Source organism: Gordonia sp. NPDC003425 (assembly GCF_053588635.1).
Genome location: NZ_JBSFQI010000003.1, coordinates 202,074 through 317,416, shown reverse-complemented (window position 1 = coordinate 317,416; position 115,343 = coordinate 202,074). Strand labels below are relative to the sequence as shown.

Genomic DNA, 115,343 nt, shown 5'->3' with positions numbered 1-115,343 from the left:
GATCGGAGATCTCGACCACCTGCTGATCGGTGACGGCCGCCAGTCGCCGCGAGGCCCGTTCGGTCTCGGCGCTCACCGCTACGACGTCCTCATCGGTACACGACGAGACGCCGGTGGCGGCCAACTCGTCGATGAGACGGTGGATCTGCGCGACGAGTTCGGCCGGTCGCGACTCGCTACTGCTCGCGTCGGTACTGCTCGCATCGGTACTGCTTGCATCGGTACTGCTTGCATCAGTACTGCTTGCATCAGTGCTGCTTGGGTCTGTCACGCCGATCACCTCCCGCCCGGGCATTGTCATCTCAGGATCGTGTCATCTCAGGATCGCGTCATCTCAGGATCTCTCGACCGCCATCCAATCGATCATGTGTTCGACACTATCAGACTATCGTGACAAGTGCCGCGGCGCAGGTCAGGGTACGAAAACGGCCGCTATCTGCTCACCCGAGGATCACCAGCCACACCGCCACGTAATGGAGCAGCGCGGCGATGGCGGTGCAGGCGTGGAACACCTCGTGGTGCCCGAAGGTGGTGGGCCAGGGATTGGGCCAGCGCGCCGCGAAGAGCACGCCGCCGATGCTGTAGAAGAGGCCACCGAGCACCAGCAGGACGATCACGGCCCACCCGGTTCGGGCAACCAGGGTGGGGGCGACGGCGATGATCACCCAGCCGAGCAGGATGTAGAGGGTGACGCCGAGCCACCGCGGGGCCTCCGGCCACGCCATCTTGAGCGCGACACCGGCGATCGCGCCGGCCCAGACGATGCCGAGTACCCACCACCGCATCGGCGTGGGCAGCGCCATGGTGCAGAACGGGGTGTAGCTGCCGGCGATGAAGACGAAGATCATCGAGTGATCGGCACGCTTCATCCGGATCTGCGCGCGTACGGATTTCCATGGAATCCGGTGGTAGAAGGCCGATACCGCGAAGACGCCGACGATGGTCAGCGCATACACCGAGCACGCGACGGCAGCCCCCGGGCCACGCACGAGTCCGGCGCCGACCACCACCGCCACGCCGGCGAGAGCCGCCACGTACGCCGCGTAGTGGTGGATCACGCCGCGCAGGCGTGGCTTCTCCGCGGTGGGCGTGGGCAGCATCGTGTTCACGCAACCTACGGTACCGTAACTTGGCTGTCCCGTCGGGAGGGTGTCACCGCGCCTCGGCGGTGTTGTAGCGATGCAGCAGCGACGCGAACTGTTCGAGGTCGCCTGCAGGCCAGTCGGCCAACAGCCGGGTGATCGCGGCCCCGCTGCGGTGTCGGATGTCGTCGAGTACCGACTCGCCGTCGGCGGTCAGTTCCAGGGTCTGCGAGCGCGCACTGAGCTCGTCCTGACGGCGGCGCAAAAGACCCCGGGTGCGCAATTCGCCGAGTTGTCTGCTGGCCGTCGACTTGTCGATGCCGGCCTCTCGCGCCAGCGCGGCGGCATTCACACCGGGATGTGCCGCGACCAGCGAGAGCAGCGAGTACTCGACGTAGGTGAGGCCGCTTTCGGCGTAGATGCTCCTGGCGCCGTTGCGAAGGCGTCGGGACAGTGTCACCAACTCGGTGCCCACGCGGGTGGCGGCATCGGGGGCGGGGGCATCGGGGGCGGGGGCATCGGGGGCGGCGGCATCAGGGGAGGGGGATTGCACACGATCGACCATGGTTGTATTCTACAACTATCCCACGGTTGCAGAATGCAACTTCAATCATCACTCCGACAGAGGTATTTCGTGTCCGCTCCAGCTCCCCACGCTCTTCCGATCAAGACGATCGCCTCGCACGTCGCCGTGCCGTTGGTGATCGGATTCGTCATGGCGCTCGCCTACATCGGCGGTTTTCACAAGCCCGACCCACACGATGTCCGGGTGGACGTGGTGGGTGCGGGTCCCCAGACCGCGATCACCGCGCAGAGCCTGCAGCAGACCCTCGGCGATCACGTGTCGATCCGAATCGTGGCGAGCGTCGACCAGGCGCGCTCGGCCATCGAACACCGCGAGATCGCCGCGGCCTTCGTCCCGTCCGGAAACGCGCCGTCGCTGCTCGTCTCCACCGCGGCGTCCGACCCCACCGCGGTCACCATGGAACGCATCTTCGGACAGATCACGATCGCCCGCGACGAACCGCTGAAGATCGTCGACGTGGTGCCTGCCGATCCGGTGCGCGACCCGTCGGGTCAGAGCATCTTCTTCTTCCTGGTGGCGCTGACCGTCGGATCGTACGGTTGCGGCATCGCCATCGCCGTTGCCGCCGGCGGCCGATCCGTGCGTGTGCGTCTCGCATTCGCGGCGGCTGGTGCGGTGATCGCCGCGGCGGTCACCACAGCCATTGCCACCTGGGTATTCAATGCACTTCCCGGGGCGCAGTGGCAGATCTTCGGTCTGTCGATCATCTACGCATTTGCCACCATGCTCTTCGCGATCGGCTTGCATCCGCTGATCGGCCGGTTCACCACGCTCGCCATGGTCACGCTGTTCGTGGGCCTGAACTTCACCAGTAGTGGCGGCGTGTTCGCCCCGCAGCTACAGCCGGCGTTCTTCGGTGTGCTGCACGACTTCTGGATCGGCGCCGGGCTGAACGAGTCGGCGCGTGATCTCGCGTACTTCCCGCAGGTCGCAGTTGCTGGTGACATCGCGAAGATCGTGGGCTGGCTCGTCGTCGGAGCTGCTTTGGTGGCTGTGGCGGCGACCGTCGAGCGGCGTCGCAACGTCGCGGCTCTCACGGCTGGCGGGGCCGGACGCCACGAGCGCGACGAACTGTCGGAGGCCGAACGTGAGGAACTCGCCGAGGACGTGGTGGCCTGACTCACGGGGCTCACAAGGTCGGCGGCTACCCTTGGTCGCGATGAAGTTGCTTCCCGATCGTCTGCGTCGGCCGATGCTCAGCGTGTATGAGCGTCGGCTGATCCAGTTGACCGACGGAACTCGGCTGCCCCGACACGTCGCGATCATCTGCGACGGCAACCGCCGTTGGGCGCGCGAGGCCGGATTCGAGGACGTCAGTCACGGGCACCGGGTGGGTGCGCAGCGGATCGCCGAGATGCTGAGCTGGTGCGCCGAACTGGGCATCGAGACCGTGACGATCTACTTGCTCTCCACCGAGAATCTCCAGCGACCCTCCGACGAACTCGATGCCCTGATGGAGATCGTGCCCGACATCGTCGACGAGATCTCCGGCCCGGACAGCAACTGGCTGGTCCGCATCGTCGGCACCCTCGACCCGCTGCCCGACGAAGTGGCCGAGCGGCTGCGCCGCGCGTCGGAACGGACCGCCGGGCGCGTCGGGATGAACGTGAACGTGGCGGTGGGTTACGGGGGGCGGCAGGAGATCGTCGACGCGGTGCGGGCACTGCTCACCGAGCGGGCCGCCGATGGTGCCGATCCCCAGCAGATGATCGACGCGGTGACCGTCGAGGCCATCGACCGCAACCTGTACACCAAAGGTCAACCCGATCCCGATCTGGTGATCCGGACGTCGGGGGAGCAGCGGTTGAGCGGATTCCTGTTGTGGCAGAGCGCTTATTCGGAGATCTGGTTCACCGACGCGTACTGGCCGGAGTTCCGGCGGGTCGATTTTCTGCGGGCGCTCCGGGATTTCTCGGCGCGTAACCGACGATTCGGGAGGTAGGACCGCACATGGGCGGGGCGCCGGGGGCTGTTCCGGCTCGATGTGTTGGTCGGAGGGTGACGGCGGTCTCGTGTCCCCGATTAAGGTGACAACGCCCTCGAAAGTTCGATATCGCCGAGTATCAGGTCATTTGACCTGGTAAGTACGGAGGGTCTGGAAGGGCTGTGCTGGCAAGGGTCGGGTGGGCAGCCTCCGGGGAACGGGAGTTCGAAAATGACTATTGCGGATCAGCACGGGCCGGGTAGGCGTCGGCGGCTGGCGGGCTTGGCGCTCGCGTCCCTGGCCGCCGCCACCATCGGCCTCGCCGGATCGGCGGGCATCGCGCATGCGGACGACACCACGCCCGGGCGGGTGATCTCGACGGCGCCGCTGGCACCGCGCGCGACGCTGCCGGGTTCGGTCGACGGTCAGCGGATCACCTACTGGACCAAGGGCGTCAAGGATGTGCCTGCGCAGTCGAGTGCCGCGGTGTACCTGCCGCCGGGCAAGGCCCCCGCCGGCGGATGGCCGGTGATCGCCTGGGCGCATGGCACCACCGGTCTCAATGACGTGTGCGCGTACTCGACCAACGGTCCGATCCTGCCCGATCGTGACTGGGCGTACCTCGACAGCTGGCTCCAGCAGGGGTATGCGGTGGTGGCCAGCGACTATGTCGGTCTGGGAACTCCGGGCCCGCACCCCTATCTGGACGGCAAGGTGGAGGCGCACAGCGTCGTGGACGCGGTAAAGGCCGCGACGGCGACCAATCCTGCGCTGGCCAAGAAGTGGGTGGTGGTGGGCCAGTCGCAGGGCGGCGGTGCGGCGATGTTCACCGCGCGTTACGCCGACGAATTCGGCGGCAACTCCGACGGTCTCTCGTATCGCGGAGGGGTGGCCACGGGTGTGCCCGCCTACGTCGAGGATTTGGTGCCGCTCATCGCCCGCCCCGGTTCGGTGCCGGTGTCGCTGGGTAAGTCGCTGCCGGAAACGACGAGCTACGTGCTGTACATCCTCTCCGGGTTGCGGGCGGCGTTCCCCGAATGGAATGTGGATTCTTACCTGACTCCCTACGGCCGGGAATGGGTGGATCGGGCCGAGGGGCCGCTGTGTGACACCACCAAGGGGCCTGGTCAGGAGTACGGCTTCGGTGACGTGATCGAGAAGTCGGACGTGGTGATCGGCAAGTTGTTCAGCCGGCCTCTTGACCAGATCCCCGGATTCAGTGCCGCGCTCAAGGACTACATGGGCGTACCCGAAAGTGGTTACCACGAACCTGTTTTCGTCGGTCAGGGGTTGCTCGACACCGACGTGAACACGCCCGGCACCCTGCTGTTGGTGCAGCGGATGAAGGGCAACGGGCAACCGGTGACCTTCAAGGCCTACAACACCGATCACAGCGGGACCGTCAATGCGTCGAAGGCCGACAGCATCCCGTTCGTGAAGAGGCTGTTCGGCTGACACAGCGCACTAGCGCTGGATACGGCGTCCGCTGGTGACTATCGCACGGGTGGAGCCTCGGGGGGCGCTCCGGCGGTACCGAGGATCTGCAGCGCCTCGAAGACGGTGTCGACCGCACGCTCGCCGATTCGGTCGGCCAGTGCCCCGGCCTCTGCCGCAGCGGCGGCCGTGGCGAGTGCGGTCACCTGTCGACCCGTCGCCGTCAGTTCGATCAGCCGTGCGCGTTTGTCGCCGGGGTCGACACGACGGCTCACATACCCCCACTCCTCGAGTGATTCGACGATCGCAGCCGCTGATTGCTTGGTCACTCCGATGTGCGCGGCTATGTCATTGATCGAGGCACCGCCGGCGTCGATCCGCGCGAACACCATGCCGTGTACCGGCCGGAGCGACCGATGCCCGCCCGCGACAATCCGAGCGTTGATCCGTTCGTTCACCGCAGTTTCCGCGCGTATGAGGAGAAACGGGAGATCGCTGTGTGCGGAGCGTGGCGTTGACACATAGGCAGCCTATCTGTCTAATTAAAGACAGTCCAACTGTCTATGAGAGAGAGTCGTCATGCCACTCATTGCCAAGCCGAACACCTTTGAAATGCACGGAGCCGTCTTCGAGTCGTTCGTGTCTCCGTCGCGGGGGAGTAGCGAATTGTGCGGATGGCGCACCGAACTGCGGCCGGGCCAGATCGGGGCCGAGCATTGCATCGACGCCGAAGAGATCCTTCTGGTGCTCTCGGGCCGGCCGCGCGTCGTGCTCGACGGCGCACAGTACGAGGTCGCGGCTGGCGATGTTCTCTTCGCCGCCGCGGGAACGTCTGTACGCGTTGACAATCCGCATGCCACCCCGGCGCGCATGTGGGTCTCGGCCGTCGCGGGGCTGACTGCAACGTCCTCCACCGGAGAGCGAATCTGTCCACCATGGACGCATTGACGCGACATTCGCATCACCAGATTTGTAGAACAGGCCACAGGTACCGCCGTCGCCGCAGTTGCCCGCGGACCCCTCGCTGTCCATCGGACGAACCATCACCGAAGGCCGCGACAACCCCGCAATCCTTGTGTCTACCCGCTCACACAGGCAAGGCTCACATCACAACTTGCGCAACCGAACCCGATTGATCGAATGGTCGGGATCCTTGCGGAGCACCAGTGTTGCGCGCGGCCGGGTGGGCAGGATGTTCTCCCGCAGGTTCGGCAGGTTGATCGATGTCCAGATGTCGCGGGCGGCCGCCGACGCCTGCTCGTCGGTGAGCGACGAATAATGGTGGAAATGCGAGTGGGGATCGGCAAACGACGTCGACCGCATCTGCAGGAACCGTGACACATACCAGCGTTCGATGTCGGTGGTCTTGGCGTCGACGTAGATCGAGAAGTCGAACAGGTCCGACACCATCAGCGTCGGCCCGGTCTGCAGCACGTTGAGTCCCTCGAGAATGAGGATGTCGGGCTGATGGATGTAGTGCAGCACGTCGGGCACGATGTCGTAGGTGAGGTGCGAGTACACCGGCGCGGTGACCTCACGCGCCCCCGACTTCACCTCCGTGACGAAACGCAGCAGCCCCCGACGGTCGTAGGATTCGGGAAAACCCTTGCGGTGCATGATGCCCCGGCGTTCGAGCTCGGCCGTGGGATACAGGAACCCGTCGGTGGTCACCAGGTCGACCTTCGGGTGCGACTCCCACCGCGCGAGCAACGCCGCGAGCACGCGTGCCGTGGTCGACTTGCCCACCGCGACGCTGCCGGCGATCCCGATGACGAACGGCACCTGCTTCTTGGTGCCACGCTCGCCGAGGAAGGTCGAGGTTGCCGCGAACAATCGCTGCCGTGCCGCCACCTGCAGGTGAATCAGACGCGACAGCGGCAGATACACCTCGGCCACCTCGGTCAGGTCGACGTGTTCGCCAATCCCCACGAGCTGCTCGAGTTCGGTCTCGGTGAGCACCATCGGCATGGATTCGCGCAGATCACGCCACTGTTTGCGGTCGAGCTCCAGGTAGAGACTCGGGTCGCGCCCGGTGGTGTCGCGCGCCATCAGGCGAGTTCGGCCGGGGATGGGTGCGAACCGGGCCTGCTCGTCATGGGCCCCCTGAACATCATGCGCACAGTGTAGAAGCACGCACGTGGGGGCACGCCATTCGGCAGGTGTGGGTAGCCTTCGCCTATGGCATCGGACCCCACCAGGCCGGGCGGCGCCCTCGTCGACGACTACCTCCGCCTCGGGCTCGCCTTCGACCGCATCGAGGACGGCTTTGTCGACGCCTACACCGGTGATCCCGCGCTTCGGGCCGAAGTCGCCAACGCGCCGGCACCCGACCCGGCGCGCCTCGCCGACATCGCACGCGGACTACGCGCCGACCTCCCGGCCGACCTGCCCGCCGACCGGGCCGCGTTCATCGACGCGCACCTGCGTGCACTCGAATGCTCGGCTCGCAAATTCGCCGGCGAGGACATCGGTTTCGTCGACGAGGTGCGTGCCTACTTCGACGTCGACATCGCACTCGCCGACCCCGACACCTACCGAAAAGCCCACGCCGACATCGCATCCGCGCTCGGCGAACCCGGCCTGAGCGGTACCGCACTGGCCGATGCCTACGCTGCTCACCGTCGCGCCGACGAGATCCCGCCCGAGCGCGTCGACGAGTGTGTGCGCGCCTTCAGTGGCGCGTTGCGGGAGCGAGTTCGCAACACATATCCCTTGCCGCACAACGAGATCGTCGAGTTCGAGGTGGTCACCGACAAACCGTGGTCGGGATTCAACTACTACCTCGGCAACTATCGCTCCCGCGTGGCGATCAACGTCGACCTCACCCAGTACATGTCGTCGCTGCCGCACCTCATCGCCCACGAGGCGTACCCCGGGCACCACACCGAACACTGCCGCAAGGAGGAGATCCTGGTGGGCGGCGGACAGGACGAGCAGACCATCTTCCTTGTTAACACCCCGCAATGCCTGATGGCCGAGGGGCTCGCCGACCACGCCCTGCATGCCGCCGTCGGCGACGACTGGGGACTGTGGGCGCAAGAGGTCTACGCCGACCTGGGCCTGCGATTCGACGGAACCCGCGCACAACGGGTGAGCGCGGCGTCGTCGGGCCTGCTCACCGTGCGCCAGGACGCCGCGCTGTTGCTGCACGACCAGCACGCCGACGCCGACACCGTCGCGCAGTTCCTGCAGCGCTGGCTGCTCGCCCCGCCCGAACGTGCCCGGCAGATGCTGCGTTTCCTCACCTCACCGCTGTGGCGGGCCTACATCTCCACCTACGTCGAGGGCTACCGGCTGCTCGGCGCGTGGCTCGACCGCGCACCCGAACCTGCGCGCCTCGCCCGCTTCGGGCGCCTTCTCGACGAGCCGCTGACCCCGGCCCTCCTGCGGGCCGAACTGGGCCAATAGACTGTCGGGCATGACCGACACCCCGAGCGTCAATTCGCTGTCCCTGGCCGAACTCGACCCTGACGTGGCCGCGGCGATGAACGGCGAGCTGAGCCGTCAGCGCGACACGCTGGAGATGATCGCGTCGGAGAACTTCGTGCCGCGCGCGGTGCTGCAGGCCCAGGGCAGCGTGCTCACCAACAAATACGCCGAAGGCTATCCGGGCCGCCGCTACTACGGCGGCTGCGAATACGTCGACGTCGTGGAGGACATCGCCCGCAATCGCGCCAAGGAACTGTTCGGCGCCGACTTCGCCAACGTCCAGCCCCATTCGGGTGCGCAGGCCAACGCGGCGGTGCTGATGGCACTGATGAATCCCGGCGAGGGGCTCCTCGGTCTCGACCTCGCGCATGGCGGCCACCTCACCCATGGCATGCGCCTGAACTTCTCGGGCAAGCTCTACGAGAACCACTTCTACGGAGTGAGCAAGGAAGACTTCCGCATCGACATGGACGAGGTGCGCAAGATCGCCCTCGACGCCCGGCCCAAGGTGATCTGCGCCGGATGGTCGGCGTACCCGCGCACCCTGGATTTCGCGGCGTTCCGGTCGATCGCCGACGAGGTGGGTGCCTACCTGTGGACCGACATGGCGCACTTCGCCGGTCTCGTCGCCGCCGGACTGCATCCCTCGCCGGTACCCGATTCCGACGTGGTGTCGACCACCGTGCACAAGACGCTCGGCGGTCCCCGGTCGGGTTTGATCCTGGCCAAGCAGGACTGGGCGAAGAAACTGAACTCGGCGGTGTTCCCCGGCCAGCAGGGCGGACCGCTGATGCACGTCATCGCCGGCAAGGCCGTCGCCCTCAAGATCGCGGCCACCGACGAGTTCGCCGAGCGTCAGCGCCGAACGCTGTCGGGCGCGAAGATCCTCGCCGACCGACTGACCGGACCCGACGTCGAGAAGGCCGGGGTCTCGGTACTCACCGGCGGCACCGACGTGCACCTGGTGCTCGTCGACCTGCGCAACAGCCCGCTCGACGGTCAGCAGGCCGAGGATCTGCTGCACGACGTCGGGATCACCGTCAACCGCAACGCGGTGCCGTTCGACCCGCGTCCGCCGATGGTGACCTCCGGCCTGCGGATCGGTACCCCGGCGCTGGCCACCCGCGGATTCGGCGACGAACAGTTCACCGAGGTCGCCGACATCATCGCCACCGCATTGGCCGCGGGCACCCACGCCGACCTGCCCGCGCTGCGCGGCCGCGTGTCGAAGCTGGCGCTGGACTTTCCGCTCTACGACGGCCTGGAGGAATGGGGCCTGATGAGCCGGATCTGAGGGCCGATTGATCTGAGCACCTACGGATCCGTATCCTTGCACCGGTGAACGTACTGAGCGAAGACGATCTGATCATCGCCCTGGAGAAGGCGCTTCCCGAGATCGCGGAGGACCACCAGCTGGCGTCGGCCGTGTGGAACCCCCACGACTACGTGCCCTGGGACGACGGCCGCAACTTCGCCTTCCTGGGCGGGGAGGACTTCGACCCCTCGCAGGCCACGCTCTCGGACGAGGCCACCGCCGGCGTGCTGGCGCTGCTGCTCACCAAGGACAATCTGCCGTCGTATCACCGCATCATCGCCAAGTACTTCCCGGCGTTCTCCGACTGGCGGCAGATGGTGGGCGTGTGGACCGCCGAGGACAATCGGCACGCCGTGGTGCTGCGCGACTACCTCGTTGTGACCCGCGCGATCGACCCCGTCGACTCCGAGGAACGACGTCGCATCCACGTCACCGCCGGATACCGCCAGAACGAGGCGGCCGTGGCCGAACTGACCCCGCTCGACGTGCTGGCCCTGATGGCGGTGCACGAGGCGCAGTGCGTCGAGTTCACGCAGAAGCTGTCGGCAGCGGTCACCGACGACGTGTTCAAGCAGGTCCTCACCAAGATCATCTCCGACGACGAGAACTCCGCGCGCACCTTCGGCGCCTTCCTCAACGCCGGGCTCGTCGCCGATCAGGACGCTGCGGTGATCGCCCTCGACAAGGCGCTCGCGCGTGCGGCCGACGAGGAGATCGGCTCCGACGTCGCCGACTTCGACGCCCAGCGCGCCCTGATCGCCGACTACGAGACCGACGAATCGCGAGCGCGCATCGCCGCGCAGTTCGCCGACCAGCTCAAGCTCGACAGCGTCGACGGCCTCGGCGACGAGGCGCAGGCCGCGAAGGCGCGCATTCTGGCGCTCGCCGGTCGCTGAGGGCCGCTTGCCGGCCGGTTAGGTCGCCGAGAACGGCGTCCAGCTCCCGTTAACGCACTTTTCACGCGAACACGCGCCGCAGCGCGCGCCACGACGCGGGTGCGCGCGTACGTTGACGAGTGACGGGCCGCGGGGAAGCGGTTCGTCCGGGAGGTTCCATTCGTGGGTTGCACCAGCAGCACGAGAGGACCGGCCCCGGTCCTCGTCCACCTCGGCTGACGCCGAGGGCAACGGACAGGAACCGGCCGGTCATCGAAAAAGAACTGGTTTGTGCGGGGTCGCACAAACGTAGGAGCCCACGTGACCACACGCACCTACGTCCTCGACACCTCTGTGCTGCTGTCCGACCCTTGGGCAGTCACACGCTTCGCCGAACACCACGTCGTTCTTCCGCTGGTGGTCATCGGCGAGCTCGAGGGCAAACGTCATCACCACGAACTCGGCTGGTTCGCGCGTGAGGCGTTGCGCATGCTCGACGACCTGCGACTCGAGTACGGGCGACTGGACAAACCCATCCCGATCGGCGATGTGGGCGGCACCCTGCAGGTGGAGCTCAATCACACCGATCCCGCGGTACTGCCGGCCGGATTCCGCACCGAGACCAACGACTCCCGCATCCTCGCCTGCGCACTGAACCTGCGCGCCGAGGGCGCCGACGTCACCCTGGTCTCCAAGGACACACCGCTGCGTGTCAAGGCCGGCGCGGTGGGGCTGGCCGCCGACGAGTACCACGCACAGGACGTGGTGATCTCCGGATGGTCGGGGATGGCGGAGCTGACGGTGGACCAGCCGGTTATCGACACGCTGTTCGCGGACGGCATCGTCGACCTCGATGCCGCGCGAGAACTCCCGTGCCACACCGGGGTTCGGCTTCTCGGACACGGCTCGTCGAGTGCGTTGGGCCGGGTCAACGAGGCCAAGCAGGTGCAACTGGTACGCGGCGACCGCGAGGCGTTCGGTCTGCACGGACGTTCGGCCGAGCAACGGGTGGCTCTCGACCTGCTGCTCGACGACAGCGTCGGCATCGTGTCACTCGGCGGCAAGGCGGGCACCGGAAAGTCGGCGCTGGCGCTGTGCGCGGGCCTAGAAGCGGTGCTCGAACGCCGCACCCAGCGCAAGGTGGTGGTGTTCCGGCCGCTGTATGCCGTTGGCGGACAACAACTCGGCTACCTGCCCGGCGGCGAGGCCGAGAAGATGGGACCGTGGGCGCAAGCCGTGTTCGACACCCTGGAAGGCCTTGCCTCCCAAGAGGTCATCGAAGAAGTGCTCAGCCGCGGCATGCTGGAGGTGTTGCCGCTCACCCACATTCGCGGCCGGTCGCTGCACGATTCGTTCGTGATCGTCGACGAGGCACAGTCGCTGGAGCGCAATGTGCTGCTGACGGTGCTCTCGCGTCTGGGTACCGGGTCGCGGGTGGTGCTCACCCACGACGTGGCCCAGCGCGACAACCTGCGCGTCGGGCGTCACGACGGTGTGGCCGCGGTGATCGAGAAACTCAAGGGGCATCCGCTGTTCGCGCACGTGACGCTGACCCGCAGCGAGCGGTCGCCGATCGCCGCGCTGGTCACCGAGATGCTCGAAGAATTCGCGCCCGGCGCCACGTACTGAGGTTCGCTTCGTACTGACGCCGGTTGCGCCCTGGAAAGCGCCCACCCCGGGGTTGCTGTCGCGATATGCGACGGAGCTCCGGGGGAGGGCGCTTTTCAGGCAGTGGCGGGGTGAGGCAGTAGTTGGGTCAGGCAGTGGTCGGGTCAGGCGCGGCCGGACACCTTGTCGGCGATCCGTGCGATCACGTCCGATTGGGCCGACTCCGAGTCCAGTTCGCGGCGATCAGCGGTGCGGTAGGCCGCATACATGGTCGCGACGCCGACCCAGCGCAGCGGTTCGGGTTCCCACCGCCGCGAGTGATGGCCCACCCACGGCAGGTCGGTGAGGTCGGTGCGCTCTCCGGCCACCAGATCGCACAGGGTGCGTCCGGCCACGTTCGTCGTGGTGAGCCCCGATCCCACATACCCCGACGCCGAGCCGATCCCGGTGGTGGGGTCGAAGTCGATGGATGCCGACCAGTCCCGCGTCACGCCCAGCACCCCGCACCACGCGTGCGCGATGTCGACACCCGCGGTGGCCGGGAACATCTCGTGCAGCGCGGCGATGAGCGATCGTGCGGTGCGCTCCTGTGTCCGCCCGTCGTGGTCGATGCCGGACCCGAACCGGTAGGGCACCCCGCGGCCACCCAACGCGATCCGGCCGTCGGCGGTGCGCTGCGAATAGGTGTACGCGTGCGCCGTCTCACCGAGCAATTCCGCACCGGCCCAACCGATCTCGTCCCACACCGCGTCGGGTAGCGGATCGGTGACGATCATCGACGAGTTCAGCGGCAACAGGGTGCGCCGCAGGCCGGGCAGGGTGGCGGTGAAACCCTCCAGGCAGATCAGGATCGTCTCGGCCCGCACCACACCGCGATCGGTGGTCACCCGCCGCGGGGCGATCGCGGTGACCGCGGTGTCCTCGTAGATCGCCACGCCCCGGCGCTCGACGGCGTCGGCGACACCGCGGGAGAGCTTCATCGGATTGACCCGCGCGCACTGCGGCGAGAACATCGCCGCCCGGGCACGCGGTATCGAGAGGCGGCCGCGCAGCGCATCGGCGTCGAGGAACTCCCAGTCGGCCGCGCCGACATGATGTTCGTGGTCGAGTTCGTCGCGCAGTCGCGCCTCCTGCGAGGGGCACCGCGCGATGTGCAGCACCCCCGACTTCACCGCGTCGCAGGCGATGTTCTCCTCGTCGATCCGGTGCAGCACCTCGTCCACCCCGGCGCGCATGGTGGCGGTAAGCCGACGATTCGCGTCGAGTCCGTCGCGCCCGCGGGACTCGGCGATGGCCGCGTAGTTCGACCGGTTGCCCGCGACCTCGGCCGAGAGCCAGCCGCCGTTGCGCCCCGAGGCGCCGAAGCCGCAGAACTCCTTCTCCAGAACGGCGATACGTGCGTCGGGCAGCGCCCCGGCCAGGTAATACGCCGACCACAGGCCCGTCAGACCGCCCCCCACGACGGCGATGTCGACGTCGAGATCACCCGGCAGGGCGCCACGCCGGTCGATGGGGTCGATGGTCGAATACCAGAAGGACACGTCACCATTGAGCACGTCACTCACCTTAGGCTCCGCAATGTTGCATGGATATTAAGAATCCGTTGTTCGGGTAGACCGATACAACGAAATCCGTGACGATCGATGCCAGATAGTTCGGATTTCGTGAGTGAAGGGTATCGATCGCGTTGGCACGACTCCCCGACACCGTGTTCCACTCGGGGCCGGTTTTCGACGGGTTCCGCCTGCTGGAGGGCGTGGCCGTCGGCGTGCGCGACGGCCGCATCATCGCGGTGGGAGACCGGGCGCGTGTGCGCGCCGATCTTCCGCACGCCGACGACTTCGATCTGGCCGGGCGCCTACTGCATCCCGGCTTCACCGACGCCCACATCCATGCGCTCTCCGGCGGCGTCGACCGCAACGCCTGCGATCTCACCGACGCCACCGACGCCGAATCCACCCTGGCCGCGATCGCGGCCTACGCGGCAGGCACCGACCGGGACTGGATCGTCGGTTCCGGCTGGACGATGAGTCACTTCGACCGCGGGTGTCCCACCGCCGCCGCCCTCGACTCCGTCGTCGCCGACCGTCCCGTCTTCCTGCTCAACCGCGACCATCACGACGCGTGGGTCAACACCCGCGCGCTGGAACTCGCGGGTGTGGACGCACAGACCCCCGACCCGGCCGACGGTCGCATCGAACGCGACGCCGCCGGCCACCCGACCGGCACCCTGCATGAAGGCGCGATGGACCTGGTGGGACGGCTGGTTCCGCCCACCGACCTCGACGAACAGACACGCGGACTCGCCACCGCGCAGACCTACCTGCATTCGCTGGGCATCACCGGCTGGCAGGAGGCCATCGTCGGCGACTATCCCGGCATGGCTGATCTGGACACCGCGTACACCTCTTTCCTGCAGGCGGGTCTGCTCACCGCGGACGTGGTGGGCGCCGCCTGGTTGCCCCGCGACCTCGATCTCGCCGGTGTCGAGAGCCTGGTCGCCGGATTCGCTGACGCCGCCGCGGCCACCGAAGGCCGGCGCTGGCGCATGCCCGCGGTCAAGATCATGGTCGACGGGGTGGTGGAGAATCAGACCGCCTCGATGTCGCAGCCGTACTGCGGGTGCGCACCCACCGCGCTGGGCCTGTCGTACTTCGACCCCAAGGTGCTCACCGACGCCGTGATCGCCTGCGACGCAGCCGGACTCGACCTGCACTTTCACGCCATCGGCGACGCCGCGGTGACCACCGCGCTCGACGCCATCGAGGCCGCGCGGGTGGCCAACGGCATCACCGCCGGACGCCACCACATCGCGCACGTGCAACTCGTGGTGCCCGCCGACATCCCTCGTTTCGCCCAACTGGGGGCGACGGTCAACATGCAGGCGTTGTGGGCGCACAACGACGACGCCATGGTGAGCCTCATCCGGGCGGCCGTTGGCGAGGAACGCTACCGCTGGCACTATCCGTTCGGGTCCCTGCACCGCTGCGGGGCGCAACTGGCGATGGGCAGCGACTGGCCGGTGACCACGCCCGACCCGTGGGCGGCGATCTCGGTGGCCGTCACCCGCACGTCGCCCAGCGACGACACCGACCCGCCGCTGCTGCCCGACGAGGCACTCGACCTGTCGACCGCCCTGGCCGCGTACACCAGTGGGTCGGCGCGAATCAACCGGCGCGCGACCGCGGGTGTGATCCGTCCCGGCGCGTCCGCGGATCTGGTTGTCGCCGACCGCAATCCCTTCGACCACCCGCCGCAAGACCTGTGGCAGACCGGCACCGATCTCACCGTCGCCGACGGCACCATCGTTCACGAGAGGACACCCACATGACCGCAGTCGACGCACCCGCCCCGACGCAATCGGCCCCACCCACCAAGGGTGCCATCTCGCTGAGTGGCATCACCAAGGTCTACGACAACGGCTACGTCGCCGTCACCGACATCGATCTCGACGTCGCCGCAGGCGAATTCGTGTCGCTGCTCGGACCGTCGGGCTGCGGCAAGACCACGCTGCTGCGCATGATGGCCGGATTCGAACGTCCCACCAAGGGCGACATCACCCTCGACGGCACCTCCATCGTCGACGTACCGCCGGAACGGCGACCCATCAACACGGTGTTCCAGTCGTATGCCCTGTTCCCGCACATGACGGTCGCGCAGAACGTGGGATTCGGTCTGCGTCAACGCAAAGTGCCTAAGAAGGAGATCGGCACCCGTGTCGCCGAGGCACTCGAACTGGTGCAGATGACCCGCTTCGCCGACCGCAAACCCGCGATGCTCTCCGGCGGCCAGCAACAGCGCGTCGCGTTGGCCCGCGCCCTGGCCAACCGGCCCGACGTGTTGCTGCTCGACGAGCCGATGAGCGCGCTCGACCGCAAACTGCGCGAAGAGATGCAGATCGAACTCAAACTGCTGCAAAAGGATCTCGGCACCACCTTCGTGTTTGTCACGCACGATCAGGAGGAGGCGCTGTCGATGAGCGACCGCATCGTGGTGATGAGCGAGGGCCGCATCGCCCAGATCGGTGACGGCAGAGACGTGTACGCGGCGCCGGTCAACCGGTTCGTCGCCGACTTCGTCGGCAAACAGACATTCTTCGACGTCACCGGAGGCTACATCGACGGACGTGTCGAGACCACCGACGGGGCGTTCGCCGCCACCGGTGACATCGACGACGTCACCGGCGAGCTCGTGGTGGCGGTGCGACCCGAGGCCATCTGGTTCGTGGACGACGACACCGCCGTCGACTCGGGCGACAACGTGGTGTCCGGTGTGGCCGAAGGGGTCTCGTTCCTCGGCGACTTCACCCAGGTGGTGGTGACCACCGACGCCGGCACCGAGGTGCTGGTGCGCGGGGCCACCCGCAACTTCCCGCCACTGGAGGAGGGGCAGCACGTCACCTGCACCTTCGCCAAGGCCGACACCCGGGTGTACGCGAAATGAGCCGACGAGACAACCACGGCGGCGGCAACCACGGCGCGAGCGCCGTGACGGTGAACGCGCTGGTGCCGCGGGCATCCGTGGCGCGCATCACCCGACGCAGCTTTCTCGCCGGGATCGGTGTGGCCGCAGCGGGAGTGGCCGTCTCGGCATGCGGCGGGTCCAAGACGATCGCACCGTCGGCCCCGCTCGGCGACAGCGTCGAGAGCCAGCTCAACTACTACAGCTGGGGTGACTACGAGGACCCCGGCGACCTCGACGGATACCGCAACAAGTTCGGGGTGCGCCTGCAGGTCGACTCATTCGGCTCCAACGAGGAGATGATCGCCAAACTCGCCGCCGCCCGCGGCACCTCCGGATACGACGTGGTGGTGCCCACCGGCGTGTACATCCCGCAGATGGTGCAGCACGGCCTGCTCGACGAACTCGACCACGCGCTGATCCCCAACCTGGTCAATCTCGAGGAGCGGTTCTTCAACCCGCCGTGGAATCCGATGTCACGGCACGCGGCGTGTAAGGACTGGGGCACAACGGGATTCATGTACCTCAAGTCGCTCACCGACCGCACGCCGACGTCGTGGAAGGATTTCATCGACCTCGCGACCGGACCGGCCCGCGGCAAGGTGAGCGTGGTGGAGGACCCGTGGGAGGTGGTCTCGATCGCGATGGGCGCGTTGAACATCAACCCGAACACCACCGACCCGAAGGATCTCGACGCCGCCCGCACCATTCTGCTCAACCAGCTCGCTCCGACGGTCCAGGGCTACAACTCGTCGATCACGTCGGTGGTCTCCGGCGGAGCCTACAGCCTACTGCAGGCGTGGAACGGCGACGCCCGCCTCACACTGATGAACGAGAACGATCCGGACCGGTGGGGTTTCGTCTACCCACTACCCACGGCGAACCTGTTCGTGGACAACTTCGCGATCGTGCACGGCACCCAGCATCCGCGTGCCGCACACGAGTTCATCAATTACATGCTCGACCCCGAGGTGAGCTTCCGGGAGATGGAGTACATCGGGTATCAGACGGGAGTGAAGGGGATGGCGGAGAAGGGCAAGGCCGCCGATCTGCCGTTCCCGGAACTGTTGTTCCCGTCGGACGAGATCGTCGATCGTCTGGTGTCGGCCAACGTCGACTCCGCCACCCAGGAACGCACCGAGATCCTCAATCAGATGCAGGCGAGGAGTGCCCGATGACCGTCACCATGGACCCGCCGGCCGGAACCCCGAAACACGCCGCACCCGATCCGGATCCGATCGAGACCCCCAAACCGCCACTGCGGCAACGTCTCTTCGGTGTCGGGGGTCTCACGTTCCCGGCCTGGGCCTACCTGCTCTTCTTCTTCGTCATCCCGCTGGCGCTGGTGATCTGGTACAGCTTCGGCTACAAGCCCGACCAGTTCACCACGTATGCCACCGACCAACTCTCCTTCGGACGCTACAGCGAGGCGTTCGGTGCCGATTACCGGTCGACGTTCTGGAACACACTCGGCATCGCGGTGACCGGTGTGGTGCTCGCGCTGCTGATCGGCATCCCCTTCGCCTACTGGCTGGCGGTGAAGTCCGCCGCCCGCCGTCGTCCGATCTATCTGGCGCTCATCATCATTCCGTTCTTCACCAACTTCCTGGTGCGCACCATCGGCTGGCAGATCACGCTGGCCCCCTCGGGATGGCTGTCGGGGTTGATGCAGAGCATGGGGCTCGGGGAACTCGGCGTCCTCTACACGCGCACCGCGGTCCAGATCGGCGTCGTGTACAACTACCTGCCACTGATGATCTTCCCGCTGTTCGTGGCGATGGACCGCGCCGAACTGTCGCTGCGTGAGGCCAGCCGCGACCTCGGCGCCAATCGCTGGACCACGTTCTTCCGGATCACGCTGCCCCTGGCCTCCCCGGGCATCGTGTCCGGCTGCCTGCTGGTGTTCATCCCGCTGATGGGCGACTACGTGACCCCGGCCGTCCTCGGCGGCGCCAAGGGCACCATGGCCGGCCAGATGATCGCCGCCCAGTTCGAGACCGCGCAGAACTGGGCGCTCGGGTCGGCGATGACCGTGTCGCTGATGGTGATGGTGCTGCTCTGCGTGATCCTGGTCGGGCTCGTCATCAGGGTGGTGGCCCATCTGCTCGACACCCGGGTGTTCAACGTGCCCGCACCCGAGACCGGCGCCGACTCACCGGGACCGTTGCCGCCGCTGACGATGAAGCCCCTGCGCACCACTCGCGACTGGTACACGATCGCGATCAAGGTGTGGGCGGTGATCGTCTACCTGTTCTTGTTCCTGCCGATCCTGGTGATCGTCGCCTACTCCTTCAACACCGGCCGGGTACTCGCCTCGTTCGAGGGTTTCGGGTTCAGCGCCTACTCCGACGCCGTCACCAACGACACCATCGTCCGCACGGTGGTGGTGTCACTCGAGGTGGGCATCCTCTCGGCGTTGCTGGCCACCATCCTCGGATCGCTCGCGGGGATCGGTATCGGCATCTCGCGCCGGCCGCGCTGGTGGTCGATCGGCCTGCTCGCCCTGCTCACCGTCACCCTGGTGACACCCGACATCGCCGACGCCGTGGCGTTTCTGCCCTGGTATGTGACCCTCGGCGTCGACGCCGGGCTTTCTCCGTTCAACAACGGCCTGGTGCGCCTGGTGATCTCGCACGCGGTGGTGTCGATGGTGGTGGTGACCTTCATCGTCCGCGCCCGCGTCGCCGCGCTCGACCCGGCATTGGAGGAGGCCGCGGCGGATCTGTACGCCTCGCCGCTCTCCCGCCTGCGACACGTGATCCTGCCGGCCGCGATGCCGGGCATCTTCGCCGGCATGATGCTGGCCTTCACGTTCAGCCTCGACGACGTCGTCATCTCGACGTTCGTGCAGCAGCCCGGGTACACGCCCTGGCCGGTGTACATCTTCTCCAGCGTGCGGGTGGCGCTGAAACCCGAGGTGGCGGCGATGTCGACGCTGATGCTGCTGCTGACGCTGGTGGTGCTGGCGTTGAGTGCGCTGGTCCTGCGCCGCAGCGGTGAGGACTCGAACTCGATGGCCAAGATGCTCGGCTGAGGCAGAAGCCTGGGTCGAGAACTTCATCGGTCCGCCCTCGGGGGGTGACGTGAACGCTTGAACCTGAAACCGGATTCAAGTACGTTTCTCGTATGAATATCGACGGCACCGTGGCCATCGTGACCGGTGCGGGCGGCGGCATCGGCGGGGCACTCACCCGAGCTTTCGTCGCGAACGGTGTCCGGGTGGTGGCCACCGACCTCGACGAGCAGGCGGTGTCGGCGACCGCCACCGCCATTGATCCGGCAGGGCAACGGGTCGCGGCGCTCGCGGGCGACGCCGGGTCGGCCGAGCACATCGATGCCGCGATCGCGCTTGCCGAGTCGCGATTCGGGCCCGTCGACATCTACGTGGCCAACGCCGGCATCGGAGGACGTGCGGGTCTCGAGGCGTCGGACGCCGACTGGGATCTCGCCCTCAACGTCAATCTGTTGGGCCACGTCCGTGCCGCGCGTCGCCTGGTCCCGGAATGGGTGGGACGGGGCGGCGGCTACTTCATCTCCACCGCATCGGCCGCGGGCCTGCTCACCCAGATCGGTTCGGCCGTCTACGCCACCACCAAGCATGCGGCCGTCGGATTCGCCGAATGGCTCAACGTCACCTACGGCGATGCCGGAGTGCGGGTGAGCTGCCTGTGCCCGATGGGTGTGGACACCAAACTCCTTCGCCCCGAGGGCGGCTCCGACGATCCGGGGGAGGTGCTGATGCAACGGGCCGTGGAGACCTCCGGACGCGTCCTCGACGCCGACGAGGTGGCCGAGGTGGTGCTCGCGGCGATGCACGACGAACACTTCCTGATCCTGCCGCACCCCGAGGTACTCGACATGTACCGGCACAAGGGCGCCGACTACGACCGCTGGCTGCGCGGCATGCGCCGCTACCAGCAGTCGCTGCTCGCCGTCGGCCCACAATCCTAGAAACCCCACCACAGTCTTGGAAACACCACAGTCTTGGAAAACCCACCACCGCAAGGAGATCCGATGAGTCTGTTCGAGATGTCGCCGCGCGCCGAAGAATACCGGCAACGCCTGCTGGCCTTCATGGACGAGTACATCTATCCCAACGAGGCGCTGTTCGCCCAGCAGGAACGCGAACTCGACAACCCGCACGGCAATCCGCCCATCCTGCTCGAACTCAAGCAGAAGGCCAAGGCCGACGGGCTGTGGAACTTGTTCCATCCGCACAAGGAGTGGGGACCTGGCCTGACGAACCTCGAGTACGCGCCGCTCGCCGAGATCATGGGGCGCGTGGTCTGGGCGTCGGAGGTGTTCAACTGCAACGCCCCCGACACCGGAAACATGGAGGTGCTCACCCTCTTCGGCTCCGACGAGCACAAGGAGCGCTACCTCAAGCCGCTGCTCGACGGGGAGATCTCGTCGGCATTCGCGATGACCGAACCGGCCGTCGCCAGCTCCGATGCCACCAACATCGAGATGTCGATGGTCCGCGACGGTGACGAGTACGTCCTCAACGGCCGTAAGTGGTTCGCCTCCAACGCTGTTCGTCCGGACTGCAAGGTCCTCATCGTGATGGGCAAGACCGATCCCACCGCACCCACCCACCGCCAGCAGTCGATGATGGTGGTGCCCACCGATGCCCCCGGCGTCACCATCGTGCGCAACCTGCCGGTGTTCGGCTACACCGACCGGGAAAGCCACGGCGAGCTGGTCTTCGAGAACGTGCGCGTGCCGGCGAAGGACGTGCTCAAGGGAGAGGGCGAGGGCTTCGCCATCGCGCAGGCCCGCCTCGGGCCGGGCCGAATCCACCACTGCATGCGCACGATCGGCATGGCCGAGCGGGCGCTGCAACTCTTGTGTGAGCGTGCCGTCGACCGCGTCACCTACGGTGAGCCGCTGTCCAACCGCGCCAACATCCAGGATTGGATCGCCGAGTCGCGCATCGACATCGAGATGGTGCGCCTGCTCACGCTGAAGGCGGCGTACATGATGGACACCGTCGGCAACAAGGAGGCGGCCACCGAGATCGCCGCCATCAAGGTCGCCGCCCCCAATGTGGCGCTCAAGATCATCGACCGCGCCATCCAGGTCTACGGCGGAGCCGGCGTCACCGACGACGTCCCGTTGGCCATGGCCTACGCCCACATCCGCACCCTGCGACTGGCCGACGGCCCCGACGAGGTGCACAAGCGGGCCATCGCCCGACGCGAACTGCGACCCTACCGGCACGGTAAGCCCGCCCCGGAGACCGTGGCAGGCGTGTCCGACCAGGCGCTGGTGTCTCGGTGGTGAGCACGACGACACAGGGCACCTCGATTCCCGAAGTGGACACCACAGCACTTCGTGAGTGGTTGCGCACCAACGAAATCGACATCGACGACGAGTTCGAGTGCGTCCGCGTCGGTGCCGGACAGTCGAATCTGACGTATCTGCTGCGCGATGCGTCGGGCCACCGGTACGTGCTGCGTCGACCACCCGTCGGCCATCGGCTCGCCTCGGCCCACGACGTGGTGCGGGAGGCGCGGATCCTGTCGGCGCTGGCGCCCACCGACGTTCCGGTGCCCACGGTGTTCGGCGTGTGCACCGACGAGTCGGTGGCGCCGGTCCCGCTGGTGGTGATGGAGTTCGTCGACGGGGTGGCCCTGGACAAGCGGGAGACCGCCGAGGCCATGCCGATGGACGTGCGGCGCGCGGTGGGCACGTCGATGATGCAGACGCTCGCGCACATTCATGCCGTCGACCTCGAGGCGACCGGTCTGATCGATCTGGCCAGTCACAAGCCGTACGCGCAGCGACAGCTCAAACGGTGGAGTGCGCAGTGGGAACAGTCGAAGACCCGGGAGATCCCCGAACTCGACGCGCTGACCCGCCGCCTCGCCGACAATATCCCCGAGCAGCGCGAGATGTCGCTGGTGCACGGCGATTTCCACATCCGGAACGTGATGGTGGATCCGGCGAGCGGGGAGGTGCGCGCGGCGCTGGACTGGGAACTGTCGACACTCGGCGATCCGCTGGCCGACATCGGCAGCACCCTGGCGTACTGGCCCGAACCCGGGGAGGAGATCCCCGGCCGCTTCTCGGTGGAGACCATGCCCGGTTTTCCCACCCCCGCCGACGTGCGCGACGACTATCTGCGGATCACCGGACGCGACCCGCAAGCGCTCAAATACTGGCACGCGCTGGGACTCTGGAAGGTGGCGATCATCGCCGAAGGCGTGCTGCGCCGGGTGCGCGACGACGCCACCAACCGGGCGGCGAGCGGTGTGCCGACCGACGCGGTGGTGGATCGGTTCGTCGCCAAGGCCACAGCGGTGGCCGACTCGGCGGGATTGGTGTGAGCACGCAGCCGCTGCCCGACAGCGCACTCGCGGTCCCGGCACTGGTACCCGATGCCGTCGACCGCAAGCCGCTCACGGCCCGCGGTGAGCGGACCCGCACCGCGCTGGTCGACGCGGCCCGTCGCATCTTCGAACGCGACGGCTTCGCCGATTCCCGGCTCACCGACATCACCGCCGAGGCGAACTGTTCGACGGGATCGTTCTACACCTACTTCGACAGCAAGGAGGAGATCCTCGACGCGGTGCTCGCCCAGGCCCATCAGGACATGCTCCATCCGGGCCTGCCGCACGTCGAATCCGATTCCGACGACGACCCGACGGCCGTCCTCGCCGCCGCCAATCGTGCCTATTTCGAGGCCTATCGGCGAAACGCCGGCCTTCGGCTGGTGCTCGATCAGGTGTCGTCGACGATGCCGGAGTTCCGCGAGAAACGGCGCCGACGCAGCATGGTGTTCGTCGAACGCAACGCTCGCCACATCCAGGAGTTGCAGGACCGCGGTCTCGCCGACCCCGAACTCGACCCCATTGCCGCCGCGGGAGCGCTCTCGGGCATGGTGTCGCGCATGGCATTCCAGGCATTCGTGGTCGGCGACCCCGACGCCGATCCGGACGACGACGTCGATATCGACGCGATGGTGTTCACCGCAACTCGTCTGTGGGTCAACGCACTCGGGCTCGGGCCGACGCGTCGGGCGTAGCATCGCGTTCATGTCCCTGAGTGTGGCGCGCCTCGATCACCTGGTGCTGAACTGCCGTGACATCGACGTCACTGCCCGCTGGTACCAAAGGGTTCTGGGGATGCGCGTGGAACGATTCGGTGCCGAGATGCGGACAGCCCTACGTTTCGGGGAGCAGAAGATCAACCTGCGACCGGCTGCCCGCGAGGGTGACGATCCGGGATGGGTGAGCGCGCGGGTGGTGGCCTCCGGGTCGGAGGATCTGTGTTTCGTCATCGCGTCGGCGACGGCGACGGAGGTCGGTGATCACCTGCAGCGTTGCGGTGTCGAGATCACCGAGGGGCCGGTGACACGAACGGGTGCGCTCGGTTCCATCGTCTCGCACTATTGCCTCGATCCAGACGGAAACCTCATCGAGATCGCGGTCTACCCGGCAGACCGTGCCGAATGAGGTGCACCCGGCGCGGTGAGTGGGTTCACGCAGTGGCCGTGAGCCCTTCCCGGTCGATGGCCCGTTTGAGGATCTTGCCGGTGGCGCCCTTCGGTAGCGCTTCGACGAACTGGAACACGCGCGGCACCTTGTAGGCGCTGAGGTGTTCCTTTGCCCAGCTGCGCAATTCGTCGACGTCGAGGTGGCTTCCCGGTCGTGGCGTGATCACGGCGGCGATCTCCTCGCCGTAGTGGTCGTCGGGGATGCCCACGACGGCCACCTCCACGATGTCGGGATGCTCGTAGAGCACCTCCTCCACCTCGCGGGGGTACACGTTGTATCCACCGCGGATGATGAGATCCTTTGCGCGGTCGACGATCCGGACATCACCGTCGGAGTCCATCGAACCCAGATCCCCGGTCTTGAGCCAGCCGTCGTGCAGTTCGGCCGCGGTGGCGTCGGGGCGGTGCCAGTAACCCTTCATCACGGTGGGACCGGAGATGAAGATCTCGCCGACGGTGTCGGCCGGCACGACATGTCCGTCGTGATCGCGCACCTCGATGGTGAAGCCGGGCAGGGCGGGACCCACGGTGCCCACCTTCGGTGGACTCGCGAGGTCCCGGAAGGTGGCGGTGCCCGCGGTCTCGGTGAGTCCGTATCCCTCGAGGATCGCGCACCCGAACTTGTCGGCGAAGGCGCGGATCACCTCGCCGGGCATCGAGGCACCGCCCGAACAGGCGAGCCGGAGATCGACGAAATCGCTTGGCGCGTAACCCTCTCCGGCGAGCAACATGGCGTTCCACATGGTCGGCACACCGCAGGCGATCGTGATGTGCTCGTCGCGCAGACGATCCATGAACACGGTGGGGGAGAACGGGGAGAGCAGCGACAGGCTGCATCCGCTCGACAGCGCGGTGTGCATCACCACCGCCTGACCGAACACGTGGAACAGCGGCAACGCGGTGGCCCACCGGTCGTCGGCGGTCATCTGCAGGGACTGGCGGAAGGTGATGGGCACCGCGTTGATGTTCGCGACGGTGAGTTCGGCGCCCTTCGGCCGGCCGGTGGTTCCCGAGGTGTAGAGCAACACCGCGTCGTCATCGTCGGAACGTTCGACGTACTCCGCGACGGGCTCGTTTCGAAGGTCGCGGTCGGCGGGCGTCACCTCGACGAAGCCGAGTCCTTTCTCCTCGGCCACGGTGCGCGCATGCTCCGCGCACCCGTGCCACGCGACGATCAGCGACGCCTCCGAATCGTCGACCACATAACGGATCTCGGACGGGGTGGACATCACGTTCATGGTGACCACGGTGGCGCCGACCGTGTGCAGCGCATAGTAGGTGATCGCGAAATCGGGTACCGACGGTGCGATCAGCAGGACGCGATCACCCGGTTGCACGCTGTGGCCCTGGTGGTCGGGATCGCGGTAGCGGGCTGCGGCCCGCGCGATGTGCGTGCGCAACTGGCCGTAGTCGAGTACGTCGGCGCCGTCGCGAATGGCGATCCGCTCCGGCGTGTGTGCGGCGATGCGCCACAGGTCTGCGACAACACTGCTCATGGCTCGATGTCCTTCTCGGTCGGGGTGATCGGGGCGCGCCCTGTGATTCGACGTGGCCCTGTGATTCAACGTGGCCCTGTGATTCGACGTACCGCTGTCATTCGAAGTAGCGGCGGGGGACGTCGACGAGCATGGTGGTGATGTCGGCGTCGCTGACGCCGCGTTCGCGCAGCGCGGGCAGCACGTCCTCGCTGATGTGGCGGTAGTTCCACTTCGGGACGGCCTGCTTCTTGGCCTCGGGATCGAACCAGTCGATGAAGCAGGAGGCGTCGTGGGCCAGTGCCATCCGGTCGGCGTAGCCCCTCTTGGCGAGTTCGACGACGGTGTTGATGCGGTCCTCGAAGGGCAGCAGTACGTCGAGGCCGAAGCGGTCCATGCCCAGGATCGACCCGGCGTCGGCGATCTTCATCAGATAGTCGAGGTCGGTCGAGTCACCCGAGTGCCCGATGACGACCTTGGAGAGGTCCACGCCCTCCTCGTCGAGCACCCGCTGGGCGACGAGACCCGATCCGGTGTGCGGGTTGGTGTGCACCGTGATCGGTGCCCCGGTCTGCACATGCGCCTGTCCGACGGCGCGCATCACGCGCTCCACGCCGGGGGTGAGGCCCGGTTCTTCGATGGCGCACTTGAGGAACGCCGCCTGCACGCCGGTGTCGGCGATGCCCTTGGTGAGGTCGCGCACGAAGTAGGTGACGAGCGGCTCGTCGACGTCGAAGAGCAGTCCCGGACCGGTGTAGTGGAACTGGAAGGGAATGTCGTTGTAGGTGTAGAGGCCGGTGGCGACGATCAGGTTCAGGTCGATCTGCTCGGCGATGCGCTGGATACGGGGGATGTAACGGCCCAGGCCGAGGACCGTCGGATCGAGGATGGTGTCGATGCCCAGCGACTTGAGTTCGGTCAGGTCGCGCACCGCTTCGGCGATCTTCTGATCCTCGTCCCAGTCGTATTGGTAGTTCTCCCGGTACTCCTCGCCGAGGACGAAAACGTGTTCGTGGACCAGGACGTTGCCCAGGGCTGCCGAGTCGACCGGACCTGTGACTGTGTTGACGATGCTCACTGAGTTCCCTTCGCGCTGTTGCCGGACATCACACCCGCCGACGGTTGTGCTGTACATCACGTGCTGCAGAGAGATTAGTTGAGACTGAGTTCAAGTTCAATGGGCACGTCATGGGATCAGTACCGCACCGTGACCATGCCGAGACTTACGCACTCTTGCCTTTTGTCACACTGGTGTGGTGCAGAAGTTACTGATGAGGCGAATGAGACTGTTGGTACTAGTGGTGCTCGCGGTGATGGCTGCGATCGCGGCGGGTACCGGCCAGGCGCTCGCCGCGCCGGGAACGACCACCACACCCACCACACCGGTCACGCCGAGCGTGTCGGGTGTGCCGCAGACCGGCATTCCGCAGCTCGACGAGATCCTGAACAAGCTGGCCGGCACCGGGTCGTCGGAGCCGGGGGGCACCGCGGGCGACAGCAGTCAGCTGATCGTGGTCACCGCTCCCAAGGCCTCCGACACCACCGCGACGCTCACTGCGTTCGAGCGCGGCACCGACAACACGTGGAAGCCGGTGATCGGGCCGACCAAGGCATTCCTGGGTGCGCAGGGGATGGGCGAACCCAAGGACAACGTGCCCCGCACCCCGGAGGGCACCTTCGCTCTCGACCAGGCGTTCGGGCGACAGGCCAATCCGGGCACCAAGATGCCGTACTTCCAGGCGACCCGGGAGGACTGGTGGGACTCGAACATGAAGTCCCCGACCTACAACACCCATGTGCGACAGGCGAAGAGCCCCGGCGGCGACAGCGAGAACCTGTACGACTCGGGTCCGGTGTACGACTACGCGGTCAACATCGCACACAACCCGCAGCGGGTGCCGGGCAAGGCGTCGGCGATGTTCTTGCACGTGACCAACAACGAGCCCACCCAGGGCTGTGTGGCGATCGACCGGGAAGACATGCGCAAGGTGCTGACGTGGCTCGATCCGGCCAAGCACCCGAAGATCACCATCGGCGTCAACGCGTCGGCCCCGACCGGCAGCGGGCCCTCGACCACCACGCCGCCGACCACCACACCGCCGACCACCACCCCTCCGCCCGGGGGTGCCTCGCCGGCGCCGTCGGTCCCGGGAGTGTCGGACATCCTCGGGGGCGGAGCGCTGACCGATCTGCTCACCCAGCTGGTCAACCTGCTGCCGGGGCTGCTCGGAACCAAATAGCGACCGCTCATGAGTCTGTGCCGTATTTCGGTGTCACCAGGTGACACCGAAATACGGCACAGTGGTTAAACGGCTCAGCGCTTGTGGTCGAGGTTGGCCATCTTGAGCACGTCGAGCCGGGAATCGAGTTCCGCCTCGCTCAGCTTGTCCGGCACCAGCCCACGGTCGAGGACGGTCTGCCGAATCGTCTTGTGTTCCTTGAGGGCCTGCTTCGCGACGGCGGCCGCCTCCTCGTAGCCGATGGCGCTGTTGAGGGGTGTGACGATCGACGGTGAACTCTCCGCGAGGGTGCGCAACCGTTCGGTGTTCGCTTGCAGCCCGGAGATACAGCGGTCGGCGAACAGTCGCGACACGTTGGCGAGCAGCTTGAGCGATTCGAGCACGTTGCGCGCCATCATCGGGATGTACACGTTCAGCTCGAACGCGCCGTTGCCCCCGCCCCAGGTGACCGCCGCGTCGTTGCCGATGACCTGTGCGGCCACCTGTGTGACGGCTTCGGGCAGAACGGGATTGACCTTGCCGGGCATGATCGAACTGCCCGGCTGCAGGTCGGGCAGGTGGATCTCGGCGAGGCCGGTGAGCGGTCCCGAACCCATCCAGCGGACGTCGTTGGCGATCTTGGTCAGCGAGACGGCGATGGTCTTGAGCACTCCGGACAGTTCCACCAGGCCGTCGCGGGCGGCCTGGGCCTCGAAGTTGTTGGTGGCCAACGTGATCGCGTCCACATCGGTCAGCCTGACGAGCTCGGCGACCACCTTGCTGCCGAAGTGGTCGGGGGCGTTGAGTCCGGTACCCACCGCGGTGCCGCCGATCGGGACCTCGCCGACGCGCGGGAGCGCGGCGAACAACCGCTCGATGCCGGCCTCCACCTGACGGGTGTACCCGCTGAACTCCTGCCCGAGGGTCACCGGCACGGCGTCCATCAGGTGGGTGCGGCCGCTCTTGACCACGTCGCGCCACTCCTCGGCCTTGGCGAGCAGTGCGAGCCGGAGATGGTCGAGCGCGGGGATCAGATCGGTGACCACGGCCTCGGTGGCCGCGACGTGGGTGGCGGTGGGGAACGTGTCATTGGACGACTGCGACATGTTGACGTCGTCGTTGGGATGCACGGTGACGCCGTTGGCCGCGGCGATCGACGCGATCACCTCGTTGGTGTTCATGTTGGAGCTGGTGCCCGAGCCGGTCTGGAACACGTCGATGGGGAACTGGTCGTCGTGGCGCCCGTCGGCGATCTCGGTGGCCGCGGCGACGATCGCGTCGGCCTTGGCCGGGTCGAGCAGGCCGAGGTCTTCGTTGACCCGTGCGCATGCCGCCTTGAGCAGTCCCATGGCGCGGATCTGGGTGCGTTCGAGGGGACGGTGGCTGATCGGGAAGTTCTCGACCGCGCGCTGGGTCTGTGCGCGCCACAGCGCGTCGACGGGAACCTTGACCTCGCCCATCGTGTCGTGCTCGATGCGGTACTGCTGTTCGGTCATGGCGTGCCAATCCTCCGGCTCATCGATGAAGTCAGGGTGTCCTCACGCAACGCTACTCGGCCGGCGATCTGCCGTACTTCCGAGTCACCAGGCGGCACGAAGATACGGCACAAGCACTCGCGGACGACGAAGTTGTCCACAACCTTGTCGGCGGGCCGATCACGGAAGGAAAGCGGGCGACACTGTCGGGCATGACCTCGCCCCTGCGGACCGCACTGTCACATGTCGACGATCTGCTGCGCACGCAGCATGGTGTGATCACCCGTGGCCAGGCGATGGCGGGAGGCTTCTCGGCGGCAGACATCCGGCGCATGGTGCGCCGACGCGAATGGGCCACCGTCTACCCCGGGGTCTACGTCAACCACACAGGGCCGTTGACGTGGCGGCAGCGCGCCTGGGCTGCAGTACTCGACGCATACCCCGCGGCCCTGAGTCACTCGTCGGCCCTGATTCCCGGGTCTGCGCCGGCACACGGATCCGCGCCGGCGACCCTGGACGAACGATCCGCGGGCGTCATTCACATCGTGGTCGACCGGTCGCGCCGGATCACGCGACGACCGGGGGTCGTGGTCCACTACGCGTCCCGGCTCGACGACAGGGTGTTGTGGCACACCGACCCGCCCCGCGTACGCGTCGAGGAAGCAGTGCTCGACCTCGCCGACGCCGCGTCATCCGAACTCGACGTCGTCGGCCATCTGACCGAGGCCGTCAACGCGCGGACGACGACGGCCACCAGGCTGATCGAGGCAACGCGGCGTCGACCACGCATGCGCCGTCGCGAACTGATCGTGAACGTCCTCCACGACGTTCGGGACGGGACGTGTTCGGTGCTCGAGCACGCGTACCTCCGCAGAATCGAACGCGCACATGGACTTCCGTCGCCCCGACGACAGGCGCCGACCACCGTCGGCCGCCGCGGTTTTCGAGACGTCGACTATCCGGAATGGGGAGTGGTCGTCGAACTCGACGGACGCGCGGGGCACGACGGACCCCGAGAGCGCGACCGTGATCTGCAGCGCGACCTCGACGCCGCGGTCGGTGCCGCGCGCCAGACGCTGCGACTGGGCTGGGGACAGGTGTTCGGCCGTGCATGTGCGACCGCACACCAGGTCGGGCAGGTACTCCGATCGCATGGGTGGACCGGATCGCCCTCCCGGTGTCCCTCGTGCCCGCCAGTGCCGTAGATCCGAGTCACCAGGCGACTCGGAAATACGGCACAAGCCCTGCGGTCAGGACCGGACGCGGACACCGAGCGGGACGGTCACGGCGCCGCCGGGGTCGGTGAAGAAGTCGTTGCCCTTGTCGTCGACGACGATGAACGCCGGGAAGTCCTCGACCTCGATCTTCCACACCGCCTCCATGCCGAGTTCGGGGTACTCGATGACCTCCTGGCTCTTGATGCAGTCGAGCGCGAGGCGGGCGGCCGGCCCGCCGATGGAACCGAGGTAGAAGCCGCCGTGACGGTGACAGGCGTCGGTGACCTTCGTCGAGCGATTTCCCTTGGCCAGCATCACCATCGACCCGCCGGCGGCCTGGAACTGGTCGACGTAGGAGTCCATGCGCCCGGCCGTGGTGGGACCGAACGAACCCGACGCCATGCCCTCGGGCGTCTTGGCCGGACCGGCGTAGTAGACGGGATGGTCGCGCAGATAGTCGGGCATGGGTTCGCCCGCGTCGAGCCGCTCCTTGATCTTCGCGTGCGCGATGTCGCGGGCCACCACCAGCGGGCCGGTCAACGAGAGCCGCGTCTTGACCGGGTGTTTCGACAGTTCGGCGAGGATCTCGGGCATCGGCCGGTTCAGGTCGATCTCGACCACCGCGCCACCCTCGATGTGCTCGGAGACCCCCGCGTCGGGCATGTAGTGCGCGGGATCGGTTTCGAGCTGTTCGAGGAACACCCCGTCGGCGGTGATCTTGGCCAGGGCCTGGCGGTCGGCCGAGCACGACACCGCGATCGCCACCGGGCACGACGCGCCGTGACGCGGCAGGCGCACCACCCGCACGTCGTGGCAGAAGTACTTGCCGCCGAACTGCGCTCCGATCCCGAAGGACTGGGTGAGCTCGAACACCTTCTGTTCGAGTTCGAGGTCGCGGAAACCGTGCGCGGACATCGATCCCTCCGTCGGCAGCGTGTCCAGGTAGTGCGCCGACGCGTATTTCGCCGTCTTGAGCGCGAACTCGGCCGACGTGCCGCCGATCACCACCGCCAGGTGATAGGGCGGACACGCGGCGGTGCCCAGCGACCGGATCTTCTCGTCGAGGAAGGTGAGCAGACGGTCGGGGTTCAGGATGGCCTTGGTCTCCTGGAACAGGAACGACTTGTTCGCCGACCCACCGCCCTTGGCCATGAACAGGAACTTGTACTCGGGCCCCTTGGGGCCCTGCTCGGTGGCGTAGATCTCCACCTGCGCAGGCAGATTGGTACCGGTGTTGCGTTCGTCGTAGGTGGTCAGCGGGGCCAGCTGCGAGTACCGGAGGTTGAGTTTCGTGTAGGCGTCGTACACCCCCCGGGAAATCCATTCGCCGTCGTCGACGCCGGTCAGGACGCCCTCGGACTTCTTGCCCATCACGATCGCGGTGCCGGTGTCCTGGCACATCGGCAGCACGCCACCCGCCGAGATGTTGACGTTCTTGAGCAGGTCGAGCGCCACGAAACGATCGTTGCCCGACGACTCGGGATCGTCGATGATCTTGCGGAGCTGCGCGAGATGCGCCGGGCGCAGGTAGTGGGCGATGTCGTGCATGGCCTCGGCGGTCAGCCGCTGCAGCGCCTCGGGGGCCACCCGGAGGAAGCGGTGGCCGTCGACCTCGAACGTCGACACCCCCTCGGTGGTGATCAGTCGGTAGGGGGTCTCGTCGGCGCCGGAGGGCAGCAATTCGGCATAGCGGAACTCCGGCGCGGGGGCTGTTGCGCTCACCCTTGAATCCTATCGCGGCCGGTCAGCGCGCTGCGCAAGGGGAGTTGGGAGTTCAGGCCTCGACCGCCAACGGGGCGCGGCGCACACTGATCGGCGCAACACCGTTGCCCATCAGTGCGAGTGCATCGATGGTGCGCGGGCGGTAGCCGCATGCTGCGAGCCTGGCGCACATCAGCGCCGCCGGATCGTCCACCGGATCGACGCGACCGAAGAGGTAGGCCCACTCGTGCTCGTCGGAGCCGTCGTAGGTCACCGAGTCGAACACCGTGTGGAAGCGCTGCCACATCCGGATCAGGGTGGTGTTGCGCCACAGCGTCTGACATCCGGCCTGGGAGACGAATACGCCACCGGGGCGCAGCAGCGCCCGGCACAGGCGCAGGAACTCCGTCTCGTACAGACGGTTGTGTTGCGCGGCCTCGTCGCGTTCGTCGGGTAGATCGACCACCACCACGTCGTAGCGTTCGGCGGTGGTGGCGATGTGCGAGAAGCCGTCGACGAAATGCATGCGGATCGGGCCGTCGCCGGTTTCCGCGGCGGCGAGTTCCCCGGGCGAGTACCCGTAGGGCAGGTACTGCGCGCACAGACGTACGGCCTGCTCGTCGATGTCGACGTGGTCGACGACTGTGGCGCCGGCCTCGACCGCCATCTGGGAGGCCACACCCTCGCTGGACCCGACGATGAGCACCCGGTCCACACGGTCGGCCAGCAGAAATGCCGGCACCATCAGTGCCTCGTGATAGGTCAGCTGGCTGAACTCCGTGCTCTGCCGGTCGTCGTCACAGAACAACGAGATCCCCTGGGCGGTCCGGGCGATCAGCAGGTGCTGGTATGCCGTCCGGGTGTCCACCAGCACGTCGCCGATGGCCCAGTGCCGGGTCATGCCCGGGGCCACGGGCTCCGGTACCGAGCGGCCGTTCATGCGATCACCGCCCGCTCCGGTCCGGGCGCGTCGGTCTCTCCGCGGCGGATCACGTCCCGGCGGACCGCGCGGGCCCGCAGCGCGGTGGCGAGGTGGTCGATCGCCGCCGTCGGCTTCGCGCGGGTCCCGCAGGTGAACACGTCGACGAACACCGCGCCGTACTCGGGATAGGTGTGTATCGACGCGTGCGATTCGGACAGGAGCGCGAGTACCGTGACCCCTTGCGGCGTGAAGCGTTGGGACACAACGTGAAGCACGGTGGTGTCGGCGTGGATCAGGGCTGCGCGCAGGCTGGTCGTCAGGAATTGCTCGTCGTCGAGGAGGCCCGGTGGTGCGCCCGACAACTCTGCCAAAGCGTGCTCACCGGCGAATCGGCACAGGTCGATCGGGTGACAGGCGATCTCGGTCATCGGTGTTCTCCGTTCATATCCCAGAGGCAGGTCGTGTCTCAGAGGCAGGTCGTATCTCAGAGGCAGGTCGTTTCTCAGAGGCAGTAGGTGGGTAGCGGCGCGAATCCGTTGAACTCGACCGACGAATAGCTCGATGTGTAGGCGCCCGTACACAGCAGGTCGACGTGGTCGCCCGCGGCGAGCGCCAACGGCAGTCGATACGGGGTGTGCTGGTAGATCACGTCGTCGCCGTCGCAGGTGGGTCCGGCGATCACCACCGGGCCGTGCGGGCCGTGGTCGGCGCCCGTCCGCAGCCGGTAGGCGACGGCCTCACCCTCGGTTTCGGCCAGTCCGCTGTACCGCCCGATGTCGAGGTAGACCCAGCGATGGCCGCCGGCACGATCGCGACGGGTCACCAGGACCACCTCGGATCGGATGAGTCCCGCGTCGGCCACGATCGACCGTCCCGGCTCGATCATCAGCTCCGGCACGTGCGAGCCGAAGTGCGCCGTCACGGTAGCCCCGATCGACCGCCCGAACGTCGACAACGGTGCGGGCTGTTCGCGGTAGTGCGCGGGGAAGCCGCCCCCGAGGTTCAGCGTCGTCAATTCGATTCCCTCGGTGCGCAATCGGGTGAATGCCGATGCCGCGTGACCGATCGGTGCGTTCCAGGCGTCGGGATCGAGTTGTTGTGATCCGGTGTGGAATGCGACTCCTCGCGCCTGGAGACCGAGGCGGTGGGCGAGCCGCAACAGGTCGGCAGCCAGGTCCGGGGAGCACCCGAATTTGCGGCCGAACGGCATGGCCGAGCGCCCGGGATCGGTGCGGATGCGCACCAGCACCGCACTGCCCGGGGCGTGGTCGGCGATCGACCGGATGTCCTCGGCGCTGTCGGAGACGAACGTCCGGACGCCTCGGCGGTAGGCGTGGGCGATGTCGCGCGGCTTCTTGATGGGGTTGCCGTAGGAGATGGTCTCCGGTGCCGCGCCCCGGCTCAGGCACCGGTCGATCTCCGCGACGCCGGCCGCGTCGAACGCCGACCCTTCGGCCACCAGCAGATCGATCACCTCGATCGCCGGGTTCGCTTTCACCGCGTAGAAGGGTGTGGCGGTGGGGAACGCGGCACGCATCGCCCGGAACCGTCGACGCACGGTGTCGAGGTCGACCACCAGGCACGGCGTGGGTGGCCGTTCGGTTTCCAGGAAGTCCAGGATGCGTGTGTGAGCCGCCGACAACCCGGCTGTGCTGTCGTGGACCGGCGACGACATGGTGGTCATCACGCCACCAGATCCTCGGCCTGCGGGTCGGTTGCCGACGACGGATCGGTCGCCGCAGCGGTCTGCTCGGCGCTCTCGCCACGCTTGGCCAGCGGATGTGCCAGCCAGCGTCCGAACCGCTCGTAACTGAAGATCGTGCAGACGTAGAACGCGGCGTCGGCGATGAATCCGCCGACGACCCATCCGGCCACGGTGTTCTGGAGCAGGATCGGACCGAGGTAGTAGAGGCCGGGGCGGACCACGACGCTGTCGATGACCTCGCCGATGCCGAATTCGACGGCCAGGCTGCGCAGGGCGATGACGTTGACCAGCGCGACCCGCGTCCACATCGTCCGGCCGGCCAGCGTGGGCCACGTCCAGCGCACCGCGTTCACGTATGCGGGTAGGTAGTACCCGACCGACGAGCCCACGGTGGCGGCGACGGCGGCGACCACCAGCGACCCGGTGGACGCGTACGCGACCCACGCCGCCCCCAACTCGCCGACCCAGCCGCTGATCTCCAATGGCAGGTAGCGACGCAGCCACTCGATCACCTTGGCCCGGCGGCCCAGGGTGGCCTCGATGTGCCCCGTCGTGGAATCCATGTGCCCGGTCGCGGTCTCCGTGTGCTCTGCCATCGGTGTCTCTCGCCGTTCGCGTCGGTTGTGGTGTCCCATTGAGACTGCGGCGCGGGTGACGGGTGGGCGCGCGTAGTCGATTACGCGTTATCCGGCGCCGGCCGGCGAACCCGTGTCCCGGCTACTCCAACGTCCCGGCTACTCCAACGTCGCGGATGCGGGCCCGGCGGAGCGAGGGGTCTGCGCAGGGTCCCGCGGTGCGGCGGGGAGCAAGGAGGCGATAGTGTGCGATGAATCACAATGGGGTGTACTAGTGATCCGATGCGGGTTGTGAAGCCCCGGGAGGAGTCAGCTGTGGCCGAGATCGTGCTTGCCGAGGTCCGCACCGAATGCGAACGGGAGGCGGTGACCGACTGGATGTCGGTGAGCCATCCCGATGCGAGTCTGCAGACCCTCGACGAGATCGACCCGCAGCGCATCGACCACGACACGATGCTGATCCCGGCCAGGGTGGTGTGGCTGCCGCCGGTGCGAAAGGGGGAGCGCCGGGTGTCGGTTGCCGATGTGCTCGCGCTGTCGAATCCGCGACGTCCCCCGGCGTTCCGTCAGGCGGCGATCCGCAAGCGCGCCCCCGACCGCGTCCGGGTGGTGGCGGGGGAGGCGGCCACCGTCGAAGAGCTGCAGAAACGTCACGAACAGTCGTCGGCCGAGGGTGAGGACTTCGCTGCGTTCATCGGGCTGCAGGCGTCGTTGTCGGCCGAACGCGCCGAACGCCAGCTCATCGGGGACCGCTACAAGGTGCCCAAGCTGGTGGCCGAACAGATCGGTTCGTCGGCGCGGTTCCGTGCGAACGCGGAAAAGCTCGCCGCCGAGCTCGGCCGGCCGGTGACCGCGGTGATGCACGAGACCATCGACAAGATGTCGACGTTCGTCGCCACCCAGAGCCGGCTGATGGACGACATCTTCTCCTCGGTGTTCCGGCAGCTCTACCAACGCACCTGGACGATCGCCGTCGACCTCGACACGCTCGGAAAGCTGCGCAGCCTCAACAAGACCCACGGTCTGATCTTCCTGCCGTCGCACCGCTCGTACGTCGATCCGCTGGTGCTTGCAGAGGCGCTGCGCGGCCACGACTTCCCGCCGAACCTGGTACTCGGCGGCAACAACCTGGCGCTGTGGCCGGTGGCACCGGTCGCTCGTCGCGCGGGCATAATCTTCATTCGTCGCAAGTTCGGCAAGGATCCGGTCTACAAGTTCGCCATGCGCTCGTATCTTTCGTTCATCGTGGAGAAGCGCTTCAACCTCGAGTGGTACATCGAGGGTGGTCGTAGCCGCACCGGCAAGCTCCGCCCCCCGATGATGGGCCTGCTCAACTACGTGGTGGACGCCGTCGAGCAACTCGACGGTCCGGACATGATGGTGGTACCGACCTCGATCGTGTATGACCAGCTCCAGGAGATCTCCGCGATCGCCCGCGAGAACGCCGGTGGCGTGAAGAAGCCCGAGGACATGACGTGGCTGTTGAAGTACGCGAAGGCGCAGCGCCAGTACTCCGGAGAGGCACGCGTGCGATTCGGTGAGCCGTTCTCGCTGCGTGAGGCCATCGCCGAGAACGCCGACGACCCGGCCAAGCTGGAGAAGATCGCCTTCAAGGTGATGGACGAGATCAACGCCGCCACACCGATCTCGGCGACCTCACTGGCCGGATTCGCGTTGCTGGGCGCCTGGAACCGGGCCTACACGGCCTCGGAGATCGAGGACATCCTCGCGCCGCTGCTGCACTACGTCGAGGCTCGCGGGTTACCCGGTCCCGACCCCGCGCTGTGTCGCGGTCTGGGCCTGCAGTCCACGCTGCGCGAACTGACCGACGCCGGCGTACTCACCTATTACGGTGGCGGTGTCGCCGACGTGTGGTCGATCGCCCCCGACAGTCACACCGTGGCGGCGTACTACCGCAACGGTGCGCTGCACCACTTCGTGGGCCGCTCCATCGTCGAACTCGCGCTGATCGCCGCGGTGGAGCGCGAACCCCACGCCGATCGCGACCGATCGTTGGCCGCCTCACAGGAGGAGGCGCTGCGCATCCGCGACCTCCTCAAGTTCGAGTTCTTCTTTCCGCCCAAGCAGGAGTTCCTGCACCGCCTCGGCGCCGAGATGGACATCATCTCGCAGGAATGGCGGGAGGTGGCGCCGACCGCCACGTGGCTCGACGAGACCTTCCGCGCCACGTCGGGCGCATTGTTCGCACGACGGACGCTGCAGCCGTTCTTCGACGCGCAACTGGTGGTGGCGCGCCGCCTCGTGGCCACCGACGCCGCGGCCGTCGACAAGGACCAACTGATCGCCGACTGTCTCGGACTCGGCACCCAGCTGGCGATGCAAGGTGTTGTGCGGAGCAAGGATTCGGTGTCGAAGGAACTCTACGATGCCGCGTTCCGGCTGGCCGACAACCGCGGACTCGTCGACTCCGGCGGACCCGGTGGCACGGCCGGAGGCGACGTGGCGGCCGGACGCAGACTCTGGCTCGCCGAGGTCGAGGAGATGCGTGAGCGACTCGCGCTCATCGCCACGATCGAGGCCGAACACCTGCGGGCCGCGTGATGACCGCGTTGCAGGACCGCCTCGACGAGATCCGTTCGGCACCGCGCGGCAAGCAGATCGGCGCGTTCTTCGATTACGACGGCACGCTGATCGAGGGCTTTTCGGCGACAGCGATCTTCGGTGAACGGATCCGCAGCATGCAGTTCGGTCTGGGCGAGGTCGCCGACTTCATGCTGATCGGGCTGCGCGGCGTGGAGTCCGAACAGGACTATGCCGAAGTCCTCGAAGCCACCAAACCGACGTTCGCCGGCCGGACCTACGACGAGCTCATCGCCATGGGGGACAATCTGTTCCGGCGCGAAACCGCCGCCAAGATCCGGCCGCAGATGTGGCAGATCCTCCAGGCGCACCGCCAGATGGGTCACCGCATCGTGGTGGCGTCGTCGGCCACCCGCTTTCAGATCGAACCCATCGCCCGCGAGATCGACGCCGACCACGCGCTGGCCACCGACGTCGAGGTGATCGACGGCGTCGTCACCGGTGAGGTGCTGGGACGGCCGCTGTGGGGGCCCGGAAAGGCCGCCGCCGTGCGGGCGCTGGCACGCCGCTACGACATGGACCTCGACGCGTCCTTCGCCTACAGCGACGGCAACGAGGACATCCCCTACCTGGAGAGTGTGGGGCACCCCACCGCCGTCTCGCCGGGGCGGACCCTGCGCCGTGAGGCGCAGGAACGTGGCTGGCCGATCCTTGACCTGCGCAATCCCACACACAACAGGTTGGGCATGGTGCTGCGGACCAGCGCGATGTACGGGTCCTTCCTCACCGGCGCGGCCGCGGGTGTCGTCGGTGGACTCGTGCGCCGGGGTCATTCGGTGGAGATGATGCAGACCGGTATCGCCGGAGGCAACGACGTGGGGCTCACCTTGGCCGGGGTGGAGGTCGAGGTGGTGGCCGGCGAGGAGAACCTCACCGAGAGCCGTCCGTGCGTCTTCGTGTTCAACCACCAGTCCAAGCTGGATCTGCCCGTCCTGATCCACCTGGTGCGCCACCGCGCCACCGGGGTGGCCAAACGTGAGATCCAGCAGCTACCGGTGTTCGGTCAGATCCTCGACGCGGCAGGACTGGTGTTCATCGACCGGGCCGACGCGGGCAAGGCCATCGACCAGCTCGAGCCCGCGGTGCGCGCGCTACGCGACGAGGGGATGTCGTTGGTGGTCGCTCCCGAGGGCACCCGATCGCCCACCCCGCGCGTGGCGCCGTTCAAGAAGGGACCGTTCCACATCGCGATGCAGGCCGGCGTGCCCGTGGTGCCGGTGGTCCTGCGTAATGTGGGCGAATTGATGTGGCGCGGTGCGCAACTCGTGGCGCCCGGCACCGTCGAGGTGCAGGTGCTGCCGCCCGTCGACACGTCGGCGTGGCGCGCCGAGGATATCGGCGAGCACGCCGAGGAGGTCCGGCAGATGTTCATCACGACGCTCGCCGAGTGGCCGGACCATTCCCTCTCCGACCCCGAGTCGGCCGCGACCGTGGAGGTGGCCCGATGAGCGACGATCAGCCCCTGTCGTGGGGCACCGAACCCCATATGAGTCCGGTCGACACCGTGATGTGGCGTGGTGACTCCGACCGCCGGTTGCGGGGCACGATCTCGATGCTCGAGATCTACGACTGCGAACCCGACTGGGATCGCCTGCTCGCCGCGCACGACTGGGGCAGCCGCATGGCGCCGCGCTTCCGGCAGCGCGTGATCGAATCACCGTTGCGGACCGGCACCCCGAGCTGGTCGGTGGACCCCGAATTCGATCTGCACTATCACGTCCGGCGGATCCGGCTGGCCGGGGACGGCTCGATGCGCGAGTTGCTCTCGACCTGCGAACAACTCGCGATGACCGCCCTCGACCCGGCGCGCCCGCCCTGGGAGGGCTATCTCATCGTCGGTCTCGCCGACGGCAAGGCCGCCTACTTCGCCAAGGCACACCACGCGCTCACCGACGGACTCGGCGCGATTCTGGCTCTCGCGCAACTGCATTCGCGATCGCGCGAGCCGATGACCGACAAACCGCAGCCGCCGGTGCCCGCGCCCACCAACATCTCCGCCCTCGAAGTACTGCGCCGGCAGGTCGGCGAGGAACTCTCCCACGTGCCCTACCGCGTCGAAACCGCGCTGCGGGGGGCCTGGGCGCTGACCGATCCCAAACGCGCGTTGAGCAAGGTGCTGCGGTACGGGCGGTCGGTGCCGCGGGTGGCGGGGATGGTCAGCCCGCCCGGATCGCCGTTGCTCGCCGCGCGGAGCCTGTCCTGGCGGTTCCTCGCCTTCGAGGTTCCCTTCACCGAGCTGAAGGCGGCCGCGACCGCCACCCGCGCGTCGATCAACGACGTGTACCTCGGTGGCCTGATCGGCGGATTCCGCATCTATCACGAAAAGCTCGGCAGCACCGTCGATGCCATCCCCGTCGCCATCCCCATCTCGGTGCGTCGTCCCGAGGATCCCGAGGGCGGCAACCGGATCGCGGTGGGCAGGCTCGCCGGACCGATGGGTATCGACGACCCCTTCGAACGGGTGCTGACCATCCGCGAACAGGTGCGCGCCGCCCGGACCGAACCGGCCGTCGACATCTTCAACGCCCTCGGTCCGCTCCTGGCGTGGGTTCCCGGTGGTCTGCTCGGGCAGTTCAGCGGCGCCACCAGTCAGAACGACCTGCAGGCCAGCAACGTGCCCGGCATCCCGTGGGAGACCTACGTGGCCGGGGCAAAGGTGGAGCGGCTCTTCCCGTTCGGCCCGCTGCCCGGATGTGCGGTGATGGCCACGATGATCACGCACAACGGCACGGCGTGTCTGGGGCTCAACTGCGACGGTGCATCGATCACCGAGCCGGACCTGTTCGCCGATTGCATCGTCGCGGGATTCGGCGAGGTGCTCGACCTCGCCGCGTCGACGGAAAGTGGCCCGCGAACCGGCATGCGGCGGTTCGGCTGATCGGTGGTTCGGCTGGATGGCCGGCGGCTCAGTCGGGGCGCCGGGGGAGTGCGATCGCGACGACGAGGCCCGCGACCGCGATCCACATCGCCGACAGTCCGAGCGTCCGGTAGCCGATCCCGCCGGCGGTGGCGCCACCGGCGAACACGAGCCAGGCGAACAGTGTGCCCACCCATTGCCACGGGGTGTCGGTCCTGATGCCGTACACCAGTTGCTGCGCCGCCTTCACCAATGTGCCGGTGACATAGGTCAATCCGACGTGGATGTCGGACGACCGCGAGAGCGTGGTGTTGATCATGCCGCCGCTGATCGCCACCAGGATGAGGCCTGCGGTGGGTGATGCGGTGGTGGCCACGAGGCTGCCGAGTGCTGCCGACGCCGCCGTGGTCGACGTCTGCACCAGATGCCGCCGCGGCCCACCCCACCGGGTGATCACATTGCCGAGGACGTTGCCGAGGAAAAAGCAGGCGATGAGCGCGCCGGCCAGCGCCGCCGGATGCCAGTGGCCGGTGCCCACCGATTGGCCCAGGATCGTCGTGTTACCCGACATGAACGCGACGAAGGAGCCTCCGAGCACCGTGAACGCGATCGCGTCGAGAAATCCCGCTGCCGCGAGCAGTGTGAACGCGAGGAGACGATCCGACGAAGCCGATGCGGTGGGCACAGGCGAAGAGTACTCAGGACCTCACGGGCCCGGGGACGCTCAGCCGAGGTCGAGGCGGGCGTACTCGCGCAGTTTGGCGGTCTTGTGCACCGACTCGACGCGCCGGATGGTGCCCGACTTGGAGCGCATCACCAGCGATCGGGTGGTGGCGCCGGTCGGCCGGTAGGTGACCCCGCGCAGCATGTCGCCGTTGGTCACGCCGGTGGCGCAGAAGAACGAGTTCTCGCCACGCACCAGGTCGTCGGTGCCCAGCACCCGGTTCAGGTCGTGGCCCGCGTCGATCGCCTTGCGGCGCTCCTCCTCGTTGCGCGGCCAGAGCTTGCCCTGGATCTCGCCGCCCATGCACTTCATCGCGACGGCGGTGATGATGCCCTCCGGGGTGCCACCCACCCCCATCAGCATGTCGACGGTGCTGTAATCGCCTGCGGCGGCGATCGAACCGGCCACGTCGCCGTCGGAGATGAGCCGGATCTTGGCGCCCGCCTGCCGGATCTCGCCGATCAGGTCGGCGTGGCGGGGGCGGTCGAGGACCACCACGGTCAGGTCACCCACGTCGATGCCCTTGGCCTTGGCCACCGAGTTCACGTTCCACTCGACGGATTCCTCGATGTTGATCGCGCCCTTGGCCTCGGGGCCCACCGCGATCTTGTCCATGTAGAACACCGCCGACGGGTCGTACATGGTGCCGCGCTCGCTCACCGCGATCACCGCGATGGAGTTGGGGCGGCCCTCGGCCATCAGCGTGGTGCCGTCGATCGGGTCCACCGCGACGTCGCAGTCGGGGCCGTCGCCGTCGCCGACCTCCTCGCCGTTGTAGAGCATCGGGGCCTCGTCCTTCTCGCCCTCGCCGATCACCACCACCCCACGCATCGACACCGTGGAGAGCAGTTCGCGCATCGCGTCGACGGCCGCGCCGTCGCCCTTCTTCTTCTCACCGCGACCCACCCAGCGTCCGGCGGCCAGCGCCGCCGCCTCGGTGACGCGGACCAATTCCATTGCCAGATTGCGATCGGGGGCCTGATTGATGGAAGGGGACATGTCCGGGTGACTCCTCGACGTCGGCGCGATGCTCAGTCTCCTCATCTTCGCATGTCACACCGAGTGACCGTGCACGCACCCGAGGTTGAGACGCTGCCCACGCGCTGCCGCCCGGCCGTGACGGCGCGATTCGGATGTCTGGGATACTCGGATGCCATGGCGAGCAAACCGCGCATCATGATCGGCGGCAAGGACATGATCTGGACGCTGATCCCGCTGCTGGCGGTGTGCGCCCTGGTGGCGATCGCGTCGCAGAACTGCTCGGTGGGACTCACCGGAACGGCATCCGACGACCGGACCCCCGCCTACGACGTGCACAACGGTCTGGCCGCCGACGCCCGCGTGATGGCGTTCCCGATCCGCCGTCCACCCACCCCGCAGGGATGGAAACCCAACTCCGGCAGCACCGGCGAGATCGCCGGCAAGCAGTCGAGCAATGTCGGGTGGATCACCGCACCGGGTGCCTACCTGCAACTCACCCAGACCGATGCGAGCGAGGACGCCCTGGTCGGCGAACTCGGCGGCGACGACGTGTCGTCGGGGACCGGTGTCCGGCAGATCGGTGGCCACAAATGGGTCACCTACTCCACCTACGACGGCGACAAATTCTGGATCACCGACCTCGGTGACGTGCGGATCGCCGTGATGTCCAAAGGCCCCGATTCGGACATGGAGACGATGGCGGCATCCGTGCTCGCCCAGCAACCGCTGTCCCGGACGGGCTAGGTTGGCCTAAACGCCCAACCGCGACGCACGGGTGGGTACAGTCCCACCGTGACTCGTGTGCTCGCCGTGGCCGCCCTCGTGGTGCTGGCCGTCGCATCGATCGTGGCCGCCGTTGCGGGACCGTGGGATTGGATCATTCCCGCGGTGCTGCTCACCCTGCTCGCCGCGGTCGGGGTGTACGACCTCGCGCAGCGACGCCACTCGATCCTGCGGAACTATCCGGTGCTCGGGCACGCGCGGTTCCTGATGGAGGGGCTGCGTCCGGAAATCCAGCAGTACTTCATCGAACGCAACTTCGACGGCCGGCCGTACGACCGCGACACCCGCTCGCTGATCTACGAACGCGCCAAGGGCACCGCCGCCGAACTGGCCTTCGGCACCGAACGCGACATCGACCGCGAGGGCTACGAGCACCTGGTGCACTCCTCGGCGCCGGTGGATCCGCCCGCCGAGCCCTACCGGGTGCGGGTGGGTGGACCCGACTGCACCCAGCCGTACGACATGGCGCTGCTCAACGTGTCGGCGATGAGTTTCGGTGCGATCTCCGCGAACGCGATCCGGGCGTTGAACAACGGCGCCCGCAAGGGTGGTTTCGCCCACGACACCGGCGAGGGCGGACTGACCCCGTATCACCTGGGCGGGGCGGACCTCATCTGGGAGATCGGGTCGGGCTACTTCGGAACCCGCACCGCCGACGGGCATTTCGACCCGGTGCAGTTCGCCGACAAGGCGGCCACCGACGAGATCAAGGCCATCTCGGTGAAACTGAGCCAGGGAGCCAAACCGGGGATCGGCGGTGTGCTCCCGGGAGCCAAGGTGACCCCGGAGATCGCGCGCTACCGCGGTGTGCCGGTGGGACAGAAATGTGTCAGTCCCGCAGCACATTCGGCGTTCTCCACGCCGCGTGAACTCATGGCATTCATGGGGCGCCTGCGGGAACTCTCCGGGGGCAAACCCGTGGGGTTCAAGCTGTGCGTCGGGTCGCGCGTCGACGTACTGGCCATGTGCAAGGCGATGCGCAGCGAACAGATCACACCCGACTTCATCATCATCGACGGCGCCGAGGGCGGAACCGCCGCGGCGCCGCTGGAATACGAGGACCACATCGGGCTACCCCTGACCGACGGCCTGATGACCATGCACAACGCCCTCGTGGGTACCGGGCTGCGCGACCGGATACGCTTGGGCGCCGGCGGCAAGGTGGCTTCGGGCAACGACATCGTCAAGCGCTTGATCCAGGGAGCCGATTACACCAACGCCGCCCGCTCGATGATGATGGCGACCGGCTGCATCCAGTCGCAGCGCTGCCACACCAACCACTGTCCGGTGGGCGTGGCCACCCAGGACCCGCGCCGCGCACGAGCACTCGACGTCGACGACAAGAGCGAGCGGGTGTACCGCTATCAGCACGCGACCGTGGCGCAGGCGATGCGGATCATGGCCTCGATGGGGATCACCGATCCGGCACAACTCAATCCGCATCTGCTGCGCAAGCGGGTGTCGTCCACCGAGCAGCGTTCCTACGCCGAGATCTTCGAATGGCTGTGTGTGGACCAGCTTCTGGTGGACCCGCCGTCATCGTGGATGGACGACTGGACACGGGCGTCGGCGGATTCGTTCCGCCCGGCCTGCTAGGACTGCTCCGAAGCCCGGATCAGTCCTCGTCGTCTGCGTTCTCGTCGTCTGCGTCGTCGTCGTCGAATTCGTCTGTGCCGTCGCCGGTTTCGTCTGGCTCGCCGTTCTCGTGAGCCAGGGCCGCCTCGATCCGCTCGCGCGCGCCGGTCAGATGCTCCTCGCACCGGTCGGCGAGTGCCTCGCCGCGCTCCCACAGGGCCAGGGACGAGTCGAGGTCGAGGCCACCGCGTTCGAGCGTGGTGACCACCTCGACGAGTTCGTCGCGGGCCTGTTCGTAACCGAGCTCCGTCACCGGTATCGCCTTGGCGGACTTGCCTTTCGCCGGATCGCTCACGACTGACTCCTCTTCTCGTCCCGGGTGTTCTCGTCGGTGACCCGCGCCGGCGCGGCGCCGTCGGCCACCCGGATACGCAGTTCGGCACCCGCGGGCAAGTCCGCTACCGTACTCACCACCACGGGTGAACGGCCATCGACGCGCTGCACCACGGCGTACCCGCGGGCCAGGGTCTGCGCGGGCCCCAGCGTGGCGAGGCGGGCCGACAGGTGTTCGTGCCGGCGTTCCTCGGTGTCGAGCAGCCGGGTGACGTCACGGCGGATGTCGGCGCGCATCCGGTCGACCCGTTCGGCACGCCGGTCGATCATCGAGTATGGGTCGGCCAGCACCGGACGATCGCGCAGCCCCGCCAGCCGATGCTCCTCGCGGTACACCCAGTTGCGCAGGGCGCGCGCGGCACGGCCGCGCATCTGCGCGACTCCGGCGAGTTCGGCGGCCACGTCGGGCACCACCCGTTTGGCCGCGTCGGTGGGAGTTGCCGCGCGGACGTCGGCAACCAGGTCGAGTAGCGGGGTGTCGGGTTCGTGGCCGATGGCGCTGATCACCGGGGTGACGCAGGCGGCGACCGCGCGCAGCAGCGCCTCGTCGGAAAACGGGAGCAGGTCCTCCACGCTGCCCCCGCCGCGGGCGATGATGATCACGTCGACCTCGGGATGGGCGTCGAGGTCGGCGAGCTGAGCGAGGATGCGCGCCACCGCGGTAGGCCCCTGCACGGGGGCATCACGCACCTCGAAACGCACCGACGACCAGCGGCCGGCCGCCACGCTCATCACGTCCTTCTGCGCGGCACTGGCACGGCCCGAGATGAGGCCCACCGCACGCGGCAGGAAGGGCAGCGGTCTCTTGAGCCGCGTGTCGAACAGTCCCTCCGCGGCCAGCAGCTGCCGGAGCCGTTCGATGCGCAGCAGCAGCTGTCCGATGCCGATGGGCCGGATGTCGGTGACCCGCAGCGAGATGGTGCCCCGGCCGGGATAGAACTCGGGTCGGCCGAGCATCACCACGTGGCTGCCTTCGCTGAGCGGCACCTCGGTGCGGGCCAGCAGGTCCGGGTTGCAGGTGACGGTGATCGAGATGTCGGCGGCGGGATCACGCAGGGTGAGAAACGACAGCCGCGTGCCTCGCCGCGGCGAGATCTGGGTCACCTGGCCCTCCACCCAGATCTGACCGAGCCGGTGCACCCAGTCGCCGATCTTGCGGTTGACGGTGCGGACCGGCCACGGATTGTCGGCGGAGTTGCTCGACGCCGTGTGTTCGCCACGGCCGGGGGTGGGACCTGTCACGTGGGGGTGTGGCGCTTGTTCTGCGCGACGATCCTGTTGTCGAGCATGGTGAGGAACGGTGCCCGGTCCCGGGTGGCCTTCTCGTAGTCGGCGAGTGCGGTGAGATCGTCGACGCCCACCGACCGCAGCTTGGCGCGTAGCTGGGCGAGGGTCAACGAGTCGTATTCGATGTAGTCGACGATCTCGGGTTTGTCGACGTCGGATACGGAGTTCTCGTCCGTCTGGGCGGCGCCCTTGTGGGCGGCGGCATCGGCTTCGATGAGCTCGGCGGGGGCCGAACTGTACAGCGCGAACCGCCCGGCGTCGGCGCGCGCGGTGGGTGCCGGGTCGGCCGCGGCCTTCTTCGCCGTTGCCGCGGGTTTCGCCGTTGCCGCGGGTTTCGCCTTTGCTGCGGGTTTCGCCGTGGATGCGGTTGTCGGTGTGGGCGCCGCTTTCGGTTCGGGTGCTGCCCGGGGTTTCGGTTCCGCAGGCGGCGCGGGGGCCTCGATCTCGTCGGCCTCGTCCTCGTCGAAACGGGCCCATTCGGGCTGCTCGGCGGGCCGGTCGAAGAGCAACTCGATGGCCTCGTCGCCCTTGATCGCGAGTTCGGCGATGCCCTGCTGGGCCTTCATCCCCGCCTGCAGGGTCTGGCTGACCGCCGTCATCGGAAGGGTGAACAGCAGTGTGGGCAGCTTGCGGGTTTCCTCGATCGCCACGACGAGTAGACCTGCGGCGATGCGAGCCGGATACGGTGCGCGAACCATGGTCACACTCTGCCATCTGACACAGCGGGCACCAACCCGGAGGTCACCAAACCCGTACGCTTGGTCTCATGTCCGTTCCGAAACGTGTCCTGCTCGCCGAACCGCGTGGTTACTGCGCCGGGGTCGATCGTGCGGTCGAGACCGTCGAACGCGCCCTCGACAAGCACGGTGCCCCCGTGTACGTACGCAAGGAGATCGTCCACAACCGGCATGTGGTGGAGACGCTCACCGAACGGGGCGCGGTGTTCGTCGGCGAGACCGATCAGGTGCCCGAGGGCGCGATCGTGGTGTTCTCCGCACACGGCGTGTCCCCGGAGGTGCATCGCACCGCGGCCGCACGGAATCTGCAGACCATCGACGCCACCTGCCCGCTGGTCACCAAGGTGCATCAGGAGGCCAAGCGGTTCGCCCGCGACGACTACGACATCCTCCTGATCGGTCACGAGGGCCACGAGGAGGTCGAGGGGACCGCCGGTGAGGCGCCTGAGCGCATCCAGCTCGTCGACGGTCCCGACAGCGTCGACCGTGTCGAGGTGCGCGACGAATCGAAGGTGATCTGGCTGAGTCAGACCACGCTGTCGGTGGACGAGACGATGGAGACGGTGCGGCGACTGCGTGAGCGGTTCCCGCTGCTCAACGACCCGCCGAGCGACGACATCTGCTACGCGACGCAGAACCGTCAGGTGGCGGTGAAGGCGATGGCACCGAGCTGCGACCTGGTGATCGTGGTGGGATCGAAGAACTCGTCGAATTCGGTGCGTCTCGTGGAGGTCGCGCTGCAGAACGGCGCGTCGGCGGCACACCTGGTCGACTACGCGCGCGAGATCGACCCCGCCTGGCTGGAGAACGTGAACACGGTGGGCGTGACCTCCGGTGCGTCGGTGCCCGAGGTGCTGGTCCGCGGCGTCATCGACCTGCTCGGTGAACACGGCTTCGGCACCGTCGAGAAGGTGACCACCGCCGAGGAGACACTCACCTTCGCACTGCCCCGCGAACTGCGGCCGGCCCGCACCGCGAACTAGGTTCTGCGGCGGCGTCGCACGCCCTTGTGCCGTATTTTCGTGTCGCCAGGTGACACGAAAATACGGCAGTAGTGCGTGAAGTCGGCGCGATCAGTACTCGTCCGGGTCGAGCGTGCGGACGCGTCGGTGCGGAAGCGACACCGCGAGCACGACGACGATCGCGACCGCGGCCGCGCCCACCCCGATCAGTGCGACGGTCCGCGCCGTGTGGTCCGCCGCCGGTGGCATCGCGGGCGCGGCGATCGGGTGCGGGGTGTCGGCGTCCGGAGCCGGCGACGCCGCGAGTTCGGCGGTCAGCGCGGCGACGGGATCGATCACGCCGTACCCGATGGCCGTGTCGTGCCCCGGGCCGGGAGCGTGCGCGGTCCGCACGATCCGATCCATCACCTGCCGTGCCGTCAGATCCTTGTGCGATGCACGGATCAGCGCCGCCAAGCCCGCCACGTACGCGGTGGAGAAACTGGTGCCGCGCAACGGAACCGGCCCTTGCGCATCCTGCTGTGCGAACACCGGCCGCCCCGAACCGTCGACGCTCACGATCTCGGTGCCCGGCGCGGCCACACTCACCCACGGGCCGTGCAGGCTGAAATCGCTCGGCGCGCCGCTGCCCGCGTCCACCGACCCCACTGTCAGCACGTACGGGGAGAACCAGGCGGGACTGGCCACCGTGGAGACGGATTTCCAACCCAGCGGGTCGTCGCCCAGGGGTGCCGCATTCTGGGTGCCGCACGCCGAACTGCGGGTGAGGTTGCCCGCGGCCACCACGACCACCACGTTGCGGTCGAAGGCGTAGCGGACCGCGGCGCCCAGTGAGCGGTCGTTGAGTTTGGTGCCCGCGGGAGCACACGCCACCTCGGAGATGTTGATGACCGTGGCGCCCAGGTCGACGGCGCGGACCACCGCATTGGCCAGGGTGCGCACCGATCCGTATCCGCCGCCGACGTGGGGATCGTCGTCGTTGCGGTCGTTCTTCGCCTGAAAGGTGTTGCTGGACTGCCTGATCGAGATGATCGTTGCGTCCGGGGCCACTCCGGCGAAGGTGTCGTTCGCGCTGGGCGCACCGGCGATCAGGCCGGCGACGAGGGTGCCGTGCACGTCGCAGTCGGAGAGTCCGTCGCCGGTGGAGACGTAATCACCGCCGCCCTGCACGCGGCGCAACCGGGGATTGGGGGTGACGCCGGTGTCGATGACCGCAACCCGCTGGCCGCCACCGCGACTGATGCGCCAGAGTTCGGGGAGGTTCATCATCTCCTGCGCGGCACTCGGCGACGAGTGGCCGATGGCGGGAACGGTGGTGGCGCACAGGGTTCGTTGCTCGGTAGGCCCGGGCGGTGTCACCGGTGCCGAGCGCACCAGCGCCCCGGGGTCGATCGTCGGCGGACCCAGTGCCACGGCGGGCGCCGCACCGAGCAGCGCGGCCAACGCGACGCAGAGCAGGACGGTCACGGTCGCCGACACGGTGCGCGCGCCGACCGCACAGGCGGCTGAGGGCACCGTCAGATCTCCCGGACCATCTGGTAGAGATCGAGAACCCACAACAGCAGCGGCACCACGAGGGCGAGCAGGATGTACTCGACGATCTCCGCGGAGCGGCGCATGACGGGGGAGAAGTCGTTCTGCGGAGCGATGACACCGAGGACGAACGCGCCGATCGCGATCGCCACGGCCACCGCGAACCCGACGACCGGCCAGTTGTGCGCACCGAAGGCGAGGCCCACCGTCACCGCGAGCAGCGTGGCGGTGCCGCCGGCGATCAGCGTCGACGCCTGGGCCAGGTCGCTGTGCGAGCGACCGCGCAGACACAGCGCGGCGCCGATGACGGCGGCGTAGATTACCCGCTTGGCGTCGAAACCCGACAGGGGGTCGGCGGCCAGCACGGCCGCGGTGGCCGTGATCAGGGTGACGCCGCCGACGATCCCGGTGAGATACGCATTGGCCAGCCGGGAACGGCGTTCGAGCGCGTCGGCCTTGGGCAGTGCCATCGCGCCGATCGCGCCGATGCCCTCGATCGCGGGTGCCGGCTGTGCGGCGTCGAGGTCGATGGGTGCACCCGCGGTGGGTACCGGGGGCAGCGGCAGTTTGGCGAGCAGAATGGTTGCGCGGGGCGCCATTCCGATCACCGCGAGCCCCACGGCGGCGGTCACGGCCGCCACCTCGGGAACCCTGCCCTCCCACACCATCGCGCCGACACAGGCCAGCGCACCCAGCAACGCCGCCGACGTCAGCGCGCTGTGGGTGACCGGGCCCACCGCGGTGACGCGGTAGGAGAGCGTCGCCGCCAGCAGCACCAGCGCGGCACCCAGACCCAGATGGGCGGCGCCGTATCCGCCGGGTGGGATCAGCATCCCGCTGACGAAGACCAGCGGCATCGCCGTCGCCGACAACACGGTGGCGGTGAGTGCGTCGCGATAGTGTCGCGCGACGATCACCGCGGCCACCAGGAAGCCCACGGCGGCGACACCGCTCAGTGCGGCCACCCAACTGCCCGTGCCCGCGATACGGGCCGCCCCCAGACTCACCGCGGCGATCAGCGACGCCGCGAGAGCGACCACATAACCGGCGTTACGGGCGGCGGTGGCCGACCACGCCGAGAATCCGGACTCATTCAGCCGGGCGACGGCGTCGACGACGTCGTCGAACAGGATCGGGGTTTCCCCGGTGCGTACCGATTGCAGGATGAGGAGGTCGCCGTCGCGGATACCGGACTCGCTCAACGACCTGTTGGGTGCTATCGGGTCACCGCCACCGACGAGCGCCAGGGTCCAACGGTGCTGTCGGTCATGTGGACGACCACCGGGACTCGCGCCGGGATCGGATTCGGGATCGTCGGGATCTCGTCGTACCGGTGAGCGGGATTCGATCTGCGCCACCAGTTCCGGGATCAGCGCCGCCACCGGGATCGCGGCGGGCAGCCCCACGTCGAGCTGGGTGTTGCCGCCCAGTACCGAGACGCGTACCAGCGCCGGTTCGATCCCCACGTCCGTGCGGGCGGGGCGCCGCTCGCGCCCCGGACCGACGCCCGACGCCGGCGCTGTGTCCACAGAAGTCATGACCTTCGATACCTCCCCGCCGGTTTCGCAGTTAACATAGCGAACCACGACGACGCCGACCAAGCGCGGTTTCTACAGGCTGCCGAGGCGGGCGGTGGAAACCGGCCGGGCAGGCGTCAACACCGATTCGGGGGAAGCATTGGCAGTCACGACGGAGGGATTCGTGCGGCGTGCGCGGATCACCCCGCCCCGCACTCCCGGTGGTGAGCTGGCCATCGCGCCCCCGCCCGACGTTCCGCGCGTGGTGCCCGGCGGCATGCTGATGAAGTTGCTGCCGGTGGTGATGATCGTCGCGGTGATCGGCATGATCGCGATGATGTTCGCCACCGGCGGGCGCAGCATCCTGAGCAATCCGCTGTTCATGATGTTCCCGCTGATGATGGTCATGTCGATGATGGGCATGTTCGCCGCGGGCGGTCGTGGCGGCGGCAAACGCGCGGCCGAGCTCAACGAGGAGCGCAAGGACTACTTCCGCTATCTCGGTCAGTTGCGCACCCAGGTTCTCGACACCGTGGAGGCGCAGCGCGCCGCACTCACCTGGTCTCACCCCGACCCCACCGCACTGCTCGGGGTGGTGGGCAGCAGGCGGATGTGGGAACGGCGGCCGCAGGACCCCGACTTCGCGCACGTGCGGGTCGGTGTGGGATCGCAGGGCCTCGCGACCCGGCTGATGCCACCGGAGACCGGTCCGCTCGAGGATCTCGAGCCGGTGTCGATGGTGGCGTTACGTCGTTTCGTGCGAACCCATTCGGTGGTGCACCGGTTACCGACGGCGATCTCGTTGCGCGGATTCCCGGCGGTCAACATCGAAGGGGCACGCCAGGAGACGCGAGATCTGGTGCGCGCGATGGTGGTGGAACTGTGCGCGTTCCACGGTCCCGACCACCTGCGCATCGCCATCATCACCGGTGATCCGGCGGGCGAGGCGTGGGACTGGACCAAGTGGCTGCCGCAGGCGGGGCACCCCGGGCTGCGCGACGCCGTGGGACCGATGCGCATGCTGTACCCGACACTTACCGACTTCGAGAACTCCATGGCCACAGACCTTCTCGAGCGAGGTCGGTTCAGCCGGTCGGCGCCGCCGACACCCGGCCGCCCACACCTCGTGGTGATCATCGACGACGGGCAGGTGACCGGGGACGAACGTCTGGTCAACGATGCCGGGATGGAAGGCGTCACCATCGTCGACCTCACCGCACCGCCGGACGGTCTCGCCGCCCGGCGCGGCCTGCAGCTGGTGGTGCGTAACCGAAAGGTGCTCGCCCGCAGTGCGGTTGGGGTCGAGGAGTTCGCCGACATGGATTCGGTGACGATCGCCGAGGCCGAGACCATCGCGCGGCGGATGGCCCGCTATCACCTCGCGACCGCGGCCAGCCTGGCCAACCTCGACTCCGAGGCCACCAGCAGCGACCCCGGTCTCCCCGCGCTGCTCGGCATCGACGACATGGCGCGATTCGAACCCGAGATCGCCTGGCGCGGCCGCACCGGGCGTGACCGGCTCCGCGTGCCGATCGGCTACACCCCCAACGGCACCCCGGTGGAACTCGACATCAAGGAAAGCGCCCACGGTGGCACCGGACCGCACGGATTGTGCATCGGCGCAACCGGTTCGGGAAAGTCGGAGTTCCTGCGCACCCTCGTGGTGTCGATGCTGGCCACCCATTCGCCGACCGAGCTCAACCTGGTCCTCGTCGACTTCAAGGGTGGCGCCACGTTCCTCGGGCTCGAGGCCGCACCGCATGTCTCCGCGATCATCACCAACCTCGAGCAGGAACTCGCGATGGTGGACCGCATGCGCGACGCACTCTCGGGCGAGATGAATCGGCGCCAGGAGATCCTGCGTGCGGCAGGCAATTTCGCCAATGTCAGCGACTACGAGCAGGCGCGCGCGTCGGGGGTGCGGCTCGAACCGCTGCCCGCGTTGTTCATCGTGGTCGACGAGTTCTCCGAGTTGCTGGCGCAGAAACCGGATTTCGCGGAGCTGTTCGTGGCGATCGGACGCCTGGGCCGGTCCCTGCACATCCACCTGCTGCTGGCCTCGCAGCGACTCGAGGAGGGCAAGCTGCGTGGACTCGACAGCCACCTGTCCTACCGCATCGGATTGAAGACGTTCTCGGCCAACGAGTCCCGTTCGGTGCTGGGCGTGCCCGACGCCTACCATCTACCCAGCGTGCCCGGCTCGGCCTACCTCAAATGCGATGCGTCGGACCCGTTGCGGTTCAACACCTCCTACGTGTCGGGCCCCTACCATTCGCCGTCGGCTCACGAGTCCGAGGTCGACGCCCCGCTGGTGGAACGCGGCGGCGGGCGAATGAAGTTCTTCACCGCCCTGCCGGTACCGTTCGACCACGATCACGACGACGCCGTCGCCGAGGTCTCCTCCGGGTCGGTGCTCGATGCGGCCGCCGCGCTGCTCGACGAGGTACCACCCGTGGCAGGGGAGGACGCCGACGAGGACAACGCCGACGTGGTGGGGGTCGGCGTGCCGACGCTCCTGCAGACGCTGATGGAGCGCATCCGCGGCCACGGTCCGGCCGCGTACGAGGTCTGGTTGCCGCCGCTCGACGAGTCCTCGACGGTCGATCAGATGGTGGGTGCGCGTGACTTCACCGTCGCGGCGGCACCCGGACGGCTGCAGGTGCCCGTGGGTATCGTCGACCGTCCCTACGACCAGCGACGTGACCTGCACATCCTCGACCTCGCCGGGGCGGCGGGCAACGTGGCGGTGGTGGGCGGTCCGCAGTCGGGCAAGTCGACCGCGGTGCGCACGCTGATCATGTCGGCGGCAGCCACGCACACCCCCGAACAGGTGCAGTTCTACTGCCTCGATTTCGGCGGCGGCAGCCTCACCGGCATCGCCGGGCTGCCCCACGTGGGGTCGGTGGCCTCCCGCGGCGACATGGATGCCGTGCGCCGCACCGTCGCCGAGGTGTCGACGATCCTGCGCAATCGCGAACTGCTGTTCTCCCGCTTGGGTATCGAGTCGATGCACGACTACCGCGCCCGGCGCGGTGAGTGGTTCGCAACCGGCCGCCTCGCGCCCGACGATCCACTCGCCGAGGATCGTCACGGCGACGTGTTCCTGGTGTTCGACGGTGTGGGCGTGCTGCGCGGTGAGTTCGACTTCCTAGAAGACCAGATCCACGTGCTCGTCTCGCAGGGCCTGAGCTACGGCGTCCACGTGGTGGTGACCGCCACCCGCTGGGGTGAGATCCGGCCCGCGATGCGCGACCTCATCGGCAGCAGACTCGAATTGCGGCTCGGCGACGCGATGGATTCGGAGATGGGCCGTCGTGCCGCGTCGTCGGTGCCGCAGAACCGGCCCGGCCGCGGCCTCACCGGTGACGAACTGCACATGCTGATCGCGCTGCCGCGCCTCGACGGCGTGTGCACCGCGCAGACGCTGACGGCCGGAGTGGTCCAGGCCGTGGAGAAGCTTGCCGCGGCGTATCCGGGTCGCGGTGCGATGAAGGTTCGCAAACTCGGCACCGAGATCACCCCTGACACCGTGCACGACCTCGTCGCATCGTCGGGAATCACGTTGGCGCCCAACCAGGTGGCGATCGGGCTCGGCGAGCTCGAGTTGTCCCCGGTGATCCTCGACTTCACCACGCAACCGCATTTCATGGCGTTCGCCGACGTCGAGCACGGCAAGACGAATCTGTTGCGCAGCATCGTGACCGGACTCGTCGGGAATTCGACGCCCGAGCAGTGCAAGATCGTGTTGGTGGATTACCGGCGGACGATGCTCGGCATCATCGACGGCGACCACCTGGCCGGGTACGCGAGTTCCGGGGAGAACGCCACCAAGATGATGCATCAGCTCGCGGCGTACTTCACCAAACGGCTGCCGCCCGAAGACCTCACGGTGCAGCAGCTCAAGGACCGCAGCTGGTGGTCGGGTCCCGACGTCTACGTGATCGTCGACGACTACGACATGGTGGCCACCTCGGGTGGAAATCCGTTGCAGCCCTTGGTGGATCTGGCCTCCCACGCGCGCGACATCGGCATGCACATCGTGCTCGCCCGCCGCTCCGGCGGCCTGGGCCGCGCGATGTTCGACCCGGTGATCGCCCGGCTCAAGGACCTCTCCAGCGACGTCCTGCTGATGAGCGGCGACCGCGATGAGGGCTACATCGTCGGTCGGGCGCGGATGCAACAACTCGTTCCCGGCCGCGGTGAACTGATCTCACGGACGCGTCCGCAGGAGATGATCCAGATCGCCCATCTGGTCGAGCAGTGAGATCGCAGGTGTGAGAACCGTATGACGGTCACCGACCGGTCCGCCGCACCCCGGCCACGACCCCTCGTGCTCGATCCCGTCTACGCGACGGGCACCGAGGCCGCAGCGCTGCGCGGGATGCTCGAATCCGTCGACGCGGCGACCGTGCCGGTCGCGGGCGGGCGGCGGTTCACCCGGGATGTGTTGCGTGACACGCTGGGTGCGGCGATCGCCGCCGCCACACCCGGCGCGAATGACACGCGGCCGGTGGTGATCGGCTATCCCAGCACGTGGGGTGCGGTGCGCCGGGCGGTGCTCGCCGCGGCGGTGGCCGACCTACCCGTCGACGTGTCGCTGGTCCCGCGCGCGGTGCTGATCGCCCGCAGTCACAGCGACGTCGCGATGCAGCGGTGCGCGGTGGTGGAGACCACGCACGTCCCCGGCTATCCGGTCGATCCCGCACACCCGCTGCCGCGCAGTTGGGATGTGCAGCGACTGACCCGCGGTGCCGACGGCTGGGTGATCGATCGCAGCGGCGTGATCGGCCCGGACGGACCGGCCGATCGGGTGGAGTCGCTCATCGACGACTCGGTGGAGGCCGTGTTCGTCGACGGCGAGGTTCCCGCGGAGGTCTCCGATGCCATGGACTTGGTGAGGGCGCATGTCGTCGCGGGCCGCGTGGTGGGTGTCGACCACCCACTGATCGCCCGCTACGGCGCCCGTTCGGGGCTGATCGAGCCGATGACGCACGTCGTGGACCCCGCCGGAGGTGCCGACTCCTCGTCACGACCGTCCACGCGTCGTCGATGGGTGTGGGCTGCTGCGGCGGTGGCACTGGTGGTGGCGGTCGGGGCCGCGGTGGTGGGGGTATGGCAACGCGACGAACAGCCTCCCGATCCGACACGGCAACTCAGCGTCGGGCGGACCTCCCTCATCGTCCCGACCGACTGGCAGCAGAGTTCACCACCGCCGCCGAGCGGATCGGCGGGCACCGCCGACACCGTGTCGCGGACGGTGTTCACCGATCCCGCCACCGGAGGCCGCATCCTGCTGGTGCAGACCGAGGTGCGATCGGGATCGACCACCGAGTCGGTGGCCACCAGCCTGGCCAACCGGATCCGGCAGCGCGGTGACGACGTGGTGACCGAGTTCTCCGCGTCCACCCGATTCGCCGGACGTGACGTCATCGCCTACCGGGAGGCGCCCGCCTCGGGTTCGGCGATCCGCTGGTATGTACTGGTGGCCGGCGATCTGCAGGTCAGTATCGGATGTCAGGCGGGCTCCGACGGGCAACCGGTGGACGCGCAGTGCGCCACCGCCGTGGGCTCGGCGCGCGTCGCGGACGCGTGAGCGCGGCGGGCGTTTTGACCCTGACCTGCGCTCTCGCGTAAGCTGGATCGCTGGTGCGCGGCACCCGTCTGCCCTGGTGGCGGCGGGTCACCGAGGCCCGGGTCCCCATCGGTCGCCGGGAACTCCTCCGCCACGACACCCGACCGATACCCGAATCTCGTGAAAGAGAAGGACCGACTGTGCCTACCTACACCCCGAAGGCCGGTGACATCACACACTCGTGGCATGTCATCGACGCCACCGACGTGGTGCTCGGCCGGCTCGCCGTGCAGAGTGCCACTCTGCTCCGCGGCAAGCACAAGCCCACCTACGCCCCGCACGTCGACGGCGGCGACTTCGTCATCATCATCAACGCCGAGAAGGTTGCGCTGACCAGCAACAAGGCAGAGCGCAAGCTCAACTACCGCCATTCCGGGCATCCCGGTGGCCTGACGGTCCGGACGACTGCGGAGCTGCTGGAGTCCCACCCCGAGCGTGTGGTCGAGCAGGCCATCAAGGGCATGCTCCCGCACACCAAGCTCGGTCGCGCGATGGCCTCCAAGCTGAAGGTCTACGCCGGACCCAACCATCCCCACGCGGCCCAGCGCCCCGTCCCCTTCGAGATCAAGCAGGTGGCCCAGTGACCAACGAGAACATCAGCGACGAGGCCGTCGAGGCCGCCGTGGAGAACGCCGCAGCAGCACAGGCCGCGGCCGGTGACGATGTCGCCGCCGCCGAGACCGCTGTCGAGGAAGCCGTGGAGGCCGTCGAGACCCTCGAGAACGCCGACGACTACGACACCGACGTCGCGGCGGCCGCAGAGCCCGCCGTGGACCGTGGCCCCGTGGTCATCGACCACCCGATCCAGACCGTCGGCCGCCGCAAGGAGGCCGTGGTGCGGGTGCGTCTGCTGCCGGGCACCGGAGGCTTCCAGCTCAACGGCCGCACCCTCGAGGACTACTTCCCCAACAAGGTGCATCAGCAGCTGATCAAGGCCCCGCTGGTCACCGTCGAGCGCACCGAGTCGTTCGACATCTACGCCAAGCTCGTCGGCGGCGGCCCCTCGGGCCAGGCCGGCGCGCTGCGTCTCGCGATCGCCCGTGCCCTCATCGAGGTCACCCCGGAGGATCGTCCGGCACTGAAGAAGGCCGGCTTCCTCACTCGCGACCCGCGTGCGGTGGAGCGCAAGAAGTACGGCCTGAAGAAGGCCCGCAAGGCGTCGCAGTACTCCAAGCGCTGACTTGGCACGCCTCTTCGGAACCGACGGCGTCCGAGGCCTGGCCAACGACCAGCTCACCCCCGAGTTGGCGTTGCGCCTGGCCTCGGCCGCCGCGGTCGTTCTCGAAACTTCCTCCGGCATCGCACCCGGCCGTCCCCGGGTGGTGGTCGGTCGCGATCCGCGCGCCTCGAGCGAGATGCTCGAGGCGGCCGTCTGCGCCGGTCTCGCAGCGGTGGGTGCCGACGCGATCCGCGTCGGTGTGTTGCCCACGCCGGCGATCGCCTTCCTGACCGCCGACTACCGCGCCGATTTCGGCGTGATGATCTCGGCGTCGCATAATCCGATGCCCGACAACGGCATCAAGTTCTTCGGAGCCGGCGGGCACAAGCTCGACGACGACGTGGAGGACCGCATCGAGGCCGCGATGACCGGCGACCTCCCGCACCCGGTGGGTGCCGGGGTCGGTCGGCTGCGTGCGGCGCCCGACGCCCAGGCGCGGTACGCCGCTCACCTCGCCGAGACACTCGACGTCCGCCTCGACACGCTGACGGTAGTGGTCGACTGCGCCAACGGCGCGGCCTCGCAGGTGGGTCCGCTGGTGTTCGGCGCCGCCGGCGTGAACGTGATCCCCATCCACGCCGAACCCGACGGCATCAACATCAACGCCGACTGCGGCTCCACCCACATGGACAAGCTGCAGGCCGCCGTGCTCGAACACGGCGCCGATCTGGGCCTGGCACTCGACGGTGACGCCGACCGGTGCCTGGCCGTGGACTCCACCGGGCAGATCGTCGACGGCGACGCCATCATGGCCATCCTCGCCACCGCACTGCACGAGCAGCACCGGTTGCGCGACGGCGTGCTGGTGGCCACGGTGATGAGCAACCTCGGGCTGCACCTGGCGATGCGTGCCGCGGGCATCGAGGTGCGCACCACCGCGGTGGGCGACCGATACGTGCTCGAAGAGCTGCGCCGGGGCGGTTACACGCTCGGCGGTGAACAGTCCGGCCACATCGTGTTCCCCGCGGCCGGCACCACCGGCGACGGCGTGCTCACCGGGCTGCTGCTGATGCAGCAGCTGGTGCGGACCGGACGACGTCTGGCCGAGCTCGCTGCGGTGATGACGGTGCTGCCGCAGGAACTCATCAACGTGCGGGTGGACGACAAGCACGCCGTGGCCCGTGCCGAATCGGTGCAGGACGCGGTGGCCGCCGCCGAGGCCGAACTCGGCGCCACCGGCCGGGTGCTGCTTCGACCGTCGGGCACCGAACAACTCGTCCGGGTGATGGTCGAGGCGCCCACCGCCGACGTCGCGCGCGCGGTGGCCGAACGTATCGCCGACGTGGTGTCCACCGCGGGCACGGCAGTCGAGGCGTGAACACACCGCGGGCCGTACTCTTCGACTTCTCGGGCACACTGTTCCGGTTCGAGGCACGCGACGAGTGGTTCGCCGACCTGCACGACGAATCCGGTGCGCCGCTGCACGTCGAGCATCAGGCGGAACTGATCCGGCGGATGACCCAGCCGGTGGGTTTGCCCGCCGCAGTGACCGACGATGACCGGATCTCCTGGGAGCGCAGGGATCTCGACCCCGCCGAGCATCGGCGTGCCTATCTGGCGATCCTGCGGGCGTCGGGGCTGACGGTGCCCGGACACGCCGAGGCCCTGTACCAACGGGTGCTCGACCCGCAATCGTGGATGCCGTTTCCCGACACCGCCGACGTGCTGCGGGGTCTGTGCGAGAGCGGTGTGCCGGTGGGCGTCGTCAGCAACATCGCCTTCGACCTGCGTGCCGTCTTCGGGCTGCACGATCTGTTGGACACCGTTGGCGCATGGGCGCTTTCGTACGAGGTGGGGGCGATCAAGCCCAACCCGCGCATCTTTCACGCCGCCCTCGACGAACTCGGCGTGCCCGGCTATGACGCGCTGATGGTCGGCGACAGCGAGGAAGCCGACGGCGGCTCACGACGGATCGGATGCGCCTTCGAACTCGTCGCCGACGCCCCGGTCGCCGAGCGTCCCGATGCGCTGTTACGGGCGGTCGCCGCGCACGGACTGCGCTGAGATCTGCCCAGCCGCCGGGTCGCTGGCGTGATCGTTTGCGCAGCAACCACATTCGGTATCTTCCTGTGGTGACGGCGCACAGCACAGGCGCCCACGCCAGGCCTCGACGCCCTCCCGCACCGCGATCACCGCGATCACCAGGCCGGCCACCGGATCGGCCCACGACCAGCCCCAGAGTCCGTTCACCACAAGGCCGATCAGCAGCACCGCCGACAGGTAGGTGCACAGCAGGGTCTGCTTGGAATCGGCCACCGCCGACCGGGAGCCCAGTTCGCGCCCGGCGCGACGTTGCAGCCATGACAGCACCGGCATGATCACCAGACTCGCCACCGCCACACAGATACCGATCAGCGACGGCCGCGCGGGTTCGGCGACTCCCAGCAGGGTTGTCGCGGAATCGATCGTCACGTACGCGGCCAGGGCGAAGAAGGAGAACGCGATGATGCGCAGTGCGGTGTGCTCCCGGGTCTGCGGGTCGCGTGCGGAGAACTGCCAGGCCACGATGGCCGCCGACGACACCTCGATGACCGAGTCCAGTCCGAAGGCCACCAGCGCGGCCGACGACACGCGGGTGCCCTCGGTCAACGCCACGACCGCCTCGATCACGTTGTAGGCGATCGTCGCGGCCACCAGCCATCGAATCCGTCGCTGCAGGGCGGCGCGGCGGGTGGCGCCGGGGGTGATGGTTGCGCTCATCAGCAGCACCCGTCCGTCTCGGCATCGGGGCAGCAGGACGGGTCGACGGTGAGCACCAGGCCCATCAGATCGTCGAGTGCGCGACCGATGCCCGCGTCGGCGAGTTCGTATCGGGCGCGACGTCCCTCCGGCACCACCGCGACGAGTCCGCAGCCGCGCAGGCAGGCGAGGTGGTTGGACATCTTCTGACGGGACACGCCCAGCTCGTCGGCGAGATCGGCCGGGTACGCCGGACCGGTGCGCAGACGCAGCAGCACCCGGCTGCGTGTCGCGTCCGAGAGGGCATGACCGAAGCGGACGAGAGAGTCGAGAACGGGGGATTCGAGAACGGGGGAGCCGGAAGTCACCCACTGATGGTACAGCGATTTCTGTATTGCGAAACCGGGATATCCGGATGCGATCGCGTGCACGCGTGCGGCGATGGAACCCGTGGTGTGCCGGCTGCGTCTAGACTTCAACGCCATCACCGCGCACCTGGTCTGGTGGGCGCGCGTTCGTTCGTGGGAGGGTCGGTCGATGGATCACGGGGAGTCCGGAAACCCGGGAGCGCCGAGCGGAATGCCGCCCGCACCGCTGGTTGTCGATGTCGATCAGGTCGACGCCGTCGCCTCGTTCTACCGACGCGCCGCGCTCGTGCTGTCGGCCGCCGGCGACGACATGGCGGTACATCACTTCGGCGGCTGGGCGGTGGGCCCGGGCTACCGGGCGCTCGGCGAGCGGTATGCGGTGATGAGCGCCGTGGTCGCCGACCGGCTGCGGGAGCAGGCGGCCGCCGCCGACGGTCTGTCGGAACTGCTCGGACGGGGGCTGGACGAGCTGGTCGACGCCGACGCCGCGCAGGCCCACCAACTCGGCGGCATCGCGGAGCGGGACACGTGAGCAGATCCGCGGATTCGCTTCCGGCGCTGCGGGATAGGGCACTGCAGGGTGTCGATGCCCTGGTGGAACTTCTCGGGGTGGGACGCAGCCTCGGACTGGTGGTGCCCGACGACGAGCAGATCCGGGCGCCGTTGCGGCGCATCGGCGACTTCGACGTCAACGGTCTGTCGGCGGACTCGCATCGTCTCGCGGCGGTGCACCGTGCGGTGTCCGATCAGCTTCATCGTCTACCTGAGCAGCAGGTGCGTCTCGACGACGGATGGTCGAGCGCATCGGGCGCCGCGGCGGTGGGGATCATCATCGAGCATCAGCGACGCGCGGAATCCGATCTCGATGTCCTGCGCACACTTTCGGAGGCCACCGGGGCTGCGGCGTCGGGCATCGACCGGATTCTGCGGACCTGGTATCTGGCGGTGGCGAGATGCTCGGCGCCCGTCGTGGCCGGGGTGCCGGTCGCAGAGCTTCCCGGTGCGATCCTCGTCGGCAAGGTGACGCTGCCCGTGGTGGCCGCCGACATCGGCTCGCGCGTCACGCTGCTGCAGTCCACCGCCGAGATCACATTGCGGAGTGTGGATCTCATTCTGGACACGCTCAACAGGGCCACCGAGGGGCTAGCGGCCACGGACGCCCACGCGCCTCGCACTCCGCCACCGGCCCCGCGCGCCGACATCATCGACCACGCACCGGTGGCCACCGTTGCGCCCGCCGACCCCGGCACCGGTTCCACCGACTCAGGTTCCACCGACTCCGGTTCCACCGACTCCGACGTGCCGCTGACCCTGCCCGGCACGGACGTGGCGCCGCAGGTCTCGGACGCCGCGCCCCCAGACCGAGAATCCGCAGACCGAGCACCCGCAGACCAAGCACCCGCAGACCAAGAACCCGAGCCGCCGGTCGAGCCGACGTCGATCGATTCGGGGCCGCGCGGGGCCGTCGACCCGGTGCCGCACCCCGACGGCGACCTCGCACTGGCAGGTGACCAGTGAATCTCGCCGATCAGATCGAGGGCATCACCCGCGACGCCACCGACCGCGTCGCCGCGGCCTCCCGCGCGTTCTCCCTGGCCCAGGCCGAACTCACCGAGCGCGCGTCCACCGAACGCCGCGACGCGAGTGCGGCGGCACGTCTGCGTGCGGAACTGCTCGACGACGCCGATGCCGCCGACGCGGCCACACCGCGCATCATGTTGCCCGCCGACGTGGCCGAGGCCAGTCCCCACCGGCACCCCGACACCCCCTAGGCTGATCGTTGTGTCCGGCAAGAAGCGCGCCAGCAAGCCGTCCCGGCCCCCGGCCAAGCTGATGAAGCAGCTCGCCACGCGAGGCCCCTACCGCGTGCTGCGCGGCAACCTGGGCATCGTCGGCATTCCCGGTCAGGTGTTCACCCCCGCCGAGGGCACCCGTCGCGCCGCGATCGCGTTCGGACACGACTGGCTCGTGGACAGTCGCCGCTACCGCGACCTGCTCTATCACTTCGCGTCGTGGGGATTCGTCGTGGTGGCACCCGACACGCAGACCGGGGCGGTCCCGTCGGATGTGGGATTCGCCGCCGACCTGCGGTCGGCCCTGTCGATCGTCTCGCACTACCCGCTCGGCACCGGGCAGGTCACCGTCGACCCGGATCGCACGGGACTCGTCGGCCACGGATTCGGTGCCGCCGCGGCGGTGATCGCCGCAGGTGATCGGCCACTGCTCGGCCAGGAACCCGCAGCCGTGTCCGGGCTGGTCGGTCTGTTTCCCGCGCCCACCACGCCGATGCTGCCCGCCGCCGCGGGCACCGTGACCGCACCGGGCCTGCTGCTCGCCGGTAGCGAGGAGATCGACAACGTCGACGCCAACGCGCTCTCGCTGGCCGGCGATTACGGCGGCGATGTGGTGTTGCGCACCATTCCGCAAGCGAGCCGTCGCGGCCTGCTGGAACGACGCACGCCGAAATCACTGCTCGGCATGAACGGCGCCGACAAGAAGACCCACACGGCGGTGCGGGCCATCACGACGGGATTCCTGCTGCACACACTGGACGGCGACGCCGAGTACGCGGCGTTCGCCGATCCCGACGAGATACTGGGCAAGACCACCGTCATCGACGTCGACGAGCCGCCGGAACAGCCGCTGGGACAGGTGTCGCGGCTGTTGGGCGCCAAACCGCGCACCCGAGCTCGCAAGCTGTTGCAAAAAACCCCGGTACGCTGACGACCTATGTGTGGAATCGTCGGATACGTGGGCAGGCGTGATGCCCTCGACATCGTCGTCGAGGCGCTGCGCCGGATGGAATACCGCGGGTATGACTCGGCCGGTGTCGCGATCCTCGACGGGCGGGGACACACCGCCATCGAGAAGAAGGCCGGCAGGCTGGAGAATCTCGACAAGCAGATCGCGACGGTGGGGCGGGAGGCCCTGGCCGGCACCACCGGCATGGGCCACACCCGGTGGGCCACCCACGGTCAGCCCACCGACCGCAACGCCCACCCGCATTCGAGCGCCGACGGCAAGATCGCCGTGGTGCACAACGGCATCATCGAGAACTACGGGCCGCTGCGCGCCGAACTCGAGGCCGCGGGCATCGAGTTCAGTTCCGACACCGATACCGAAACCGCGGTTCACCTGGTGGAACGCAACTACGCCACCGGGCCCACCGCAGGCGACTTCGTCGCCAGCACCTACGAAGCGCTGCGCGGCCTCGAAGGGGCGTTCACCCTCGTCTTCACCCACTCCGACCACCCCGACACGATCGTCGCCGCGCGCCGGTCCACGCCACTGGTGGTGGGTGTCGGGGACGGAGAGATGTTCGTGGGCTCCGACGTGACCGCGTTCATCGAGCACACCCGCGACGCGGTGGAACTCGGTCAGGACGAGGTGGTGGTGATCACCGCCGACGGCTACACGATCACCGACTTCGACCAGGACCCCCGCCCGGGCAAGCCGTTCCACATCGACTGGGATCTGGCCGCCGCCGAGAAGGGTGGCTACGACTTCTTCATGCTCAAGGAGATCGCCGAACAGCCCGCCGCTGTCGCCGACACCCTGCTCGGGCATCTGGTGAACGGTCACATCGTGCTCGACGAGCAGCGACTCTCCGACGACGACCTGCGCGACGTCGACAAGGTGTTCGTGGTGGCCTGTGGCACCGCCTACCACGCCGGCCTGCTGGCCAAATACGCCATCGAACACTGGACCCGGCTGCCCGTCGAGGTGGAACTGGCCAGCGAGTTCCGCTACCGCGACCCGGTGCTCGACCGGCAGACCCTGGTGGTGGCGATCTCGCAGTCCGGCGAGACCGCCGACACCCTTGAGGCCGTGCGCCACGCCAAGGACCAGAAGGCGCGCGTACTCGCGATCTGCAACACCAACGGTGCGCAGATCCCCCGCGAATCCGACGCCGTGCTCTACACCCATGCGGGCCCCGAGATCGGCGTGGCATCCACCAAGTGCTTCCTCGCGCAGATCGCGGCCGCCTACATGGTGGGTTTGGCCCTGGCGCAGGCCCGCGGCACGAAGTATGCCGACGAAGTGGCCCGCGAGTTCGGTGCGATGGAGGCCATGGTCGAGGCCGTACGCGAGGTCCTCGGCACCATGGAGCCGGTGCGTGACCTGGCCCGATCGCTGGCCCACCACAACACCGTGCTGTTCATCGGCCGCCATGTGGGTTATCCGGTGGCCCTCGAGGGTGCGCTCAAGCTCAAGGAACTCGCCTACATGCACGCCGAGGGTTTCGCCGCCGGCGAGCTCAAGCACGGGCCGATCGCGCTGATCGAGGACGGCCTGCCGGTCATCATCGTGATGCCGTCGGCCGACGGCCGTGCGGTGCTGCACTCCAAGATGATCAGCAACATCCGCGAGATCCAGGCGCGCGGCGCGCTGACCATCGTCATCGCCGAATTCGACGACGACACGGCACGCTCGGTCGCCGATCATTTCATCCCGATTCCCAAGACGCCGACACTGCTGCAGCCGCTGGTGTCCACCGTGCCGCTGCAGGTGTTCGCGGCCAGCGTCGCGCAGGCGCGCGGCTACGACGTCGACAAACCCCGCAACCTGGCCAAATCGGTCACGGTGGAATAGCACGGCGATGCCGGTTCGCTACCTCACCGCCGAGGCCGTCCGCGTGGCCGAGCGTGCCACCGGAGAGTTGCTGGCCAACGGCACCCTGATGCGGCGCGCGTCGCACGGCGTGGCGCAGGTGGTGGCCGGCGAGCTCAACCGGACAGGTGGCTGTTACGGACGCCACGTGGGTGTGGTGGTCGGTGCCGGCGACAACGGCGGCGACGCACTGTTCGCCGGTGCTGCACTCGCGCACCGCGGAGTGCGCGTCAGCGCGGTTCTGCTCGCTCCCGACAAGGCACACCCCGCGGGACTCGCGGCCTTTCGTGCGGCCGGTGGGCGAGTGGTCGGGGAAATGCCCGCGGGCGTCGACATCGTGATCGACGGGGTGGTGGGGATCGGCGGCCACGGACCGCTGCGTCCCCCCGCGGCCGCGGTGTTCGAGGCGCTCGATCCGGCCACGACGGTGGTGGCCGTCGACCTGCCGTCGGGTGTCGACGCCGACACCGGTGAGGTCCACCGGCCCGCGGTACGCGCCGACATCACCGTCACATTCGGGGCGCTGCGCAACCTGCATCTGCTGGCCGCACCGCAGTGCGGACGCGTCGAACTCGTCGACATCGGCCTGCCCGAGGACGCCGACGGAGAACCGACCACCGGCGGAGGCAGCGCGGCGGTGCGGCTGTACTCGCTGCGCGACTCCGAGGTCGCCGAGGCGTGGCCCGTCCCCGGCCCCCACGACGACAAGTACACCCAGGGCGTGGTCGGCGTGATCGCCGGATCGCACCGCTATCCGGGGGCGGGGATTCTGTGTACCGGGGCAGCGGTCACCGCGACGTCGGGGATGACCCGCTATGTCGGGTCGGCGCACGCCGAGGTGGTGGAGCACTTCCCGGAGGTGGTCGCGGTCCCGGCGTTCGCCGATGCCGGTCGGGTGCAGGGCTGGGTGATCGGGCCCGGCGCGGGCACCGACGACGACGCGGTCGACCTGCTGCGCACCATCCTGGCCACCGAACTGCCGGTACTCGTGGACGCCGATGGCCTGACGGTGCTCGCCGAACACCCGGAGCTGGTGCGCGGCCGCGACGCCCCGACACTGCTCACCCCGCACGCGGGCGAGTTCGCGCGGCTCACCGGAGAGCCGGTCGGCGCCGACCGGTTGGGCGCGGTGGCCGGGCTCGCGCGCCGCTGGGGTGTCACCGTGTTGTTGAAGGGACGCGTGACGCTGGTTGCCGAACCGGACGGCACCGTGTTCGGCAACGACGCGGGCACCTCGTGGGCGGCCACCGCCGGTGCCGGCGATGTGCTGTCGGGGATCGCGGGTTCGCTTCTGGCAGCAGGACTTCCGCCGATCTGGGCGGGTGCCTGCGCGGCGCGGGTGCATGCACGAGCCGCGTCTTTGGCCAGCGGGGGAGCGCCCATCGGTGCCTCGACGCTGCTCGCCGGGCTGCGTCCGGCGATCAGGGCGTTGCGCACGAGGACGTGAGAGCACGTTGGCCGCGCCGCGGACGATTCGCGAGACGAGGATCTGCGCGAGGCCAGCTCGTTCGGTCGGGGTCTTATCCACAGGCCGTGGTCGCGGACTCGAATTGTCGGTAGTGAGAGCTATTGTGAACATGTGTTCGATTACGGCAACTCGGAGGAAGACTTGGCACGCATTGCGCGTGCCGGGTCCGACGAGTTGTGCGATGCCGGTGTCGAGGCGCAGCGCCTCGAACGGCAGGCGTGTGCCCGCAAGATCATGACGGCGGTGCGCGTCGCCGCGCTCGTCTTCGATCAGGTGATGGACCTGTGCGAAGGCCGTAATGTCAACGCCCTGCCGGAAAAGGCTGCGCTGCGGGAGGTTTCGATCCGGTTCGGGGTGTCGGTGTCGGTGGCCGGCAAGTGGATCGCCCTCGGCGAGGGGCTGCGGGACATGCCCGTGGTGCTCGATGCATTTCTCGACGGTGACCTCTCCGAACACAAAGCGCGGATTCTGACCGACGTCCTCGAGTGCGTACCCGATGACAAACGCGACCTGCTGCTCGACGCCGCACTGAGTTGGGCCACGGCCGCCACCACCGGCTCCGAGCTGCGGGAGAAGCTCGACGAGATGGTGATCGCGTTCGATCCCGAACTGGCCGCCGAGCAACGCCGCGAATTCGCCAAGCAGCAAGACGTCCGCATCCGCAAGGAGGCGCACGGCCATTGGAACATCGACGCCATGGTGCCGTTGGAAGACGGGATTTTCGCGAAACAGCGCCTGGCCGAGATTATTTCGCGCAGCGTCTGCCCCGACGACCCGCGCCCCCTCGGACAGCAGCGGGTGGCGGCACTCGGAGCGATGATGCGCGGCGAGTCCTCCATACCCTGCGCATGCGGCCGCGACGACTGCCGGAAAACCCCGCACACCGCAGACTCGGACACCGCAGACTCGGACACCGCAGACTCGGACACGGCAGATCCGGACACCGCAGACTCGGACACCGCAGCGCCCTCGACGGAGCTCTCGGTCGTCGCCACCCAGGCGGTGGTCAGCGTGATCGTCGACGCGCCAACACTGCTCGGTCGGTCCGGGGAGATGGTCCCGTTCGTGGAGGGTTACGGCGTCATCGACCCCGATCTGGCACGAACCATCGCCGCCGACGCCACCTGGCAAGCGCTGCACCGCGCCGGTGCCGTGGAACCCGGTATCCGCAAAGGCCGCCCACGGCGTGCGGGCACCATCGCCCCCACGCACCTCGTCAGCGGCGGCCCCATCGTCGTGCGCTCACGCCCACCCAACGAGATCGACCTCGCTTCCCTGTCGCCGATTGACCCGAGCGGGCACGGCGGACTACACACACCGACCCCCGGGGCCCTGGTGTACCAACCGGGCACGGCGATCCGCCGCGAGGTGCACCTCTCGGATCGGCGCTGCCGCGGACCGTTCTGCGATCAGCCGGCCTCGTCGTGTCAGTTGGATCATGTCGTGCCCTTCGACCACGAGAATCCGCTGGCAGGCGGCTGGACCATCCCGGATGACCTCATCCCGCTCTGCATACCGTGCCACCAGGTCAAACACCTCGGAATCTGGATTCCGACGCTCTACCCCGGCCGTATCGTGGTCTGGCGGCACCGCGACACCGGCGAGATCGTCGTGACCCATCCCTGAGACGGTCTGGGACAATAAACGCGATGACCACTTCAGATCTGCCGCCCGCGGCCCTGACCGCCACCGTCGACCTCGACGCGATCGCCCACAACATCGGTGTGCTGCGTGCTGCGTCCGGGACCGACATGATCGCCGTGGTCAAGGCCGACGCCTACGGGCACGGAGCGGTCCCGGTCGCGCGGGCGGTACTGGCCGCGGGCGCCGCCGAACTCGGTGTCGCGCACGTCGCCGAGGCGCTGGCCCTGCGTGGCGCGGGCATCGATGCGCACATCACCGCCTGGCTGCATCATCCGAACACCGACTTCGACGCCGCCATCGCCGCCGACATCGACATCGCGCTCTCGTCCCGCCGGCAATTGGCCGCACTGATCGCGGCGGCCGAACGAACGGGCGCCACCGCAACCGTGACCGCCAAGGTCGACACCGGGCTCAACCGCAGCGGCGTGGCCGCCGACGAATGGGCCGACTTCGCCGACGACCTCGCCAAGGCCGCCGCCGACGGCTCGGTGCGGGTGCGCGCGATCATGTGCCATCTGGCACGCGGAGACGAGCCCGACCATCCGCTGAACTCGGCCCAGGCGCAGCGCCTCGACGATGCCGCCGCCGACCTCGTCCGGCTCGGCACCCCGGCCGAGGTGATGCACATCGCGAATTCGCCTGCGGCGCTGACCCGCCCGGATCTCGCGCGCGACCTGATCCGGCCCGGCATCGCACTGTACGGGGGTGCCCCGATCCCCGGCCGCGACTTCGGATTGATCCCGGCGATGACCCTGCACGCCGAAGTCGTGCTGGTGAAACGGCTCGCGGCGGGGGAGGGCGTGTCGTACAGCCACACCTGGGTCACCGACCGCGACACCGTGATCGCGGTGATCCCTGCCGGATACGCCGACGGGGTGCCGCGCGTGTTGTCGAACCGCCTCCGGGTCATGATCGGGGGCCGCTCGTTCCCGCAGGTCGGGCGAATCTGTATGGACCAGTTCGTGGTTGACCTCGGACCCGATGGTGGCGGTGTGGCCGAAGGCGATACAGCCGAACTGTTCGGCACCGGCGCCGCCGGCGGCCCCACCGCACTGGACTGGGCGGCCGCGAGCGACACCATCGACTACGAGATCCTCACCGGCATCGGCGCCCGCGCACGGCGCGAGTACGTCGGTGGAGTGATGGGCGGAGTGACGGGCGGCCGCGCGCCGGTGGGGCAGCGGTGAACAACTCCGAGAGACTCGGTGTGGTGGCCGGGATCGCGGGTCTGGGCGCGCTCGGCGGTCTCGCCGCCGCGAGTGTGTCGCGGACCGCGGCCCGTCGCCGCCGTTATTCGGCCGACGATCCCTGCGCCGGAATCGATTTCACCGCGATCTACGCCGACGAGGCATCCACGGTGACCACCGATGACGGCCTGGCGCTCGCGGTGCGCACCGTCGATCTGGGCGGCCTGACCCATACCGACACCCCCGAACTCACCGTGATCTTCGTCCATGGGTTCAGCCTGCGTATGGCGGCGTGGCACTTCCAGCGATTCGATCTGGCCGACATCTGGGCCGATCGCCGCATCCGCATGGTGTTCTTCGACCACCGCGGACACGGCAAGAGCGAAGCCGCACCACCCGAGACGTGCACCATCACGCAAGTCGCCGACGACCTCGCCGCCGTGATGCGGACGGTGGCCCCGCGAGGGCCGATACTGCTGGCCGGGCACTCCATGGGTGGCATGGCGCTGATGGCGCTCGCGAGGCGCCACCCCGAATTCTTCGAACCGTCGGGACCGGTGGTGGGGGTGGCGCTGATCGCCACCGCGGCGCGTGGGCTCACCGAGGCCGGCTTGGCGCGCGGCCTGCGCAATCCGTTGGTGGACGCGTTCCGGGCGACGGTGCGCCACACGCCGCGGGTGATCGAGGCCGGACGCGACCTCACCCGGCTCGTGCTGGAACCCGTGCTCGTCTCCGCCAGTTTCGGTCCCGACTTCCACAGCCCCACCGCCGGCCGTGCGGTGGAGAAGATGATCCAGAACACCCCGATCTCGACGGTGGTGAGTTTTCTGAACACGCTGGAACAACATGACGAATCGATGGGACTGCCGGTGATCGCGCGCGTCCCCACCGCAGTGGTGTGCGGTACCGCCGACAAGATGACGCCGCTGCCCAACTCGTTGCACATGTACGGCGAACTCGGCGACGACTCCCGCCTCGACGTGGTGGAGGGGGCCGGACACATGGTGCTGATGGAGACACCCGACCGGGTGACCGACGCGATCGCCGATCTCGCCGAACGTGCCCGCGCCGCACAACCGCAGCCGCACCGGCCGTGGTACGCGGCACTGAGGCGGCGAGGATGACGCCGATCCCGCCCGAGCAACGCCGCGATCTACCCGACGTGGCCGACACGGAGTTGCTGGGACGCGAACTGGGACAACAGCTCAATGCCGGAGACCTGGTGATCCTCGACGGTCCGCTCGGGGCGGGCAAGACGGCGCTGGCGCGTGGGATTGCCGCCGGACTCGGCGTGATCGGCCGGGTTTCGTCGCCGACCTTCATCATCGCGCGCGAACACAAACCGGGCGGCGCGGGAATGCCGGGCATGATCCACGTCGACGCCTACCGGTTGGGCGGCCTCGACGAACTCGATGCCCTCGACCTCGACACCGACCTCGACGACGCGGTGGTCGTGGTCGAATGGGGCGAAGGGGTGGCCGAGCGGCTCGCCGACCGGCATCTGCTGGTGCGGCTGCGACGTGACCCCGACACCGATGTGCGGCACGCGAAATGGGGATGGGTGAGCGGACATGAGTGAGCACGAGCCCCCGGCGGTCCGCACCGTGCTGGCCGTCGACACCGCCACCGATGCGGTGGTGACCGGGGTGGCCACCATCGGTGTCGGGGGCGTGGGGGATACCGATGACGCCGTCGCGGTGCTCTCCGATCGCGGCATCACCGATCACCGCCGCCACGCCGAACTGCTGACCACGCTGATGTCGGAGGCGCTGGCCGTCGCCGGGGTGCGCCGCGACCAACTCGACGCGGTGGTGGTCGGCTGCGGTCCGGGCCCGTTCACCGGACTGCGCGTCGGCATGGCCACCGGCGCCGCCTTCGGTGATGCACTCGGACTGCCGGTGTACGGCGTGTGCTCGCTCGACGCGATGGCCGCCGACGCGGCCCGGCACACCCCGCGCGCGTCGTCGATCCTGGTGGTCACCGACGCACGCCGGCGTGAGGTGTACTGGGCGCGCTACCGCGACGGGCATCGGGTCCACGGCCCGGAGGTGGCCGCCCCCGCCGACGTCGCTGTAGCGCTGTCCGCGGAGCCCGCCGATGTGGTCGCCGGTTCGCCCACACATCTGGCGGCGTGCGGCTGGACGGGCGAACCGCCGCTGCTGACGACGCCGACCGTGACCGGACTGGCGGCCGCCGCGGCACCCGCGCTGCTGGTCGGTGCCAGTCCGGAACCCCTTGTGCCGCTGTATCTCCGGCGACCCGATGCGGTGGAACGCAAGGATCAGCGCGTCCAGGAGGTGACCCCGCGATGACCACCGGTGAGCTGCTCATCGACCGGCTCGACTACCCCGACATCCCGCGGTGCGCCGCCCTTGAGCGCGAGATGTTCAGCGGCGACTCACCCTGGCCGGCGTCGGCATTCCGCGCCGAACTCAACGCCCCGCACAACCAGTACTTCGCCGCGCGCGACACCCCCGGTGGCGAGGTGGTGGGCTATGCGGGGATCTCCACCCTGGGCAGCGACCCGGATTTCGAATGTGAGATCCACACCATCGCCGTGGCCCCGTCGCACCGTGGCCGCGGCTACGGCCGGGCACTGCTGGCCGAGATGCTCGCGGTGGCCGATGCCGCCGACGCGCCGGTCTACCTGGAGGTGCGCACCGACAACGACACCGCGATCGCACTCTACGAGCGCCACGGGTTCGTCCGGCGAGGAATCCGCCGCAACTACTATCAGCCCTCCGGCGCGGACGCCTACACCATGGCGCGCCCGTCGGTGTCCGGACGGGCAGGTGATCCCGCATGATCGTGCTGGGTGTGGAGAGTTCGTGCGACGAGACCGGGGTGGGCATCGTCCGGTGGCATCCGGCCGGCGACACGACGCCCGGACACGTCACCCTGCTCGCCGACGAAGTGGCCTCCAGTGTCGACGAGCACGCGCGCTTCGGTGGCGTGGTGCCCGAGATCGCCTCGCGCGCGCATCTGGAGGCGATCGTGCCCACCATGCGCCGGGCGTTGCGCGCCGCGGACATCGAGCGGCCCGATGCCGTCGCCGTCACCATCGGCCCCGGACTCGCCGGTGCACTGCTGGTGGGTGTGGCCGCGGCCAAGGCGTATGCGCTGGCGTGGGACGTGCCGCTGTATGCGATGAACCACCTCGGCGGGCACGTCGCGGTGGACACCCTCGAACACGGGCCGATGCCCGAATGCGTGGCGCTGCTGGTGTCCGGCGGGCACACGCATCTGCTGCACGTCACCGATCTCGCCGACCCCATCGTCGAACTCGGCACCACCGTCGACGACGCCGCCGGTGAGGCCTTCGACAAGGTGGCGCGTCTGCTCGACCTCGGCTTTCCGGGCGGCCCGGCGCTGGACAAGGCTGCGGCACACGGCGACCCGCACGCCATCGAGTTTCCGCGCGGCATGACCGGGCCCCGCGACGCCCGCTACGACTTCTCGTTCTCCGGGGTGAAGACGGCCGTGGCCCGCTATGTGGAGAAGTGTCGCCGCGACGGCATCGAGGTGCCCGTCGCCGACATCGCCGCGTCGTTTCAGGAGGCGGTGGCCGACGTGCTCACGCTCAAGGCGGTGCGTGCGTGTACCGACCTGGGGGTCGACACCCTGGTGCTGGGAGGCGGAGCGACGGCCAACTCACGGATCCGGTCGCTGGCGGCCGAACGGTGCGCGGCGGCAGGCATCACCCTGCGTGTCCCCACGCCACGACGGTGCACCGACAACGGCGTGATGATCGCGACGCTGGGTGCCCATGTCATCGCCGGTGGCGCGGCCCCGTCGCCGCTGACGGTCGCCACCGATCCGGGCATGAGCGTGCAGGTGTCGCAGTACCGGTGATGCCGTCCGCGCGAGCGCGGCTGGGATGACCGCCGTGGCGGGCCGAATTCGCGTGGGCATTTGCACCCGGGAACCTTGAGTGCTGGCACTCGCGTGTATAGAGTGCTAGTAGGCACTGGTGAGAACCCTCGGCACCCGCGACGACGGGGGATCTCCCTCAGGGCCCACGAAAACGTACGGACAAGTACATCGTTTCTCAGAACGAAAGTTGAGGACTCACATCGTGGCGAGCGTGAACATCAAGCCGCTTGAGGACAAGATCCTGGTGCAGGCCGTCGAGGCCGAGACGACCACCGCCTCGGGCCTGGTCATCCCGGACACCGCCAAGGAGAAGCCCCAGGAGGGCACCGTCATCGCCGTTGGCGAAGGCCGCGTCACCGAGCAGGGCAACCGCGTCCCGGTCGACGTCAAGGAAGGCGACACCGTCATCTACAGCAAGTACGGCGGCACCGAGATCAAGTACGCCGGCGAGGAGTACCTGATCCTCTCGGCACGCGACGTGCTCGCGGTAGTCGGCAAGTAAGGACCCACGGGACCATCGTGTGGTCGTTCCGCCCCGGAGTCTCGCGAGAAAGTTTCGCGCAGACACCGGGGCGGAACACTTTGCGTGGTCTCCACTGATCTCGACCCCCACTCATCTCGAGAGGAATCATGGCCAAGCAGATTGAATTCGACGAGGAAGCACGGCGTTCGCTCGAACGCGGCATCAACACTCTCTCCGACACCGTCAAGGTGACCCTCGGCCCCCGCGGCCGCCACGTGGTCCTCGCCAAGGCGTTCGGCGGACCCACCGTCACCAATGACGGCGTGACCATCGCCCGCGACATCGACCTCGAGGACCCCTTCGAGAATCTCGGCGCACAGCTGGTGAAGTCGGTGGCCACCAAGACCAACGATGTCGCCGGTGACGGCACCACCACGGCGACCGTGCTGGCGCAGGCCATCGTCGCAGCGGGTCTGCGCAACGTGGCCGCCGGCGCCAACCCGATCGCCCTGGGCGCGGGCATCGGCAAGGCCGCCGACGCGCTGAGCACCGAACTGCTCCGCGTGGCCACCCCGGTCGACGGTGAGAAGGCCATCGCGCAGGTCGCCACCGTCAGCTCGCGTGACGACGAGGTCGGCGAAATGGTCGGCAAGGCGATGACGACCGTCGGGGTCGACGGTGTGGTCACCGTCGAGGAGGGCTCCGGCCTGCAGACCGAACTCGACATCACCGAGGGCGTGCAGTTCGACAAGGGCTATCTCTCGCCGTACTTCGTCACCGACTTCGACAACCAGGAAGCGGTCCTCGAGGACGCGCTCGTGCTGCTCTACCGCGACAAGATCAGCTCGCTGCCCGACTTCCTGCCGCTGCTGGAGAAGGTGGTGCAGGCGGGCAAGTCGCTGCTGATCGTCGCCGAGGACGTCGAGGGTGAGCCGTTGTCGACGCTGGTGGTGAACTCGATCCGCAAGACGGTCAAGGCCGTCGCGGTGAAGGCCCCGTTCTTCGGCGACCGTCGCAAGGCGTTCCTCGAGGACCTCGCCGTCGTCACCGGCGGCACGGTGATCTCCTCGGATATCGGCATCAATCTCGCCGACGCCGACCTCGACCTGCTCGGCTCGGTGCGGCGTGTGGTGGTCACCAAGGACACCACCACACTCGTCGAGGGCGGCGGCACGGCCGAGGCCATCGCGGCCCGCGTCGACCAGCTGCGCCGGGAGATCGAGAACAGCGATTCCGACTGGGATCGGGAGAAGCTCGCCGAGCGGCTGGCCAAGCTGTCCGGCGGTATCGCCGTGATCCGCGTGGGAGCGGCCACCGAGACCGCCCTCAAGGAGCGCAAGCACCGCGTGGAGGACGCCGTCGCAGCGGCCAAGGCCGCGGTCGAGGAGGGCATCATCCCCGGTGGCGGCTCGGCCATCGTGCAGGCTGCCAAGGTGCTCGACGCGCTGGCCGACGAGGTGTCCGATGACGAGGCACTCGGTGTGCGTGTGGTGCGTGACGCCGCACGCGCGCCGCTGTACTGGATCGCCACCAACGCGGGCGTCGACGGCGCCGTCGTGGTGAACAAGGTGTCGCAGGCGGCTGCGGGCGACGGCTTCAACGCCGCCACCCTCACCTACGGCAGCCTGCTCGCCGACGGCATCATCGACCCGGTCAAGGTGACCCGCTCCGCGGTGGTCAACGCCGCGTCGGTGGGCCGGATGGTTCTGACCACCGAGACCGCCGTTGTGGACAAGCCGGAGGAAGGTGCCGCCGACCACGGTCACGGCCACGCACACTGACGCCGTTCACACACGAACCCGGGGTGGACCGATCGGTCACCCCGGGTTCGTCATGTCTGTGGTGTGTTTCGTGCGGTGAACGTCCTCAGCTGGCGATGCGGCGTCCCACGCCGCGCTTCATCAGCATGCTGCGCTCGGATTCCGAGAGGCCGCCCCAGATTCCGTAGGGTTCGGCCACGGCCAGTGCATGCTCGCGGCACTGTGCGATCACCGGGCACTTGTGGCACATTTCCTTGGCGTGGCGTTCGCGCTGGGCGCGGGCGCGGCCGCGCTCGCCGTCGGGATGAAAGAACATGGACGAGTCGACACCGCGACAGAGGCCCTGCATCTGCCAGTCCCAGATGTCTGCGTTCGGGCCGGGGAGGTGATTTGGCTGAGGCATTGCACAAACTCCTTCGAGTCTCGAAGCACCGGCGCGGATTCCCGCCTGCACCGCAGGGCCGGAATTCTGCTCTCGCACTGCCGTGATCGGCGATGCACCGCAAACACTAAGCGGGTGCGAGAAACAGCGTCAATACCGTCTCGTGACCCCCGAAAAGGCCCGAAGATTCCATCATTGTTAACGAAATGTTGTGCATGCGGACCGCGCTATCACATCGCCCCGGGCGCGGTGACCGACCCCCTCGACCCGATGGTCGCACCCCAGCTGAACAGTGCCGATACGCGATTGCCAACTGCGCATTCACAAAGACCCGATGGTCGACGACGCAATGGCCGTCGTCGCGCACGTAACATGACGGAAATCCATCGATCATCTTGCCGTGATTTTTCTGTCGCATTTTGCGAATGTGTCAGATGGTTAAATTCATGCTAACTGAGAGTGCGGAGAGTGACGGGGGACACGAAATCGCCCAGTTCGGGGCACGAAACCGGTGGAGTGCCGCAGTCGAGCGGGGCGGTCGGGGAGACGGTGCCGCGGCCCTGACCGAGCTCGCACGCGTCGAGCGGTGGGGTCGGGCACACGCCGACGCCGCGCTCACCTCACTCGCGTTGTCGACCACCGCGTCGTTGTACCGGCAATGCGGACGCCATCAGACGTCGCGTCGATTCGACGGTCTGGCGTTGGCCGCGTTGCCGCGGCCGTTCGCCTCCACCAGCCCGTGGTCACGCGCCGCGGCACTCGACGCCGTGACGGGACTGGCCGCCGACGCGTTGGGCTTGGCCGAGTTCGGGGTGGCCGCGACGCTGCTCGACCGGGTCGCCGCGCTGCTTCGGACCGCCGACGATGACGACTGGCTGACCGCGATCCGTCCCCGCCTGCGTGCGTGCTGGGTGCGCGCGGAACTGGCCCTCTACACAAACCGGCCGTCGGACGCCCTCACCGAGGCGCTGGCCGGGCAGGAGATCATCGCCACAGTTGCGCCCGGACACGAGCGCCACCGGATCAAGACCGACCTCATCGCGGCGGCGGCCCGGGCGGGGGCCGGTGAGCTGCGCACGGCCCGGTTGCTGGCGCACGACTGTCGCGACCGGGCGTCGGCTCTCGGGCTGGTGCCGCTGACCTGGGCGGCATTGCTGCTGATCCGGGGCCTGGGCGACACGACGACCGAGACGATTACTTGCCTCGACGCCGCCCATGAGATGCTGGTGGATCGAGGCATGCCGTTCGCGCACGCCCAGTGGTGAGCCCGGCATCGATGCATGCGGGGAAGGTCAGGACTGGCACGACCGGTCAACACGATTGTGTAACACGGGGATCTCGACGGGCGATGAAACTGACGGGTGTTGAGTTGGACCACGCCGTCCGCGCTGCCGCGCAGGGCGATCGTGGTGCTCTCACCTCGGTTCTCGAAAGCGTGCAGGAACCCGTCTTGCGCTACTGCCGGGGACGAATCGGTGTGGGAGAGCGACATTTGTTCTCCGCGGACGATGTGGCCCAGGAGGCGTTGATGGCGGTCATGACGGCGCTGCCCCGGTACCGGGATCAGGGTCGGCCATTCATGGCATTCGTGTACGGCATCGCCTCGCACAAGGTGGCCGATGCGATGCGGGTCGCGGGCCGGATGAAGGCCGATCCGGTGGAGGACGTGCCCGAGGTGGGCAGCATCGTCGGCGGACCGGAACAGAAGGCCCTCGAGGCCGACGCGAGCCGCGAGATGCGTGAACTGCTCGCGCTGATCCCGGAGCGACAGCGCGAGGTCCTCATCCTGCGCCTGGTGGTGGGACTCTCCGCGGAGGAGACCGCCGAGGCGGTCGGGAGCACACCGGGGGCGGTACGGGTGGCCCAGCACCGTGCGCTGGCCAAGTTGAAAGAAGAGATGAAAAGGACAGGAGGGCGTGATGAACGACGAGCATGATCGGCGTCGACGCGGCCCCATGTCCGATTCGACGCCCAGCGGCGGCTGGCAGATGCCCGACGACGAACCGGTCAATCTGTCGGAGGTCAACTTCGACGACGCCTACCTGGACTCGCTGTCTCGCGACCTGCCCACGCCCACACGCGATTCCGCTGAGTACGAACTCGCCGGCCTGCTCTCCTCCTGGCGGCACGAGGTACTCGCCGAACCACTCCCGCCGTTGCCCGGTGTCGAGGAAGTGGAACGCGCGATCGCGGCGGAGCAACCCGTGCGGCGGGCCAACCGGGTGGTGCGGACACTGCGGGTGGTCGCCGGTGCCGCGGCCATCGCGGTGGTGGCCGCAGCGGGCCTGACCGTCATGTCCGAGGGGGCGCAGCCGGGCGATCCCCTGTGGGGCGTCAAGAAGGTGGTGTTCGCGCAGGCGGCGTCGGAAACCCAGGCCGCCTACGACGTGCGCTCGGATCTCGAGCGGGCCGAAGCGCAGCTCGCCGCGGGCAACACAGCCGAAGCGCAGCAACTCATCGCCCGGGCACAGAACGCGATGGGCCCCGTCCGTGACAGCTCCACCCGAGCCGACCTGGACGAGCGAATCAACCGACTGCGTGCGGATGCGGGAACCGTCACCTCCACCCCGGGCGGCGGCGCACCTGCCGTGCCCGGACCGGATGGAACGCTCCCCGAGACCAGCGATGCCCCGGATGCGACGACTCTCACCAGCGTGCCGACCACAGATGCACCGGTGACCACGACTGCACCGACCACCCCGCCCACGGCGACCACGACGCCGACCGAACCGGGCCGAACGCCGCCGCCGACATCGACGCCGGCGAGCTCCACCCGTTCAACGGCGCCGGCCACCACCACAACGACGACGACAACCCCGGTCCCACGCTGAGGACGGGGGTCTCCCGGTCAGCGGGCCCGGTGGCGTCGGGTGCTCAGCGTTCGCCGTCGAGGTGGCCGCGGGCATCGGCGTACCCACGGCAGTAATCCCAGGTGACATAGGCGTCCGGGCGCGGGTCGACGGCCGGCTCGTGCGGGCGCACGGTGCCGTCGATCAGCAGTTGCAGCAGGTTGGCGCGCAGCATGTCCCAGTCGTGGTAGTGGTCCTCCTGGCAGTCGTCGCAGACGACGACGAGTCCGCGGACCCCCCGATGGGCGAGCAGCGCTTCATAGACCGCGAGATCGGCGAGATCCTCCTCGACCGCGAGACGCTCGTTCTCGTCCAGCGGGATGCCCGGCTCCATCGAATCGAGGACCGCGGCGGGATCGCTCGGGTCGTCGGCGAACGGGTCGGGCGGAAGGCCCGGAGGTAGATGGTCACGCACATCACCACGGTAACCGATGGTGAGCGGCCCGCGCCGCAACGCCTCCACAGATCGATGACATGACACGACACCTTTTCTGCGGTCGTCGTCGGCGTGTCGCCGGTGATCGCGCAGGGCGAAATCGACGGTACGGCCAATGCCGATACCATGGACGGATGACGCACGTTCGCACTGGTGGAGACGATCCCGGCAAGGTCGCGATGCTCGGGCTGACCTTCGACGACGTCCTGTTGCTCCCCTCGGCCTCCGATGTGATCCCCAGCGAGGTGAGCACCGCCTCGCGGGTGACCCGCGACATCACGCTGCGAGTGCCACTCGTCAGTTCCGCGATGGACACGGTGACCGAATCACGGATGGCCATCGCGATGGCCCGGGCCGGAGGCATGGGGGTGCTGCACCGCAACCTCGCCATCGACGCCCAGGCCGCACAGGTGGAAACCGTCAAGCGGTCGGAGGCCGGGATGGTCACCGACCCGGTCACCTGTTCGCCGACGAACACCCTGGCCGAGGTCGACGCGATGTGCGCGCGCTACCGCATCTCCGGGCTGCCCGTCGTCGACGACCGTGGTGAGCTCGTCGGCATCATCACCAACCGCGACATGCGATTCGAGGTCGACCAGGACCGTCCGGTGTCGGAGGTGATGACCAAGGCCCCGCTGATCACCGCCCAGGAGGGCGTCTCCGCGGAAGCGGCGCTCGGGCTGCTGCGACGCAACAAGGTGGAGAAGCTGCCCATCGTCGACGGAAACGGCAAGCTCACCGGGCTGATCACCGTCAAGGACTTCGTCAAGACCGAGCAGCATCCCAACGCCACCAAGGATTCGGACGGAAGGCTCCTCGTGGGTGCCGCCGTCGGTACCGGCGACCCGCAGTGGGAGCGCGCGATGGCGTTGTCCGACGCCGGGGCCGACGTCATCATCGTCGACACCGCACACGCCCACAACCGGCTCGTGCTCGACATGGTTGCCAAGCTCAAGGCGGAGGTCGGGGATCGCGTGCAGGTGGTCGGCGGCAACGTGGCGACGCGCGAAGCCGCCCAGGCGCTGATCGAGGCCGGAGCCGACGCGGTGAAGGTGGGCGTCGGACCCGGGTCCATCTGCACCACCCGCGTGGTCGCCGGAGTGGGCGCCCCGCAGATCACCGCGATCCTCGAGGCCGTTGCCGTCTGTCAGAAGGCCGACGTCCCGGTGATCGCCGACGGCGGACTGCAGTACTCGGGCGACATCGCCAAGGCGCTCGCCGCCGGTGCCTCCACCGCCATGCTCGGATCGTTGCTGGCCGGTACCGCCGAAGCTCCCGGCGACCTGATCCTGGTGAACGGCAAGCAGTTCAAGAGCTACCGCGGCATGGGCTCGCTGGGCGCCATGCAGGGCCGTGGCCAGGCCAAGTCGTATTCCAAGGACCGCTACTTCCAGGACGATGTACTCGCCGAGGAGAAGCTGGTGCCCGAGGGCATCGAGGGTCGCGTACCCTTCCGCGGCCCGCTCGGCCAGGTGATCCACCAGCTCGTCGGCGGCCTGCGCGCGGCGATGGGCTACACCGGGTCGTCGTCCATCGCCGACCTGCAGCACGCGCGGTTCGTGCAGATCACCGCGGCGGGACTCGTGGAATCCCACCCGCACGACATCACCCTCACCGCGGAAGCGCCGAACTACTATTCACGCTGAGTACTCCACCGCCACCTGAGAACGCGCTTGCGAATCTGTGTGTGCGACAGGCATGTGCGACAGACATGTGCGTAACAGAAAGGCGCAACGTTGCGTGACCTGATCGACATCGGCATGGGCCGGACCGCCCGGCGGACCTTTGAACTCGACGACATCTCGATCGTGCCGTCGCGACGGACGCGCTCGTCCAAAGAGGTGTCGACGGCCTGGCAGATCGACGCCTACCGCTTCTCCTCACCCATCCTCAGCCACCCCACCGATGCCCTGGTGTCCCCGCAGATGGCCGTGGAACTGGGCAGACTCGGGGCTCTCGGGGTGATCAACGGCGAAGGGCTGTGGGCCCGGCACCGCGACGTCGAGGCCAAGATCGCCGGTCTGGTCGAGATCGCCACCACCGATCCCGACCCGCAGGCCGCCATCCGCCACCTGCAAGACCTGCACCGGGCGCCGCTGGACACCGGCCTGCTGGCCGAGGCGGTGGCGTTCGTCCGCGATGCGGGGGTGACCACCGCGGTCCGGGTGAGCCCGCAGCACGCACCCGAACTCACCCCGGCACTGCTGGCCGCGGGCGTGGAGATCCTGGTGGTGCACGGCACGATCATCTCGGCCGAACACGTGGCGCGAGACACCGACGAACCGCTCAATCTCAAGACCTTCATCGCCGACCTCGACGTGCCCGTGATCGCCGGCGGCGTCCACGACCATCGCACCGCGCTGCACCTGATGCGCACCGGGGCGGCGGGCGTCATCGTCGGATACGGTTCCGCGGCCGGTGCCACCACCACCGGCGAGGTGCTGGGCATCGGGGTTCCGATGGCCACCGCGATCGCCGACGCGGCAGCCGCCCGCCGCGACTACCTCGACGAGACCGGCGGTCGCTACGTCCACGTGATCGCCGACGGTGACCTGCACACCGCGGGTGATCTGGCCAAGGCCATCGCCTGCGGCGCCGACGCCGCGGTACTCGGCACCCCGTTGGCCGCGTCCGCGTCGGCTCCGGGGCGCGGCTGGTATTGGCCCTCGGCGGCCGCACACCCCGACACCCCGCGTGGTGCGCTGCTGCAGGTGGCCACCGACGAGGGGCGCCCGAGCCTGGAGACGGTACTCAACGGCCCCTCCGACGAGCCCTACGGCGAGCTCAATGTTGTTGGTGCGCTGCGTCGTTCGATGGCCAAGGCGGGCTACTCCGACCTCAAGGAGTTCCAGAAGGTCGGGCTGTCGGTTCATCGCTGACGGTCGGCGGGTGCCCGGCACGGCGCGATCGGGAGATTCGACAATGCCATGTGACAACGTACGTTAGTATGGTTTCATGGCAGCCCACCATGTGAATTCTGAGTGCGATTTCGACGTCCTGATCATCGGTTCCGGCTTCGGCGGCAGCGTCAGCGCGCTGCGTCTGGTCGAGAAGGGATACCGCGTCGGGGTGATCGAAGCGGGGCGCCGGTTCGAGGACGACGAGTTCGCGAAAACCAGTTGGCGCCTGCACAAATGGTTGTGGGCACCCAAATTCGGCCTGTACGGAATCCAGCGCATCCACGCCCTCAAGGACGTGATGATCATGGCCGGCGCGGGTGTGGGCGGCGGATCGCTGAATTACGCGAACACCCTGTATAAGCCGCCGACGCCGTTCTTCACCGACCCGCAGTGGGGCCACATCACCGACTGGGAGGACGAGCTCACGCCGTACTACGAGCAGGCGCGGCGCATGTTGGGTGTGGTGACCAATCCGACCTTCACCGAATCCGATCGGCTGATGAAAGAGGTGGCCGACGAGATGGGCGTGGGTGACACCTTCACCTCGACGCCGGTGGGGGTGTTCTTCGGGGCCAAGACCGGGCTGGTCGGGGCGCCGGGGGAGACCGTACCCGATCCCTACTTCGGCGGCGCCGGACCCGAGCGCACCGCATGCACCGAATGCGGTGCCTGTATGACCGGGTGTCGCGTGGGCGCCAAGAACACCCTGATGAAGAACTATCTCGGCCTCGCCGAGCGCAACGGAGCCCGGATCATCGACCGCACCACCGTCGACCATCTCGAGCAGCGCGCCGACGGCACGTGGGAGGTCCACACCCATGGTTCGTCGTCGTGGGGTCCCTTCGGTGCGCGCCGACGCACATTCACCGCCGGGCAGGTCATCGTCGCGGCAGGCACATTCAACACCCAACGCCTCATGCATCATGCGAAAGACGGTGCGCTGCCCAAGATTTCCGACGCGATGGGCCGGCTCACCCGCACCAATTCCGAGTCGATCCTCGGTGCGATGGCCAGCAGATACGATCCGGCGCACGACTATTCGCGAGGAGTGGCCATCACGTCCTCGTTTCATCCCGAATCCAATACCCATGTGGAGCCGGTGCGATACGGCAAGGGGTCCAACGCGATCGCCTATCTGCAGACCGCGCTCACCGACGGTGGCTCACCGCTGCACCGGTTTGGCCAGTTCCTGCGTCAGGTGATCGCCAATCCGTTCCTTCTGGTGCGACTTCTGTACGTGCGCAAGTGGAGTCAGCGCACCGTGATTGCCCTGGTGATGCAGAACAACAACAATTCGCTGACCACCTTCATCAGGCGGCGTGGGCCGCTGCGCTACATCACGTCGAAGCAGGGTCACGGCGAACCGAATCCGACGTGGATTCCCAAGGGCAACGAGGCCACCCGGCGTATGGCCGCCAAACTTCCCGGCGGTATCGCCGGCGGCACCTGGGGCGACATCGTGAACATGCCGCTCACCGCCCACTACCTGGGCGGCTGCGCGATCTCCGACGATCCGGCCACCGGTGTCGTCGACCCCTATCACCGGGTGTGGAACTATCCGACCTTGCATATCACCGACGGGGCGGCGATCTCGGCGAACCTGGGGGTCAACCCGTCGCTGTCGATCTGCGCGCAGGCCGAACGTGCGATGTCGTTGTGGCCCAACAAGGGTGAGGACGATACCCGCCCGGCGCAGGGTCTGGCGTACATGCGCATCCAGCCGGTTGTGCCTCGGCATCCGGTAGTTCCTGCGGATGCGCCGGGTGCGCTGCGGTTGCCGATCGTGCAGGGCCGACGAACCGGCCCCGTTGAAGTGTCGTGACCGCTCACGAAGCGGCTTAGTGGCTTCCCGCTGCGGTCGGGGCGGCACACGATGCCATGCCGGGGGCACTCTGCACAGCGGGCGCCGGATGGATCGCAGTCGTCACGTTTGCGGCGACAAGGACGCCGAGGCTCATCACCGCGAGCGCGACGAGTACCGATGACCTCCACGTGCGCCACCGCGCCCAGCACAGTGAGACGAGCGTGACCGCCGAGACTCCCGCCAGAACCGCAAGGGTCCAGTGGTAGGTGACGAACGACGAGGTCATTGTTGTCAATGGTTTCGGACCACAACGTGTTCCGGCCGGCATCTGCGCGGGCAACAGTGACATCAGCGATGCCAGCGGGGCGATCGCACCTTGAAGATTCGCCATGACTGCGACAACGCCGACGCCGATCGCGCCGATGCTGGACAACCGTCCCACGCCGGTACGTGCCCGACGAACCGCCAGCACACCAACCGCGACGATGCCGATCGCGAAGAGTGCTTTGACCAGATGAAACCGACACCAGAACTCGACGAGCCGTGAAAGCTCTGGTGTCAGGGCGGCATCGTCGCGTGTCCACCAGTGAGCGAAGGCAGCCACGGTTGCGTCGACAAGTTCTGAGGAGGCGGTGACATGGCCGGTGCCGGGGCCGCCGATCAGTGGAGGAATCGCGACGAATGCGATCGAGAGCAACGCGAGCCCGATCGCAGGTCGATGGTGTGGCACGACGTCAGGCCCGCTGCGCATACGCAACTCCTCGCGCGGCGGATGACGGGATGCCGCGAACGATCAGATAGACCGCAAACGATACCTCCCAGGCGAACACCGGAACGGCCGCTGCGGCGATGACGCCAGTGTGCCCACTCAGTACTGCGAGATTCGCGATTCCGACGAGCGCGCCGCCCACCAGGCCCAGCACGCATATTGCCCGAGGGGCGAGCCGGAATTGTAGGAGGCACCACGCCAGCATGATCGTGTGAAACGGCACCAGAAGACCGGGACCGATGAGAAATGTCCAGTCGTGGACGAGGCGTAATCCCTGCGCCACAGCAGGTTCCAGATTCGGGCCGACGGTGGTTCCGGGCCGGGCGGTCACCGGCATCAGGCTCACCACGCCGACGAGGATCACCGAGGCCTCAAGAGTGCGCAGACCCAGGTAGGCGACGGCAACCGCGGGCGACCACGTGACGATCATCGGGAAGAGGGCAGCCGCGGTGCCGACCACGGCCACCGCGAGCAGCAGTTCACAGAGGCCGCCGAGCAATGTCGACTGTCTACCGGCGAGCGCTGAACCCTCGTCGTATGGCGGGGCTCCGTATAGCAACAACGCCCCGACCGACGTGGCGTGGGTGATCAGGTACAAGGCACCTGCCCAGCGTGACAGCGTTCGCGAGCTGGACATGGATCCTCCTGGAAGCAAAGGTGTACGGCGTACACCGGCGTGATCGTCAGCGTAGGTGTACGATGTACACCACGTCAAGGGTGAGGTGGACGATGACCGATCCGGGTAGCCCGCGAACCCGTCGAATGCCGTTGGACCGGACGCTGGTGATCTCCGCCGGCGTCGAGATCGCCGATGACGGCGGAATCGGTGCCGTCAGCATGCGATCGGTCGCCGACCACCTCGATGTGGTTCCGATGGCCCTGTACAAACACATCGCGAACAAGGAAGACCTTCTCGACGGGATGGTCGACGCGGTGATCGCCGAATTTGGTGACCATGCCCACCCCGTGGACTCATCGGCCGACTGGCGACTCACATTCCGCCAGATCGTTCTCCGTGCTCGACGGGTGGTCCAGTCGCACCGGTGGGTGATGGCGGTGATCGAAACGCGCACCCGACGCACGCCCGCGGTGCTCGGGCACATGGAATTGCTGACGCAGGTACTCCTCGATGGCGGATTGTCGGCCGATCTCATCCACCACGTCATGCACGTATTCGGCAGCCGCATATGGGGATTCAGTCCTGAGCTCTTTGACGAGTCGGCTCAGGACAGCGAGCGGAAGAGTACGTCGGCGCCACCGAATCCGAGCGACTATCCAGGGATCATGCAGGTTGTCGCCGACGCGAACCGGCGTCGCCCGGGCGCGGGTTGTGACGAAGAGTTTGAGTTCACGTTTGCTCTCGACCTCATCCTCGACGGAGTGGCACGACTGGCCGCTCAGCGCTCTGCGGGTTGAGCGCTTTGTTGGGTGAGCGCCCGTCGCTGGTTGAGCTTGTCGAAACCACCCCGCGGGCACGCCGCCCGCCCGCTGGTTGAGCGCTCCGCTGGTTGAGCTTGTCGAAACCACCCCCGCGGGCACGCCGCCTGCCCGCTGGTTGAGCGCTCTGCTGGTTGAGCGCTCTGCTGGTTGAGCTTGTCGAAACCACCCCCGCAGGCACGCCGCCCGCCCGCTGGTTGAGCTTGTCGAAACCACCCCAATCTGGGCACGCTCGACACGGATCTGGGCACGCTCGACGCGGATCTGGGCACGCTCGACACGGATCTGGGCACGCTCGACGGGCTCGATCAGCGAGTGGGACAGGTTCGACGGCTCAGTCCAGTCCGCGTGCGGTGAGGCTCTCGGCGAACCCGTCGGCGGTGCGCAGGGCCGCGATCACGATGGGCGCCACAAGGATCCGCGGTCCCGCGCGCAGGCCCCGGGCGCGACGCGCCTCGTCCACCTGTCCGGCGATCTCCACGATCAGCGGGATCGAGCGCACCGCGAGTGCCAGGGCGATGGCGATCAGATCGGTGCGCACCCCGAGCCGGCGTAGTGGTGACAGGCCGCGGGTCAGCGCGTCGAGCATGTCGGTGGTGCGGGTGGTCAGGCTCACCACGGCCGCCAGCAGCACCGACAACGCGAGGATGCCGCACACCAGCACCGCGCGCCGCCAGTCGGTGAAGATCACCTGGAACACGAAGATGAACACCAGGATCCACAACGTCGGGCGGAACTGTCGCCAGGCGTCGACGGGGCCGATCCCGGCGAGCACGTAGATCGCCGCGGTCGCCGCAGCGGCGACACCGAGGCCCAGCGGCGACCGCACCCACACCGAGATCGCCAGGATGCCCGCGGCCAGGCCGACCAGCTTGAGCCCCGGCGACAGACGATGCAACACCGAGTGCCCGGGCCGATATGTGCCGAGCGGGGTCACGACATCATGTCCCGGTATGCGGCCAACGCCACCGCGGGCACGTCGTCGACCACGATGCGTCCGTCGTCGATCACCAGGATGCGGTCGAAATCGGCGACGAGATCGAGATCGTGGGTCACCACGACGAGCTGGACGTCGAGGTCGGCGAACACGCGACGCATCATGCGGCTGTTGCGCAGATCGAGCAGCGTGGTCGGCTCGTCGGCGACGACGATAGCCGGTTCGGTGACCAGCACCGCGGCCAGTGCGAGCAACTGCTTCTGCCCACCCGACAATCGTCCGGCGGGGTGGTCGGCGAACTCGACGAGCCCGAACCGCTCGAGCACCTCGAGCGCCCGCGCACGTCGCTCCGCCTTGTGGAGATCGGTCCGGCGCAGCGACAGTTCGATGTCCTCACGCACCGTCGGCATGATGATCTGCCGGTCGGGATCGGTGAACACGAATCCCACATTGCGGCGGACCCGGCGCGCGTGGCGCCCGGCGTCGACCCCGTCGACGACCACCGTGCCCGAGTCGGGGATCACGAGCGCATTGATCATCCGGGCCAGCGTCGACTTGCCGCTGCCGTTGGCGCCGACGACGGCCACCCGGCGTTCGGACAGGCGCACCGTGACCTCACGCAGCACCGGACGACCGTCGAATGCGTGTGAGACACCCCGGAATTCGATCACGGCGAAACGGTCACCGGTGGACGCGCACAGGGCTGATCAGACCCGGCCGGGCACGATGGACCTGCGCGGCCACCAGGGCGGCCACCACCGCCTTGAGTACGTCACCGATGACGAACGTGCCGTTGGTGGTGATCGCCGCCCACAGGGTGAGATCGGTGCGGATCAGCAGACCCACGACGCCACACGCGTAGAGCACCACCATGCCGCCGAGCAGGTTGATCACCACACCCCAGCCGACGCGGTATCGCGGCATCATCATCGCGGTCAGCACGCCGATCACGATCACCGCCGGCAGGAATCCGACGAAGTAGCCGGCGGTGGGCGACGCGAGCGCGGTGAGTCCGTTGCGGCCACCGGAGAGTATCGGCAGCCCCGCGATGGCCAGCACCATGAAGATGACGACGGCCAGGGTGCCCTTCTTGGGGCCGAGGATGGCACCGGCGAGCATCACGCCGAGTGTCTGGAAGGTGATCGGTACACCACTGGTGCCGATGGTGATGGTGCCGGGCAAACCCAGCGCGGCGATCAACGCGGCGAACACCGCGGCCTGCGCGATGTCGGCGACCGACAGCGACCGCCGACGCGCGGACGCGGGCGGCGGGGATGACGGCGGTGGGGATGATGGCGGCGGGGATGGAGTAGTCATGTCTCCTGGAGACACTAGACTCCGTGAGGTGAGCGACGCTTCCACCTCCCCGACCGGCATGGACCTTCCCGACGGCCCGCGACCTGTACTCGTCGTCGATTTCGGTGCGCAGTACGCGCAACTCATCGCCCGCCGGGTGCGTGAGGCGCGCATCTTCTCGGAGGTGATCGGTCACGACGCCACCGTCGACGAGATCAAGGCGCGCGATCCGCTGGCGCTGATCCTCTCCGGTGGTCCGGCGTCGGTGTATGCCGAGGACGCCCCGTCGATCGACCCGGCGATTCTCGACCTCGACATCCCGGTGTTCGGCATCTGCTACGGCTTCCAGGCGATGGCCGCCGGACTCGGCGGTGAGGTCGCCAACACCGGCGGCCGCGAATTCGGGCGCACCTCGTTCACGGCCAGCGGCGAGGGCGTCCTCCACCAAGGTCTCGGCGACAACCAGCCGGTGTGGATGAGCCACAACGACGCGGTTCAGCAGGCCCCCGAGGGGTTCACCGTGACCGGCTCGACCGCCGGTGCCCCCGTCGCCGCGTTCGAGAATGTCGAGCGGCGGATGGCCGGCGTGCAGTATCACCCGGAGGTGATGCACACACCGCACGGTCAGCAGGTGCTCACCCGTTTCCTCTACGAGGTCGCCGGGCTCGAGGCGGCCTGGACGCCGGCCAACATCGCCGACACCCTCATCGACGCCGTGTCCGATCAGATCGGTGACGGCCTGGCCATCTGCGGGTTGTCGGGGGGAGTGGATTCCGCGGTTGCCGCCGCATTGGTCCAGCGCGCCATCGGAGACCGCCTGACCTGCGTTTTCGTCGATCACGGACTGTTGCGGGCCGGGGAGCGCGAACAGGTGGAACACGACTTCGTGGCGGCCACCGGCGCCCGGCTGGTCACCGTCGATGCCGCCGGTACGTTTCTGCGCGAGTTGTCGGGGGTCGCCGACCCGGAGGAGAAGCGCAAGATCATCGGCCGGGAATTCATCCGGTCGTTCGAGGGTGCGGTCAGCGAGGTGCTCGGCGACCGGTCCGCCGAGGGACACACCGTCGACTTCCTCGTGCAGGGCACGCTGTACCCCGACGTGGTGGAATCCGGCGGCGGCAGCGGCACCGCGAACATCAAGAGCCACCACAACGTCGGCGGACTGCCCGACGACCTCGAGTTCACCCTGGTCGAGCCACTACGGCTGCTGTTCAAGGACGAGGTGCGCGCGGTGGGCCGCGAACTGGGCCTGCCCGAGGACATCGTCGGGCGTCAGCCGTTCCCCGGCCCCGGACTCGCGATCCGGATCGTCGGTGAGGTGACCGCCGACCGACTCGCGATGCTGCGTACCGCCGACCTCATCGCCCGTGAGGAACTCACCGCGGCGGGTCTCGACGGACAGATCTGGCAGTGCCCGGTGGTGCTGCTCGCCGATGTGCGGAGCGTCGGCGTGCAGGGCGACGGGCGCACCTACGGACATCCCATCGTGTTGCGCCCGGTGTCGAGCGAGGATGCGATGACCGCCGACTGGACCCGGGTGCCCTACGAGGTGCTCGAGACGATTTCGACCCGGATCACCAATGAGGTGCCCGAGGTGAACCGTGTGGTGCTCGACGTGACGAGCAAGCCGCCGGGCACCATCGAGTGGGAGTAGGTCCCGAGCGCGAGGAGTCCGGCTCAGTTCCGGCGGGTGCCGGTGAGGATCAGCACCAGCCCGATCACCAGACCCGCGGCCACGGCGATCCAGCCCACGGTCCCCGCGCTCGGTAGCGCGGGCCCGCCCGCGAGTCCCCATCCGGCCACACAGAGCCCGGCCACACCCAGGATCACCAGGCCCGGCGCACGATGGTCGCTCATCGGGTGACCTCCACCTCTCCGGCGCCGCTGTGGGCGTTGATCGTCAGGACCGGCGCGTCGGGCCCGTTGGTGCCCACCGACATTCCCTCCGGGCAATGGTATTCGCCCACGTCGGTGTCACAGTTGGCTGTCACGTTCATGTCCTTGGGCACGCGGACGATGATCTCGCCGACGCCGGCGCGCAGATCGACCGACCGGTCGGCGGTGAGGTCGACGTCGCGCAGGTCTAGTTCGATCTGACCCATTCCCACCGTGTACTCGCCGCGGATGTCGTTCTCGTGCAGTGGTTTCCACGATCGGTCGCCAACCCCTCCGGCGGGCAGCGGATTCCAGCCGGTGTTGTTTCCGGCGTTGACGGCGACGGTGGCCACGATCACCGCGACGCCGAGCGCGATACAGATGGGCACCAGTGCGACCTGTCGGCGGCCATGTGGCCGCCGACGCAACCCCACCACCACCAGTCCGGCGGCGACCACGGTAAGCGCTAGTGCGAGAACCCTTGCGGTGGTGAACCATTCGACGCCCGCCTGATGGGCGGCGGTACCCACGGCAGCGACCACCAATGCACTCCCGATCACGATCAGGCTTGCTCGCCCCACCCCGCGCCGCGGCGCGGTGACGGGCGGTTGCGGTTCGGTCGGTTCGGGCAGATCCCAGGCGAACCGCGCCGCACCGAGCGGATCCCACGACGGCGGTGGGCGGTCGATGCCGTCGTCGGCGGCGGCGGGAATCCCGGCGTTCGACGTGGTGCTGCCGGCACCGCCGGGTTCCCCTGCGACCGCGGTACCGGCATGCACCGCGCGCGGCGTCCATCGCTCGAAACGCTCCACCGGCAGGGGTGAGTCGGTCCCGGCCAGGGTGTCGGCACTGGTACCGGGCCTCGGATCCGGGGTGCGCTGATAGAGCAGCCACCAGCCGAGGAGCATCAGGATCGCGCCGACGAGGCCGCTGCCGCCCCACGTGCTGTTGGGTCCCGCCGAGACGGCCACGATCACCAGGGGGATGAGCAAGAGCAGCGCCGGTTTACGGGGATGGCCGGTCCGGACGCCGCGGCGATCCGATCCGGTGTCGGCTCGGCCGTCGGAGCCGACGGCCGACGGGCTCGACGGCATGGCCACCCACGCCGCGATGTACAGGATGAGTCCGCTGCCACCGAGCAGGGTGGCCACCACGAACGCCACCTTCACCAGGGTGGGGTCGACCCGGTAGCGGTCACCGAATCCGGCGCAGACACCGGCGATCGTCCGCGGTGCGGCCGGCCGGACCGGTCGCGTCGCCCATATCGTCTCCAGTTGGGTGCGGAACTCTTTTCCGTTCATACGCCCATCGTGTGGCATCGGGACCCCTCGTCACATCGGGGCGGCACCCTGACGTTGTCCCCGAATTCTCCGGTGGCACCCTGATGCGTCCGACGGGTGGTTTCGGGCACTATCGGTGGTGTGACCACGCAGTTGCCCCATGATGCCCCGGCCGTGCCACGGCTGGTGCGTCGCGATGCCGGCCGGGTGATCGGCGGTGTGGCCGGCGGTGTGGCCGATCACCTCGGTGTCGACGCCTTCCGCGTCCGCGTGGTGTTCGTGGTGCTGGCGGCACTCGCCGGTGCGGGCGTGCTGGCCTATGGTCTGCTGTGGTTCTTCTGCCCGCAGGGTGACGACACCACACCACCGGCGCCGGGCGAACGCCGGCAGGCCCTCGGACTGGCCATCATCGCGTTGGTCGCGATGACGGTCGTCGGGTTCGCCGCCTCGGGTACGCCGGCCGCCTACCTCGTTCCGTTCGTCTTCGTCGTGGTGGGCGCGAGCCTGGTGTGGCGCGAGTTCGACACCTCGCGGGTGACCCCGCGCAGCACCGCCCTCACCTGGACCCGGCTGGGCGGCGGTGCGGTGCTCGTCATCGGCGGCCTGGTGGTGATCGTGGTGGCAGGCAACCGCAATTTCGGTGGCCTGAGCACCACTTTGCTCGCGGTGGTGGCCACCCTGGTCGGCGTGGTGCTGCTCACCGTGCCACTGTGGATGCGCCTGTGGCGAGCGCTGAACGAGGAGCGTGCGGCACGCATCCGCAACGCCGAACGCGAGGAGATCGCCTCCCACCTGCACGACTCGGTGTTGCAGACCCTCGCCCTCATCCAGAAGCAGGCGGGAAAGCCCGAGGAGGTCACGCGGCTGGCGCGTAGCCAGGAACGCGAGCTGCGCACCTGGCTGTTCGGCGACTCCGCGCAACGCGGTGCGTCGTTGAGTGCGGCCATGCGCGGACTCGGGGCCGAGGTCGAGGACGACTACGGCATCGAGGTGGAGGTGATCACCGTGGGTGACCTGCGACCGGACGGTGACGGTGCGGGGGCACCGCGAGCGGCCGCCGCACGCCGACGCTGGACCGCACTGATCGGCGCCACCCGCGAGGCCCTGGTCAACGCCGCCAAACATTCCGGCGAGCGCACGGTCGACGTGTACTGCGAGGTCGGTGACGACGAGGTGGAGGTGTTCGTGCGTGATCGGGGTGCCGGGTTCGATCCGGACGCGGTCGACGAGGACCGGCAGGGGTTGGCCCGGTCGATCCGCGGCCGCATGGAGCGCGCCGGGGGTGCCGTTCGCATCGACACCGCACCCGGCCGTGGCACCAACGTGCGGTTGACGATGCCGCGCGAGGAGGGCGCCGAACGTGGCGAGCACAGCGGCGATCGCGCCGCCGATCCGGTGCCGGCGACCGACGAGGGGTTGGCCCGATGAACGGCGAGACGAAAGGGCACGGCGAGACGAAAGGGCACGGCGAGACGAACGGGCAGACGAACGCGCAGTGCCGCGTCTTCCTCGTCGACGATCACGCGGTGTTCCGGTCCGGGGTGCGCGCCGAACTCGCCGACGAGGCGGGCCTGTTCGTGGTCGGTGAGGCCGGTACCGTGCCGGAGGCGGTCGCGGGCATCACCCACACCCGGCCCGACGTGGTGCTGCTCGACGTGCACATGCCCGCCGGCGGCGGGGTCGCGGTACTGCGCAATGTCACCGACGCGATGGGCGAGGCGGCCCCGGTGTTTCTCGCCCTGAGCGTCTCCGACGCCGCCGAGGACGTCATCGCCACCATTCGCGCCGGGGCGCGCGGTTACGTCACCAAGACGATCAATGGCCGCGATCTCGCCGACGCGGTGCGCCGGGTGGCCGACGGCGATGCGGTGTTCAGTCCGCGGCTGGCCGGATTCGTGCTGGACTCCTTCACCGGCCGTTCCGCGGTACCCGAACCCGCACTCGATCCGGAACTCGATTCGCTCACCCGACGTGAACTCGAGGTCCTGCGTCTGCTGGCCCGTGGCTACACCTATCGGGAGATCGCCGAGGAACTGTTCATCTCCATCAAGACCGTCGAGACGCACGCCTCCAATGTGCTGCGCAAGACCCAGCAGTCCAACCGCAATGCGCTGACCCGCTGGGCGGCCACCCGCCACATCGGCTGAGTTACATCGGCTGAGTTACATCGGCGCACCGATCAGCGGATGAGCGCAATGGCCAGGACCAGTACTCCGGCGAGCACCACGAAGAACGCGAAGACGGTGACGGCCAGCGCGGTGGGCGACGTACCCGACGACCGCTGCGGCGGCGGAATGCTGGGTGGTAGATAGCCATTCGACACATATGGTGGTGGCGCGGAGACAGACGCGCTGGGCATGGCCGGGGTGGACATGAGCGTGTGCTCGTGGGCGCCGGCGGCGTTCATCGGCTGCCAGCCGCTGCCCACCGGCGGGTGCCCGGTGGGCGGCTGGCTCCGCGGGCCGCGGGCAACCGGTGCGACGCGTGCCACGGTGGCCGGTGTCGGGAGCAGGCTGGTGAGCACCTGGTCGGCCGAGCCGCGTCCGCCCGCGGCCACCCGGATCAGTTCGTCGCGGGCGTCGGTCATGGTGATCCGCTTGGTGGGACTCGGTTCCAGCATGCGTAGGAGCACCGGTTCGAGTGCGCCGGCCTTCGTCATCGGATTGATCTGAGCGCGAGCCACCCTGTGCAGCATGACAAGTGAGTTGTCGTCGACCCCGAAGGGCGGTTCACCCTCGACCATGGTGTAGATGGTGGCGCCCAGCGAATAGACGTCGGACGCCTCCGACGGCTCGGCGCCGCGGGCCACCTCCGGCGCGAAATAGGCGGGTGTACCGGTGATCACGCCCGTCTGGGTGAGGGTGACGTCGTCCTTGGCCCGGGAGATCCCGAAGTCGGTGAGCTTGACCAGCCCTGCGGTACGGCCACTTTCGGTGATGAGGATGTTGCCGGGTTTGATGTCGCGGTGCACGATGCCCGCGGCGTGTGCCTCGATCATCGCGTCGGCCACCTGCGCACCGATCTTTGCCGCCTCGGTGACCCCGAGAGTGCCGGTGGCATGCAGGATCTGGGCGATGCTGCGCGACGGGAGGTATTCCATCACCAGCCAGGGCTCACCCCGGTCGAGTGCCACGTCGTGCATGGCGATGGCGTTGCGGTGGCTCAGTTTGGCGGCGATGCGGCCCTCACGCATCGCGCGCTGCCGGATGTTCTCCGCCGAATCCTCGGAGAGGCCCTCGGTGGAGAGCACCTGCTTCACGGCGACGTCACGGTCGAGTAGCTGATCGCGTGCGAGCCACACGGTGCCCATGCCACCACCACCGATGCGGGACCGCAGCCGGTACCGGCCGGCGACCAGGTACTGCGGGCCCGGTACGCGGTAATTGTCGGCACCGAGGGACATAGGGGAGATGATAGCGGGGGGCGGCGCCGGCACGCGTCGCGCACGCGGTTGACACCACATCGCACGTGTGTTCGACTCGTGGGCATGAGGTGGTCCGAACAGATGGTCGAGGCCGACGACGGCGCACTGCCCGGTTTCGGCCGCGCCGGGCTGGTGCGGTCGGTGCAGACCCCGGATTTCGAGGGCATCACCTTTCACGAGGTGCTGGCCCGCAGTGCACTCAACGAGGTCCCGGAGGCGTCGGGGCTGCCGTTCCGGTTCACCGTCAACACCTTCCGGGGATGCACCCACGCCTGCCGTTACTGTTTTGCCCGGCCCACCCACGAGTACCTCGATCTCGATGCCGGGCGCGACTTCGACACCCAGGTGGTGGTGAAGCTCAATGTGGCCGCGGTGCTGCGCAAGGAGTTGCGACGGCGATCGTGGCGGCGCGACACCGTGGCACTGGGCACCAACACCGATCCGTATCAGCGCGCCGAGGGGCGGTACCGGCTGATGCCCGGGGTGATCTCGGCCCTGGCGTCCTCCGGTACACCGTTGTCGATCCTCACCAAGGGCACGATGCTGCGCCGGGATCTGCCGCTGCTGCGGCAGGCGGCGGGTCAGGTGCCGGTGAGCATCGGGGTGTCCTTGGCGCTCTACGACGACGAACTGCAGAAGCAGATCGAACCCGGCACCCCGTCACCCCGGGCGCGACTGGAGCTGATCCGGGCGATCGCCGATGCGGGGTTCGCGCCGCATGTGATGGTGGCTCCGGTGATCCCGTATCTGAGCGATTCCAGTGCCCACCTCGATGCGCTGCTGGCCGCGCTGGCCGAGGCGGGCGCATCCGGGGTCACCGCGTTCCCGATGCATCTGCGCGGTGCCACCAAACCCTGGTTCATGAGCTGGCTCGCCGAGCATCATCCGGCGTTGGTGCGTCGCTACCGGGGGCTCTACGGCCGTGGCGCCTACGTGACTCCCGAGTACTCGTCGTGGTTGCGGGAACGTATGCGGCCGTTGGTGATACAGCACGGTCTGGCCGGCCGGGAGTCGTCGGGCGGTGAGACCTTCCGGTCGGTGACACCCCCGGCCGAGGTGGTCGCGACGCCCGCGCAGCAGCAGGTGCTGACCCTGTTCTGACGCGAGTGCCCGCGGGCTCACCTGCGCTGTTGCGGAGTGTCGGAGGCCCGTCGTAGGATCGGCACACATCGAAAAAACGTTCGATCGGCGCGCACCTTCCCGGCTCGCCACGCGAATCAGCGCTGGCCAGGAGGGGTTATGAAGGTATTGCCGACAGCATTGCCGATGCAGGAGGTTCGCCCGGCGGAGGGGCGGACCGACACCCTGGCGCGGCTGCGCCGACAGATGGCGGTGCTCTCGGGCATGCCCGACCGTGCGTCCGTCGACCCCGACGACCGACTCGGTGCCGCGTTGCCGTTACCGGATTCGTTGTCGGATCTGTTGCCGCACAATGGTATTGCGCGCGGAAGTGTGGTTAGTTGTGTCGGTGCGCGGTCGTTGCTGGTGGCCGTGATCGCCGCGGCCACCGCATCCGGGGCGAACGTCGGCATCGTGGGCCTGCCCCGGCTGAGTCTGCTGTCCGCGGCCGAGATGGGCGCCGACCTCGCCCGCATCGCCACCGTCCCGCAACCCGGAGCCGATCCGGTGGAAGTGGCCTCCGTTCTGCTCGACGGGATGGACCTCGTGGTACTCGACCTGAACGGTGTCGACATCGCACCCTCGCGGTGCCGGGTGGTGATGGGCCGGGTACGGCAGTTGTCGTCGACGCTGCTGGTGGTCGACGGGCACTGGCCCGGCACCCAGGTGTGTCTGGCGGCAGAGGTGCTCACCTACCGTCATGTTCCCGATCCGGCCGGTCTGGCCGACCTCGCCGCCGCCCGGCGCGGCCACGGACGGATCGGCGGGATGCGGTTGCGGGTCACCGCGAGTGGTCGCGACCGGCGACGGCGCAGCGCCGACATCGACATCCACACACTGGGCTCCGGTGACACCGCGCTGGTCGGCAGCACCCGCTCGGACATCGCGTTCGGCGCGGTCGGGCACGCAGTGGACGAATCGGCCGGGGCGGTGGCGAACTGATGGGCGGCGAACTGGTGGGTGGCGAATTGTTGGGCGGCGAACTGATGGGTGGCAAGGCCACGGTGACCGGCGGACGACGGCGGCTGCTCGCCCTGTGGTGCCCGGACTGGCCTGCGATGGCGGCGGCTGCCGACGCCGACCTCCCGCCGACCCACCCCGTGGCGGTGTTGTCGGCCAACCGGGTGATCGCCTGCTCGGCGACCGCGCGGACCGCCGGAGTGCGTCGAGGGATGCGCAAACGGCAGGCCCAGTCGGCATGTCCGCAGATGCGGGTGTTCACCGCCGACCCCGACCGGGACGGACGGTTCTTCGAACCGGTGGTGGCCGCGGTGGCCGACGTCGTCGCAATGGTCGAGGTGCTGCGGCCGGGACTGCTGGTGGTGCCCGCATCGGCCGCCGCACGACATCACGGCGGGGAGGCGGAGCTGGCCGAACACCTCGTCGACCGGGTGTCGGCGTGTGGGGTGGAATCGCAGGTCGGCGTCGCCGACGAGATGTTCACCGCGGTCACCGCGGCCCGGCACGGCCACCACGTCGAACCCGGTGGCGATCGGGCCTACCTGGCCCGCCGCCCGGTGGCCGATCTGGCCGCCGAACCCAGCCTCTCCGGCCCGGACCGGGACGAACTGGTGGATCTGCTGCGGCGCCTGGGCATCGTGACGATCGGGGATTTCGCCGATCTGCCCCTCCGTGACGTGGCCACCCGATTCACCGCCGATGCGGTGACCGCCCACCGGCTGGCCACCGCCCTGCCCGGACGTCCGCCGTCGGCGGCCGCACCCGCACCCGACCTGGTCATCGAGCACGTCTGCGATCCCCCGATCGACCGGATCGACACCGCCGCGTTCGCCGGCAGACGCCTCGCCGACATGCTGCATCGTCGTCTCGCCGACGTGCCCGCGGCCTGCACCAAACTCAAGGTGGAGGCCATCACCGAACGCGGACAACGACATTCGCGGGTCTGGCGGTGCGCCCAGCCGCTGACCCCGGACGCCACCGCCGACCGCATCCGCTGGCAACTCGAAGGCTGGCTCACCGCCGGTGGGCGCGGCCGAGGGGAACAGGGCACCCGGCCCGACTCGCCGATCGCGATACTCCGGCTCGAACCGGTGGAAACCGTCGATGCGGGCGCCCTGCACTACGCACTGACCGGATACGGGCTACCCGGTGAGACGGAGGTCGGGGAGCGGGCAAGACGATCGCTGGAACGGGTACAGGGTTTGCTCGGCGGCGACGCGGTACGGGTTCCGGTGCGTGCGGGTGGTCGGGGACCGGCCGAACAGATCACCCTGATCCCGTTGGGAGACGAGAAGATTCCGGAGAGAGATGCCACCGCGCCGTGGCCCGGCCGGGTGCCCCGGCCCACCCCGGCGATCATCTCCGACACCCCGGTGCGGGTGACGGATCCGACCGGCCGGGAGGTCACCGTGACCGGTCGAGGGGCCTTCTCCGACGAACCGGCCGCGGTGCAGATGGCCGCACGCCGGCCCGGTGGCGACGATGCCGCCCGATCGGACAGCTGGGCGTTGCGCTGGTGGGCCGGACCCTGGCCGGACGGCATCGACGACGCCGGGATCACCGCCCGGGCGCAGGTGCTCCTCGACGACTCCCGGGCCCTGCTGTTGCACTACCGCGCCGGCGGATGGGTGGTCGAGGGTGTCTACGAATGAGTGCTGTTCACGTATGGCGACTCACGCATTGCGACCCCGGGCGGTCACCGGCCACATCGTGGTCTCGCCGTCGGAGGTGCTTGCGACGAGGGTGTCCACCAGGTTCACCGCGGTACACACGTGATTGGGGATCACCCGCGTCACCGCGCCCGGATCGGGCAGTTCATCGGCGGAGACGCCCGCGGGATACTCCACGACGGCATGATGTTCGGAGAGCGCGACGATACGTGCATCGGGTTCGTCGAGGATGCGGCCGTGCCCGCTCGCCCACACCGGCCGGTCGGCGCCCAGGATCTTGCTGCCCGCATCCACCACCACCCGGTTACCGCTGCGGTGCACCACCGTGGCCACCGCGGTCAGCGCGACATCGTCGACGCCGCACGAGCCGAGCTCCACCTGCTGCGCGTCGTAGAACGGGTAGACGCCCGGACGGATCTCGGTGAGCACGCCGGAGCCGGCGAACTCGATGGTCGGAGTGGACCCGCCGCTGCGCACCCGAGGTTCGATGCCGATGGCGCGCAACGATTCCGATGCCTCGGCCAGCGCACTCACCTCCTGGTCGGCGGCGGTGCGTCGCGCGTCGCCCGGTCCGTATCCGTGTCCGGGAAACGTGAAGACGCCCACCACCTCGAGTCCCGCGTCGCGTGCCGCGGCCGCCACCTCGCCCGCGGCAGCCGGCGCCACGCCGGTGCGGTGCTGGCCGGAATCGACCTCCACCGCCACCTGCACCCCGCGATGGGCGCCCGTCCACCCGGCGCCGAGTTCGGCACCGAGACGCTGCGCCGCGACCACCGAGTCCACGCCGAGCCGCAACGACACCCGCTGCGCCAGCGCGCGCAGTCGCGCCCCCTTGTGCGCGGTCACCCACAGGGGGTAGGCGATGAACAGGTCGTCGGCTCCGCTGCGGGCGCTCCCGGCTGCGAACGCCTCTGCCTCGCCGATTGTCGCCACCGTGAGACCGACTGCCCCGCAATTCATCTGGCGGCGGGCGATCTCGTCGCATTTGTGTGTCTTGGCGTGCGGGCGCAGGTCGATGCCGGCCTGCGCCGCCAGGGCGGCGACCCTGGACAGGTTGCGGTCGAGCCGGGCGACGTCGACGGCGAGATACGGTGTGTCGATCAGCTGAGCGTATCCGACGGATCGGCCACGGTGCCGAGCGCGGCCGCGGACTCGCGCATCAGCAGGTACTCCTGGTGCAGAATCCACGCCGTCAGACGCGGGGCCACCCGCCGGCCGAACTCCGCGAGGTGGCCGATCGGCGGACTGATCCGGGCGGGGTGCGCAACGATGGCCCGCAGTACCGTCGCAGCGGCCTTGTCGACGTTCCACACCCCCAGCGAATCGCGGTACGCCTCGGTGGGCGCGATCATCCGGGTGCGTACCAGCGGGAGCCGGACGTTGGTGAATGTCACGTGATCGGAGAGGGTTTCGGCTCCGGTCGACTCGCTGAACGCCTCCAGCGCCGCCTTGGATGCCGCGTACGCGCCGAATCGGGCGCCGTGGGTCTGCACCGCGATCGACGACACGTTGACCACATGACCCGACTGCCGTTCCACCATGTGGGGGAGCAGGGCGAGCACCAGGTTGACCGCGGCGAAGTAGTTGACGGCCATCACACGCTGATAGTCGTGGGAGCGGTCGGTGGCGTTGCGGGTGGCGCGGCGGATCGATCGGCCCGCATTGTTGACCAGGACGTCAACGTGGCCGTGCTCGCCCAGGATGTTCTTGACCAGGGTGCGCACCGACTCCTCGTCGGTGACGTCACACGGGTAGCCGAAGGCACGTCCCGGTGGCACACCGGGTTTGGACTGCGAGGCGTTGAGTTCGGCGACCGCGACCGCGAGATCGTCGGCGTTGCGGGCCACCACGTAGACATCGGCACCGCGCGCCACACACATCCGCGCCGTCGCCTTGCCGATGCCGCTGGATCCGCCGGTGATCAGGATGTGTTTGCCGACGAGTGGGCCGCGTGGATCGGCGCGACGGTGCCGGGCCGGGTCGAGGTGTTCGGCCCAGTACCGCCAGAGCCGGGGGCCGTAGTCGTCGAGGTCGGGAAGGGTCACGCCGAGTCCGCCGAGCCGCGTGATCGTCTCATCGGCACGGAAAACCGCGGACATCCGGGTGGCGTCGAGCACCGCGGGCGGGATGCCCTCCCCGATGGCGATCAGGTCGCGGATCGGTTTGACCGGTCCGGCGCCGGACAGCGTGATCATCGGCGCCACCAGCCGACGGTCGAGGGCGGCGATGCCACGCGGGCCGCCGAAACCCGGTGCGAGGGCGTTGTACATGCCGACGACTCCGCGGTCCTTCGGGTCGGCGAGGTGAAAGACCAATCCGCTGCGATCGGGGTCGGTGTCGGCCAGCGCCACGATCGCGTCGACCACGAAGTCGACGGGCACCAGATTGAGGCGGCCGAGGTCGGGCATCGGCACGATCAGCGCCGACGGCAGCATCCTCAACAGTCGCAGCCGGGGGAAGAAGTAGTAGGGGCCGTCGACCTTGTCCATCTCACCGGTGCGCGAATCACCGACCACCACCGACGGCCGGTAGACACGCCAGCGCAGACCGTCGCGCTCGCGGACGAGCTTCTCGGCCTCGAACTTGGTGCGGTGATAGGGCGTCGGAAATCCTTGTCCCAGATCGAAATCGGCCTCGGTGAAGGCACCGGAATGATCTCCGGCCACGGCGATCGAGGAGACGTGATGAAGCATGGCGCCGCGGTCGGCGGCGAGGTCGGCGACGTGCGCGGTGCCGTCGACGTTGGCCCGCTGCTGCGTCTGCGCGTCGGCGGTCATGTCGTAGATCGCGCCCAGGTGGATCACGTGGTCGGTGGCGGCCGGTAGGTCGGCGGAGTCGAGGCCCAGGCCCGGTGCGGTGAGATCGCCGACCACGGGATGCAGTCGATCGGCGGATACGTCGGCGAACATCTCACTGAATCGGGTGAGTGAACCGGCGCGGACCAGTGCGTACACCGTGGCGTCGGGCCGGGTATCGAGCAGTCGACGGATCACCCGTCGACCGATGAAACCGGTGCCACCGGTGAGGAAGTACGTGCTCACTGTGTTGTCCCCGATCGCCGCACTGCTTCTTACTGGTCGGTAAGAACGCATCCCACCCTGACACTTACACCGACAGATGGCAAGGTTCCCGAGGGCCGGGGAACCGTGGAGCTGTTCACAACGAGGCGACGCGATCGACTTCATCGAACAGGTGTTCTATCATTGTCGGGTGGGCTGGAACCAGGGTCCGCCGACCTGGCGGGAGATGGAGCGGGTGCTGTCGGGGCGGGCGCCGGGAGGTGCGCGGCCCGGTGAGTTCTTCGGCCCGGAGAGCGGGGGGCGCAGCGATCTGTCGCCGCCCGGCGACGGCGGCGACAGCCCCGCCTGGTCGCGGAAGCGGGGCGCCTACACCGCGCCCGAGATCGATCGGGTGCGCTCGTCGCTGCCCTACGCCGAACTGCACGCACACAGTTCCTACAGCTTTCTCGACGGCGCCTCGATGCCGGAGGAGATGGTCGAGGAGGCGGTGCGACTGGATCTGTCCGCGCTCTCGATCACCGATCACGACGGCTTCTACGGGGTGGTCCGATTTGCCGAGGCGGCAAGGGAATTCGGCATGCCGACGGTGTTCGGCGCCGAACTCTCGCTGGAACCCGATGTCGCCCGCACAGGGGTCAACGATCCGGCGGGCGAGCATCTGCTGGTCCTCGCGCGCAGCGGTGAGGGCTACCGGCGCCTGTCGCGGGTCATCGCAGATGCCCACATGACCGGCGGCGAGAAAGGGTTGCTGCGGTACGACATCGACCGGCTCGCCGGCGAGGCCGGGCACTGGGTGGTGCTGACCGGATGTCGCAAGGGTGCGGTGCGTCGGGCCCTGGACCGGGCCGGGACCGGTGCGGCCGAGATCGCACTACGCGGGCTGGTCGACCGCTTCGGCCGTGATGGCGTGGTGGTGGAACTGACGGCGTCGGGACTACCCGACGACGATGAACGCAATGCCGCGCTGGCCGAACTGGCCGGGCGTTTCCGGTTGCCCACGGTGGCCACCACCGGTGCGCATTTCGCCGCGCCGCGCCGCCGGCGGCTGGCCATGGCGATGGCCGCCGTGCGGGCCCGCACCGACGTCGACACCATTGCCGGCTGGATGCCGGGTGTCGGCGGCGCGCATCTGCGCAGCGGTGACGAGATGGCGCGGCTGATGCCCGCCCATCGCGATGCCATCGTCGCCGCGTCGGAGTTGGCGGCCGAGTGCGCCTTCGAACTCGGGCTGATCGCGCCGCAACTCCCGCCGTTCGACGTGCCCGACGGGCACACCGAGATCAGCTGGCTGCGCCACCTCACCATGACCCGCGCCCAGCGTCGCTACGGCACACCCACCCAACACCCGGCCGCCTACCGGCAGATCGAACACGAACTCGCCGTCATCACCACCCTCGATTTCCCCGGCTATTTCCTGGTGGTCGCCGACATCGTCGACTTCTGCAAACGCAACGACATCCTGTGTCAGGGTCGGGGCAGCGCGGCCAACTCGGCGGTGTGTTACGCGCTCGGGATCACCAACGTCGACCCGGTGGCCAACGCATTGCTGTTCGAACGATTCCTCTCACCCGAACGCGATGGGCCGCCCGACATCGACGTCGACATCGAGTCCGATCGCCGGGAGGAGGCCATCCAGTACGTCTACCGCCGCTACGGGCGTGATTACAGCGCACAGGTGGCCAACGTGATCACCTACCGCGGCCGGTCGTCGGTGCGCGACATGGCGCGTGCGCTCGGCTATGCGACCGGTCAGCAGGACGCGTGGAGCAAGATGCCCGACACCGCACCGGACGACGTGCTCGAACTCGCCGCCGAGATCGAGGGGATGCCCAGGCATCTCGGCATCCATTCGGGCGGCATGGTGATCTGCGACCGACCCATCGCCGACGTCTGTCCCACCGAATGGGCTCGGATGGACAACCGCAGCGTGCTGCAGTGGGACAAGGACGACTGCGCGGCGATCGGGCTGGTGAAGTTCGATCTGCTGGGGCTGGGCATGCTCTCGGCGCTGCACTACGCGATCGACCTGGTGGCCGAACACAAGGGCCTCCACGTCGATCTCGCGCGTCTGGACCTCACCGAGGAAGCCGTGTACGAGATGTTGTGCCGCGCCGATTCGGTGGGGGTGTTCCAGGTGGAGTCGCGTGCCCAGATGGCCACGCTGCCGCGGCTGAAACCGCGGTGTTTCTACGATCTCGTTGTCGAGGTGGCGCTGATCCGTCCCGGCCCGATCCAGGGCGGGTCGGTGCATCCCTACATCCGGCGTCGCAACGGCGACGAGAAACCCGACGTGGAGCATCCGTCGATGCACAAGGCGCTGGCTCGCACTCTCGGGGTGCCGCTGTTCCAGGAGCAGCTCATGCAACTCGCGGTCGACGTCGCCGGGTTCGATGCCGCCGGGGCCGATCAGTTGCGCCGGGCGATGGGCTCCAAACGCTCGCCCGAGCGTATGCAGCAGTTGCGCCGCCGCTTCTATGAGGGGATGGAGCGCGAGCACGGTATCACCGGGGAGGTGGCCGACAGCATCTACGAGAAGATGGCCGCCTTCGCCAATTTCGGTTTCCCGGAGAGTCATTCGCAGAGTTTCGCCTCGCTGGTGTTCTATTCGTCGTGGTTCAAGCTGCATCATCCGGCCGCGTTCTGCGCGGCGCTGCTCCGGGCGCAGCCGATGGGCTTCTATTCGCCTCAGTCCCTGGTTGCCGACGCGCGCAGGCACGGTGTGCGGGTGCATCGACCGCACATCAATGCCTCGCTCGCCGAGGCGACGCTGGAGGCCGGGGGACTCGAGGTGCGGCTCGGTCTGGCCGCGGTGCGCGGGGTGGGGGAGGAGGTGGCGGCGCGCATCGTCGAACGCCGTGTGGCCGACGGTCCGTACGAGAGCATCGTCGAACTGTCGCGGCGCGCCGATCTCGAGTTGCGACAGCTGGAGGGGCTGGCCGGTGCCGGGGCCTTCGAGTGTTTCGGGATGAGCCGGCGGCAGGCTCTATGGGCGGCCGGGGCGGCGGCCACGGCCAGTGCCGATCACCTCGACCTGCGCGGATCGGCGCAGACGCCCACCCTGCCCGGATTGTCCGACGTGGAACTCGCGGCCACCGACGCCTGGGCGACGGGCATCACCCCCACGAACTATCCGACGCAGTTCCTCCGGCCGCGGTTGGCCGCCATGGGTGTGTTGCCCGCCGAGGCGCTATTGTCTGTGCCGGATGGGTCCCGCGTCATCGTCGGCGGGGCGGTCACGCATCGGCAACGTCCCGCGACGGCGTCGGGCGTGACGTTCATCAATCTCGAGGACGAAACCGGCATGGTGAACGTGGTGTGTTCGGTGGGGCTGTGGTCGCGGTATCGCGACCTGGCACATTCGGCCTCGGCACTGCTGGTCCGCGGTAAGGTGCAAAACGCCGAGGGTGCGGTGACGGTGGTTGCAGATCGTTTGCAGCGCATGGATCTTCGAGTCGGAACCCGTTCGCGGGACTGGCACTGAACCGAGTTGAACCGACGCGCGGTCTATCCGCGCGCTGAGCGAGAGACGAGAGATGGCACAACAGGTGATCGTCACGGCCAAGCCGAGCAGCCGAAAGGGGCCGCTGGTGGAGACCGGACCCGACGGTTCGATCACCATCTACGTGCGTGAACCCGCGACCGAGGGCAAGGCGAACAAGGCGATCGCCGAACTGCTGGCCAAGCATCTCGGTGTTCCCAAGAGCAAGGTGGCACTCGTCGGCGGCGCCACCGCGCGCACCAAGCGCTTCCGCGTCGGCTGAGTCGAGCGTGCCCAGATCCGCGTCGAGCGTGCCCACATCTCGGTTGAGCGTGCCCGGTTTCGACTAGACGGCTCCGTCGAATCCGTTCTGTCGCCATGCCTCATAGACGACGATGCTCGCGGCGTTCGCCAGATTGTGTGAGCGGCGCCCGGCGAGCATGGGTATACGGATCTGGTCGGTGACCCGGTCATCGTCGAGGACCTCGTCGGGCAGTCCGGTGGGTTCAGGTCCGAACAGTAGGACATCACCCGGCTGGTAATCGACGTCGGTATAGAAGCGTTCGGCATGCGCGGTGAACGCGAACACCCGACGCGGGGCCAGTGCGTCGAAGGCCCGATCGAGGTCGGGATGAACTGTGACAGTGGCCATTTCGTGGTAATCGAGGCCTGCACGCCTCACTTGGGCGTCCGACATGGAGAACCCGAGCGGCTCGACGAGGTGGAGTTCGCAGCCGGTGTTGGCGGCCAACCGGATCGCATTGCCGGTGTTGGGCGGAATGCAGGGCTGATAGAACATCATTCGGAACAAGTGAATTCCTCGGGCCTCGTGTCGTGGAACTGCGCCGAAGCGCACTCGGTCTCGCAGCGCACGTCGCGTCGTCGTCTCATATCGAGGGTGGCACAGAGAAGATTCGCCGATATGGGCACGGTCGACTCGGATGTGGGCACGCTCGACTCGGATGTGGGCACGGTCGACTCGGATGTGGGCACGCTCGACGGGATTATGGGCACGCTCGACCCGTCAGAGCCCGTCGAGTGACGTGTTGGCGCCGCACAGCACCACACACAGCGTGGAGTCGGCGGCGGGTCGCGCCGCTCCGGTGGTGACCGCGGCCACCGCGGTGGCGGTGCCGTGCTCCACCACGATGCGCCATCGATGCCACAGCATCCGGCGGGCGGCGATGATGTCGTCGTCGGACACCACCACACTCTCGACGTCGCGGCCCGCGATGGTGGCCCAGCAGATGTCGCCGACGCGGGTGGCGCCCAGCGAATCGGCGGCAACGCTTTCCGGCCGCACCGAAACCGGGTGGCCCGCGGCCACGGCACCATGCAGGCACGACGCACCCTCCGGTTCGGCACCGATCAGCCGGTCGCCGGGGCGCATCTCGGCCGCGAGTCCGCCGAGCAATCCGCCGCCGCCCACGCACACGACGGTGGTCAGCGGCCCGTCGACCTCCTCGCGGAGCTCGGCGCCGATCGTGCCGGCGCCGGCGACCACGTCGGGCAGATCGTAGGCGTGCAGCAGCAGCGCGCCGGTCTCCTCGGCCCGCGCCGCGGCGTGATCGGCGGCGTCCTGATAGATCTGTCCCACCAGATGGACGTCGGCCCCCAACGCCCGCAGCGCCGCCACCTTCACCGATGGGGCCGTCTCGGGCACCACGACGGTGCAGTGGGTGCGGGCGATACGCGCCGCCCATGCGGCACCGATCGCGGCGTTGCCGCCGGAGGCCACCATTACACCCGTGTCGCCCAAGATCCCCTGCTCGCGCGCGTGAAGTACCGCATTGACGCTTCCGCGCGGCTTGAAGCAGCCGCCGAGCTGCGTGAACTCGAGTTTGAACACCACGTCCACCGGGCCGGAAGGCGTGTCGATTCCGGTGCGCAGGATCGGCGTGCGACGCAGATGGCCGTCGATTCTCGCCCGCGCGGCCGTGACGTCCCCGGGCGAGATCGCGGAGACTGCCTGACCCGACATGGACGCACTGTATCCCGCGGCGGGGTTGCGGTCGGATCGGCCACCTCCCGGATGGAACCCTCAGAATGGAACAATAGACGGGTGAGTGCGATACGACTCGATGGCAAGCTGACCCGCGACGAGATCTTCGCCGACCTCCGCGAGCGGGTCGACGCACTACGTATGGCTGGTGTGATGCCCGGCCTGGGCACCATCCTGGTCGGCGACGATCCGGGTTCACACTCGTATGTGAAGGGCAAGCACTCCGATTGCGCCAAGATCGGCATCGCGTCGATCCGCAAAGATCTGCCCGCCGACGCCACCACCGCAGACCTCAACGCCGCGATCGACGAACTCAACGCCGACCCGGGCTGCACGGGCTACATCGTGCAACTCCCGCTGCCGCGGCACCTCGACGAGAACGCCGCCCTCGAGCGCATCGATCCTGCCAAGGACGCCGACGGCCTGCATCCGATCAACCTGGGCCGCCTTGTGCTGGGCAAGGAGTCGACGCTCCCGTGTACGCCGCGCGGGGTGATCCACCTGCTGCGCCGCTACGACATCCCGCTCGCGGGGGCGCGCGTCACGGTGGTGGGCCGTGGGGTCACCATCGGCCGGCCCATCGGCCTGCTCCTCACCCGCCGCAGCGAGAACGCCACGGTCACCCTGTGCCACACCGGAACCCGGGACCTCGCCGCCGAGGTGTCGCGCGCCGACATCGTGATCGCCGCCGCCGGCGTACCGCATCTCGTCACCGCCGACATGGTCAAGCCCGGTGCGGCTGTGATCGACGTGGGTGTCAGCCGTACCGCCGACGGTCTGGTCGGCGACGTGGCGCCCGACGTGTGGGACGTCGCCGGGTACGTCTCGCCGAATCCGGGCGGGGTCGGCCCGTTGACCCGCGCATTCTTGCTGGTGAACGTGATCGAACGCGCCGAGGCGCAGCTGGCGGAATCGGCTCAGGGTGCGGCCCGGTGAGTGCCGCCACCGACGCCCGCGTGGCGCAGTTGCGCCGGGCACGGCGTGTGCGCCGGTACCTCGTGCAGATCCCCTACCTGCTGGTCATGCTGGGCGTGGTGGTCGCCGCGGCGCTGGTGCTGTTCGACCGATGGCGTCGCGGCGCCTTCGTCTTCGGTTCCGCACTCGTTCTCGGGTCGTTGCTGCGGGCCCTGCTGCCCACGTCCCGGGTAGGGTTGCTGCAGGTCCGGGGACGGGCTTTCGACGTCTTCTGCTTGGCGTCGGTCGGCGGGGTGATGCTCTGGCTGGCCACGTCGATCGACCCGTTGGGCACAGATTGATTACGGTGGCCAACGACTTGTGACCCGGCCCGGCCGGGTCCGAGGCGCCACCACACAGCACACAACCAGCACATACACGAGGACGGCAGGGGACCCATCACTTCGACGTTCGAGACCGGAGACCACACCACCGACGAGATGACGTCGTTGGGTGTGTCCGCAGGTCAGGGGATGATTCATTACGTCCTGCTGACCCGGGACGCCGCTGGTCGCAACGTGGTCGACTCCCGGGTCATCGAGGTGGACCGCAGCGACGGGCTCGACGAGGTCGGGCGCGTCAACGCTGGTATCGACCTCGTGCTCGACGCGGCGCGTGAACGTGGACACAGCGTGGGGCCCATCGGGGTGGCCGCGCGGGAGGGAATGCGCCACCGCACGTCGCGGTGGGGAGGGTCGGGCACGCGGCGCCAGGTGCAGTTGGTCTCCGAGGAGGCGGCCGTTGTCGCCTATCTGACCGGCACCGGTCAGATCGACCGTTACCGCACCGTCGTGGTGGCCGATTGCGGCGACACGGGCATGAGCCTGTACACCGTGCGGACATCGGACAGCGCGATCTCGGGGTTCGAGCGAACCGATGTGCTCGGCGGTCGTCTACTCGACGACGCCATCGCCGACCATCTCGCCGATGCGCGACCGGACGTCGGGCAACGGCTGACCGCGCGGTCCGACCGCACCGCGCTGTTGCGTGCGGCGCGGATGTCCAAGGAGGAGGCCGGGGGTGTAGCCCCGCTCGAATCCGTTGCGCGGGTGACTGATTCGGATACCGACGGTCGGCTCTTCATCACCCCCGCCGACGTGGAGTCAGCGGCGCGCCCACTCATCGAACGGGCACGCGAAGTGCTCGGACGCTACTTGTCGGAGCACCCCGCCGAGGCCGTCGTACTCGTCGGTGGCCTCGCCAATCTGGACGTGCTGCGCGACATGGTGCCGGCCGATGAGCCGTCAGCCGCCGACATCGTCGCGCCGTCGGATCCGGAATTGGTCGCCGCGACCGGCGCGGCGATGCTTGCCCGCCAGGGTGCGCAGGCGCCGTCGCGTCTGGCGTTCCTCGGCGGCAATCGTCGCCGCCGGTGGCTCTCGCCGGTTCCGATCGCGGTTGCGGCGGCGATCGTGGCCGCGGTGGTGATGGCTGCCTACGCGATGGACAGTGCCCTCACCGGACAGAGCAGACCGGTGCTGCCGGCCAGTACCTCGGTGGCGGCGACGACGGATGTCACCACCACCGAGGCGGTCACCTCCCGGGGTACTGCCGAGGCGCCGAGTCCGATTCCGCAGACCACCGAGACCCCGTGGCTGCAGCGCGACGAGGCCGGTCCCCGATGGGCGACCACCGAGCTGCCGCCCACCACCTCGGTGGCAACGCGGACATTGTCGGCGACGTCGCGGCCGGTGGTCCCCGAAACCTCGACGCCGCCGCCCACCACCACGCGCCCGACATTGCCACTGCCACCGGGCATTTCGATACCGCCCGATCTGCTGCCGCCGAATCTTCGGCCGTCGCGACCCTCCACGCCGCCGTCGACCTCTCCCACGCCGCGGCAGCCACCGCGCGACGACGCCCCGTCGACCACGACGACAACGCCGATGGCCGGACTGCTGCCACCGCCGTGATGGGCCGCTGCGGCCGCGCTATCGCCGCGCCAGCGCCACCGTACGTTTGAGTAGGTCGCTGATCGCGTCGAACTCGGTGAGGAATCCGTCGTGACCGTTGTCGGAATGCACCACCTGCAGGCCACCGATGCAGTTGCCGAGCTCCTCGGCGAGCTCCACCTGTAACCGCAACGGGTACAGGCGATCCGAGTCGATACCGCCGACGATCACCGGTACCCGGCAACCATTGAGGGCGGCCTTGACGCCGCCGCGTCCGCGTCCGACGTCGTGGTGGTTGAGTACCTCCGACAGCACGACGTAGCTGCCGGGATCAAAACGTTCGACGAGCTTGTCCGCCTGGTGCTCGAGGTAGCTCTGCACCGCGTAGCGGCCACCGCGCAACGGCTTCTCGTCGCCCTGGGGGTTGTTGGCGAAACGCTCGTCGAGTTCGGCCTCGCTCCGATAGGTGAGGTGGGCGATGCGTCGTGCCACACCCATGCCGGCGGTCGGCGTGTGCCCGGTGCCGTGGTAATCGCCGCCCTGCCACTGGGAATCGGAGGTGATCGCGGCGATCTGGGTGGTCTGGGTGCCGATCTGGTCGGCGGTCGCGCGGGCACCGACGGCCAGCACGAGTGCGCTGCGCACCCGCTCGGGGTATTCGATGATCCACTCGAGTGCGCGCGCACCGCCCATCGAACCGCCGAGCACCGCCCCGACCTCACGTATGCCGAGGCGATCCATCAGGGCCACCTCCGCCCGCACCTGGTCGAGGACGGTGATCTGCGGGAAACGTGAACCCCACGGTCTCCCTTGGGAATCCAGCGACGCCGGCCCCGTCGACCCGCGACATCCGCCGAGCACGTTCGCGGAGATCACACACCACTCGTCGGTGTCGATCGCACGTCCGGGTCCGACGAGTCCGTCCCACCAGCCCGGGGTGGGATGGTCGTCGTCGGCCGGACCGGTGACGTGCGAGTCGCCGGTGAGCGCGTGTAGCGCGAGGATCACGTTGTCCCGCGCGGGCGACAACCGTCCCCAACGCTGGAATGCGAGCGTCACGTTGTCGATGCGCGCACCACTGTCGAGTGGCATCGACCCGAGACGTGCGCTGAGCATCTGCCCGTCCGGGACGTTCTCCCAGTCGGGCTGCTCGGCGGTATCCGTCTGCGGGTCGATGCTCACCGACACGAGTTACCTCGCTCCTGTCCTGATCGTGTTATTGCGCTGCGCGGAAGCCGCGGTCGAGGTCGGCGAGGATGTCGTCGATACCTTCGACGCCGACGGCCAACCGCACCAGGCCGGGGGTCACACCGGCCGCCAGTTGCTCCTCGGGGGTGAGCTGGCTGTGCGTGGTCGATGCGGGGTGGATCACCAGCGACCGCACGTCCCCGATGTTGGCGACATGGCTGTGCAGCGTCAGCGCCTCGACGAAGCGCTTACCGGCGTCGACGCCGCCGACGATCTCGAATCCGATCACCGCGCCCTGCCCCTTGGGGGCCAGCTTCTGGCCGCGCTCGTACCACCGCGACGACGGCAGGCCCGCATACGCGACGGATTCCACCTGGGCGTGGTCGTTCAGGTACTCAGCCACCCGTTGTGCGTTGGCCACGTGACGCTCGACGCGAAGACTCAAGGTCTCGAGTCCCTGGGCGAGCAGGAACGCGTTGAACGGGGAGATCGCCGCGCCCGTGTCGCGCAGCAGTTGCACGCGGGCCTTCAACGCGTACGCGGGTGCGCCGAGATCGGCGAACACCGCACCGTGATAGCTCGGGTCGGGCGTGGTGAACCCCGGGAACAGATCCTTCCCGTCACGTTGCACGCGCCAGTCGAAGGTGCCGCCGTCGACGATCACGCCGCCGATCGCGGTGCCGTGTCCGCCGATGTACTTGGTGGCCGAGTGCACGACGATGTCGGCGCCGTGGGCCAGCGGATTGAGCAGGTACGGCGTGGCGACGGTGTTGTCGACGATGAGCGGAACGCCGTTGCGGTGCGCCACCTCGGAGATGCCCTCGATGTCGAGGATCTCGTTGTCGGGGTTGGAGATCGACTCACCGTAGAACGCCCGGGTGTTGTCGCGGACGGCGGCCTGCCACGAGTCGAGGTCCTCCGGGTCGTCGACGAAGCTCACCTCGACGCCCAGCTTGGGCAGCGTGTAGTGGAACAGGTTGTAGGTGCCGCCGTAGAGGCGGGGGCTGGAGACGACGTGTCCGCCGTTCTCGACGATGTTGAGGATCGCGTAGGTCTCCGCCGCCTGGCCCGACGCCACCAGCAGGGCCGCGACGCCACCTTCGAGTGCGGCCAGGCGCTGCTCCACGACGTCCTGCGTCGGGTTCATGATGCGCGTGTAGATGTTGCCCGGCTCGGCGAGCGCAAAGAGGTTCGCGGCGTGTGCGGTGTCGTTGAAGGTGTACGACGTGGTCTGGTAGATCGGCAGTGCCCGCGCATTGGTGGTGGCATCGGAGCTCTGGCCGGCGTGGATCTGCTTGGTCTCGAAACTCCAGGAAGCCGTCGGGTCCTGTTCGGCGATGTTCTCGTTGCCACTGTTGGCTACGTCAGACATGGGTATAGATCACTTTCTGCGGTCGGCAGGGCACGGTGACCCTGTTGGGGTCCGACCTTCGGACCCGCGCTTGCCGGGGAGGCCTGTGCGGCCGTCCCACAACCCGGTCATCACCCGGAGCACCCCACCGCGGTTGGAGGGTTGCCGATCAGCAAGCCGGGGCTTCACGCTGATGCTCATGACCTGGCGTCAAGGATATAACACGGACGCAACATGGTGAGAACCCTCTGACGCAGCCTGGTTTCACCGGTGGACATCGGGCAGGTGAGAGCGGTGCGACTGCGCGCGTGATGTCGTCCGATCGGGCCAATCGCGGCGGATTCAGGCGTTATCTGCGGTATTGAATCATCGCGTCGACATGGCGGATCTAGAATGGATTCGATGCCTGTGGGCAGTTGAGGGTGAGGAAGCGATGATGAGCGCCGTGGGTCTCCGTAAGACATTCACCGTGATGGCCTTGATCGGGACCGCGGCCATCATGGCCGTGCTTCTGGCGCTCGGTCAGACCTTCGGTGCGGGGGTGGCCCGGGCCGAGGATTCCGCGGATTGCGGCAACGGTGCGCTGGTGTTGGTCGGCGGCACGTGGGACCCGAATGCGGGGTTGCTCGAGGGTGTCGTGAATCAGCGTGACCCCGACGACTTCACCAAGAAGAAGTACGACGGTTACAAGGTCGAGCCAGTTAAATACCCGGCGACGATCTGGCCACTGGGCGCATTCGGCTTCGACAACAGCCAGGCGCAGGGTGAGCAGGCCACCTTGTCGACGGTGTCGAGCTACCAGTCGCGCTGCCCGGGATCCCCCGTCGTCATCGTCGGCTACTCACAGGGCGCGGGGATCGCCGGCGACGCGCTCACCATCATCGGCACCGACACGACCGGTACATACGACAAGAGCACGGTGTCGGGCCTGCTCTACTCCGATCCGCGACAAGCCGGAACCCTCTACGGCGAGGGGATCGAACTCGTGCTCGTCGGTGTCATCCCGGGACTGACGATGGCCGGAGCGCGCGCCGACGACGACTTCGGCGGACTGCCGGTCACCACAGTGTGTTTTTCCGGTGACCCGATCTGCGATCTCCCCGACCCGCTGCACGATCCCATCGGCGCTCTCGACGGGCTCGCGGGTTATTGGGTGAAGCACGGCCTGTACCCGCTGTACATGTATCTGCCGCCGGTCAACGGCTGGCTGTGGGATGCATGGGGCAAGAAGCGCCTCCAGTGTTCCACCGCAGATGGAACGTCGACCAGCACGTGCGTGCTGGTGGTGCCGTCGTCGGCGGCGATCCTGACGCAGGAGTTCGTCGACAAGATCGGCCTCAACTGGACCGTCCCGGACCTCCTGAAGTACCGGCTGGTGTTGCCGGATATCTTCGGCATCCAGCTCAGCACCTTCCAACCGCCGATCCGGTTCGCGATGGGCTGGTTGCCGCAGCTGCCGCAACTCGGCTACGGCGGCTATCTGCCCGATCTGTACGCCTTCCAGAACACGGTGGTCGGCCTGTTCACCTGGAATCCCGAGTTGTGGGGTGAGGGAGTCGCCGCGCTCAAGGCCAGCGGGAAGAGCATCGTGCTGATGCCGGTGAACAAGCTGTCGTATTGGGCGTCGGTGATCGCGGGGTTGCCCCCGGTGGCACCGGGACCGGCATACCGCCCGTCGCTGGTGGCCACGGTGAACTGGTTGCAGTCGATCCTGCCGCATACGACGCTCCCGGACACGAGCCCCGGCACCCAGGCGAGCACCCAGATGGCCGTCGACGAGAACGCGGGTGTCACGTCCACCGACGCACCGCATCCGGCCGAGAAGGTCGAGAAGTCTGTGACCCAAGAGCAGCAGCCGTCGTCGGATGGTGGGCAGCAGCAGGGCGGCGAGCAGCAACAAGGCGGCGAGCAGCAACAAGGCGGCGAGCAGCAACAAGGCGGCGAGCAGCAGCAAGGCGGCGAGCG

Annotated in this window: 105 protein-coding genes and 1 riboswitch (1 of these 106 only partly in view); of the genes, 66 read left to right on the top strand and 39 right to left on the bottom strand. The window is 68.3% G+C overall.

Annotated features, from left to right (window positions below; all coding sequences use genetic code 11):
- From ACWDTD_RS06265 to ACWDTD_RS06255, 3 genes are all read right to left on the bottom strand, one after another.
- Positions 1 to 271, bottom strand: partial view of a DUF222 domain-containing protein gene (locus ACWDTD_RS06265; RefSeq protein WP_449746207.1) — the beginning only. The gene continues 1,463 nt to the left of window position 1, outside the view; 271 of the gene's 1,734 nt are visible here — the first part of the coding sequence; it begins with the start codon at positions 269 to 271; its stop codon lies off the left edge, out of view.
- Positions 272 to 440: 169 nt separating this feature from the next.
- Positions 441 to 1,100, bottom strand: coding sequence for a PAQR family membrane homeostasis protein TrhA (trhA, locus tag ACWDTD_RS06260; protein WP_449746243.1), 660 nt, complete (start codon positions 1,098 to 1,100; stop codon positions 441 to 443).
- 52 nt (positions 1,101 to 1,152) lie between these two features.
- A complete protein-coding gene (locus tag ACWDTD_RS06255; RefSeq protein WP_449746206.1) occupies positions 1,153 to 1,647 on the bottom strand; it encodes a MarR family winged helix-turn-helix transcriptional regulator in 495 nt (164 codons plus the stop codon).
- A gap of 69 nt (positions 1,648 to 1,716) precedes the next feature.
- On the opposite strand from ACWDTD_RS06255, the gene ACWDTD_RS06250 reads away from it, so the two are divergent.
- From ACWDTD_RS06250 to ACWDTD_RS06240, 3 genes are all read left to right on the top strand, one after another.
- Positions 1,717 to 2,787 carry a hypothetical protein gene (locus tag ACWDTD_RS06250; RefSeq protein WP_449746205.1) on the top strand — a complete coding sequence of 357 codons (1,071 nt, stop codon included), beginning with the start codon at positions 1,717 to 1,719 and terminating at the stop codon, positions 2,785 to 2,787.
- A gap of 40 nt (positions 2,788 to 2,827) precedes the next feature.
- Entirely contained in the window at positions 2,828 to 3,610 is a 783-nt protein-coding gene (locus ACWDTD_RS06245) for an isoprenyl transferase (protein WP_449746204.1), read from the top strand.
- Positions 3,611 to 3,823: 213 nt separating this feature from the next.
- Positions 3,824 to 5,047: an alpha/beta hydrolase family protein gene (locus ACWDTD_RS06240; protein WP_449746203.1), complete on the top strand. Its 1,224-nt coding sequence runs from the start codon at positions 3,824 to 3,826 to the stop codon at positions 5,045 to 5,047.
- A 38-nt stretch (positions 5,048 to 5,085) separates the two neighbouring features.
- Here ACWDTD_RS06240 and ACWDTD_RS06235 read toward each other — a convergent pair whose 3' ends face one another.
- Positions 5,086 to 5,484, bottom strand: coding sequence for a MarR family winged helix-turn-helix transcriptional regulator (locus ACWDTD_RS06235; protein WP_449746202.1), 399 nt, complete (start codon positions 5,482 to 5,484; stop codon positions 5,086 to 5,088).
- A 121-nt stretch (positions 5,485 to 5,605) separates the two neighbouring features.
- Between ACWDTD_RS06235 and ACWDTD_RS06230 the strand changes: the two genes are divergently transcribed.
- Complete coding sequence (locus ACWDTD_RS06230; protein ID WP_449746201.1) at positions 5,606 to 5,974, top strand: cupin domain-containing protein; 369 nt, start codon at positions 5,606 to 5,608, stop codon at positions 5,972 to 5,974.
- Positions 5,975 to 6,133: 159 nt separating this feature from the next.
- Here ACWDTD_RS06230 and coaA read toward each other — a convergent pair whose 3' ends face one another.
- A complete protein-coding gene (gene coaA / locus ACWDTD_RS06225) occupies positions 6,134 to 7,075 on the bottom strand; it encodes a type I pantothenate kinase (protein WP_449746200.1) in 942 nt (313 codons plus the stop codon).
- Between the two features lie 129 nt (positions 7,076 to 7,204).
- Between coaA and ACWDTD_RS06220 the strand changes: the two genes are divergently transcribed.
- The 4 genes from ACWDTD_RS06220 (at position 7,205) to ACWDTD_RS06205 (ending at position 12,274) form a co-directional block, all read left to right on the top strand.
- Positions 7,205 to 8,434 (top strand): DUF885 domain-containing protein, encoded by a 1,230-nt coding sequence (locus tag ACWDTD_RS06220; protein ID WP_449746199.1) that lies wholly within the window; start codon positions 7,205 to 7,207, stop codon positions 8,432 to 8,434.
- Positions 8,435 to 8,444: 10 nt separating this feature from the next.
- Entirely contained in the window at positions 8,445 to 9,749 is a 1,305-nt protein-coding gene (gene glyA, locus ACWDTD_RS06215) for a serine hydroxymethyltransferase (protein ID WP_449746198.1), read from the top strand.
- A gap of 44 nt (positions 9,750 to 9,793) precedes the next feature.
- Positions 9,794 to 10,666, top strand: a complete 873-nt coding sequence (locus ACWDTD_RS06210) for an acyl-ACP desaturase (RefSeq protein ID WP_449746197.1) — start codon at positions 9,794 to 9,796, stop codon at positions 10,664 to 10,666.
- A 300-nt stretch (positions 10,667 to 10,966) separates the two neighbouring features.
- The gene (locus ACWDTD_RS06205; protein ID WP_449746196.1) at positions 10,967 to 12,274 is read left to right on the top strand and encodes a PhoH family protein; all 1,308 of its coding nucleotides are present in this window, start codon (positions 10,967 to 10,969) and stop codon (positions 12,272 to 12,274) included.
- Positions 12,275 to 12,417: 143 nt separating this feature from the next.
- Here the strand turns inward: ACWDTD_RS06205 and ACWDTD_RS06200 are convergent, their stop codons facing one another.
- Positions 12,418 to 13,809 carry an NAD(P)/FAD-dependent oxidoreductase gene (locus tag ACWDTD_RS06200; RefSeq protein WP_449746242.1) on the bottom strand — a complete coding sequence of 464 codons (1,392 nt, stop codon included), beginning with the start codon at positions 13,807 to 13,809 and terminating at the stop codon, positions 12,418 to 12,420.
- Positions 13,810 to 13,940: 131 nt separating this feature from the next.
- Here ACWDTD_RS06200 and ACWDTD_RS06195 point away from each other — a divergent pair, with 131 nt between their 5' ends.
- The 9 genes from ACWDTD_RS06195 to ACWDTD_RS06155 all read left to right on the top strand — a co-directional run bounded on the left by ACWDTD_RS06195 (position 13,941) and on the right by ACWDTD_RS06155 (position 24,171).
- Positions 13,941 to 15,584 carry an amidohydrolase gene (locus tag ACWDTD_RS06195; RefSeq protein ID WP_449746195.1) on the top strand — a complete coding sequence of 548 codons (1,644 nt, stop codon included), beginning with the start codon at positions 13,941 to 13,943 and terminating at the stop codon, positions 15,582 to 15,584.
- Positions 15,581 to 16,696: an ABC transporter ATP-binding protein gene (locus tag ACWDTD_RS06190; RefSeq protein WP_449746194.1), complete on the top strand. Its 1,116-nt coding sequence runs from the start codon at positions 15,581 to 15,583 to the stop codon at positions 16,694 to 16,696. Before ACWDTD_RS06195 ends, ACWDTD_RS06190 begins: the two co-directional genes overlap by 4 nt.
- The gene (locus ACWDTD_RS06185) at positions 16,693 to 17,892 is read left to right on the top strand and encodes a polyamine ABC transporter substrate-binding protein (protein WP_449746193.1); all 1,200 of its coding nucleotides are present in this window, start codon (positions 16,693 to 16,695) and stop codon (positions 17,890 to 17,892) included. Before ACWDTD_RS06190 ends, ACWDTD_RS06185 begins: the two co-directional genes overlap by 4 nt.
- The gene (locus tag ACWDTD_RS06180; protein WP_449746192.1) at positions 17,889 to 19,748 is read left to right on the top strand and encodes an ABC transporter permease subunit; all 1,860 of its coding nucleotides are present in this window, start codon (positions 17,889 to 17,891) and stop codon (positions 19,746 to 19,748) included. The genes ACWDTD_RS06185 and ACWDTD_RS06180 overlap by 4 nt, the downstream gene beginning before the upstream one ends.
- Positions 19,749 to 19,840: 92 nt before the next feature.
- Positions 19,841 to 20,665, top strand: a complete 825-nt coding sequence (locus ACWDTD_RS06175; RefSeq protein ID WP_449746191.1) for an SDR family oxidoreductase — start codon at positions 19,841 to 19,843, stop codon at positions 20,663 to 20,665.
- A 63-nt stretch (positions 20,666 to 20,728) separates the two neighbouring features.
- A complete protein-coding gene (locus ACWDTD_RS06170; RefSeq protein WP_449746190.1) occupies positions 20,729 to 21,997 on the top strand; it encodes an acyl-CoA dehydrogenase family protein in 1,269 nt (422 codons plus the stop codon).
- Positions 21,994 to 23,043: a phosphotransferase family protein gene (locus tag ACWDTD_RS06165; protein WP_449746189.1), complete on the top strand. Its 1,050-nt coding sequence runs from the start codon at positions 21,994 to 21,996 to the stop codon at positions 23,041 to 23,043. Before ACWDTD_RS06170 ends, ACWDTD_RS06165 begins: the two co-directional genes overlap by 4 nt.
- A complete protein-coding gene (locus tag ACWDTD_RS06160) occupies positions 23,040 to 23,741 on the top strand; it encodes a TetR/AcrR family transcriptional regulator (RefSeq protein ID WP_449746188.1) in 702 nt (233 codons plus the stop codon). The genes ACWDTD_RS06165 and ACWDTD_RS06160 overlap by 4 nt, the downstream gene beginning before the upstream one ends.
- Before the next feature lie 10 nt (positions 23,742 to 23,751).
- Positions 23,752 to 24,171, top strand: a complete 420-nt coding sequence (locus ACWDTD_RS06155) for a VOC family protein (protein WP_449746187.1) — start codon at positions 23,752 to 23,754, stop codon at positions 24,169 to 24,171.
- Between the two features lie 25 nt (positions 24,172 to 24,196).
- Here the strand turns inward: ACWDTD_RS06155 and ACWDTD_RS06150 are convergent, their stop codons facing one another.
- Positions 24,197 to 25,708, bottom strand: a complete 1,512-nt coding sequence (locus ACWDTD_RS06150; protein ID WP_449746186.1) for a class I adenylate-forming enzyme family protein — start codon at positions 25,706 to 25,708, stop codon at positions 24,197 to 24,199.
- A 97-nt stretch (positions 25,709 to 25,805) separates the two neighbouring features.
- Entirely contained in the window at positions 25,806 to 26,765 is a 960-nt protein-coding gene (locus ACWDTD_RS06145; RefSeq protein ID WP_449746185.1) for a phosphotriesterase family protein, read from the bottom strand.
- A gap of 202 nt (positions 26,766 to 26,967) precedes the next feature.
- Between ACWDTD_RS06145 and ACWDTD_RS06140 the strand changes: the two genes are divergently transcribed.
- Positions 26,968 to 27,927: a L,D-transpeptidase family protein gene (locus tag ACWDTD_RS06140; RefSeq protein ID WP_449746184.1), complete on the top strand. Its 960-nt coding sequence runs from the start codon at positions 26,968 to 26,970 to the stop codon at positions 27,925 to 27,927.
- Positions 27,928 to 28,001: 74 nt separating this feature from the next.
- Here ACWDTD_RS06140 and ACWDTD_RS06135 read toward each other — a convergent pair whose 3' ends face one another.
- Positions 28,002 to 29,402, bottom strand: coding sequence for a class II fumarate hydratase (locus ACWDTD_RS06135; RefSeq protein WP_449746183.1), 1,401 nt, complete (start codon positions 29,400 to 29,402; stop codon positions 28,002 to 28,004).
- Between the two features lie 191 nt (positions 29,403 to 29,593).
- On the opposite strand from ACWDTD_RS06135, the gene ACWDTD_RS06130 reads away from it, so the two are divergent.
- Positions 29,594 to 30,586, top strand: a complete 993-nt coding sequence (locus ACWDTD_RS06130) for a type IV toxin-antitoxin system AbiEi family antitoxin domain-containing protein (protein ID WP_449746182.1) — start codon at positions 29,594 to 29,596, stop codon at positions 30,584 to 30,586.
- Positions 30,587 to 30,631: 45 nt separating this feature from the next.
- Here ACWDTD_RS06130 and ACWDTD_RS06125 read toward each other — a convergent pair whose 3' ends face one another.
- From ACWDTD_RS06125 to ACWDTD_RS06105, 5 genes are all read right to left on the bottom strand, one after another.
- Entirely contained in the window at positions 30,632 to 32,320 is a 1,689-nt protein-coding gene (locus ACWDTD_RS06125; RefSeq protein WP_449746181.1) for a fumarate hydratase, read from the bottom strand.
- A 52-nt stretch (positions 32,321 to 32,372) separates the two neighbouring features.
- Entirely contained in the window at positions 32,373 to 33,239 is an 867-nt protein-coding gene (locus ACWDTD_RS06120) for a spermidine synthase (protein ID WP_449746180.1), read from the bottom strand.
- Entirely contained in the window at positions 33,236 to 33,649 is a 414-nt protein-coding gene (gene speD / locus ACWDTD_RS06115; RefSeq protein WP_449746179.1) for an adenosylmethionine decarboxylase, read from the bottom strand. The genes ACWDTD_RS06120 and speD overlap by 4 nt, the downstream gene beginning before the upstream one ends.
- Before the next feature lie 74 nt (positions 33,650 to 33,723).
- Positions 33,724 to 34,905: a type III PLP-dependent enzyme gene (locus ACWDTD_RS06110; RefSeq protein ID WP_449746178.1), complete on the bottom strand. Its 1,182-nt coding sequence runs from the start codon at positions 34,903 to 34,905 to the stop codon at positions 33,724 to 33,726.
- Positions 34,905 to 35,522: a hypothetical protein gene (locus ACWDTD_RS06105; protein WP_449746177.1), complete on the bottom strand. Its 618-nt coding sequence runs from the start codon at positions 35,520 to 35,522 to the stop codon at positions 34,905 to 34,907. The genes ACWDTD_RS06110 and ACWDTD_RS06105 overlap by 1 nt, the downstream gene beginning before the upstream one ends.
- A 294-nt stretch (positions 35,523 to 35,816) precedes the next feature.
- Between ACWDTD_RS06105 and ACWDTD_RS06100 the strand changes: the two genes are divergently transcribed.
- Genes ACWDTD_RS06100 through ACWDTD_RS06090 form a run of 3 tightly spaced genes read left to right on the top strand, consistent with a single transcriptional unit; the run spans position 35,817 to position 40,980 of the window.
- Positions 35,817 to 38,063 carry a glycerol-3-phosphate 1-O-acyltransferase gene (locus tag ACWDTD_RS06100; RefSeq protein WP_449746176.1) on the top strand — a complete coding sequence of 749 codons (2,247 nt, stop codon included), beginning with the start codon at positions 35,817 to 35,819 and terminating at the stop codon, positions 38,061 to 38,063.
- Positions 38,063 to 39,550 (top strand): HAD-IB family hydrolase, encoded by a 1,488-nt coding sequence (locus ACWDTD_RS06095; protein WP_449746175.1) that lies wholly within the window; start codon positions 38,063 to 38,065, stop codon positions 39,548 to 39,550. Before ACWDTD_RS06100 ends, ACWDTD_RS06095 begins: the two co-directional genes overlap by 1 nt.
- Complete coding sequence (locus tag ACWDTD_RS06090; protein WP_449746174.1) at positions 39,547 to 40,980, top strand: wax ester/triacylglycerol synthase domain-containing protein; 1,434 nt, start codon at positions 39,547 to 39,549, stop codon at positions 40,978 to 40,980. Before ACWDTD_RS06095 ends, ACWDTD_RS06090 begins: the two co-directional genes overlap by 4 nt.
- Positions 40,981 to 41,008: 28 nt before the next feature.
- Here the strand turns inward: ACWDTD_RS06090 and ACWDTD_RS06085 are convergent, their stop codons facing one another.
- Entirely contained in the window at positions 41,009 to 41,644 is a 636-nt protein-coding gene (locus tag ACWDTD_RS06085; protein WP_449746173.1) for a YoaK family protein, read from the bottom strand.
- A 39-nt stretch (positions 41,645 to 41,683) separates the two neighbouring features.
- Positions 41,684 to 42,682 carry a class II fructose-bisphosphatase gene (gene glpX, locus ACWDTD_RS06080; RefSeq protein ID WP_449746172.1) on the bottom strand — a complete coding sequence of 333 codons (999 nt, stop codon included), beginning with the start codon at positions 42,680 to 42,682 and terminating at the stop codon, positions 41,684 to 41,686.
- Between the two features lie 156 nt (positions 42,683 to 42,838).
- Here glpX and ACWDTD_RS06075 point away from each other — a divergent pair, with 156 nt between their 5' ends.
- Positions 42,839 to 43,408, top strand: a complete 570-nt coding sequence (locus tag ACWDTD_RS06075; RefSeq protein WP_449746171.1) for a DUF4245 domain-containing protein — start codon at positions 42,839 to 42,841, stop codon at positions 43,406 to 43,408.
- A gap of 48 nt (positions 43,409 to 43,456) precedes the next feature.
- Positions 43,457 to 45,043, top strand: a complete 1,587-nt coding sequence (locus ACWDTD_RS06070) for an FMN-binding glutamate synthase family protein (protein WP_449746170.1) — start codon at positions 43,457 to 43,459, stop codon at positions 45,041 to 45,043.
- A 19-nt stretch (positions 45,044 to 45,062) separates the two neighbouring features.
- Here the strand turns inward: ACWDTD_RS06070 and ACWDTD_RS06065 are convergent, their stop codons facing one another.
- The 3 genes from ACWDTD_RS06065 to ACWDTD_RS06055 are packed head-to-tail and all read right to left on the bottom strand — an operon-like array spanning position 45,063 to position 47,400.
- A complete protein-coding gene (locus ACWDTD_RS06065) occupies positions 45,063 to 45,377 on the bottom strand; it encodes an exodeoxyribonuclease VII small subunit (RefSeq protein ID WP_449746169.1) in 315 nt (104 codons plus the stop codon).
- Positions 45,374 to 46,657: an exodeoxyribonuclease VII large subunit gene (gene xseA / locus ACWDTD_RS06060; RefSeq protein WP_449746168.1), complete on the bottom strand. Its 1,284-nt coding sequence runs from the start codon at positions 46,655 to 46,657 to the stop codon at positions 45,374 to 45,376. Before xseA ends, ACWDTD_RS06065 begins: the two co-directional genes overlap by 4 nt.
- Positions 46,654 to 47,400, bottom strand: coding sequence for a lipid droplet-associated protein (locus ACWDTD_RS06055; RefSeq protein WP_449746167.1), 747 nt, complete (start codon positions 47,398 to 47,400; stop codon positions 46,654 to 46,656). The genes xseA and ACWDTD_RS06055 overlap by 4 nt, the downstream gene beginning before the upstream one ends.
- A 68-nt stretch (positions 47,401 to 47,468) precedes the next feature.
- Here ACWDTD_RS06055 and ACWDTD_RS06050 point away from each other — a divergent pair, with 68 nt between their 5' ends.
- Positions 47,469 to 48,422 (top strand): 4-hydroxy-3-methylbut-2-enyl diphosphate reductase, encoded by a 954-nt coding sequence (locus ACWDTD_RS06050; protein WP_449746166.1) that lies wholly within the window; start codon positions 47,469 to 47,471, stop codon positions 48,420 to 48,422.
- Positions 48,423 to 48,512: 90 nt separating this feature from the next.
- Here the strand turns inward: ACWDTD_RS06050 and mycP are convergent, their stop codons facing one another.
- Complete coding sequence (mycP, locus tag ACWDTD_RS06045) at positions 48,513 to 49,916, bottom strand: type VII secretion-associated serine protease mycosin (protein ID WP_449746165.1); 1,404 nt, start codon at positions 49,914 to 49,916, stop codon at positions 48,513 to 48,515.
- Positions 49,917 to 49,918: 2 nt separating this feature from the next.
- On the bottom strand, positions 49,919 to 51,472 hold the full coding sequence (gene eccD, locus ACWDTD_RS06040) for a type VII secretion integral membrane protein EccD (RefSeq protein ID WP_449746164.1): 1,554 nt from the start codon (positions 51,470 to 51,472) through the stop codon (positions 49,919 to 49,921).
- A 139-nt stretch (positions 51,473 to 51,611) separates the two neighbouring features.
- Between eccD and eccCa the strand changes: the two genes are divergently transcribed.
- The 6 genes from eccCa (at position 51,612) to ACWDTD_RS06010 (ending at position 60,306) form a co-directional block, all read left to right on the top strand.
- Positions 51,612 to 55,715, top strand: a complete 4,104-nt coding sequence (gene eccCa / locus ACWDTD_RS06035) for a type VII secretion protein EccCa (RefSeq protein ID WP_449746163.1) — start codon at positions 51,612 to 51,614, stop codon at positions 55,713 to 55,715.
- 21 nt (positions 55,716 to 55,736) lie between these two features.
- Positions 55,737 to 57,044, top strand: a complete 1,308-nt coding sequence (locus ACWDTD_RS06030) for a type VII secretion-associated protein (RefSeq protein WP_449746162.1) — start codon at positions 55,737 to 55,739, stop codon at positions 57,042 to 57,044.
- A gap of 179 nt (positions 57,045 to 57,223) precedes the next feature.
- Positions 57,224 to 57,667: a 50S ribosomal protein L13 gene (rplM, locus tag ACWDTD_RS06025; protein ID WP_449746161.1), complete on the top strand. Its 444-nt coding sequence runs from the start codon at positions 57,224 to 57,226 to the stop codon at positions 57,665 to 57,667.
- On the top strand, positions 57,664 to 58,263 hold the full coding sequence (rpsI, locus tag ACWDTD_RS06020) for a 30S ribosomal protein S9 (protein WP_449746160.1): 600 nt from the start codon (positions 57,664 to 57,666) through the stop codon (positions 58,261 to 58,263). Before rplM ends, rpsI begins: the two co-directional genes overlap by 4 nt.
- Before the next feature lies 1 nt (position 58,264).
- Positions 58,265 to 59,620 (top strand): phosphoglucosamine mutase, encoded by a 1,356-nt coding sequence (gene glmM / locus ACWDTD_RS06015; protein WP_449746159.1) that lies wholly within the window; start codon positions 58,265 to 58,267, stop codon positions 59,618 to 59,620.
- Positions 59,617 to 60,306: an HAD family hydrolase gene (locus tag ACWDTD_RS06010; protein WP_449746158.1), complete on the top strand. Its 690-nt coding sequence runs from the start codon at positions 59,617 to 59,619 to the stop codon at positions 60,304 to 60,306. Before glmM ends, ACWDTD_RS06010 begins: the two co-directional genes overlap by 4 nt.
- On the opposite strand, the gene ACWDTD_RS06005 is transcribed toward ACWDTD_RS06010, so the two are convergent.
- Positions 60,274 to 61,002 (bottom strand): cation diffusion facilitator family transporter, encoded by a 729-nt coding sequence (locus ACWDTD_RS06005; protein ID WP_449746157.1) that lies wholly within the window; start codon positions 61,000 to 61,002, stop codon positions 60,274 to 60,276. The two genes, ACWDTD_RS06010 and ACWDTD_RS06005, sit on opposite strands and share 33 nt — an antisense overlap.
- The gene (locus tag ACWDTD_RS06000; protein ID WP_449746156.1) at positions 61,002 to 61,349 is read right to left on the bottom strand and encodes an ArsR/SmtB family transcription factor; all 348 of its coding nucleotides are present in this window, start codon (positions 61,347 to 61,349) and stop codon (positions 61,002 to 61,004) included. Before ACWDTD_RS06000 ends, ACWDTD_RS06005 begins: the two co-directional genes overlap by 1 nt.
- A gap of 169 nt (positions 61,350 to 61,518) precedes the next feature.
- On the opposite strand from ACWDTD_RS06000, the gene ACWDTD_RS05995 reads away from it, so the two are divergent.
- From ACWDTD_RS05995 to groL, 15 genes are all read left to right on the top strand, one after another.
- Positions 61,519 to 61,881 carry a hypothetical protein gene (locus ACWDTD_RS05995; protein ID WP_449746155.1) on the top strand — a complete coding sequence of 121 codons (363 nt, stop codon included), beginning with the start codon at positions 61,519 to 61,521 and terminating at the stop codon, positions 61,879 to 61,881.
- Positions 61,878 to 62,867 (top strand): hypothetical protein, encoded by a 990-nt coding sequence (locus ACWDTD_RS05990; protein ID WP_449746154.1) that lies wholly within the window; start codon positions 61,878 to 61,880, stop codon positions 62,865 to 62,867. The genes ACWDTD_RS05995 and ACWDTD_RS05990 overlap by 4 nt, the downstream gene beginning before the upstream one ends.
- Positions 62,864 to 63,121 (top strand): hypothetical protein, encoded by a 258-nt coding sequence (locus ACWDTD_RS05985; RefSeq protein ID WP_449746153.1) that lies wholly within the window; start codon positions 62,864 to 62,866, stop codon positions 63,119 to 63,121. Before ACWDTD_RS05990 ends, ACWDTD_RS05985 begins: the two co-directional genes overlap by 4 nt.
- Before the next feature lie 10 nt (positions 63,122 to 63,131).
- Positions 63,132 to 64,073 (top strand): dienelactone hydrolase family protein, encoded by a 942-nt coding sequence (locus ACWDTD_RS05980; RefSeq protein WP_449746152.1) that lies wholly within the window; start codon positions 63,132 to 63,134, stop codon positions 64,071 to 64,073.
- A 6-nt stretch (positions 64,074 to 64,079) separates the two neighbouring features.
- Entirely contained in the window at positions 64,080 to 65,942 is a 1,863-nt protein-coding gene (glmS, locus tag ACWDTD_RS05975; protein WP_449746151.1) for a glutamine--fructose-6-phosphate transaminase (isomerizing), read from the top strand.
- A gap of 7 nt (positions 65,943 to 65,949) precedes the next feature.
- Positions 65,950 to 67,407, top strand: coding sequence for an NAD(P)H-hydrate dehydratase (locus ACWDTD_RS05970; RefSeq protein WP_449746150.1), 1,458 nt, complete (start codon positions 65,950 to 65,952; stop codon positions 67,405 to 67,407).
- Positions 67,408 to 67,539: 132 nt separating this feature from the next.
- Entirely contained in the window at positions 67,540 to 69,054 is a 1,515-nt protein-coding gene (locus ACWDTD_RS05965; RefSeq protein WP_449746149.1) for an HNH endonuclease, read from the top strand.
- 23 nt (positions 69,055 to 69,077) lie between these two features.
- Positions 69,078 to 70,259 carry an alanine racemase gene (alr, locus tag ACWDTD_RS05960; RefSeq protein ID WP_449746148.1) on the top strand — a complete coding sequence of 394 codons (1,182 nt, stop codon included), beginning with the start codon at positions 69,078 to 69,080 and terminating at the stop codon, positions 70,257 to 70,259.
- Entirely contained in the window at positions 70,256 to 71,383 is a 1,128-nt protein-coding gene (locus ACWDTD_RS05955; RefSeq protein ID WP_449746147.1) for an alpha/beta fold hydrolase, read from the top strand. Before alr ends, ACWDTD_RS05955 begins: the two co-directional genes overlap by 4 nt.
- On the top strand, positions 71,380 to 71,838 hold the full coding sequence (gene tsaE, locus ACWDTD_RS05950) for a tRNA (adenosine(37)-N6)-threonylcarbamoyltransferase complex ATPase subunit type 1 TsaE (RefSeq protein WP_449746146.1): 459 nt from the start codon (positions 71,380 to 71,382) through the stop codon (positions 71,836 to 71,838). Before ACWDTD_RS05955 ends, tsaE begins: the two co-directional genes overlap by 4 nt.
- Positions 71,831 to 72,571: a tRNA (adenosine(37)-N6)-threonylcarbamoyltransferase complex dimerization subunit type 1 TsaB gene (tsaB, locus tag ACWDTD_RS05945; RefSeq protein WP_449746145.1), complete on the top strand. Its 741-nt coding sequence runs from the start codon at positions 71,831 to 71,833 to the stop codon at positions 72,569 to 72,571. Before tsaE ends, tsaB begins: the two co-directional genes overlap by 8 nt.
- Entirely contained in the window at positions 72,568 to 73,065 is a 498-nt protein-coding gene (gene rimI / locus ACWDTD_RS05940; RefSeq protein WP_449746144.1) for a ribosomal protein S18-alanine N-acetyltransferase, read from the top strand. Before tsaB ends, rimI begins: the two co-directional genes overlap by 4 nt.
- Complete coding sequence (gene tsaD, locus ACWDTD_RS05935; RefSeq protein WP_449746143.1) at positions 73,062 to 74,111, top strand: tRNA (adenosine(37)-N6)-threonylcarbamoyltransferase complex transferase subunit TsaD; 1,050 nt, start codon at positions 73,062 to 73,064, stop codon at positions 74,109 to 74,111. Before rimI ends, tsaD begins: the two co-directional genes overlap by 4 nt.
- A 223-nt stretch (positions 74,112 to 74,334) precedes the next feature.
- The gene (gene groES, locus ACWDTD_RS05930) at positions 74,335 to 74,634 is read left to right on the top strand and encodes a co-chaperone GroES (RefSeq protein ID WP_449746142.1); all 300 of its coding nucleotides are present in this window, start codon (positions 74,335 to 74,337) and stop codon (positions 74,632 to 74,634) included.
- Between the two features lie 128 nt (positions 74,635 to 74,762).
- A complete protein-coding gene (gene groL / locus ACWDTD_RS05925) occupies positions 74,763 to 76,376 on the top strand; it encodes a chaperonin GroEL (protein ID WP_449746141.1) in 1,614 nt (537 codons plus the stop codon).
- An 85-nt stretch (positions 76,377 to 76,461) separates the two neighbouring features.
- On the opposite strand, the gene ACWDTD_RS05920 is transcribed toward groL, so the two are convergent.
- Entirely contained in the window at positions 76,462 to 76,758 is a 297-nt protein-coding gene (locus ACWDTD_RS05920; RefSeq protein WP_449746140.1) for a WhiB family transcriptional regulator, read from the bottom strand.
- Between the two features lie 425 nt (positions 76,759 to 77,183).
- On the opposite strand from ACWDTD_RS05920, the gene ACWDTD_RS05915 reads away from it, so the two are divergent.
- From ACWDTD_RS05915 to ACWDTD_RS05905, 3 genes are all read left to right on the top strand, one after another.
- Complete coding sequence (locus ACWDTD_RS05915; protein ID WP_449746139.1) at positions 77,184 to 78,002, top strand: hypothetical protein; 819 nt, start codon at positions 77,184 to 77,186, stop codon at positions 78,000 to 78,002.
- A gap of 83 nt (positions 78,003 to 78,085) precedes the next feature.
- A complete protein-coding gene (locus ACWDTD_RS05910; RefSeq protein WP_449746138.1) occupies positions 78,086 to 78,673 on the top strand; it encodes a sigma-70 family RNA polymerase sigma factor in 588 nt (195 codons plus the stop codon).
- Positions 78,657 to 79,568, top strand: a complete 912-nt coding sequence (locus ACWDTD_RS05905; RefSeq protein WP_449746137.1) for an anti-sigma-D factor RsdA — start codon at positions 78,657 to 78,659, stop codon at positions 79,566 to 79,568. Before ACWDTD_RS05910 ends, ACWDTD_RS05905 begins: the two co-directional genes overlap by 17 nt.
- 43 nt (positions 79,569 to 79,611) lie before the next feature.
- Here ACWDTD_RS05905 and ACWDTD_RS05900 read toward each other — a convergent pair whose 3' ends face one another.
- Positions 79,612 to 80,001: a DUF5319 domain-containing protein gene (locus ACWDTD_RS05900; protein ID WP_449746136.1), complete on the bottom strand. Its 390-nt coding sequence runs from the start codon at positions 79,999 to 80,001 to the stop codon at positions 79,612 to 79,614.
- Positions 80,002 to 80,156: 155 nt separating this feature from the next.
- Here ACWDTD_RS05900 and guaB point away from each other — a divergent pair, with 155 nt between their 5' ends.
- From guaB to ACWDTD_RS05885, 3 genes are all read left to right on the top strand, one after another.
- On the top strand, positions 80,157 to 81,668 hold the full coding sequence (guaB, locus tag ACWDTD_RS05895) for an IMP dehydrogenase (protein ID WP_449746135.1): 1,512 nt from the start codon (positions 80,157 to 80,159) through the stop codon (positions 81,666 to 81,668).
- A 90-nt stretch (positions 81,669 to 81,758) separates the two neighbouring features.
- Positions 81,759 to 82,901 (top strand): GuaB3 family IMP dehydrogenase-related protein, encoded by a 1,143-nt coding sequence (locus ACWDTD_RS05890; RefSeq protein ID WP_449746134.1) that lies wholly within the window; start codon positions 81,759 to 81,761, stop codon positions 82,899 to 82,901.
- A 76-nt stretch (positions 82,902 to 82,977) separates the two neighbouring features.
- Positions 82,978 to 84,744, top strand: coding sequence for a GMC family oxidoreductase N-terminal domain-containing protein (locus ACWDTD_RS05885; protein WP_449746133.1), 1,767 nt, complete (start codon positions 82,978 to 82,980; stop codon positions 84,742 to 84,744).
- 16 nt (positions 84,745 to 84,760) lie between these two features.
- Here ACWDTD_RS05885 and ACWDTD_RS05880 read toward each other — a convergent pair whose 3' ends face one another.
- Complete coding sequence (locus ACWDTD_RS05880) at positions 84,761 to 85,477, bottom strand: hypothetical protein (RefSeq protein WP_449746132.1); 717 nt, start codon at positions 85,475 to 85,477, stop codon at positions 84,761 to 84,763.
- Positions 85,461 to 86,132 (bottom strand): DUF4386 domain-containing protein, encoded by a 672-nt coding sequence (locus ACWDTD_RS05875; protein WP_449746131.1) that lies wholly within the window; start codon positions 86,130 to 86,132, stop codon positions 85,461 to 85,463. Before ACWDTD_RS05875 ends, ACWDTD_RS05880 begins: the two co-directional genes overlap by 17 nt.
- 92 nt (positions 86,133 to 86,224) lie before the next feature.
- Here ACWDTD_RS05875 and ACWDTD_RS05870 point away from each other — a divergent pair, with 92 nt between their 5' ends.
- Positions 86,225 to 86,911 carry a TetR/AcrR family transcriptional regulator gene (locus tag ACWDTD_RS05870; protein WP_449746130.1) on the top strand — a complete coding sequence of 229 codons (687 nt, stop codon included), beginning with the start codon at positions 86,225 to 86,227 and terminating at the stop codon, positions 86,909 to 86,911.
- Between the two features lie 355 nt (positions 86,912 to 87,266).
- Here ACWDTD_RS05870 and ACWDTD_RS05865 read toward each other — a convergent pair whose 3' ends face one another.
- From ACWDTD_RS05865 to ACWDTD_RS05855, 3 genes are read right to left on the bottom strand one after another with little or no spacing between them, the layout of a single operon-like run.
- Positions 87,267 to 87,869, bottom strand: a complete 603-nt coding sequence (locus tag ACWDTD_RS05865) for an energy-coupling factor transporter transmembrane component T family protein (RefSeq protein WP_449746129.1) — start codon at positions 87,867 to 87,869, stop codon at positions 87,267 to 87,269.
- Positions 87,866 to 88,540, bottom strand: coding sequence for an energy-coupling factor ABC transporter ATP-binding protein (locus tag ACWDTD_RS05860; RefSeq protein WP_449746128.1), 675 nt, complete (start codon positions 88,538 to 88,540; stop codon positions 87,866 to 87,868). The genes ACWDTD_RS05865 and ACWDTD_RS05860 overlap by 4 nt, the downstream gene beginning before the upstream one ends.
- A gap of 10 nt (positions 88,541 to 88,550) precedes the next feature.
- Positions 88,551 to 89,186: a biotin transporter BioY gene (locus ACWDTD_RS05855; RefSeq protein ID WP_449746127.1), complete on the bottom strand. Its 636-nt coding sequence runs from the start codon at positions 89,184 to 89,186 to the stop codon at positions 88,551 to 88,553.
- 58 nt (positions 89,187 to 89,244) lie between these two features.
- On the opposite strand from ACWDTD_RS05855, the gene guaA reads away from it, so the two are divergent.
- Entirely contained in the window at positions 89,245 to 90,819 is a 1,575-nt protein-coding gene (gene guaA / locus ACWDTD_RS05850; RefSeq protein WP_449746241.1) for a glutamine-hydrolyzing GMP synthase, read from the top strand.
- 23 nt (positions 90,820 to 90,842) lie between these two features.
- Here the strand turns inward: guaA and ACWDTD_RS05845 are convergent, their stop codons facing one another.
- Positions 90,843 to 91,022: a hypothetical protein gene (locus ACWDTD_RS05845; protein ID WP_449746126.1), complete on the bottom strand. Its 180-nt coding sequence runs from the start codon at positions 91,020 to 91,022 to the stop codon at positions 90,843 to 90,845.
- Positions 91,019 to 92,341 carry a PspC domain-containing protein gene (locus ACWDTD_RS05840; protein ID WP_449746125.1) on the bottom strand — a complete coding sequence of 441 codons (1,323 nt, stop codon included), beginning with the start codon at positions 92,339 to 92,341 and terminating at the stop codon, positions 91,019 to 91,021. Before ACWDTD_RS05840 ends, ACWDTD_RS05845 begins: the two co-directional genes overlap by 4 nt.
- Positions 92,342 to 92,461: 120 nt before the next feature.
- Between ACWDTD_RS05840 and ACWDTD_RS05835 the strand changes: the two genes are divergently transcribed.
- Together ACWDTD_RS05835 and ACWDTD_RS05830 are read left to right on the top strand one after the other, a co-directional pair.
- Positions 92,462 to 93,748, top strand: coding sequence for a PspC domain-containing protein (locus ACWDTD_RS05835; RefSeq protein ID WP_449746124.1), 1,287 nt, complete (start codon positions 92,462 to 92,464; stop codon positions 93,746 to 93,748).
- Complete coding sequence (locus ACWDTD_RS05830) at positions 93,745 to 94,467, top strand: response regulator (RefSeq protein ID WP_449746123.1); 723 nt, start codon at positions 93,745 to 93,747, stop codon at positions 94,465 to 94,467. Before ACWDTD_RS05835 ends, ACWDTD_RS05830 begins: the two co-directional genes overlap by 4 nt.
- A 32-nt stretch (positions 94,468 to 94,499) precedes the next feature.
- Here ACWDTD_RS05830 and ACWDTD_RS05825 read toward each other — a convergent pair whose 3' ends face one another.
- Positions 94,500 to 95,723: a protein kinase domain-containing protein gene (locus ACWDTD_RS05825; RefSeq protein ID WP_449746122.1), complete on the bottom strand. Its 1,224-nt coding sequence runs from the start codon at positions 95,721 to 95,723 to the stop codon at positions 94,500 to 94,502.
- 84 nt (positions 95,724 to 95,807) lie between these two features.
- On the opposite strand from ACWDTD_RS05825, the gene ACWDTD_RS05820 reads away from it, so the two are divergent.
- From ACWDTD_RS05820 to ACWDTD_RS05810, 3 genes are all read left to right on the top strand, one after another.
- On the top strand, positions 95,808 to 96,845 hold the full coding sequence (locus tag ACWDTD_RS05820) for an Rv2578c family radical SAM protein (protein ID WP_449746121.1): 1,038 nt from the start codon (positions 95,808 to 95,810) through the stop codon (positions 96,843 to 96,845).
- A gap of 138 nt (positions 96,846 to 96,983) precedes the next feature.
- Positions 96,984 to 97,805 (top strand): hypothetical protein, encoded by an 822-nt coding sequence (locus ACWDTD_RS05815; protein WP_449746120.1) that lies wholly within the window; start codon positions 96,984 to 96,986, stop codon positions 97,803 to 97,805.
- 44 nt (positions 97,806 to 97,849) lie between these two features.
- A complete protein-coding gene (locus ACWDTD_RS05810) occupies positions 97,850 to 99,475 on the top strand; it encodes a DNA polymerase Y family protein (RefSeq protein ID WP_449746240.1) in 1,626 nt (541 codons plus the stop codon).
- Between the two features lie 21 nt (positions 99,476 to 99,496).
- On the opposite strand, the gene ACWDTD_RS05805 is transcribed toward ACWDTD_RS05810, so the two are convergent.
- Positions 99,497 to 100,597: an alanine racemase gene (locus tag ACWDTD_RS05805; RefSeq protein WP_449746239.1), complete on the bottom strand. Its 1,101-nt coding sequence runs from the start codon at positions 100,595 to 100,597 to the stop codon at positions 99,497 to 99,499.
- Entirely contained in the window at positions 100,594 to 102,534 is a 1,941-nt protein-coding gene (locus tag ACWDTD_RS05800) for an SDR family oxidoreductase (protein ID WP_449746119.1), read from the bottom strand. The genes ACWDTD_RS05805 and ACWDTD_RS05800 overlap by 4 nt, the downstream gene beginning before the upstream one ends.
- A 169-nt stretch (positions 102,535 to 102,703) precedes the next feature.
- Here ACWDTD_RS05800 and ACWDTD_RS05795 point away from each other — a divergent pair, with 169 nt between their 5' ends.
- Entirely contained in the window at positions 102,704 to 105,994 is a 3,291-nt protein-coding gene (locus tag ACWDTD_RS05795; RefSeq protein ID WP_449746118.1) for an error-prone DNA polymerase, read from the top strand.
- Positions 105,995 to 106,046: 52 nt separating this feature from the next.
- The gene (locus ACWDTD_RS05790; protein ID WP_449746117.1) at positions 106,047 to 106,274 is read left to right on the top strand and encodes a DUF167 domain-containing protein; all 228 of its coding nucleotides are present in this window, start codon (positions 106,047 to 106,049) and stop codon (positions 106,272 to 106,274) included.
- Between the two features lie 63 nt (positions 106,275 to 106,337).
- Here the strand turns inward: ACWDTD_RS05790 and ACWDTD_RS05785 are convergent, their stop codons facing one another.
- Positions 106,338 to 106,802, bottom strand: a complete 465-nt coding sequence (locus ACWDTD_RS05785) for a tRNA (cytidine(34)-2'-O)-methyltransferase (protein ID WP_449746116.1) — start codon at positions 106,800 to 106,802, stop codon at positions 106,338 to 106,340.
- A gap of 87 nt (positions 106,803 to 106,889) precedes the next feature.
- Between ACWDTD_RS05785 and ACWDTD_RS05780 the strand changes: the two genes are divergently transcribed.
- Entirely contained in the window at positions 106,890 to 107,033 is a 144-nt protein-coding gene (locus ACWDTD_RS05780; protein ID WP_449746115.1) for a hypothetical protein, read from the top strand.
- Here ACWDTD_RS05780 and ACWDTD_RS05775 read toward each other — a convergent pair.
- A complete protein-coding gene (locus tag ACWDTD_RS05775; protein WP_449746114.1) occupies positions 107,016 to 107,972 on the bottom strand; it encodes a serine/threonine dehydratase in 957 nt (318 codons plus the stop codon). The genes ACWDTD_RS05780 and ACWDTD_RS05775 overlap by 18 nt on opposite strands.
- A gap of 81 nt (positions 107,973 to 108,053) precedes the next feature.
- Between ACWDTD_RS05775 and ACWDTD_RS05770 the strand changes: the two genes are divergently transcribed.
- The 3 genes from ACWDTD_RS05770 (at position 108,054) to ACWDTD_RS05760 (ending at position 110,860) form a co-directional block, all read left to right on the top strand.
- Complete coding sequence (locus ACWDTD_RS05770) at positions 108,054 to 108,929, top strand: bifunctional methylenetetrahydrofolate dehydrogenase/methenyltetrahydrofolate cyclohydrolase (RefSeq protein ID WP_449746113.1); 876 nt, start codon at positions 108,054 to 108,056, stop codon at positions 108,927 to 108,929.
- Positions 108,926 to 109,249, top strand: coding sequence for a DUF3017 domain-containing protein (locus tag ACWDTD_RS05765; RefSeq protein ID WP_449746112.1), 324 nt, complete (start codon positions 108,926 to 108,928; stop codon positions 109,247 to 109,249). Before ACWDTD_RS05770 ends, ACWDTD_RS05765 begins: the two co-directional genes overlap by 4 nt.
- Before the next feature lie 171 nt (positions 109,250 to 109,420).
- Positions 109,421 to 110,860 carry a hypothetical protein gene (locus tag ACWDTD_RS05760; protein WP_449746111.1) on the top strand — a complete coding sequence of 480 codons (1,440 nt, stop codon included), beginning with the start codon at positions 109,421 to 109,423 and terminating at the stop codon, positions 110,858 to 110,860.
- Between the two features lie 18 nt (positions 110,861 to 110,878).
- Here ACWDTD_RS05760 and metX read toward each other — a convergent pair whose 3' ends face one another.
- Together metX and ACWDTD_RS05750 are read right to left on the bottom strand one after the other, a co-directional pair.
- Positions 110,879 to 112,027 carry a homoserine O-acetyltransferase MetX gene (gene metX, locus ACWDTD_RS05755; RefSeq protein WP_449746110.1) on the bottom strand — a complete coding sequence of 383 codons (1,149 nt, stop codon included), beginning with the start codon at positions 112,025 to 112,027 and terminating at the stop codon, positions 110,879 to 110,881.
- A gap of 28 nt (positions 112,028 to 112,055) precedes the next feature.
- Positions 112,056 to 113,399 (bottom strand): bifunctional o-acetylhomoserine/o-acetylserine sulfhydrylase, encoded by a 1,344-nt coding sequence (locus ACWDTD_RS05750; protein ID WP_449746109.1) that lies wholly within the window; start codon positions 113,397 to 113,399, stop codon positions 112,056 to 112,058.
- 61 nt (positions 113,400 to 113,460) lie between these two features.
- Positions 113,461 to 113,583: riboswitch (SAM riboswitch) on the bottom strand.
- Positions 113,584 to 113,814: 231 nt separating this feature from the next.
- On the opposite strand from ACWDTD_RS05750, the gene ACWDTD_RS05745 reads away from it, so the two are divergent.
- Positions 113,815 to 115,343: cutinase family protein (locus ACWDTD_RS05745; RefSeq protein WP_449746108.1), on the top strand; the 1,529-nt coding region annotated here is incomplete at its 3' end.

Coding starts and splice junctions, on each gene's coding strand:
- trhA (WP_449746243.1), bottom strand. CDS start 1,100: ATGCTGCCCACGCCCACCGCGGAGAAGCCACGCCTGCGCGGCGTGATC.
- ACWDTD_RS06255 (WP_449746206.1), bottom strand. CDS start 1,647: ATGGTCGATCGTGTGCAATCCCCCTCCCCTGATGCCGCCGCCCCCGAT.
- ACWDTD_RS06245 (WP_449746204.1), top strand. CDS start 2,828: ATGAAGTTGCTTCCCGATCGTCTGCGTCGGCCGATGCTCAGCGTGTAT.
- ACWDTD_RS06240 (WP_449746203.1), top strand. CDS start 3,824: ATGACTATTGCGGATCAGCACGGGCCGGGTAGGCGTCGGCGGCTGGCG.
- ACWDTD_RS06230 (WP_449746201.1), top strand. CDS start 5,606: ATGCCACTCATTGCCAAGCCGAACACCTTTGAAATGCACGGAGCCGTC.
- coaA (WP_449746200.1), bottom strand. CDS start 7,075: ATGGCGCGCGACACCACCGGGCGCGACCCGAGTCTCTACCTGGAGCTC.
- ACWDTD_RS06220 (WP_449746199.1), top strand. CDS start 7,205: ATGGCATCGGACCCCACCAGGCCGGGCGGCGCCCTCGTCGACGACTAC.
- glyA (WP_449746198.1), top strand. CDS start 8,445: ATGACCGACACCCCGAGCGTCAATTCGCTGTCCCTGGCCGAACTCGAC.
- ACWDTD_RS06190 (WP_449746194.1), top strand. CDS start 15,581: ATGACCGCAGTCGACGCACCCGCCCCGACGCAATCGGCCCCACCCACC.
- ACWDTD_RS06185 (WP_449746193.1), top strand. CDS start 16,693: ATGAGCCGACGAGACAACCACGGCGGCGGCAACCACGGCGCGAGCGCC.
- ACWDTD_RS06180 (WP_449746192.1), top strand. CDS start 17,889: ATGACCGTCACCATGGACCCGCCGGCCGGAACCCCGAAACACGCCGCA.
- ACWDTD_RS06175 (WP_449746191.1), top strand. CDS start 19,841: ATGAATATCGACGGCACCGTGGCCATCGTGACCGGTGCGGGCGGCGGC.
- ACWDTD_RS06170 (WP_449746190.1), top strand. CDS start 20,729: ATGAGTCTGTTCGAGATGTCGCCGCGCGCCGAAGAATACCGGCAACGC.
- ACWDTD_RS06155 (WP_449746187.1), top strand. CDS start 23,752: ATGTCCCTGAGTGTGGCGCGCCTCGATCACCTGGTGCTGAACTGCCGT.
- ACWDTD_RS06150 (WP_449746186.1), bottom strand. CDS start 25,708: ATGAGCAGTGTTGTCGCAGACCTGTGGCGCATCGCCGCACACACGCCG.
- ACWDTD_RS06140 (WP_449746184.1), top strand. CDS start 26,968: ATGAGACTGTTGGTACTAGTGGTGCTCGCGGTGATGGCTGCGATCGCG.
- ACWDTD_RS06135 (WP_449746183.1), bottom strand. CDS start 29,402: ATGACCGAACAGCAGTACCGCATCGAGCACGACACGATGGGCGAGGTC.
- ACWDTD_RS06130 (WP_449746182.1), top strand. CDS start 29,594: ATGACCTCGCCCCTGCGGACCGCACTGTCACATGTCGACGATCTGCTG.
- ACWDTD_RS06120 (WP_449746180.1), bottom strand. CDS start 33,239: ATGAACGGCCGCTCGGTACCGGAGCCCGTGGCCCCGGGCATGACCCGG.
- speD (WP_449746179.1), bottom strand. CDS start 33,649: ATGACCGAGATCGCCTGTCACCCGATCGACCTGTGCCGATTCGCCGGT.
- ACWDTD_RS06110 (WP_449746178.1), bottom strand. CDS start 34,905: ATGACCACCATGTCGTCGCCGGTCCACGACAGCACAGCCGGGTTGTCG.
- ACWDTD_RS06105 (WP_449746177.1), bottom strand. CDS start 35,522: ATGGCAGAGCACACGGAGACCGCGACCGGGCACATGGATTCCACGACG.
- ACWDTD_RS06095 (WP_449746175.1), top strand. CDS start 38,063: ATGACCGCGTTGCAGGACCGCCTCGACGAGATCCGTTCGGCACCGCGC.
- ACWDTD_RS06090 (WP_449746174.1), top strand. CDS start 39,547: ATGAGCGACGATCAGCCCCTGTCGTGGGGCACCGAACCCCATATGAGT.
- glpX (WP_449746172.1), bottom strand. CDS start 42,682: ATGTCCCCTTCCATCAATCAGGCCCCCGATCGCAATCTGGCAATGGAA.
- ACWDTD_RS06075 (WP_449746171.1), top strand. CDS start 42,839: ATGGCGAGCAAACCGCGCATCATGATCGGCGGCAAGGACATGATCTGG.
- ACWDTD_RS06055 (WP_449746167.1), bottom strand. CDS start 47,400: ATGGTTCGCGCACCGTATCCGGCTCGCATCGCCGCAGGTCTACTCGTC.
- ACWDTD_RS06050 (WP_449746166.1), top strand. CDS start 47,469: ATGTCCGTTCCGAAACGTGTCCTGCTCGCCGAACCGCGTGGTTACTGC.
- eccD (WP_449746164.1), bottom strand. CDS start 51,472: ATGACTTCTGTGGACACAGCGCCGGCGTCGGGCGTCGGTCCGGGGCGC.
- ACWDTD_RS06030 (WP_449746162.1), top strand. CDS start 55,737: ATGACGGTCACCGACCGGTCCGCCGCACCCCGGCCACGACCCCTCGTG.
- ACWDTD_RS06005 (WP_449746157.1), bottom strand. CDS start 61,002: ATGAGCGCAACCATCACCCCCGGCGCCACCCGCCGCGCCGCCCTGCAG.
- ACWDTD_RS05995 (WP_449746155.1), top strand. CDS start 61,519: ATGGATCACGGGGAGTCCGGAAACCCGGGAGCGCCGAGCGGAATGCCG.
- glmS (WP_449746151.1), top strand. CDS start 64,080: ATGTGTGGAATCGTCGGATACGTGGGCAGGCGTGATGCCCTCGACATC.
- ACWDTD_RS05970 (WP_449746150.1), top strand. CDS start 65,950: ATGCCGGTTCGCTACCTCACCGCCGAGGCCGTCCGCGTGGCCGAGCGT.
- alr (WP_449746148.1), top strand. CDS start 69,078: ATGACCACTTCAGATCTGCCGCCCGCGGCCCTGACCGCCACCGTCGAC.
- tsaE (WP_449746146.1), top strand. CDS start 71,380: ATGACGCCGATCCCGCCCGAGCAACGCCGCGATCTACCCGACGTGGCC.
- tsaB (WP_449746145.1), top strand. CDS start 71,831: ATGAGTGAGCACGAGCCCCCGGCGGTCCGCACCGTGCTGGCCGTCGAC.
- rimI (WP_449746144.1), top strand. CDS start 72,568: ATGACCACCGGTGAGCTGCTCATCGACCGGCTCGACTACCCCGACATC.
- tsaD (WP_449746143.1), top strand. CDS start 73,062: ATGATCGTGCTGGGTGTGGAGAGTTCGTGCGACGAGACCGGGGTGGGC.
- groL (WP_449746141.1), top strand. CDS start 74,763: ATGGCCAAGCAGATTGAATTCGACGAGGAAGCACGGCGTTCGCTCGAA.
- ACWDTD_RS05920 (WP_449746140.1), bottom strand. CDS start 76,758: ATGCCTCAGCCAAATCACCTCCCCGGCCCGAACGCAGACATCTGGGAC.
- ACWDTD_RS05915 (WP_449746139.1), top strand. CDS start 77,184: ATGCTAACTGAGAGTGCGGAGAGTGACGGGGGACACGAAATCGCCCAG.
- ACWDTD_RS05910 (WP_449746138.1), top strand. CDS start 78,086: ATGAAACTGACGGGTGTTGAGTTGGACCACGCCGTCCGCGCTGCCGCG.
- ACWDTD_RS05905 (WP_449746137.1), top strand. CDS start 78,657: ATGAACGACGAGCATGATCGGCGTCGACGCGGCCCCATGTCCGATTCG.
- guaB (WP_449746135.1), top strand. CDS start 80,157: ATGACGCACGTTCGCACTGGTGGAGACGATCCCGGCAAGGTCGCGATG.
- ACWDTD_RS05885 (WP_449746133.1), top strand. CDS start 82,978: ATGGCAGCCCACCATGTGAATTCTGAGTGCGATTTCGACGTCCTGATC.
- ACWDTD_RS05880 (WP_449746132.1), bottom strand. CDS start 85,477: ATGCGCAGCGGGCCTGACGTCGTGCCACACCATCGACCTGCGATCGGG.
- ACWDTD_RS05875 (WP_449746131.1), bottom strand. CDS start 86,132: ATGTCCAGCTCGCGAACGCTGTCACGCTGGGCAGGTGCCTTGTACCTG.
- ACWDTD_RS05870 (WP_449746130.1), top strand. CDS start 86,225: ATGACCGATCCGGGTAGCCCGCGAACCCGTCGAATGCCGTTGGACCGG.
- ACWDTD_RS05855 (WP_449746127.1), bottom strand. CDS start 89,186: ATGACTACTCCATCCCCGCCGCCATCATCCCCACCGCCGTCATCCCCG.
- guaA (WP_449746241.1), top strand. CDS start 89,245: ATGGACCTTCCCGACGGCCCGCGACCTGTACTCGTCGTCGATTTCGGT.
- ACWDTD_RS05845 (WP_449746126.1), bottom strand. CDS start 91,022: ATGAGCGACCATCGTGCGCCGGGCCTGGTGATCCTGGGTGTGGCCGGG.
- ACWDTD_RS05840 (WP_449746125.1), bottom strand. CDS start 92,341: ATGAACGGAAAAGAGTTCCGCACCCAACTGGAGACGATATGGGCGACG.
- ACWDTD_RS05830 (WP_449746123.1), top strand. CDS start 93,745: ATGAACGGCGAGACGAAAGGGCACGGCGAGACGAAAGGGCACGGCGAG.
- ACWDTD_RS05825 (WP_449746122.1), bottom strand. CDS start 95,723: ATGTCCCTCGGTGCCGACAATTACCGCGTACCGGGCCCGCAGTACCTG.
- ACWDTD_RS05820 (WP_449746121.1), top strand. CDS start 95,808: ATGAGGTGGTCCGAACAGATGGTCGAGGCCGACGACGGCGCACTGCCC.
- ACWDTD_RS05815 (WP_449746120.1), top strand. CDS start 96,984: ATGAAGGTATTGCCGACAGCATTGCCGATGCAGGAGGTTCGCCCGGCG.
- ACWDTD_RS05810 (WP_449746240.1), top strand. CDS start 97,850: ATGGGTGGCAAGGCCACGGTGACCGGCGGACGACGGCGGCTGCTCGCC.
- ACWDTD_RS05790 (WP_449746117.1), top strand. CDS start 106,047: ATGGCACAACAGGTGATCGTCACGGCCAAGCCGAGCAGCCGAAAGGGG.
- ACWDTD_RS05775 (WP_449746114.1), bottom strand. CDS start 107,972: ATGTCGGGTCAGGCAGTCTCCGCGATCTCGCCCGGGGACGTCACGGCC.
- ACWDTD_RS05760 (WP_449746111.1), top strand. CDS start 109,421: ATGATTCATTACGTCCTGCTGACCCGGGACGCCGCTGGTCGCAACGTG.
- ACWDTD_RS05750 (WP_449746109.1), bottom strand. CDS start 113,399: ATGTCTGACGTAGCCAACAGTGGCAACGAGAACATCGCCGAACAGGAC.